At 56.0% G+C, this 81,219-nt stretch carries 67 protein-coding genes and 5 pseudogenes (1 of these 72 cut by a window edge); 44 read left to right on the top strand and 28 right to left on the bottom strand.

Annotation, left to right across the window (positions count from 1 at the left end; translation table 11 throughout):
* Positions 1–107: 107 nt before the first annotated feature.
* A complete protein-coding gene (locus NO876_RS13980; RefSeq protein WP_256422278.1) occupies positions 108–857 on the bottom strand; it encodes a hypothetical protein in 750 nt (249 codons plus the stop codon).
* Between the two features lie 9 nt (positions 858–866).
* Positions 867–1,664: a DUF7847 domain-containing protein gene (locus tag NO876_RS13975; RefSeq protein WP_256422277.1), complete on the bottom strand. Its 798-nt coding sequence runs from the start codon at positions 1,662–1,664 to the stop codon at positions 867–869.
* Between the two features lie 285 nt (positions 1,665–1,949).
* On the opposite strand from NO876_RS13975, the gene NO876_RS13970 reads away from it, so the two are divergent.
* The 6 genes and pseudogenes from NO876_RS13970 to NO876_RS13945 all read left to right on the top strand — a co-directional run bounded on the left by NO876_RS13970 (position 1,950) and on the right by NO876_RS13945 (position 5,436).
* A complete protein-coding gene (locus NO876_RS13970) occupies positions 1,950–2,372 on the top strand; it encodes a DUF8025 family protein (RefSeq protein WP_256422276.1) in 423 nt (140 codons plus the stop codon).
* Between the two features lie 104 nt (positions 2,373–2,476).
* Complete coding sequence (locus NO876_RS13965) at positions 2,477–2,968, top strand: DUF7995 family protein (RefSeq protein ID WP_256422275.1); 492 nt, start codon at positions 2,477–2,479, stop codon at positions 2,966–2,968.
* A gap of 3 nt (positions 2,969–2,971) precedes the next feature.
* Positions 2,972–3,337, top strand: coding sequence for a DUF7568 family protein (locus NO876_RS13960; RefSeq protein ID WP_256422274.1), 366 nt, complete (start codon positions 2,972–2,974; stop codon positions 3,335–3,337).
* Between the two features lie 72 nt (positions 3,338–3,409).
* Entirely contained in the window at positions 3,410–3,805 is a 396-nt protein-coding gene (locus NO876_RS13955) for a DUF7567 family protein (RefSeq protein ID WP_256422273.1), read from the top strand.
* 55 nt (positions 3,806–3,860) lie between these two features.
* Positions 3,861–4,441 (top strand): annotated as a pseudogene (locus NO876_RS13950) (hypothetical protein).
* A gap of 44 nt (positions 4,442–4,485) precedes the next feature.
* Positions 4,486–5,436 carry a MarR family transcriptional regulator gene (locus NO876_RS13945; RefSeq protein ID WP_256422272.1) on the top strand — a complete coding sequence of 317 codons (951 nt, stop codon included), beginning with the start codon at positions 4,486–4,488 and terminating at the stop codon, positions 5,434–5,436.
* 37 nt (positions 5,437–5,473) lie between these two features.
* Here NO876_RS13945 and NO876_RS13940 read toward each other — a convergent pair whose 3' ends face one another.
* On the bottom strand, positions 5,474–6,838 hold the full coding sequence (locus NO876_RS13940; RefSeq protein ID WP_256422271.1) for a restriction endonuclease: 1,365 nt from the start codon (positions 6,836–6,838) through the stop codon (positions 5,474–5,476).
* A 137-nt stretch (positions 6,839–6,975) separates the two neighbouring features.
* On the opposite strand from NO876_RS13940, the gene NO876_RS13935 reads away from it, so the two are divergent.
* From NO876_RS13935 to NO876_RS13865, 15 genes are all read left to right on the top strand, one after another.
* Entirely contained in the window at positions 6,976–7,422 is a 447-nt protein-coding gene (locus NO876_RS13935; RefSeq protein WP_256422270.1) for a hypothetical protein, read from the top strand.
* Positions 7,419–7,973 (top strand): DUF6166 domain-containing protein, encoded by a 555-nt coding sequence (locus NO876_RS13930; protein ID WP_256422269.1) that lies wholly within the window; start codon positions 7,419–7,421, stop codon positions 7,971–7,973. Before NO876_RS13935 ends, NO876_RS13930 begins: the two co-directional genes overlap by 4 nt.
* A gap of 78 nt (positions 7,974–8,051) precedes the next feature.
* Positions 8,052–8,738 carry a DUF6166 domain-containing protein gene (locus tag NO876_RS13925; protein ID WP_256422268.1) on the top strand — a complete coding sequence of 229 codons (687 nt, stop codon included), beginning with the start codon at positions 8,052–8,054 and terminating at the stop codon, positions 8,736–8,738.
* Positions 8,738–8,869 (top strand): hypothetical protein, encoded by a 132-nt coding sequence (locus NO876_RS13920; protein ID WP_256422267.1) that lies wholly within the window; start codon positions 8,738–8,740, stop codon positions 8,867–8,869. The genes NO876_RS13925 and NO876_RS13920 overlap by 1 nt, the downstream gene beginning before the upstream one ends.
* A 1,830-nt stretch (positions 8,870–10,699) precedes the next feature.
* Positions 10,700–11,860: a hypothetical protein gene (locus NO876_RS13915; RefSeq protein WP_305882969.1), complete on the top strand. Its 1,161-nt coding sequence runs from the start codon at positions 10,700–10,702 to the stop codon at positions 11,858–11,860.
* A 65-nt stretch (positions 11,861–11,925) separates the two neighbouring features.
* Entirely contained in the window at positions 11,926–12,147 is a 222-nt protein-coding gene (locus NO876_RS13910) for a DUF8129 domain-containing protein (protein ID WP_256422266.1), read from the top strand.
* A gap of 206 nt (positions 12,148–12,353) precedes the next feature.
* Positions 12,354–13,916: an Nmad3 family putative nucleotide modification protein gene (locus NO876_RS13905; RefSeq protein ID WP_256422265.1), complete on the top strand. Its 1,563-nt coding sequence runs from the start codon at positions 12,354–12,356 to the stop codon at positions 13,914–13,916.
* Positions 13,917–13,967: 51 nt separating this feature from the next.
* Entirely contained in the window at positions 13,968–14,735 is a 768-nt protein-coding gene (locus NO876_RS13900; RefSeq protein ID WP_256422264.1) for a pirin family protein, read from the top strand.
* A gap of 87 nt (positions 14,736–14,822) precedes the next feature.
* Positions 14,823–15,170, top strand: a complete 348-nt coding sequence (locus tag NO876_RS13895) for a DUF8013 domain-containing protein (protein WP_256422263.1) — start codon at positions 14,823–14,825, stop codon at positions 15,168–15,170.
* 87 nt (positions 15,171–15,257) lie between these two features.
* Positions 15,258–16,190, top strand: coding sequence for an ArdC-like ssDNA-binding domain-containing protein (locus NO876_RS13890; protein ID WP_256422262.1), 933 nt, complete (start codon positions 15,258–15,260; stop codon positions 16,188–16,190).
* A 126-nt stretch (positions 16,191–16,316) separates the two neighbouring features.
* Positions 16,317–17,147, top strand: a complete 831-nt coding sequence (locus NO876_RS13885) for a type IV toxin-antitoxin system AbiEi family antitoxin domain-containing protein (protein ID WP_256422261.1) — start codon at positions 16,317–16,319, stop codon at positions 17,145–17,147.
* 5 nt (positions 17,148–17,152) lie between these two features.
* Positions 17,153–17,956 (top strand): nucleotidyl transferase AbiEii/AbiGii toxin family protein, encoded by an 804-nt coding sequence (locus tag NO876_RS13880; RefSeq protein ID WP_256422260.1) that lies wholly within the window; start codon positions 17,153–17,155, stop codon positions 17,954–17,956.
* A gap of 150 nt (positions 17,957–18,106) precedes the next feature.
* The gene (locus NO876_RS13875; protein WP_256422282.1) at positions 18,107–18,925 is read left to right on the top strand and encodes a hypothetical protein; all 819 of its coding nucleotides are present in this window, start codon (positions 18,107–18,109) and stop codon (positions 18,923–18,925) included.
* Positions 18,926–19,010: 85 nt separating this feature from the next.
* Positions 19,011–19,424, top strand: a complete 414-nt coding sequence (locus tag NO876_RS13870; protein WP_256422259.1) for a helix-turn-helix domain-containing protein — start codon at positions 19,011–19,013, stop codon at positions 19,422–19,424.
* Between the two features lie 99 nt (positions 19,425–19,523).
* Positions 19,524–19,850 carry a DUF6788 family protein gene (locus NO876_RS13865; RefSeq protein ID WP_256422258.1) on the top strand — a complete coding sequence of 109 codons (327 nt, stop codon included), beginning with the start codon at positions 19,524–19,526 and terminating at the stop codon, positions 19,848–19,850.
* Positions 19,851–20,144: 294 nt separating this feature from the next.
* Here the strand turns inward: NO876_RS13865 and NO876_RS13860 are convergent, their stop codons facing one another.
* Complete coding sequence (locus NO876_RS13860; RefSeq protein ID WP_256422257.1) at positions 20,145–21,374, bottom strand: Cdc6/Cdc18 family protein; 1,230 nt, start codon at positions 21,372–21,374, stop codon at positions 20,145–20,147.
* Positions 21,375–22,207: 833 nt separating this feature from the next.
* Between NO876_RS13860 and NO876_RS13855 the strand changes: the two genes are divergently transcribed.
* Positions 22,208–22,666, top strand: coding sequence for an IS630 family transposase (locus tag NO876_RS13855; protein WP_256422256.1), 459 nt, complete (start codon positions 22,208–22,210; stop codon positions 22,664–22,666).
* A 41-nt stretch (positions 22,667–22,707) separates the two neighbouring features.
* Positions 22,708–23,238 (top strand): transposase, encoded by a 531-nt coding sequence (locus NO876_RS13850; protein WP_256422255.1) that lies wholly within the window; start codon positions 22,708–22,710, stop codon positions 23,236–23,238.
* Between the two features lie 149 nt (positions 23,239–23,387).
* Here NO876_RS13850 and NO876_RS13845 read toward each other — a convergent pair whose 3' ends face one another.
* The gene (locus NO876_RS13845) at positions 23,388–23,774 is read right to left on the bottom strand and encodes a hypothetical protein (RefSeq protein WP_256422254.1); all 387 of its coding nucleotides are present in this window, start codon (positions 23,772–23,774) and stop codon (positions 23,388–23,390) included.
* Between the two features lie 150 nt (positions 23,775–23,924).
* Between NO876_RS13845 and NO876_RS13840 the strand changes: the two genes are divergently transcribed.
* Entirely contained in the window at positions 23,925–24,092 is a 168-nt protein-coding gene (locus NO876_RS13840; protein ID WP_256422253.1) for a hypothetical protein, read from the top strand.
* Between the two features lie 218 nt (positions 24,093–24,310).
* Here NO876_RS13840 and glpR read toward each other — a convergent pair whose 3' ends face one another.
* Complete coding sequence (glpR, locus tag NO876_RS13835; protein WP_256422252.1) at positions 24,311–25,066, bottom strand: HTH-type transcriptional regulator GlpR; 756 nt, start codon at positions 25,064–25,066, stop codon at positions 24,311–24,313.
* 230 nt (positions 25,067–25,296) lie between these two features.
* Between glpR and NO876_RS13830 the strand changes: the two genes are divergently transcribed.
* Positions 25,297–25,683: a DDE-type integrase/transposase/recombinase gene (locus tag NO876_RS13830; protein WP_256422251.1), complete on the top strand. Its 387-nt coding sequence runs from the start codon at positions 25,297–25,299 to the stop codon at positions 25,681–25,683.
* 707 nt (positions 25,684–26,390) lie between these two features.
* Here the strand turns inward: NO876_RS13830 and NO876_RS13825 are convergent.
* The 7 genes and pseudogenes from NO876_RS13825 to NO876_RS13795 form a co-directional block, all read right to left on the bottom strand.
* Positions 26,391–27,194, bottom strand: a complete 804-nt coding sequence (locus NO876_RS13825) for a class I fructose-bisphosphate aldolase (protein ID WP_256422250.1) — start codon at positions 27,192–27,194, stop codon at positions 26,391–26,393.
* A gap of 72 nt (positions 27,195–27,266) precedes the next feature.
* A pseudogene (locus tag NO876_RS13820) lies at positions 27,267–27,855 on the bottom strand (IS6 family transposase).
* A gap of 433 nt (positions 27,856–28,288) precedes the next feature.
* The gene (locus NO876_RS13815; RefSeq protein ID WP_256422249.1) at positions 28,289–29,440 is read right to left on the bottom strand and encodes an ABC transporter ATP-binding protein; all 1,152 of its coding nucleotides are present in this window, start codon (positions 29,438–29,440) and stop codon (positions 28,289–28,291) included.
* A gap of 61 nt (positions 29,441–29,501) precedes the next feature.
* The gene (locus tag NO876_RS13810) at positions 29,502–30,362 is read right to left on the bottom strand and encodes a carbohydrate ABC transporter permease (RefSeq protein WP_256422248.1); all 861 of its coding nucleotides are present in this window, start codon (positions 30,360–30,362) and stop codon (positions 29,502–29,504) included.
* Positions 30,355–31,308: a carbohydrate ABC transporter permease gene (locus tag NO876_RS13805; protein ID WP_256422247.1), complete on the bottom strand. Its 954-nt coding sequence runs from the start codon at positions 31,306–31,308 to the stop codon at positions 30,355–30,357. The genes NO876_RS13810 and NO876_RS13805 overlap by 8 nt, the downstream gene beginning before the upstream one ends.
* A gap of 82 nt (positions 31,309–31,390) precedes the next feature.
* Positions 31,391–32,908, bottom strand: a complete 1,518-nt coding sequence (locus NO876_RS13800; RefSeq protein WP_256422246.1) for an extracellular solute-binding protein — start codon at positions 32,906–32,908, stop codon at positions 31,391–31,393.
* A 213-nt stretch (positions 32,909–33,121) separates the two neighbouring features.
* On the bottom strand, positions 33,122–33,904 hold the full coding sequence (locus NO876_RS13795) for an SDR family NAD(P)-dependent oxidoreductase (protein WP_256422245.1): 783 nt from the start codon (positions 33,902–33,904) through the stop codon (positions 33,122–33,124).
* A 290-nt stretch (positions 33,905–34,194) separates the two neighbouring features.
* Here NO876_RS13795 and NO876_RS13790 point away from each other — a divergent pair.
* A pseudogene (locus NO876_RS13790) lies at positions 34,195–34,885 on the top strand (IS6 family transposase).
* A 56-nt stretch (positions 34,886–34,941) separates the two neighbouring features.
* The gene (locus NO876_RS13785) at positions 34,942–36,135 is read left to right on the top strand and encodes a carbohydrate kinase family protein (RefSeq protein WP_256422244.1); all 1,194 of its coding nucleotides are present in this window, start codon (positions 34,942–34,944) and stop codon (positions 36,133–36,135) included.
* A 157-nt stretch (positions 36,136–36,292) separates the two neighbouring features.
* Here NO876_RS13785 and NO876_RS13780 read toward each other — a convergent pair whose 3' ends face one another.
* Positions 36,293–37,354 (bottom strand): 2-hydroxyacid dehydrogenase, encoded by a 1,062-nt coding sequence (locus NO876_RS13780; RefSeq protein ID WP_256422243.1) that lies wholly within the window; start codon positions 37,352–37,354, stop codon positions 36,293–36,295.
* A 959-nt stretch (positions 37,355–38,313) separates the two neighbouring features.
* Between NO876_RS13780 and NO876_RS13775 the strand changes: the two genes are divergently transcribed.
* From NO876_RS13775 to NO876_RS13765, 3 genes are all read left to right on the top strand, one after another.
* Positions 38,314–39,552, top strand: a complete 1,239-nt coding sequence (locus tag NO876_RS13775; RefSeq protein ID WP_256422242.1) for an iron-containing alcohol dehydrogenase — start codon at positions 38,314–38,316, stop codon at positions 39,550–39,552.
* 72 nt (positions 39,553–39,624) lie between these two features.
* Positions 39,625–41,106, top strand: coding sequence for a CoA-acylating methylmalonate-semialdehyde dehydrogenase (locus NO876_RS13770; protein WP_256422241.1), 1,482 nt, complete (start codon positions 39,625–39,627; stop codon positions 41,104–41,106).
* A 181-nt stretch (positions 41,107–41,287) separates the two neighbouring features.
* A complete protein-coding gene (locus NO876_RS13765) occupies positions 41,288–41,923 on the top strand; it encodes an IS6 family transposase (protein WP_256422240.1) in 636 nt (211 codons plus the stop codon).
* A gap of 1,137 nt (positions 41,924–43,060) precedes the next feature.
* Here NO876_RS13765 and NO876_RS13760 read toward each other — a convergent pair.
* From NO876_RS13760 to NO876_RS13725, 9 genes and pseudogenes are all read right to left on the bottom strand, one after another.
* Positions 43,061–45,226, bottom strand: coding sequence for a type B DNA-directed DNA polymerase (locus NO876_RS13760; protein WP_256422239.1), 2,166 nt, complete (start codon positions 45,224–45,226; stop codon positions 43,061–43,063).
* 2 nt (positions 45,227–45,228) lie between these two features.
* Entirely contained in the window at positions 45,229–45,534 is a 306-nt protein-coding gene (locus tag NO876_RS13755) for a DUF8156 family protein (protein ID WP_256422238.1), read from the bottom strand.
* Positions 45,535–45,536: 2 nt separating this feature from the next.
* Positions 45,537–46,376: a hypothetical protein gene (locus NO876_RS13750; protein ID WP_256422237.1), complete on the bottom strand. Its 840-nt coding sequence runs from the start codon at positions 46,374–46,376 to the stop codon at positions 45,537–45,539.
* Between the two features lie 316 nt (positions 46,377–46,692).
* Positions 46,693–47,379 carry a hypothetical protein gene (locus NO876_RS13745; protein WP_256422236.1) on the bottom strand — a complete coding sequence of 229 codons (687 nt, stop codon included), beginning with the start codon at positions 47,377–47,379 and terminating at the stop codon, positions 46,693–46,695.
* Positions 47,380–47,392: 13 nt separating this feature from the next.
* Positions 47,393–48,058 carry a helix-turn-helix domain-containing protein gene (locus tag NO876_RS13740; RefSeq protein ID WP_345780762.1) on the bottom strand — a complete coding sequence of 222 codons (666 nt, stop codon included), beginning with the start codon at positions 48,056–48,058 and terminating at the stop codon, positions 47,393–47,395.
* 136 nt (positions 48,059–48,194) lie between these two features.
* Entirely contained in the window at positions 48,195–49,223 is a 1,029-nt protein-coding gene (locus tag NO876_RS13735; protein ID WP_256422235.1) for a Cdc6/Cdc18 family protein, read from the bottom strand.
* 227 nt (positions 49,224–49,450) lie between these two features.
* Positions 49,451–49,738: pseudogene (locus NO876_RS18075) on the bottom strand (AAA family ATPase); the annotation flags it as partial.
* 48 nt (positions 49,739–49,786) lie between these two features.
* Positions 49,787–51,127: pseudogene (locus NO876_RS13730) on the bottom strand (RNA-guided endonuclease InsQ/TnpB family protein).
* A gap of 241 nt (positions 51,128–51,368) precedes the next feature.
* On the bottom strand, positions 51,369–51,776 hold the full coding sequence (locus NO876_RS13725; RefSeq protein ID WP_256422234.1) for a DUF8165 family protein: 408 nt from the start codon (positions 51,774–51,776) through the stop codon (positions 51,369–51,371).
* Positions 51,777–51,946: 170 nt separating this feature from the next.
* Here NO876_RS13725 and NO876_RS13720 point away from each other — a divergent pair, with 170 nt between their 5' ends.
* The 4 genes from NO876_RS13720 to NO876_RS13705 all read left to right on the top strand — a co-directional run bounded on the left by NO876_RS13720 (position 51,947) and on the right by NO876_RS13705 (position 56,418).
* A complete protein-coding gene (locus NO876_RS13720; RefSeq protein ID WP_256422233.1) occupies positions 51,947–52,684 on the top strand; it encodes a hypothetical protein in 738 nt (245 codons plus the stop codon).
* A gap of 416 nt (positions 52,685–53,100) precedes the next feature.
* Positions 53,101–54,414 carry a hypothetical protein gene (locus tag NO876_RS13715; RefSeq protein WP_256422232.1) on the top strand — a complete coding sequence of 438 codons (1,314 nt, stop codon included), beginning with the start codon at positions 53,101–53,103 and terminating at the stop codon, positions 54,412–54,414.
* Positions 54,415–54,802: 388 nt separating this feature from the next.
* Complete coding sequence (locus NO876_RS13710; protein ID WP_256422231.1) at positions 54,803–55,879, top strand: hypothetical protein; 1,077 nt, start codon at positions 54,803–54,805, stop codon at positions 55,877–55,879.
* Positions 55,880–55,992: 113 nt separating this feature from the next.
* The gene (locus tag NO876_RS13705) at positions 55,993–56,418 is read left to right on the top strand and encodes a hypothetical protein (RefSeq protein ID WP_256422230.1); all 426 of its coding nucleotides are present in this window, start codon (positions 55,993–55,995) and stop codon (positions 56,416–56,418) included.
* Between the two features lie 200 nt (positions 56,419–56,618).
* Here the strand turns inward: NO876_RS13705 and NO876_RS13700 are convergent, their stop codons facing one another.
* The 3 genes from NO876_RS13700 to NO876_RS13690 are packed head-to-tail and all read right to left on the bottom strand — an operon-like array spanning position 56,619 to position 58,938.
* A complete protein-coding gene (locus NO876_RS13700) occupies positions 56,619–57,515 on the bottom strand; it encodes a hypothetical protein (RefSeq protein WP_256422229.1) in 897 nt (298 codons plus the stop codon).
* Complete coding sequence (locus NO876_RS13695; RefSeq protein WP_256422228.1) at positions 57,512–58,789, bottom strand: hypothetical protein; 1,278 nt, start codon at positions 58,787–58,789, stop codon at positions 57,512–57,514. The genes NO876_RS13700 and NO876_RS13695 overlap by 4 nt, the downstream gene beginning before the upstream one ends.
* The gene (locus tag NO876_RS13690; RefSeq protein WP_256422227.1) at positions 58,786–58,938 is read right to left on the bottom strand and encodes a hypothetical protein; all 153 of its coding nucleotides are present in this window, start codon (positions 58,936–58,938) and stop codon (positions 58,786–58,788) included. Before NO876_RS13690 ends, NO876_RS13695 begins: the two co-directional genes overlap by 4 nt.
* A 192-nt stretch (positions 58,939–59,130) precedes the next feature.
* Between NO876_RS13690 and NO876_RS13685 the strand changes: the two genes are divergently transcribed.
* Positions 59,131–59,379, top strand: coding sequence for a hypothetical protein (locus NO876_RS13685; protein ID WP_256422226.1), 249 nt, complete (start codon positions 59,131–59,133; stop codon positions 59,377–59,379).
* 2,843 nt (positions 59,380–62,222) lie between these two features.
* Here NO876_RS13685 and NO876_RS13680 read toward each other — a convergent pair.
* The gene (locus tag NO876_RS13680) at positions 62,223–64,001 is read right to left on the bottom strand and encodes a DEAD/DEAH box helicase (protein ID WP_256422225.1); all 1,779 of its coding nucleotides are present in this window, start codon (positions 63,999–64,001) and stop codon (positions 62,223–62,225) included.
* Between the two features lie 186 nt (positions 64,002–64,187).
* Here NO876_RS13680 and NO876_RS13675 point away from each other — a divergent pair, with 186 nt between their 5' ends.
* From NO876_RS13675 to NO876_RS13660, 4 genes are all read left to right on the top strand, one after another.
* Positions 64,188–65,072 carry a hypothetical protein gene (locus NO876_RS13675; RefSeq protein WP_256422224.1) on the top strand — a complete coding sequence of 295 codons (885 nt, stop codon included), beginning with the start codon at positions 64,188–64,190 and terminating at the stop codon, positions 65,070–65,072.
* Positions 65,073–65,075: 3 nt separating this feature from the next.
* On the top strand, positions 65,076–67,964 hold the full coding sequence (locus NO876_RS13670; protein WP_256422223.1) for a DEAD/DEAH box helicase: 2,889 nt from the start codon (positions 65,076–65,078) through the stop codon (positions 67,962–67,964).
* Between the two features lie 529 nt (positions 67,965–68,493).
* On the top strand, positions 68,494–68,820 hold the full coding sequence (locus tag NO876_RS13665; protein WP_256422222.1) for a DUF7344 domain-containing protein: 327 nt from the start codon (positions 68,494–68,496) through the stop codon (positions 68,818–68,820).
* A gap of 316 nt (positions 68,821–69,136) precedes the next feature.
* Positions 69,137–69,478 carry a DUF7344 domain-containing protein gene (locus NO876_RS13660; protein WP_256422221.1) on the top strand — a complete coding sequence of 114 codons (342 nt, stop codon included), beginning with the start codon at positions 69,137–69,139 and terminating at the stop codon, positions 69,476–69,478.
* Positions 69,479–69,549: 71 nt separating this feature from the next.
* Here NO876_RS13660 and csa3 read toward each other — a convergent pair whose 3' ends face one another.
* On the bottom strand, positions 69,550–70,197 hold the full coding sequence (gene csa3 / locus NO876_RS13655) for a CRISPR-associated CARF protein Csa3 (protein ID WP_256422220.1): 648 nt from the start codon (positions 70,195–70,197) through the stop codon (positions 69,550–69,552).
* A gap of 347 nt (positions 70,198–70,544) precedes the next feature.
* Between csa3 and NO876_RS13650 the strand changes: the two genes are divergently transcribed.
* The 5 genes in view from NO876_RS13650 to NO876_RS13630 are tightly spaced (at most 6 nt apart) and all read left to right on the top strand, a layout consistent with a single transcriptional unit that may run on beyond the window.
* Positions 70,545–71,372, top strand: a complete 828-nt coding sequence (locus NO876_RS13650) for a hypothetical protein (protein WP_256422219.1) — start codon at positions 70,545–70,547, stop codon at positions 71,370–71,372.
* A 3-nt stretch (positions 71,373–71,375) separates the two neighbouring features.
* Entirely contained in the window at positions 71,376–72,239 is an 864-nt protein-coding gene (locus NO876_RS13645) for a hypothetical protein (RefSeq protein ID WP_256422218.1), read from the top strand.
* A gap of 5 nt (positions 72,240–72,244) precedes the next feature.
* Positions 72,245–75,595, top strand: a complete 3,351-nt coding sequence (locus NO876_RS13640) for an Ig-like domain-containing protein (RefSeq protein WP_256422217.1) — start codon at positions 72,245–72,247, stop codon at positions 75,593–75,595.
* A gap of 2 nt (positions 75,596–75,597) precedes the next feature.
* Positions 75,598–76,353, top strand: a complete 756-nt coding sequence (locus NO876_RS13635) for a hypothetical protein (protein WP_256422216.1) — start codon at positions 75,598–75,600, stop codon at positions 76,351–76,353.
* Between the two features lie 6 nt (positions 76,354–76,359).
* Positions 76,360–81,219 carry the 5' portion of a DEAD/DEAH box helicase gene (locus tag NO876_RS13630; RefSeq protein WP_256422215.1) on the top strand. Its footprint extends 663 nt past the window's final position, so 4,860 of the gene's 5,523 nt are visible here — the first part of the coding sequence; the start codon lies at positions 76,360–76,362; its stop codon lies beyond the right edge, outside the window.

The raw sequence follows: 81,219 nt of genomic DNA, 5'->3' as shown, positions 1-81,219 counted from the left end.
CTGAGCGACATCGACCGCCTCTGAAGGTCGATCGACAGGGTTCGTGGTGGAGGGCATCGATAGCATGTGGACGAACCGTCGGTGTAGATGTTCTGTTATCGAGTCGTTCAGAGTAAAACAAGCACGAGGCCGAGCGCGACGACGAACACACCGAGACAGACCCCGACAAGTGACGTCTTGGCCATCCGGACGAGCGTCTGGCTGGGCGGACGATCGGAGACGACGAGTGGGTCGATGCCGTCGCCAGTCTCGGTGACACGGCCAACGACAGTGACCTCATCGCCGGGCATCGCACGCTGTTCGCTGTAGCGGCGAGTCCCGAGCGAGAGACGCCTCGTGAGCGGTCGGACGAGCGATGGAGGGGATCGCCAGTACGTCGTCACTGGGACGGCGTCAGTGGTCCGCTCGAACCGTGCGATGCGTTCGGGGGGCTCGTCGCTCGGCGGGACGGTCGCGACGATTTCGCGTTCGAGTGTCACGGTGCGTGCCGGCTCGACGATATCGACATCGGCTTCGGCTGTGCGCACACGGAACGCATCCGAACCCGCCAACTCGTGGATCGTCACGAACCAGGGGAGCAAGAACGGACTCAAGCGGCGTTCTTCGACGGCGTATCGGAGGGCAAGACAGTCGTTCCCGCTGACGGGCGCGCTCAGGAGGTCGGCGTCGCCCTGCTGGGCCGTCCCGGAGACACGAACGAGCGCCCCAGGAGTCGTCTCACCGAGCATCGAGACGACCTCAGCCCGGTAGATGCTGGTAGCACGCCAGACGTACCGCGCACTGAACGCGAGGACGATCGTCCCGACGACGGCGAGGCCGACGCCGAACAGTTGACTTCCGGAGAGTCCGAAGACCATGCTGACTGATTACGTTGTGAGCTCTCGATAGAACGACACGGAGTACACTCCGAAGAAGCCACCGAACAGCGTCCCGACCACGAGGACGAGGAGGCCGACGACGGCCACGAGCGGGAGTGACAGCTCCGGGAGATGAAGCGCCGCTGCCGATTGCGGTGACAGCAACAGCGAGAGCACGCCGAACACACTACCGAACACCCCACCGAGGACTCCGACGAGGATCGAGTAGCCGAGCGTACTCACCAAGTGCTCACGAACGAACGACACGCTGCGTTTGAGCCCGTCGACCGCGCCCATATCTTCGAGCACGATCGCCTGGCCGTAGAATTGGACGAAAAAGAGCGCTAGGAGATACAGAAGGACGACGATGGCGACAACGATTCCGATGACGGCGAGAACAGCGATGCTGGCTGATTCGAGACCACCGCTTCCGATGACGAAGATGCCGCCGAATAGCGCGACGAAGAACGCGACCATCCCGAGCGCAAAGTTGACCGCCACCAGGGCGAGATACGCGACGAGGATGGAGACGTAGTTGGCTTGCCCGTCGTCGACGAACGTCTGCAGTGCTGTTCGTCCATCGAGAGCTTCGTCGGCCATCGCGATCAATCCACCTTGGAAGAATGGCATAACGACGAGGAATACGAGCGACACTCCGAACGAGACGACGCTGCTGAGCAGTGGGTTGACCGCCTGCAAGGCTAACTGTGGGATTTGGAACAGCGATATCACGAGTATCGGGACGAGCACAACCGGATTTCGGCGGAGAGCACTCGGCGTCCGGCGGAGGGCATTCAGGACAGCCATATCGGAATTTCCATCGGGCGACGTGAAAAGCTGTTCCCTATCAGACAGCTCGCCGAGTACATCGACGGCGACGAGGAATTCGACATCCAAACGGCCGGGTATACGAAGTGTCGATTCCCGGTCCTCGCAAAGCGGTACGTCGTTCGCGATAGCGAAGTCCTCCATGCCGATCTTAGCGGGCTCGAACCGATCGACGAGTAACTGTTGATCAGTCACCTGTCGGGTGAAGGGGAGCCGTTTATCGGGGGCTGATGGCTTGAGCCCCCACTGGGGCTTCGTGATTCCATGTCCGAGCAATCATCAAACGACCCATTCGAGGACTGTGAGCTAGGCCCCGACGCGATCCTCGGGACGCGAACCTTCGATGATGTCCTGTTCACCGAGGAGACGGAAACGCCTATGAACGTCCTGACCGGCGAGACACCGGCACATTCGCAAGCAATCGTCGAGGAAGCGAAGGAGTTCGCTGCGAGTATCGACACGGAGACGCCCCAAATCGCGCTCCCCGCATCCGTCGAGTCGCAGGTCGAAACACAGAGCAAGCCCTACACGGCGGCCGCGTTCTTCCACTTCAAGGCGACAGGCTCGCTCGAACGGCACCGCGCCTACCACGCCGCCTACGAGGCGGACGCGTTCGCGGTCGACTTCGAGGCTGACTACGCGTCGGGCGACCTGACCATCACTGTCGAACGAGCGGACGAATCCTGAGAATCCGCCGTCACGAGGTGAGTTTTTCGAGCGCCGGCGATGGGTGCCGGCGCAGCTGGAGCGACCAACGACACCCGGTGCGTCGGCGTTTCGAGGTGTTCGAGATGCATATGGTGATTTACGCACTGGTAGAGGCATCGACGCACGACGACGCACTGGCCACCGGAAAGTCGGTGTTCGACCGCCTGGTCGGCGCGGACCCACACGCCGGCGCCGTCTTCGATTACTACGTCACGTTCGACGAGGAGGACACGTCCGTTGCGGGGAAGGCGCGATGGGGTGAGCTCCCGACTGCAGCCCCCGTCGACTCTAATGACGGCGAAGACCTGCTCGAGCGTGGCTGGGAGGCGACGAAGGAGGAATTTGAGCGTAATCTCGATCGGGTGAAAGAGGCCATCGACGAGCTCTCCGACGAGGAGATCATGCGCGACGAGGACCTCGCCCGGCACGCCTTCCACCAGATCGGTGCGTACGATGGCCCGACAATCTTCCTGTACACCGAACACGGAACCGGCATTCGCCACCGTGGACAGTTGGACCGACTCCTCGAGGAGAGTGAAGAGCTCTGGATCGTGCCCGCTGACGTCCACTTCTGAAAAATGTCCAAGATCACCAACTGGCGACGCGAGAGCCGCTCGCCGACACTCGCGTATCGGAACACCGAGACCGGTGCGCGAGCCGTCCTGCATCGAGCGCCGGACTCCTACCGGTACAAATGGCGCGGAGTGATTCTCGTCGACGGCTACCCGGTCTGGTCGCAGGGATACGAGACGAAGGATGCGACGTCGTTCCGTGACGTGCTCCGGGAGCGGTCCGCCCCGGCCCTCCGCTGTCCGGAGTGTCCCAACGACGACGTTCTCGTCGGCGAGAAGACAGCTGATGGAGCGAAGGTACAGCGCTGGTACGACTGTCCGGACTGTGGGTACAAAGCCCCCTCGCGCATCGTCTACGGCCCTGAACGCTGAGAACGTACACACGCAGGGTGTTTTTCGGCCGGGGCGGAGAGAGTGACCCGGTCGAACCGGGTTGGTCCAACAATGAGTCTCGAAGTACTCGACCGACACAGCGAGGCACTGTTCGAGTTCCTCTGGTGCCCCGTCTGCGGGCAGGAAGTGTTCACCCACATTCCCTTCGAGGGAGTGTTCTGCAAGAACTGTAACACGCAGGTCGTCCTCCGAGAGTCCCGAGAAAACCGTGGCTACGAGGAGGCTGTGCTCGCGTGCTTCGACACCGACTCGACGTGGAACCTTCACGTCGACGAGAAGCTCCGTCGCGACCTGCCTGACGGCTCGGCACGGGCAAAAATCCTCGGTGCACCGGGAGCCTACAAAGTCGACTGGTGGAGTCCAGCACCTGGGGAGGATTGGGAGCCGGTCGAGCGTGGTGAATTCGACGACATGGAGGAACCAGACGAGGTGTCACATCTCGCTTAGCGGATTGCAATCCCGCTACGACTGTGTGGTGTTGTTTCTGCGCCGGCGAGTACCGATGTCGACACGGAGCCAACTCCGATTCGTCCAACGAGTCGAACAGACCGGTGAGACAGATGGCAGCGCCGACCGCGTCGCGCAGGTGTACCGGCATTCGGACGGCTATCCGGGGAGCGTCCTCCGGGATCTCGCACAGCTGAAAGAGCTTCTCGATGCGACCCGTGCAGAGCGGGGACCGGGCTACACGGCGGCGACGTTCATGTTCCTCGACAAGCTCTCGACAGTCGACCTCTATCTGGATGGCGACCCAGAGCGAACGATCGACGCGGCTCAACCAGCGGATCTCCTCGAGCCGTCCAATATGGAGCACCTGGACCAGCCGCTGTTCCTGCTGGGCCACGGCGTCGAGAATCCGGCCGACGGCATCCACGGCGACGAGGAGTACCTCTACGTCGTGGAACTCCCGACGGAGAACCCTTTCGACGAGCCGACCGAGTGGACAGTCAAAGTGAGCGGTCACTCCGCGTTCCCCCGCTGGGACGGCCCGACTGACGAGGCCTTCGAGCGAGCTGGCAGTTCCACAGATCGCTCGAGGACGCGCTCGCAGAACTGGTCCGGGACGAAGCAGTCGTCAAGTAAAATCCCAAGTCGTATTTATATATTTAGGGTTTAGAAAGACCCAGATGATTTCGAAGGCCGGACTCGCCGTGCTTGACGCGCTTAGTGCCGGCCGTGAAGCAACACCGGAGGAACTCGCGGCCGAAACCGGATATTCACGAGAACATCTGTACGACGTACTCGACGAATTGCTCGCAGCGGGATTGCTCACAGAAACCCGTGGGTCCAGCAATCAGCGTCGTGTCCGCCTCGCGGAACATCCCGTCGCCGAAGCGTATCGAACGCTCCAGTCGGAGTTCAGCCACGTGGACTGGACAGAAGTGCTCTCCCCAGCCACACTCCGCGTGTGTTGGTATCTCGATAGACCACGACACATCGCTGATATCGCAGACCGGCTCGGAATCACTCGACAAGGTGTCCACAGCGCGTTATCACCGCTCAAGCACCGAGCACTACTCTCCAGATCCGATTCGAAGTACACCCTTCATAATGAAGTCTCGCCGCTGTTGGCGTTCGCCCGGGCTACTGTAGAGCACGAACATCGAGCCCGAGTCCGGGAAATCGCCCCCAGCGCCACGATCGCGTGGTGCGATCCGAACCGATCCCTCGTCCGCGTACAGACCGCTGAGGATACGGACGCACTCCAAGCAGCTCCGGACTGGGAGATGACCGGACTGGGTCGGTTTGCAGCGTATGGTCTACAGTTTTTCCTCGCCGGCGAGCCTCCGTTCTGGTATGCGCCGGACGAAGACCTAACGCCTGCTGAAGTCGTATGCCATACGCTCCTTCTGGATAGCGGATCTCGGCAGGTCAGCTATTCGATGCTGCTGATCGAGGCGGAGGATATCGATCAGGAGACACTCGTCGAGACCGCACGGTGGTACGACCTGAAACCCACTGTGAAAGCGTTGTATCGGCCACTTCAGGGCGACTTCGACAGGACAGATGATCTGCCAGTCATCCTCCCAAAGAAGGACGAATATATGGCACTCAGAGAGCAATACGGAATCTCGTAACACCAACTCTCACAGCCTGGCGGAAAATTGCGACTGGTTAGATGATGCCGCCGATTATGAGTAGCCCGACGACGAGCAGCAGCGTCACAACCACGCTCCCGCCAGCCAGCAGTTTGTTCTCCATCGCCTTCTCGTGGATGGGCATCTCGGCGTACTCCTTGCGGAACGCGTCGAGGTTCTCCTCGTCGTAGAAGTACTTCCTCTTCAGCGCGAACCGTTCGGTCACCGCACAGCCGGTACAGACCGGCTCCCCTTCGAGCCGTTCGGTCTTGATGTGGGTGTTGCAGGCGATCGCCCCGCAGTTCGGACAGTAGGTGTACGTCTCGTCGACGCCGCTCGTTTCGCAGTGGACGCAGCGATGAATCCCGTCCTCCAGAGTGACCCGCGAGGGGCCAGCAGCATAGTATTCGTACGGATACGAGTACTCCAGTATCTCTGTCGTCTGCCGAACCTCAGGTAGATACACCGGCTCAATCGATTGCACTGAGATGTCCGAGAGATTCGGCTCACACGTCTTGTTGTACGTGACGTTATTGTCGCCGGTGTAGGTCACCGTCGTCGTGTGGTAATCCTGGAGGCGGTCAACAGCCCACTCCTTGTACTCCGTTTGGGTCTGGCCGAACCGTCGTTCGTCGACGTCATCGAATACCTCGGTAAACTGGCCGGTATCGAGGGGAACCGTCGCGTGGAAATTCTCGGTGACCAGCGTCGCGACTTCGTCGTCGGCCATCTTCGGATGGCCGCGCTCAGCGTGGACAACGAACTGTGTGCGGTCGTTGATCCGGTGGATGACACCGACTGAGGTCTCAAAGACAGCGTTCGTGTCGGCGGTGATCGCGACCACCGGTCGGAACGTCACTTGCGAGTGCGGCACCGGCAGATCCGCGGCCTCAATGTTCTCGATGTCGCGGAACGCCTCCTGGACAGGTGCGTCGACATCCGCCGCCGGATCGTACGGTCGGAGCGTCTCGTCACAGAGGATCTCGATGCGCCCGTTGTAGAGATCGAGACCGATTTCGTCGGCAATCTCCCGAAGGTCCTCGCCGTCGATCAGCTCGATGGGATAGGGATCGTCGTTCCGCTGGAGCCGGTCAGCGTACTCCTCGGCAGGGTTCGTAAATCGACCTGTGGTGGCGACCATCCCTCGCTTCGGGCCGTCGAACTCGAACGTCGCGATGGCCGAGTGCAGCTTCTGGACGACCGGCCGGCCGACCGTCCCGGTGTGCTTGCACTCGACGATGATCGCCCGTCGCGTCCCATCGACGACCTCCTCCATGATGACATCCCGCCCCTCGTCGGCCGTCCGCTCGGCCTGACGGACGTTCTCGTAGCCGAGGTTCCGGAAGACATCCTCCATCAAGTCCTCAAACTCGAATCCCGAGAGGTCGTCCAGTACAGCCATCCGAATGTAATTGGACAGTATCTTGCTATAACTAAATACGTTGTCGACGGTGGCGACGAAGTCCCGACGACGTGAGCGCTGGTGTTGTTGTTCGTCCCGAAAGGGGTGCGGGACGACACATTCGTCCCGGATTACCGATGAGTTCTGAGAGCAACAGCGAGATCGCTCCCGACAACTGGTGGTTGCAACGCCGAACAGATGACGACCATTTCGTGTTCGCCTACGAGTTCTCGAAATCCGTCCTTTGCCACGTCCAGCAACCCTCGGACTGGCTGGTCCGGATCGATCGAGCCGATGGGACGATCCTCTTCAGTCAGCACGACCTCCGGTCGCGAGCAGCGGCGTTCGACCTCGCCAAGAGCGTCATAGAGCTCTGTACGATGCTCCATCGGGAGGTCGTCACGGAGCGAAGTCAAGCGCGAAAACCGATGTACATCGGGCCCCGACCAACCGAGGCCGCGAGTGGGAGCAATCAGGGAGCCGGACGCAGTCCAGATACCGCCCGTCGGCCGTCGGATTCCTTCCCCCGCCAGCCCCCGGGACGACCACAAGGTATGGGCCACTGGGAGGGTGGGTTCCGATGACCGGCGGCCGAGCCTACCACGGTGAACGCTGCATGGGTGGACAGCTGGTGTACACGCCCGATGGCGATGTGCTGGACAAGCACCTCCACGTCCTGCGCCGCGCCCCTGGTGGGTTCGACTGGGGGCCGGAGGCCGATACGGCCCGCATCGATCAGCTCGCCATCGCGCTGCTGGCTGATTCAGCGACGAAGAACATCGCGCTCGATCACTACAAGGAGTTCGCGCAGTACCTGCGTGAAGAGCTCGAGGGAGACGAGTGGCGGCTCCCGACCAGCGACATTTCGGCCGATACCTGGTCGCGAGACATCGACGTCGCTGATGAGACGCCCTCACCGGAAGACATCGATATCACGGCGGTCAATTTCGACGAGATGACCTTCGCGGTCGAGCGGGCGCTCTGCGAGCAGCACGGCATCAGCATCCACCAGAGCGTCGACGACCGCCGCGAGGAACTGGAGGACGCTCGCCAGGCAGTCCAGTCAGAAACTACCGACTCGGAGGAGTTACAGACCGACACCGGCGGCTTCGAGTTCCCCGCAGCTAGCCAGTAGGGGCGGTGACGGCGTTTCCGGCTCTGTTTGTAGAACCCCCGAGAGGGGTGCGGGAGTTACCACTCCCGCGACGTACAAATGAACGGGAACGCACGACGCCCCACGTCGAACGTAGTCCAGACAGAAGCGCTCGCTCACCGTCTCGACGACCCCGTCGAATACGTCGGCTTTCGCGTTGACGGCCACGCCGTCATTCTGAATCTCCCCGAACACCAGCGTCTCACTCCTGATCGAAGTCTCGATCTGGTCACCCACAGTCCGACCGGCTTCGAGTGGGGATACGCTGGAAGCGGGCCCGCACAGCTCGCCTGTGGGCTCCTCCTCGACTACTACAACGACGCCCAGGTCGCGAGAGAACACTACATCGGGTTCCGGAATCGCGTGATCAGCCAGCTCGAGTGTGACGGCCCGGCGGCATGCTGGCACCTCACCGGCGAAGAAATCGACGCGGCGATGGCGACGATCACCGACGACGTCGTCCCCCTTCCCGACGGCGGGGGGCCGTCACCGACACTCCCCGAGAACTGGCTAACGGTCACTCGCCCTGACCGGCGAGTCTTCCAGCGGGCTGATCGCGACCACTACATCGTGCTCGGGGAGGGAACCGACGGCTGGCTGACCGTCCTCTGTAATCAGGGCGATCGCGCCTATCCGGCACCCCTGGCGAGCCGGACGGTTTCGGACGATGCCGATGTCGAGCAGGCTATCCGGTCCCTGGTCGACGAGAGCGACAACCTCATCGAGCCACCGGAGGGGGAGTGCTGATGGAGACGCTTCGGTTGTCGCGAGTCACCCACCAGCTGCTCGAACGCGGGGTCGAGGCGCTCGAGAAAATCGGTCGCGAACTGGAGCGGTACAACGACCGGCAAGATCAGACTGACAGTACTGACTCGTGATGCAAACTCATCATCAGGCTAAAGGAGGAATAAAGGGTTTCAGTACACGAACACTCCGATAGCTACTCTACCCGACTCATCGGGTTGGCTAACTGGTCGTAGTACCACCTCGCTTGCGGTTTGCAGGGCGAATCTAAACTTCCGACAGGATGGTGCGGGTGTGCAAAGAGCGTGCCCTTCCAAGCAGATTCGAGCCGTTCAGGTCTGGGCGTTTATAACAAACCCGCAACTATACTACGATTATGAGGCGTGCCTATCTTTTCGCGCTTCTCGTACTCTGCAGCATTCTGATTACTCCAATATCTTTCAGTGATACAGGTACTGCCCAAGAACAATCAAAATCTGACTCGTGTATAAATCCGCGATCCGATATCGCTCTACAAGACGGGGTTTCGGTGCCACGTGGCGACGCGAACGTCACTGGTCGCTTGTCATACGACCAGAACACCCAGAATCTCACCATTACATATCGAAACCTGTCTTCAGTCGATGAGTTCTGGGTAGGTCTCACGACGACCCACTACAATCGCGGTGTCAGAGTTGTAAACGCAACTGGGTTCGCTAATCTGTCATCCGACATAGGATATTCTTTCCAGTGGGATGGAGAAACACGACGACCGCAACTGACGTTGACAGTCATCAACCAGCCAGCGCCCCGAAAGGAGGACCATGAATACGCTGCGACACCGCGCTGGGGATTCTTCCCGGTTCCAAGCCATTCTCCGGCCACGAATCTCACCTTTGCTGGACAGGGATTCGTTGGCGACCAGTTCATCCTCGCTGGTCCGAACACTATCTATACGGCTACAGCAGGCTGTCAAGACGTTCGGCTCATCGTACCGCGAGCTGCTAATCTGTCCGAATCCCCCAGTAGCATTGTCGATTCACTTGCCTCAGCGTCCCGTCAATTCGATGTTGGACCGCGTTATTCCTATATTAACGCATATGCTGTGACGGATCCAATCCGACGTGGCGGGGCTGCACAAACCCACGAGTTCTGGGTTCATGATTCGGCGACCTTTGATTTTAGCTCTGAGTTTCGCGGCGGGGTGATCCCGGCAAATACGTGGCTGCATGAGTATGTGCATACACGACAGCTGTTTGTAGCCAATACGTCCGTTCTTCTTGGGGACCGCATGTGGTGGTTCACAGAAGCGAGTGCATCATACTATGCTGTTGAACTTACTACCCGGCAACAATACGCTGGCCCGTGCGAGTACACGTACTACTTCTGGAACGTCAGTCGAACACGGATGGGCCAGGTTGTACTCAGCAATCAGAGTCGATGGGGGCCAAACGATCAGGGCCAGTACCGGAAAGGTGCTGTCGTGTTGTCAGCACTAGATCAACGTATTCAGAACGAGACCAACGGGCAACGTTCCCTAGACGACGTGGTTTATCGCATTAACACGCACGAAGGGACCGTGACTTACACCGATTTCAAACAAATCGTTGAATCGGTAGCCGGTACCTCTCTCGACTCTTGGCTTGATGCACGGATCACTACCAGCACGTATCCGGAGCCAGGTCTTCAGAAGAATGCATGCCGATGGCACCTGACAATTGAGCAGCTCCTCTACACTAACAAGGGTCGGGCAGTCCTCGCTATGGCTGCTCTCACCGTCTTCGCTGCCGGTTACCGAATCTATCATTGGCGACAATCCTGAGAATTGCGGATCTTGCCTCGATGCCGCTCTGGGGCTGGTGAAATTCGGTTAGCTATCTCCCATTCTCAGCAGATCACGTTGTTTTTGCGCCCGGCGGAGGGGCGCAGGGCGCGAGACGATGCAGACGGCCGTCAATGAGCGTTCCTGCGTCGAGGTGACTGAGATGAAAGACCCAGAGTCGAGAACCATCTTCGCTGGCGTCGATGGACGGACCGACACCGAACTGCCCGAGTGGTACCGACAGCGTCGCGGGGGCGAAAACCCTGTGACCTTCGCCGAGGCGATCCGCGACCTCCCGCAGGCCGCCGAGACGACCGTGGCCTACCGGAATCCCTACACCGACGAGTGGGTCGAGACGAAGCGGTTCAATGCGCTCGTGGAGCCGAGTCGCGCTCGGGAGCAGGCCCGAGATGGGGACGCAGAGAAAGACCCGTTGTTCCACGTGCCCACCGACTCGTACGCGATCATCAACCCCGTCGACGTCTACGGGCCACTGGAGGAGGTCCTCCGCGAGGAGACCATCGACGGGACGCCCCTGGGTAACGTGATGTTCGGCGAGATTCGTCGCTACCGGGGCGGGGGCGAGGTCCACATGGACATCATGTTCGACGGCCTTGAGGTGCGCCTTCCCGGCCGGTCGGACCCGATCACGATGGGCGTCACGTCGGGCTACGACTTCTTCGGCGAACACGCTGTCTACGTGGAGGGATTCGCCCAGGATGGGTACTGTTCGAATACGATGCGGTCGCTCACCGACAAGGAGGTCATCAAGCACGTCGGCGACGTGCGGAACTTCCGCACCTGGTGGGAAGAGATTCTCGCACAGGTCGAACTCGTCGCCGACGACCTCTTCAAGTTCATCCGTGACGCCCAGGACATCGACCTCGACTTCTCGGAGCTGCCGTTCACCGTCACGGAGTTCTACAGGCTGCTCGGCTTCCCGGACTACCTGGCCGAGCGCGCTGCGAGCGATGCTGAGGCCAACGCGGCCTCACCCGTCGAAATCGATATGTGGACGCTGCATTCCGGCGCCACGTACGCGCTCACGCACTTCTTCCAGGGCAAGGAGGGCGCATCGCTGGACGGCTACGTTCGCACGGCCAACGACATTCTGTTCAACCCAGAGGGCACCATCGAGCGTGTCGAGCGTGCCTACGAGGAGCAACTGGAGGCGGAGGGCGACGACGGGTCGCAGGCGTCGCTCGCCGGCGAGCGAGCGCTGGCGAGCATCGAGTGCGTCAGCGACGACCTGCAGGAGAAGGTCGACCAGTTCGAGGAACGGGAGGACGCGCTCCGTGAGCGGTTCCAGGACGCGATGAGCTGACGTCGCGACGATGCTGTAGTCGGCAATTTGTTTCTCTCGCCCTCGTGGGGTGGAGGCCAACAGAGATGGGTCAGTCTACGGATAACGACGAAGACGACGAGTTCCCGCCTGAGAAACGCCTCGAGGCGCCGAATCATCGCCTGATTGAGGCCGGAATCGCGACGATCCCCGATATGGAGACGCTCCGGGAATGCGTCGCGTACGAGAACGCTCACCAGAACCGCACGCCGATTCTGAAGCGACTCGACCGCAAGGCAGCTGATCTTCGTGAGGCCGAAAATGAGTGATGTAATTAACCAACGGAAACGGATAGCTCCCAGTATTGTTGGTTAATATATGGTTTATCGGCCTCTCTGGAGGGGCGCAGGGTGGCCAGCGGCGACCTTCACGAGTTGAGAAGATACGCAAAAGAAGAGAGACAACTGCTTTCGACAGTATGGATTCCATCGGGTCGACAATAATTTGAAGTATTCGATACTTTTTGCACTGTCACATGGAGTCCGATAAGGTAGCAGCCGTGGCAATTAATGTCGGGTCCCAGACTGGGGAGCCTCTCGGTAGGGGCCCGATTTTCGCCGATGGGTCGTTTGAGTACCTGCCAATTACCGAAAAGTATGAGGACGCTGTTGACTGGCCAACATATTCTGATATTGGTTACGACAAGAGCATTATTGCTGGGTCTGAGGATGCAGTTACACATTTTGATCCCGAATTCCCGGAACTTCCGGGCGGTGAGCATTACACGTTCGCTGATCCCGGGAGTACGAAGACCAGCCAATTAGAGAAACTCTCACAGGGGGATTACCTCTTCTTCTATGGAACGTTAGATTTCGAGAATGGAAGGCGGCAGCGGTACTGGATTAACGACGGCTGGGGCGGGTACGTATTCGGACATTTTCGACTTCAGCGGGATCCGATTTCCATCGAGGAATATCGGAACCTACCGGAGAATGAGCAATCTCCGTTTTCCAACAACGCTCACCTGCGCCGCCCCGAACAGGATTCCAACCTCCTGATGCTGCTTGGAGATCCTGACGAATCAGAACTGTACGACACTGCCGTACCACTTTCTCTCCCAGAAGGGTCGTTAGGACCCGATGAAAAGCGCATTCCGTTCTTCGATTCGGACGGAATCGACATCCACATGGTATGGTATCGAGGTCCAGTTCAAATGACCAAAGATAGAAGAGACGAATTACTCGAAGCCCACCAGACAGGTGACGCTCGACACCTGTACGGAGCGTCACTTTCGAGCGAGCCGGGGTTCAAGGATTTCGATGCAGAGCTCCGACCTCCCTCGTCGTTTTCCGACTTCGGCGCATTCATCGACGATCATAACCTCTCTACCGAACAAGAAGTGCTAGCAGCATTCTCTTATGTCTCTGGAGGATGGTCACTTGAAGTCCCCAAAGCTCTCGTTACTGATTCGGGCTTAGGTGTCCGGAGCCTCTCCGAATTAACAACGAGCGATGAAGTCCTGGAGACCCTATCGGGTGTTTTTGACGACCTTCACAACTCCAGCGGCTGGCCCCATGGACATCGTAGCAATATCCCACGAAATGCAGGTAGACGGCGTGAAACAGGAGAAAGATACGGACCCCACGAGGCAGAAATTCTTGTAGAATCAATGGCAACCTTCGCAGCAGATGTTAACTCCTCGTTTACCGACTTCCTTGATGACTTGGATCAGGATGCTCCGTTCTTAGATGCTCTAAAACAAATCAAGGAGAGCGTGTATTCCTTCCAACGACTGGCGGCATTCGATTTCCTTGAAGTGGTCGTACAAGCGCTGGATTACGAATGGCTAGCGCCGACCCAGCTCCGATACGAATATGTGAACTCAAACGGCCCTCGGCGGGGCTTAGAACACGTGTTTGGGCTGGACAGTGTCGGTGGCGCAGAGTTGCGGGAGAGGACGCAGTACCTGACCCGGCTTACCGCATACGCGTGTGAAGAGCGGGGTATGGGGCTTCCAGAGGCTATCTTCTCCGTCGAGTCAGCGCTCTGTAATTGTCAAAAGGAAAATAGAGGGGCTGCCGATACGACTGGATGTTAAGCCGACTTGTCCCGCAGAACCCATTTTTCGGGTGAGCGACTACACAAGGTAATGGACGAGTCGCCTTCCGCACAGACCCACTCTCGTATCTACACGGCGCCGCGAACGGATATCTCGCAGAACCAGGGCAAGTTTCGGATCCACTTCAACTTTCCCGGCCGTGCCGTCCCCGATCACGACGACCACGGGTACGGGCCCTTGGCGACCGTCGTCGAGTCGTTCATGGACCCCGGAACCCTGATCCGAATGCACCAGCACACAAACGAGGAGATCATCTCGTGGGTTCCCGACGGCGTGATGCGCCACGACGACCGCCAGGGCAACCAGTTGGCCACCGATCCCGATCATCTGATGGTGATGAACGCCGGCAGCGGCTTCTGGCATTCCGAGGAGACGCTCGCCGACGACCCGCCGCTACGGATGCTCCAGATCTTCGTCCGGCCACACAGCCTCGACCTCGACCCGGGCATCCAGCACGAGCCGATCCCCGACCCGGTCGCCGGCGAGTGGCGCCACCTGTTCGGCCCCGAGGGCACCGACGTCCCGCTGTACGTTCGGAACGACGTCGACTTCTACGACTGCCGCCTCGCCGCCGGGGCCACGACCACGCTCCCGTCGCAATCGGGCCGCCACACCTACCTGTACGTGTTCGACGGGGCCGTCGAGGTCGGCGATGAGCCGGTCGGGTACACCGAGAGCGCACTCGTGACCGGCGACGACGACGACGTGGCCGTCACTGCAACCGAGGACGCCACCATCGTTGCGTTCAGCATCAACCCGGACGCACCGGTCACGCGCCAGGGCACCATCGGCCGCTGAGACATCGTCGGACCGACTGTGGATTGTTTTTTCGCCCCCTGAGAGGGTGAGGGCTTCAGCGAACGCCCTCGCTGTCAGGTGATTTCCGTGAGTCAACAACAGTCTCCGAGCGATGTCTCGATCGACGAGATTCCCGTCGATATCGCGAACACGCAGTCCGGCGACGTCCACGCAACCGACGTTCCCGAGGAGATCCAGTCGCTGACCCGTGCGCTGGCGAGTACAGAGCCGCCGACGAACCCGCTCGTCGTACTGAAAGCGGCGCGCTGGTGGTACATTCACGGCAAGGGCGGAGCTGATCCTGCGTTTCAGTGGGCAGTCGAGTGGGCCCGCCACCTCGCGACCGACACGCCCAGCGACGTGGATCGGTTCGACGAGTTCCTCGAGTATCTCGTCACGGTCGGCTTCGCGGACGATACAGCCGAGCTTCGATAGCGTTCCTCGAGGTTGTTCATCCGCCCTTGAGGGGGTGCGGCGCGTTCTGAACTAGCGAAATCGCGTTAGTCAGATTCAGTGACCACTATGTCCACGACCAGAGACTCGTCGGTCTCCTTCGACCAGACCGACACGCGATCAGACGAGATGAACAGTACCATCGAACAGTGGATCGACGACCTCGTCGCCGGCGTCGACGACGCGCAGGCCAGCGAAGAGTTCCAAGAATGGCTCGACGTACAGAGTCGCTTCCACGACTACTCGTATCGAAACACGCTCCTCATCAAGCGGCAGTACCCGAAGGCAACCCGGGTGGCGGGCTACCGGACGTGGCAGGAGGAGTTCGACCGGCACGTCCAGGAGGGGGAGTCGGCCATCTGGATCTGGGCGCCGATCATCACGAAGCAGTGTCCAGAGTGCGAGAACTCGCCGAGCTACCACGAGGACAGTGACTGTGAGTACGACGAGACGCCGCCCGAGAAGTGGTCGGAGGGCCTCGTCGGGTTCAAGCCTGCGCCGGTGTTCGACATCTCTCAGACCGAAGGCGAGCCGCTTCCCAACCTGGACACGGAAGCGACCGGGGACGCCGGCGACCTCGTCGAACAGTTGACTGACGCCGCTGACGACCTCGGCGTGACGGTGCGAATTGTTCCAGCCGAGGAGTGGACGCACGGCGAGGCGAAAGGTATCTGCGAGCAGCTGAGTCTCGTCGATATGCAACCGCGGGTCGAAGTACGTGATCGGGAGAACGAGGCTGACCTTGCGCGGACGTTGATCCACGAGTACGCCCACGCCCTGCTTCATTTCCACGTTGACGACGACACCGAACGGTCGAAACGCGAAGTCGAGGCCGAGGCGGTCGCCTACGTCGTCGGGCGGTACTGTGGGTTGGACACCAGCGGGTCGGCGTTCTACCTAGCCGCGTGGGAGTCGGACGATCCCGAGATCGTTCGCGACCGTCTCGACCGGATCAGTTCCACAGCAGAAGAGCTCATCGACGTAGTCGAAGACGGCGCTTGAACCCTTAACCAACACTCGGTTCTACACCCACCAATTTCGTTGGTTAAGTCTGCTCGTCTCCGTCATCCGCGGCAGTCGCAAGGCTAAAGCAGGCCCGTGTTTATACTCTATGTAGGAAACGCAGGTATGAGTACCATAGAACAATCGCAAAATATACGGCAGGGCCTCTCGACTCGAGAAAGTCGACTCCTTGCACGACTCGCTGGCGCGGGTCACCAGATCATCTCCGTCGACGACATCGAGACGACGCTGGAGGTCCCCCCAAACACCGCCCGCGAGATCGCCTCCCGGCTCACCGAGAAGGGCTGGCTCGACCGGCTTTTCCCGGGCACGTATCTCATCATCCCACTCACAGCCGGCGAGGACGCCGTATACACGACCCACGAGTACCTCATCGCCGCCCACGTCGCCGAGCCGATGTACATCGGCTACTACAGCGCCCTCAGCCACCACGGACTGACCGAACAGGTCCCCCGGACGGTGTATGTCGTTACGCCGACCCGAGCGCAAAGCCGGGAGATCCACGGCGTCCCGTACCGCGTCACGACAGTCACCGAGCGGAAATTCTTCGGCTTTGAGCCAACATCGATCGAGGGCACGGCCGTTCAGGTCAGCGACCTGGAGAAGACGCTGGTCGACTGTGCGGACCACCCCGAGTTCTGCGGTGGCCTTCGGGAACTCGCAACCGCGATGCGAACTGCCGACGAACGGGATTGCGACTGGGACACGGTCGGCGAGTACCTCGAGCGTCTCGATAACGGCGCTGCGACCAAGCGGATCGTCTACCTCGCCGACCAGCTCGGCATCGACCTCCCCGCCCGCGAGGAGCTCGTCGCGTCGTTCACGAGTGGCTATTCCCCACTAGACCCGACGCGACCCGACACCGGGTCGACCAACAGCACGTATCGCCTCCGGATCAACGTCGAGTCAGCCACGCTGGAGCCGACGGAGTCCTGATCGCGATGATCAGTCAAGATCGGCTCCGTATTCTCGCTCGGGAACTGGGCGTTCGGCAAGGATACGCCGAAAAGAACTACGTCAATTCGTGGCTCCTCTGGGGTATCTTCACGAGCGACTACGGCGACAACCTCCTGTTCAAAGGTGGGACCGCGCTATCCAAACTGTATTTCCCGCAATCGTGGCGATTCTCGGAGGACCTCGATTTTGGCGTCGAAGGAGAGTACCAGGGGTCCAAACAGGAACTCCGAACGGTCCTCGATACGATTGCCGACCGCTCTGGCATCGAATTCGAGATACGGGAGCATCACGAATCCCAGCAGGAACACTACCCGACCCACTACGTCGACATCAGCATTCAGTACCGCGCCGTCCTCAACCACCCCAACACGACCAGCATCGACGTGATGGTCGACGAGCACGTCGCTTTCGATCCTGTTCAGCACACTCACGCGTACGAAGACGTGCCCGAATTCGACCTCCAAGCGTACAGCGTCGAGGAGATCTTCGCCGAAAAGCTCCGGGCGATCTATCAGCGCGGGGCCGCCCGTGACTACTACGACCTCTATCAGTTGCTCGAAACCGATTCGGTCACGATCAACTTTGCCGACGTGGGGCCTGCCTTCGAGGCAAAGTGCAAACACGATGGGCTCACCGTTGATCTGAGCGACGGACTTCCGGACGAGCAACAAGAAACGATCCGCCACCAGTGGGAGACCACGCTGCCGGACCTGACCGGTGATCCGCCGGCGTTCGAGATGGTCTGGGAACAGTTGGATACGGCGATCTCCCAACAGGGATCGTCGTAGGCAACGGCCGATATCGGTGTCGATGGCCGATGGGTGCCGCATCCGGAACTCTGGTGTTTAACCAACAACCTGGGATCTATGGCTGGTGCGTTGGTTAAGTTTTTGAGCGCCCGCCGAGGGGCGGAGGCGCATTCCAGCCTTCACCGAATCATGACAGAGCGACATCTTAGAGCTGTTCTGGTAGAAGCTGAGCGGGTTGCAGAACAGTACGACCAGGTCGCCAAAGCCAAGGATTCCCCTGCACACGAGTATCTCCGGTATGCCGTACTCCGACTCCTCGAAGGCGATGCCAACTCGATCCCCGAGGAGGTCCCGCAGGTTGATGGCGTGACGGTCAGATACGGCCGAGATCAAGCGATGTACGACAGCTGGGGTTCCGACGTCGAGTGGTGGGACACAGTACCGCCACAGGACGACTGTACGCGCTTTCGAGTATTCTACCCTGAGGACCAGACAACGGTTCCCCGGGTCATCCTCATCGTGATGGCCGCGCTGGGGGCATGGCGGGTCTGGGAAGGTAGTGCCGCTGACTGTGGCTCCTACGACCATCGAGAGCGACGAGAAGTCCACTTTCTCTGGCCGGAGGGGAACCTTGCGGAAGCACTCTTGGAAAACCGGATTCAGGAGACTGGCGGCGCTGTCGCTCCAGACGGAGGACAGGCGGGAGACGTTCGCGACCGAATGCTCGTCTCGGATGGCTCCACTTCGGCTGAGGATCTCGAGCCACGAACGAAACGCGCTGTCGAGGAAGCGATGACCGTCTCCCTACTCGCCAAGGGTGGTCGCTACGAAGTCCTGGCTGCGTCCGGAAATCGGTACGAAGTCGATATCATCGGGCAATCCTGTACCTGTCCCGATTGGCAGCAGCGCACGCCAGACGGTGGCTGCAAACATATGCGTCGCGTCGATTACGAAATCAAACAGGGGCAGGTCCCACGTCCAGATGGTCACCTTCCACTACAGGCGTAAGCTCCTGTCTTGCTCCTCAGTCGCTTCTGCTCGGTAGTTTACTCTGGAGTAAACTACTTTGGTCTACTCGGTTGAACACACGGATATGGACGATGGCCTTGGTAACGGTGAGAACACGACACCACGGGAACTCATTCACTTCGTTACTCAGCAGACGCGGTTCGCGCTGATCAACAACATCCTCCAGCATCCCGAGCAGCTCCCCTCGATGTACGAACTCGAGGAACTCAATCCCAGCGTGAGCGATGCCACCGTCTACAAGCACATTCAGAAACTCATCGACGCCGGCATCGTCAAGGAGGTCGCCCTGGACGACAACCAGCGCCAGCAGGGCTACCCTTGGAAGTTCTACGGTCTTTCCGAAGAGGGTCGGGAGTTCCTAGCGGAACACAACCTGCTCGCCGCTGAAGAGACGCTCCAGCAGATCTACGACACTATCGCCGATAAGCCCGAGAAGATGGTCAAGTACGAGAACGCGCCCCGTCCCGACGATATCTAATGGGGCGTTCTATTCCCGAATAGTTTGCTAGATGATATCCCGTTAACCAACAAATCTATGCCGATACGCCCTTTGTTGGTTAATACGAGGCGACCGCTGATGTCCTACGAGCCACCGACGCCGCCGGCGGAACTCCCGACAGGTATCGTCAACACACTCAACGGCTACTCTCAGGACCAACTCCAGCACGTCGCACGCTACGCCGAGGAGTTGGCAGAACACAAAGCTCGCGAGTCCCTCCTCGAGGAGGAATCGGATGACGCCGGGATTGACGAGCGGCCGGACGATCTTCCGGACGATGTCCCGTCGAAGGCCACAATCACGATTAAGGAGATCAACAATAATCGCTACTACTACTACTGGCAGTGGCGGGATGGAGACCAAGTTAAATCCAAGTATAAATCACCAGTTAATCCCGACGAGTAGGACGGATGACTGACGCGATCTTGGGGTCAACACACCCCGTGTGCGATATGAAATTCTATTATTTTGACCCTTTTCCCGTGCCGGTGAAGACTACATTATGATTTCGCCCTCAGACAAACCGACCAGCGTAATGATATGCCGTCAGAACAGGAAGGACAGATCACCCCGGGTGTCGAGTGTAAATGGGTGTTAAACTGCGTTCCACAGCGTATAGATGCCATATGAAAATTCTCGGGATGAGCCATCCCGAGAAACAGAGTGAGACACCCCAACTGTCGAGTGTAAAATTATGAATTATCCGTTAGGCGAGAACCGCTGATCAGTTTCAATAGCACTTTGTACGACTTCAGGCTCCTCAAGGAGGTAGTAGAAATTGGTCATCCCCTTGCCACGGCCACGACCAACTCGATCTGTGACACCAAGAATATCGAGAAAGGCCTGTTCGTTCAACCGGTCAGACATCCGCCTTTGTGAGAGAGGGTCAATATCCAGCGATTCAGTGAGTTGCTCATATCGTTCATAGATTTCACGGGTGGGGAATTCTTCCTGTTTGCTCCCGTCCGCAAGCAATGAAAGAGCGTACACTGCAGCTTTCGATTGTGTTGGCTGGTCTTGAAGCAGCTTAGAGAATCGATCGACATCCGCTTTCTCACGCGCATTTCGGACATGTTCTTCCCGGACAACGTCACTATCATCGTCTTTCGCGAGCTCACCTGCATTTCGAAGAATGTCTAGTGCCTTTCGAGCGTCACCGTGTTCCTGTGCAGCAAACGCAGCCGCAAGAGGAATCACGTCACCGGTAAGAGCTCCTTCGCGAAATGCATCTTGACGATGACGCATAATTTCGCGAAGTTGGTTTGCGTCGTAGGGCGGAAAAATAAACTCACGCTCTTGGAGACTACTTAGGACTCGCTCATCCAGGGAATCTTTAAACGAGATTTTGTTGCTAATCGCGAGGATCCCTACCTTACATGAATCAATCTTTCCAGCTTCCCCAGCTCGGGAGAGTTGCATTAGCACGTTGTTCTCTTGGAGTTTGTCGACTTCATCAAGAATGATGATAACGACGTCGTGGAGGGTATCGAGAATCTGCCAAAGACGATCGTAGTACGCATTCGTCGATAACCCAGAAAGTGGTACGGAGACATCTGTTTCATCTGGTCGGTTAAATATTCGAGCGAGTTTGATAACGACCTGTGTTTCTGTCGTTGCTTGAGTACAATCGATATATGCGCGATCGAGTCTCGTACCCTGCTCGTGAGCAAAATTTTCGGCACTTTGAGTAACGTGTTTAGCCACGAGACTTTTTCCAGTCCCTGTCTTTCCGTAGATCAACGTATTTCTAGGCTTTCCACCCCTGATTGCAGGATGAATACTGTTGGCAAGATTAGATATCTCATCCTCACGTCCAATAATCCGCTCTTCGTCTGGAATATGTTCGATGTCGAGGAGTTCTTTGTCAGCAAAAACCGGATCCTCGCTTTCCCAAATTGAGTCGAGAGAACTTTGTTTCTCGTTACTCATCTGAATAATCGACCTCGGAGCGTCCGCCTCATATTACACACGACAGTCGGTATACCATATAAAACTATGTCTTCACCACACACCACCCGTCGAGTGTAAATGCTGTAATACACTGCTTACAGGGACTAGAAGGCAGGAATAGGAGAGTGTATTTCAGGAAGAAGGAATAATAGATCGCCCCTCCAGGTGTCGAGTGTAACACTGGTAACTTCCCGATGTTTCAGTTGGCGAGAAACGTACGTGCTTGAAGACACACACCCCGGGTGTCGAGTGTAAATTGTCCACGGTAGCTGTGTCAGCTCTACTCACCCATCGTTAAAGCGTACAGAAAGGCGGTTAACACGAGAATGTATACCGTGAACAGCTAAGAAAGAGGTTCTAAGACGGTTACTAATCATCTGATATTCTGCTGAAAGGTCCTGTCTTCTTCTCTGTCGTTTGCTTATAAAAGAGATACTATTAATATCTATAGCACTCTAAGGCTTCTTATAGCGCCTAATTCCTGATTTATTATTGCCTGCATAATAAAATATATAAACTGTTTATAGATAGTAGTAGTAAGACTGCTATAAAATAGGATATTAAGGCTTCTTGTCCGAGAAAGCGCCATCTAACAATACCGACTGTATCGAAGACTACCGAGTAGCAACCCACCGACCTGTCGATTTACACTCGACACCCGGGGTGTGTGTGGTACCGTTCACAGTCTACAAATCCGAATGATGGGAATTACATCGAAATTAACCAACAATTGTTGGTCTTTACGGATGAGAAAGGGAGATATCCTCGGAGAATGTTTCTCTAGCGTTGTGACACAACCAGTTGGAACGCAAATGGAGTTAGAAGCGCGGCGACGGCTTGCCGTCGCCTTGCTTCGGCTAGGTCACAGCGTCTCCGAGGTTGCACAAGTTGTTGACGTCTGGCCTAGCTCGGTTTATCCCTGGAGAGACGCCTACGAAGCCGGTGGCGACGCTGGCCTCACCTTAAACCCGGTCAAAGGCGGCCCGTCGACAAAGTTATCGGACGAACAGCTGACAGCGCTTGCGGCCCTCCTCGAAGAGGGGCCGCAAGCCTATGGGTTCGATACTGATCTCTGGACGCTCAAACGCATCGTGATGGTGATTGAACAAGAATTCGATGTCTCTGTCGGCCAAACAACAGTCTGGCGATATCTCCAGAAAATGGGCTGGAGTTGCCAGAAACCCGAGCAACGCGCTCTCAAGCGCGATGCGAACGCGATTCGTCGCTGGAAACAAGAGATGATCCCGACACTTGAAAAAAAGCGCGAGTGAACGACCTTGCACTCGTGTTTCTCGACGAGAGTACCGTCTGAATGCAGTCCACGGTTCGACGAACGTGGGCACCGCGTGGAAAAACACCAATCCACCGAAACTCGGGAAGTTGGCAAAGTATACGTGCGATTGCAGCCCTGACAGTCGCACCGAAAACCGGTGAGGCCGTCTTGGATTATTGGCTCTCTGAGAAAAGCGTCGATAGCGAACAAATGGCGTTCTTGCTACGCGATTTATTCAACCAACGAGGACAAGATTGTATTCTCATCTGGGACAATTACCCGGCGCACAAACCGACAGCAAGAATGATGACAACACCTGGATGGCCGATGGCTCCCAAGGTCGCCATCGACATCCAGTACCTCCCGACATACGCGCCAGATTTCAATCCAGTCGAACAGGTCTGGAAATCGGTGAAATACGACGACCTTGCGAACTACGTGCCCACGGATCTCGCCGCGCTCAAAGCGCGACTCGATCGATCACTCCGATCAGTGCAAGACCGACCAGAACTACTCAGATCCTTTGTCAGATGGGCTGGGTTCGACCTTGATGAGTCGCATTGGAGGTGAAAAGACCAACGTATGTTGGTTAATACGTAGCAGTGACCGCTAGCCTGCTACCGATATGCTGTGAAAGCCGGCCTCTTTGACAAACCCCTTCGCTTCACTCTTGAAGATATACGCGCCACAATTTGGTTACATACCGCATATCCCGGTCTTTAGGCGCTGTCAGAGGATTCAGACAAATTCGAGGGGGTCCATTCGGAAACCTCGCCGTCGTAGAAGGCATCATTGCTCGGGAGATCATTCTTGAGTTCGGGTATGGCGGACGTCTGGTCAATCGACGCTCGGAGGAGTTTCAACCGCCTCGCCTCGTTACGGCCGAGAAGCGCTTCGACGGTCTCATAATCAACACGGCCGTCGTAGTAGACGTCGCTCAGTCGTCGGCAGAATTCCCCGTCGGTTGTGAGTTCTTCGAGTTTGTCTTTCAAGGCGTTGAGCAGAAACCGAGTCCGCGAGGTATCGAGGATTTCAACGGCGCTGTCGACTCGTTTGACGCGGGTATTCGGAGCGTCGAATTCGACGCAGGTTCTCTCTCCGGTCATTACTCTACGTGATTGGGCTACGCGCTAACCGATGCTTCATCCCCCGAGAATTCGGTTAGCGCTGTCCCAACCGACGCCGCAGAAGATCGGTATCGACTCCGCGGCACGGGACGACCGGCCGCTCTTCCCGACACAGTCACCGATTACGAGATGACAGCTGTCGTCGACGAGCGCGGGTTCGTCTGGATGTTCGAGGCCGAATTTAGCATCCCCCGCGACAGTGATAGCGACGTCACCAGTGGTCGCGACCGCGTTCGCCTAACGTGGACCTACGACCGTATCAACACCACCGAAGTCCAGATCCAATCCCGGCTGTGAACATACGAGACCGCCGCCCCACATTCGTTGAGCTACCCTCAGCGCGACGACACGTCCAAAATCAAAAGCGTGCGTACATCCGTTGAGAGCGGTTACATCGACAGTGAGTGACCATCGAATCGCCACACGGCTATCCAGTACGCGAAAACTACGATGATGACTGCATCGAAGACGAGGAGACTGCCAGCAGTGAGTCGGAACGAGTCGATAATGACAGATTAGTCGAGATCATCAGTTACCTCAATACCAGCTTCGACTAGACTCTCCCTGAGGTCGTGGGCTATAGGTTTATCAGTGATCACCATATCAACGTCTGAAAGGTCCGCAAACTGAATAACAGACCGCGCGCCGATCTTCGAGTGATCAGCGACGACAACCACTCGACGACTATTTTTGACCATTAGTTCCTTTATCCTGGCAGCATCGTTGAATACCGTCGTTAGCCCATCAGAATGGATTCCTTCTACTCCGATGAAAGCCAAATCAAAATTCATCTGTTCGATAGCTTCTTCGGCGAGTCGCCCAACCAAGAAATTATGATCTTCGTTATATCGTCCACCGGTGAGGAAGACTTCTGTTTCTGCTTCCGCAAGTCGTGATGCTACAGGTGGATTATTGGTGACTACGGAAATATTGTAGTCTTTGGGAATTTCGCTTCCAATTGCCTGTGTCGTAGATCCGGCATCAAGAAGTACTACTTGTTCGTTATGTATTTCTTTTACAGCTCGTTTTGCAATAGTCTCCTTAGCCTCTCGGTTCTGAATCGTCCGTCGTTCGTAGTCTGAAAGACGTTCAACAACTGGAACAGCGCCCCCGTGAGTCCGGTTGATCGAATTTCTATCTGCAAGTTCATCTAAATCACGTCGCACCGTCGTTTCGGATATATCCAGTTCTTCAGCTAATTCTGAAACGGTACACCCATTTTCTTCTATAACGAGTTCGACAATATATTCTCGACGCTTTTCTGGTAGCATTACCTAATGTTTTAGCGAGATAAATATAAAATTGTCTTCTACCATACGCGAGGGTGTCAACCTTAGCGTGAAGGAAGCGGCCGAGCAAGGGTAAGTAGGTGACTCAGCAATGATTGGCCTCGTGGTTGAGAAAGCACGCGAGGAAAAAAATATTTTCGCGTGAAGGTACGCCGACGGAGCAGCGTGTTGAGGCAGCGTTCTTGTCTCACGCCGGCTTGTCGTATCGCCGCGTGGAGAAGGTGATCGGGCGGTCGTATGAGGCCGTGCGCCAGTGGTATCACAAACTGGCGCACCTGTTCGATCCCGTCCCCGATCACCACTCGACGGTCGCAATCGATGAAACGAAGCTGAAAGTCGAAAAGACCGAGGTCTACGTCTGGGCAGCGATCGATGTGGAGACGTTCGAAGTCGTCCACATCGAGGTCTCGCCCGGGAGATCTGACCTCGACGCGTTGCTGTTCATCAAGCAAGTACTGAAGCGATGTCGCGGCGATCCCGTTGTACTCGTCGATCGCGGTCCGTGGTACAACTGGCCGCTTGACGACCTTGATCTTTGTGAGTCACGCCGAGAAACGTGGGGGAACGGTCTCTCGTCGAAGCGTGGTTCGGCCTGCTAAAATACCGAACCAGCTCTTCTACAACCGGTTCCCCCCACTATAGCTCCTGGAATCGGTCGACCGCTGGGTCAAAGCCTTCGCAGCATTTCACAATGCGATCTTCTAACCTTGACACCCTTCCGATTGGATCGTGACAGGTTTATGAATAGTTCTTGATCGGGGTTCGTAAACTAGGTTAAGAAGTGGCTGAACTTGAGTGAAGGGTGGCACTTGTGTGACAGTCATATATGAAATGTTTTGGTAATATGGTTCTAGCCGCGAGCGTCCACCCCAACCATAGTATTGCTGTCTACTATCCCTTAGACCATCTGATAGCACTCATACCCGCATAATAGACTGGTATTTATGTGAATCAAATTCGCGGAGCGCCCCCATTTACGTTTCTATTCTTGGTCAAATGACCTCCATATTGAATATGTCAGAGATCAATTCTTCCAAAATTAAAGTATATTTATTGATAAATATTTGTCGGTTGTTTTCAACAGCACAAGTTCATTGACGGTAGTTATACCGACTGGGAGTATTGATCAATTATAATATATTTTTCTGACATAAAGTAGGTTGAGATGTACAATCCATACTAATAGGAGATGGCTATGGGCGTACTTCGGTGAAGGCCTCTAGTGGGAGAGGTAAAACGGCCCTTAGTTTTGCGAATATTCTGGTCGGGTTAGCGATCTGTATTCGGACTCAAAAGCTCTATCCTCTCACACGTCCCAGACGTCGTCTGCCGACTTGCCGTCGTGGACAATCCCCTCAAGTGCCCTAACAACGCTTGTAGGATCATCTGTTTTCCAGATCGATCGACCGATCATTATTCCCCGAGCGCCGGACGCAATTGCCCCCTCCACGCCTGTAAGCATCTCCAGGGTGCTACCGGTATTCGGTCCACCGAGGATCATAACTGGAATTGGGGCATTCTTGACGATGGGCTCGAAAGTTACAGGATCACCGGTATACGGTAACTTCAGGATATCTGCACCGTACTCCCAGGCCATTCGCGCAGCCCGTGAAACGTATTCCGGATGGGTCTCAAGTTCTGTCGGCACACGACTACCCCACATTACGGGTTCCACCACGAGCGGAATATCTGTTCCACGTAGCTCTTCGGCCATCTTAGCAATATATGAGAGATTGCGGACGAACATCTGTCTATCGTCGCGACCAAAGACGAGGACGATCTTCACGCCCTTCGGATCAAGATCCAATAGCAACTCTGTGTCGAACCCTGGGGTCCAGATATCTTGACCGTCGTCGAATCCGGGCCTTGTCGAACTGGAAACGATATCTGCCGTCACGACCGTGTCTACACCGGCATCTTTGATTAGGGCATTGTAGTGCCGTGCAAAGTGAGGGCCCACCAAAACGGCATCTGGTCCACCTTTCAGAATCGACTGCAACGTTGCTTCGGGATCACGAAAGCCCTCCGCTGCACCGAGACTGAGTCCGTGGTCGATTGCTGCGACGACAGAATTACCTGATTTCGTATCTAGCAGGTCGTATTCACTCATCGGAGTATACCTTTCTATCGAACGAACAGAGAACAAGTACTAAAAGATTAGGGTTCAGATTTAAGACATTGTTCAGATTAGCTGATTGAAGCAGACGGCGAACGCTTGCAGCCAGGTTTCTGCGGTGTTGGGATCAGCGTGTCTGAAGTGGTTCGCGAAGGCTTCAGTTCGGCGTTTCAGCTCTTTGAAGACGCGTTCGACGCGTTGCGATTCCCGTGGGTGACGTGTTGGAATCGGAGCGAGTGGCGTTGGCAGGCCGCCTGCAGCCGGGGTGCGCCATCGACCAGAAACATCTCGGTCAGCGCGGAAGTTCTGGTCGGGAACAGCCGCACGTGCAGCAGGCGATTCGTGTCGGGGTCGACCGCAGCAAACAGCCAGTAGCGCTGGTCATTCACGCGAATTACGGTCTCATCAACCACGACGTACTTCGGATTCTGCCCCTCTGTTGGCTGTAGATCGGCCTTCTGAATCCAGTTGTGAACGGTCGAGCGACACCGATCGACACCCAGGCCAGCGAGGACTGAGACGGTATCCGACAGCGATAATCCCGCCAAATGCAGTTGGATACCCAGACTCATCGCCGGCTCGGACGTCGCCTCTCGCTCCACAAACTCTACTCCGGAAAGTCGCTACATCCGATGAGGCGGTCTGGTTCTTGCATAGGCACCAACGAACTACGACCGCCTCACTTTTTGATCTTATCTGAACAGTGCCTGGCGTACAGCTGATGGCAGAAGCAGTGGCATAATTTCTGACTGGTCCGTGTCCATTTCAGAAGTCCACCGGATGGGCAGACAGAATTGAGTTGGCGGAAGTAGATCGGCAACTAACGCCCTAACCAGCGGTGAAGTTAGGTATCCAATTGTAGTTCCGGGCTTGTTGCTGTGGAACAAAGTCCCGGTTCCTGATGAGTTAGCTGCCGAGCGGTCGCATAAAGCAATCTGTAGATAAGCAAGGCGAATTGCTTAGGGCTTGACTCAGAGACGGTTGGCATCATAAGATCGCCATTTCGACCTGATAACCTTGATCCGAATGGATGTTAATCGAACTGGATTGAATAGCTCACAACACTGTTCACTCTGACACGGTAGATTTCAGGCCTCTGGTGCGTGAGAAGCCTCCACTCCAACGCCTTTTGATTTCAGGGTTTTGCCGTGTTCATCGAAGAGATAGAGATCATCCAAGTCGAATGTGATCTGCACATTTTCACCCGCACTGTACTCCTTCGATGACCCTGTACGGCCTGTCCATTCTTGTCCGGCGACGGAGAAGTAATGATAATTATCGCTCCCCATCGGCTCAAAAACATTCACTTCGATGCCCATCGTATTCTTGCGGTCGTCTTCTGGATTAACAAAGACGATATCTTCGGGTCGGACACCGGCAGTGACAGAGTCACCCTCGGCGAGTCCAATATGGTCCGCCATCTCCGGTGGAAGGCGGTATTCGAAGTCTGTTTCAGAGCGAGTATTTTTCAGCACGACGCTATCCGGACCGACTTCCACGTCCACAGCGACACAGTTCATCGATGGTTCCCCGATGAACTCTGCAACGAAACGGTTCGCGGGGTCTTCATATATCTCTTCAGGAGTCCCGACCTGCTGGATCTGGCCTTCGTGCATCACAACGACTCTATCAGCCATAGTCATAGCCTCTGCCTGATTGTGGGTGACATATATTGATGTCACCTCAAGCTCCTGCTGGAGCCGTTTTATTTCAGTCCGCATCTCATTCCGGAGTTTAGCGTCGAGGTTTGACAGAGGTTCGTCGAAGAGGAATGCCTCGGGATATCGAACAATAGCCCGTCCGAGCGCAACACGTTGTTGTTGGCCACCGGAGAGTTCCTTCGGTTCTTTATCGAGCAGCGGTTCAATCCCCAAGAGGTCGGCAACTTCATTCACCCGGTCATCAATTTCTGACTGATCCAGTGTCGTGGAGAGTTTCAGTCCAAATCCAATATTTTCCTGGACAGTCATATGGGGATAGAGGGCGTAATTTTGGAACACCATCGCGATATCTCGCGTTCTCGCAGATCCCCCAGTCACATTGTCCGATCCAATATAAATATCGCCATCAGATGGTGTCTCTAACCCAGCGACCATTCTCAGCGTCGTACTTTTGCCCGATCCTGAGGGTCCAACGATGACCACGAACTCCCCATCGTTGATATTCAGGGAGATGTTGTCGACCGCGACGATATCTTCGTCGAAGACTTTGCTTACGTTGTCAAGTGTTACTGAAGCCATAGTTTGTGTAATGTGTTGTTGTAAACTGGTATTTTAGCTACTGTCTTAATACCTGTGACCGTTATTCTTTGACTGCACCCATACTCAGACCACTGACCAGGTAGTCACGAACGATATACCCGAACACGGCGACAGGGATTATCACGAGTGTCCCTGAAGCGAAAATCGTTCCCCAGCCTAAGCCTCCGAGTGATTGCATAGAGGCTACTGCAACCGGAAGTGTCTGTGTATCCTGCCCGGTAAAGACGAGAGCGAAGAGGAAGTCATTCCAGGCAAAGATGAGAGAAATGATTGCTGTTGCGCCGAGTCCTGGAGCGGCCAACGGAAGTGAAACGTATCTGAACGCTTCCCACCGGGTCGCTCCGTCGACTATTGCAGCTTCTTCAATCGAGACAGGGATCTCGTCGAAGAACGACCGCATCAACCAGATAGCGAATGGCACGTTGAATGTGCTGTATACGATAACGAGCCCGACACGGGTGCCGAGAAGGTCTGCGTATCTGAATAGGAACCACAGTGGGACGATGACAACGGCCATCGGAGCCATACGCGTACTGATGATCCAGAATGCGAGATGCTTTTTGCCGCTGATATCGGTTCGGGAGAGTCCATACCCACCGATTGCGCCAAAGAATGTCGCAACCGCGGTGCTAGCGACAGCAACGATGACACTATTCGTGATATTGCTGACAACGGGTGTATCTCCAACCAACACATCGTGATAGTTTGTGAGATTCGGGTCGAAGATAATCGTGGGAGGCATCTCAAACATTCCCGTCTGATATTTTAGTGACGAGAGAATCATCCAGACGATTGGAACGAGAGTCCAGAAAGCGAACAGCATTAAGAATAGATACGGCAGCGCTCGACGAAGAGCGGTTCCCATTCCAATATCCATTTCGCCCGTAGACGTTTCACTCATCGCCGGCACCTCCCATGATAGCCTCTACGAAGAAGAGGCCCATCAATATCGTGACTACTAGCATAACCACTCCGAGAGCCGACCCCGTTCCAAGATTCCCGAACCGTAGCGTCTGTTCGTAGACGAAGTAACCGATGATCTTCGTGCTGCTACCGGGACCGCCTTCTGTGGTGATGAAGATTTTTGTGAAAAACCGCATCAAGTCCATCGAACGGAGAAGAAGCGCTATCACAAATGCGGACTGCAACATCGGGAGTTCAATATATCTGAACTCCGAAATGAAGGACGCCCCATCGACTCGCGCAGCCTCATAGAGGCCTTGTGGGATCGACTTCAGTCTCGCCAACAAGATTAGTGAGACCAAAGGCGTCCACTGCCAAGTATCCATCACGATAACTGCAATCATAGCCCCAACCGAGTCACTAAACATCGGTGATTGGGTATAGAATCCAAGTTGGTTGAGCAGATACGTATAGAGTCCAAACGAAGGGTCAAGAAGGAAAGCCCAAAGGAACCCGACGATGACTGGAGCGATCAGCATCGGCATCAGAACGATGCTGGTGAGTAGGTCGTCGATATACTTCACCCGATCAAGAGCTACCGCCACCATTGTCCCTAGCGATATCTGAAGGCCAAGTGAAACGAATAGGTAGATCCCCGTCACTCGCCACGATTCGATAATTGAACTATTAGTGAATATTGCTCTGTAGTTCTGTATCCCGGCAAATGTGGCTGTATCAGTCGGCGAGAGTACCCCTTCCATAACTGAGAGCCACAACAAAGTAACCAGCGGGATGATACTGAGCACCCCGAGCACGAGGATGCTCGGGAGTAGAAGAAGCATCTCAAACGAAATTGGGAGCCTTTCTATAAACGATTCCTCTGTCGACTTGAGGTGATCCCGTTTGGCGTCTTCGAGACGGGTGATGTTCTCTAAATTGACCATACGCTTTTGTATGAAATACTCTGATTAAAAAATATTATCATTAGTGTCAGTCGAGAAGCGAATGCGGATGTGCTACGACTGCTTAGCTGAGGGTGCCCGACCAATCTTCGTCCACTGCAGACAGCGCATCCGACATAGACTGCCCACCTGTCAGGGCCGAATTGACATTCGAATACACAGCGTTGTTAAGTTCCGGCCATCCAGCTAAGTGAGGGCGTTGAAGCGTGTTTTCGGGTTTCCACGCCTCGAGCACAGGTGGAACGATCGTGGGCGTTTGGCTCTCGGTACCCGGTTTCTCGCGTTCAGCCACGATTTCATCCATCTCATACACAGACGCTCGTGTCGGAGCGCCACCGCCGTTCATCACCGCCCGACGCTGAACGTCTGGCGATGTCGCCCACGTGATAAATTTCCACGCAGCGAGTTTCCGGGAATCGCTGATTGCACCGTTGATGCCGAGACCCGTACCTCCCCAGAGATTTCCGCTGCGCTCGGATCCGGAGGGAGCAAGTGACCATTCAATTTTGCCGGCCACTTCGCTGTTGTCCGGGTTCTGCAGAACGGGATTGAACACGGTCCACTGGGGACACATCGCAACCTCACCGTTTGCGAACGCAGAGTTCAGGTCATTCCAATCCCAAGAGGTGCTTCCTGGGTGTGCGACCTCAATAATTTCTTTGTATGAGGTGGCGAGATCAGTATTGGTGCTGTAGCTTGGAGTGACATTCTCGCTTGCCGGATGATTCCTGAGGTTTTCGAGCGTCCCGCTGTAACTGCCACCGTCCCACTCAAACGACGTGCCCCCGTTTGCCCAGAAGTATTGGTGGAAGTCACACTGCAATGCATCGTGTTGTGCCGCCTGATGACCGATCCCGGCTTCCACCTCGTCAACATTCTCATTCATCCACTCACCCATCTGTTTGTACTCTTCGTACGTGCGCTCCTTACCGGGCTCAAACGGGAATCCAAGGTCACTCTCAGCTTGGTCCTTGTACTGATCTATGATGTCTTTTCTGTAGACCAGCATCAGCGTGGGACAATCGAACGGAAGCGTATACAATTCCTGGTCGGACCCGAATCGACCAGCACCCACGACGTGGACATCTTGGAAGTCATCAAGTCCGTTCGGGATATCTTTTATCTCTGGATCGTTCGCCAGGGGCCCGAGTGGTTGAAGATTTGGGTAATATGTCGATGCAATTTGGTAGGGATCCGAGTGTGCAACGTCGTACTGTCCAGCTCCCGATCGAAGATCTTGGGTGAATTTTTCTTGATAGTTATTGAACGGGAGGAAGGTGGTTTCCACTGTGATTCCGGTTTCCTCTTCGAACTCTGGAATCAGATCTTTGATCGCCTGACTTGAGGCATAGTCCTGGGAGATCCAATTGATTTTGTCTGCAGGTTCGGAGGCGTCAAGAACCCCTGAGGAACTTCCACCAGAATCTCCAGCGGTTCCGCCACCGTCGCCGTTCCCACCTCCGCCTGAACAGCCGGCCAGTGAGGTTCCGATTAGTGTAACCCCTGCCGCGCCCGCTTTCTGTAAAAACCGCCGCCTGTTTTTAGAACTAACCCTCTCACTGGTCTGGTCGGATTTGACCATACGCATCTCAATGAACAATTAGTATATAAATTTTTCCACGAGTTTCGAGATAATCTAAGATGAATTCGGTTGGAAAGAGTTACACCGGGAGGTCTGCTCAGACGCGGGGAGAGTACGGACCGGAATTGGCTGGCGTACGGTCGGTTCGGGTATAGGTGAGGGGTCAGTACAGCATCCCTCAAAAGACAGCCAGTTTCAATTGTCTCCGAGGACTTACCGGGCGAGGTATCCGCCGTCGACGACGATGGTTTCGCCTGTCATATATCGTCCCGCATCGGAGGCCAGTAAGACAGCTGCACCTTTGAGACAATCCGGTCCCATAATCTCGTCCTGTAACATCTCGGACCGCCAAGTGCTTGCCAACTCGTCGTCGGTACGGAGAACCTCATCAACCATCTCGGTTCGGATATAACCGGGGGCGATTGCATTGACTCGAATGTCATACTCCGCCCACTCCGATGCGAGTTGCTTCGTGAACTGCTTCACCCCACCTTTGGATGTATGATACGCAATTTGCGGCTGGGGATTGCTAGCGATGTACGCCGCAATTGACGAAAGGTTCACAATCGTACCACCTCCGCCGCCGTCGATCATCTGTTCGCCTATATGACGGGAACAGAGGAATGTGCCAGTTAGGTTGATGTCGAGAACGTGGTTCCACTCGTCTAACGTTAGGTTCTCGGCAGCCGTGTTGTTGGTAACCCCCGCATTGTTCACGAGGATATCTATCTTGCCGAACTCGTCGACTACAGTTTTAGACAACTCACGGACTTGTTCTTCTTCACTGACGTCGACAGAGACCTGTTGGGTTGTAACGTCGTAACTATCCGCGATCTCCGAAGCTGCTTTTTCACCCACTTGTTCATCCCGGTTCGCAACAACAATATTCGCCCCGAGTTCGGCGTAGGCATTTGCAATAGAACGCCCAATCCCGCGATTTCCGCCCGTAATTACCGCCGTTTGGCCTTCAAGTCTGAATTCGTCAAGGATTGACATCGGTGCCAATCGAACGACAGAGAAAATAAAGCTTTTGCTGCACAGTCGGAGGGCTGCGTCGGCTAATAGAATTAGAGGAAAATGCCTGCACCCGGATTTCGACGATCTGGATATCGTCTCTAATTCCACAGACTCCCATATTCTGAAATCCGGGGTGCGACGCTATTCTTCGCAAAGGCTCGGAGAAACTACCGCCGCCTGCTCCTCGGTCATTATATGGACATTGCAAAACCGGCCGGTCGTGTTTAGTTAAGGATGAAGAGTGAGGCGGTGTGATTTTCTGCTGATCTATGGCAAAAATCAACCGCCTCAGCAGATGTACGGACTGGATTGATTTGGATTTTGTGGAACGACAGCGGACACCCGAGCGTGCGATAAAGCTCGGTATTCACCTGCAGTTAGCGGGGCTGTCGCTGTCGAATACCGTCTCTGTTCTCGAAGAGTTGGGCGTCGAGCGATCTCGCAAAGCCATCCACGATTGGGTGCAGAAGGCCGATTTACAGTCTACAGAGGGTCAAAGCCCGAATCACGTTGCGGTTGACGAAACGGTGATTCGGATCAACGATCAGCAATTCTGGCTGTATGCTGTGACCAGAACGCAGAGTGTTCTGGTTGACTCACGAGAGCAGAGCTCTCGTGAATGCCGCCGATCCCGAGACGAACGAGCTGCTGCACCTGCGGTTGTTTGCGACTACAACGACCGCATTAACCGAGATCTTTCTCCGAGAACTTCGCCAGAAACACAATGTCGAATCTGCCGTATTTCTGGTCGATGGCGCTCAACACCTCCAAACTGCGCTGGCCAGAGCTGGACTCCGATTTCAAACAGAACGAAATGGAAATCGGAACGCCATCGAGCGTATTTTCTGCGAGTTCAAACGCAGAACTTCCTCGTTCTCAAACTGCTTCAGTCACGTTGAGCCACAAACCGCCGAAAATTGGCTCCAAGCATTTGCTGCCTGGCTCAATGCTCCAAACTAAACACTACCCAACCGGCCAACCCACACATTTTTACCTTCTGGCCTGTCTGGTTCGCTATGGAGCGCAATTCCGGCAGTGCGAATGGAAGATATGGTCCGTACCGCCCTGATGGAGGCGGGCTTGATGCCGAAACCGCTACGCATTTGCAGCGCTGTCGTTCCTCGTTACCATCTGATATCGAACGTGGACACGTGGCGTTCGGATTTGATGGTTTCATAGACCGAGTTAAAGAGACGATCACGGAACGGATCGGAGGATCATACGAGACCCACTCGAACTTACTGGAATTGGGGAATCAGATTGTTGAGTCAGCCGAGAACGATAGTTCGCTTACGGTTGAGTGGACGACAACCGGAATGAGAACGGGTGGTCATACAGCACACGTGGGTCGTGCGTACGACCGTCTTGGTTTCGACGTAACCGCTGTTGGAACGTTCGGACAGCCGATGGTGGATGCATTTGAGGAAGAATTCGGTCACCAAACCTTCATATCGATTGCAGAACCGGGGTATACCGACGCCGTAGAGTTCGGAGAACACAAGCTTATGCTGAGTGACACCGGGACACTGCGAGAACTCGATTGGGAAATGATTATTGACAGGGTGGAAATCGAGTCCTTGGCCAATCATATCGATGGAGCCCGAATGTTGGGACTCGGCTATTGGGCTATTATTACATCAATGCCGGGAATCTGGGACGGACTCCGAGAAGACGTGTTTCCGCTTTTGGATGATCCTCCGAAATTTTTGCTAATTGATCCCTTTGACGTGCGTCAACTACCAAACGAAGAGATCTTGCAAGGGGCAGAACCCCTAACCCGGCTCGACGATGCGATTCCGGTGACGATGAGTGCAAATCGGGTAGAAACCTACGCTATTGCCACAGCATTCCGTGGTGCTAAAGCGGAGGACCTCTCTTTCCGTGAGGCCGCAGAGGTTGTGCGGGAAGAACTTGGTGTGACCGAATTCGCTGGTCACGCCATCGATCATAGTGTTTTCGTAAATGATGAGGAAGCGATCCGGATCGAATCACCAAGGACAACGGATCCAGAGATCACAACCAGCGCAGGGGATCACTTCGCTGCTGGGTTTGCGCTGGGGAAACTACAGGGACTTGACCCGGGATCATCACTAATTGTAGCCAGTACTGTCGCTGGGTGGTTTGTGAGGAATGGAGAACCACCGACGTTCGAAGACATTACGACGTTCATCCAAGAGTACGAATGGTACTTTAGATCTCCAGAGCGGTAGCAGACTTACTGTTTTGCGACGCGGAATATTCGAGAGAGTCTGCAAACCGAACCCGGTTGGGATGTCACTCGTCTAATCTCGTTTCTTGAGCGTCAACTCACGGAACCGGGAAATATCTGTGAGCCAGTATCTCGCAGTTAGTGGGACCAGGCGACGATTACGATTCGAGCGATTGTTCGAGCACCTGCTCGTTAGCGATGTGATTCGGATGGTCTCCGTTGAGCAGGATTTCGAGATCTGAGACGATCATCTGACTGTGGCGGTTAATCACATCGGTCGTTGCCGCCGCTATATGTGGTGTCGTGACCACACTATCTAGTTGAAACAGAGCGTGATCCTCAGGTATCGGTTCCATATCGTATACATCCAACGCAGCGCCGCCGAGATTGTCATTCTCGAGTGCTTGAATCAGTGCATCTTGGTCAGCAATAGATGCTCTGGCCGTGTTGACGAAGTATGCTGAATCTTTCATCAGAGAGAACTCTTCTTCCCCAAGCAGGCCACGTGTCTCTTCTGTAACGACCGCGTGAACGGTTATGACATCTGATCGGCGACACAATGTGTCCACGTTAACCCTTTCGACGTCTCGGTCGTACAATGTGTCGTCATCAACGTACGGATCATATGCGATGACATCCATCCCGAAGCCCTGTGCACGTTGGGCTACTTTTTGACCAATCGCACCGAACCCGATGATCCCAAGAGTTCTGCCATTCAGTTCCACACCCTTCAGTTCCGCATAAGGGGACCCTTTTGCGACTCCCCATACGACGTCTTCACGCTCTCCCCCAGTGGATGTGTCTTCAACTGGGTCCCCCGTGTAAACCCCTTCGTGCAGTAGATGATGGGAATGAGCGATATGTCGAACGGCCCCGAGCAGTAGCCCCAGAGTGAAATCAGCAACGCTTTCAGCGTTTCGACCAGGGGTATAGAGGACCGGAATATTTCTCTCCGTTGCAGCTTCGATATTGATGTTTGCGTCGGGGCCCCCTCGTGGGCACGCGATTATTTCGAGATCCGTTGAGTCCATCAGATCGGCAGAGACTCCCTCATAACCAACTACAAAGATGTCGACACCCTGGAGTAAGGTTTCCAGTTTTTCTGGTGGCAGTCGCCCATCACGTTCCTGTATGGGCCGGTAATCTACATCAATCCCCATCTGATTTTTCAAGGTATCCAGTCCCTCTTCGCTCAGGTTGGCAGTCACGAGTGCTTTCATTTTATTTGTGTATCTGCTTTCTCCGTGGATCGGTGATGAGAGATGATGGTGTACAAAACCCCCACCGATTACTTGGGCTTCTGACCACGGATTGTGATTCTATGAGATTGGTCGATTGGTATAATTCTTTCTGTGGATAGATCCTCCCCCGGGAGCTGTCTACCAGTTGATCCGCACCTTACGACGAAAGGGTTCAAAGTGAGTCTGTGAGTGATTCTCGAGGTCGCATATCAGGTTCGGGTCTCTTCAAATAACTGGGGCTAACCGAGGCCAGTTTTGTGGTCGCTGAATCCCACCATCAGTAAACGCTCGGCTTCCATCTACCTCGGTTAACTGAAAATCTATCTCGGGATTTTCACACGTTGGGGGGATGTTGGCTTTTGTGCGTTCGCGTGAACTTTTTTGCATTTCTTGATTTGATATTATCATATAAAGCGCTAGAAAAAAATTCACCGCCTGCAGACGACATCGTGAGATCGATACAATAGAGGTGATAATCACAGGCGTACGATTGTGACATCAGTTCCTGGATCACTCTGGAAGCTCCTTGTGAATCTTAAGCTATGTAATATTCTATCATTAGTCACAAGTGTACTCTTGTTATCTGAATTTTTCTGCTGGTATAAGATAAATACAACTTTAAAATAATCGTGAATATGTAACCCTCGCCCTTAGTTTGACTGGGATCACAAATTCGACTACTGGCTTACGCCAACGGTCTGAGAGCGAAGACAGATTCTAATTCGTGTAGACACTTGATTGAAGAAGTCGTATCAACTTGCAGCTGAAAAGAATAAATCAAGATGATTGAGTCTGCTGATCAACCTCGATCTGAGGTATTTTGTGTAATCTTCTCCAGACACGTATACCGCTCAATATCTAATATCGGAGACAGTATACCAGAAATTTTTGTAAATACCCGATCCTTTTAATATATAATTGATGATTTCATACCCGGAATGGAGTTAGAATATCCAACACCCTCGCGAGGACCGCGGGTAGTTGTTTCACCGTCCCGGATGGTCGTCGGACTTGATGCCGTCAAAGAGGTCAAAGATTATGCAACACTGTATGGAGATACAGCTCTTGTCGTCGCCACTCAGCAAATCTACGACATTCACGGCGAAACAGTCATCAACGAACTCGAGTCAGCCGGAGTCGATGTAATACCGTTCACGGACGTTCGCTCGGATCCGACTGTAGAAAACGTTGAGGATGCATACGACCTGTGGGAAGCCGAAGAGTGTGACGTCGTAGTCACGCTTGGCGGTGGTTCATCGATTGACGTCGGCAAGGCAGTCGGCGTGCTTGCGACGAACGAAGGTGAGATTCGCTCATTTAGTGTGGACAAGAGCAGTTATGAGGGTGTTCCGAATCCGACTCCACCACTCATCGCGGTTAATACAACGGCAGGGACGGGGAGTGAAGCGACACGAACAATCGTCCTAACCGACACTGAAACCACAACGAAGTTCATCATCGTGTCAGAAAATGTGGTCCCTGACGTAGCAATCGAAGACCCGTACCTCACACTATCATTGCCAAAGAGCCACACCGCCTTCACAGGTATCGACGCCCTGACGCACGCAATCGAGGCATTCGTTTCAGTGAAATCCTACAGCGTTTCAGATGATTTTGCGCGGGCTGCAATTCGACGGATTGCACGGTCATTCCCCAAGGTATGGGCTAACGGGGATGATATCGATGCGCGAACCGATATGATGATTGGCCAACTGCAGGCCGGTCAGGCTTTCACAAATTCTTCAGTGGCGCTCGTCCACGGGATGGCTCGGCCACTCGGTGCACAATTACATATCCCGCACGGTCTCGCTAACGCACTCTTACTCCCATACATTATGGAATTTTCTGCAGTCGGTGCGCCTGGTAAATATGCTGAGATCGCACGTCTCTTTGAGGCAGCCGACGACTCAGACCCAGACCGCGAGGCTGCGAAAGCCGCAGCAGACGTCGTTCGAGAACTTTGCACCGACGTTGGTCTCGCGACCTATCTCGATGACTTCGGAGACGTCCCCGAACGCGAGGAGTTTCTCAGTATAGTACCGAAGATGGCTCAAGACGCAATCGACTCCGGATCACCAGACAACAATCCTCGAAAGCCAACTAAAGACGAGATCGAAGCCCTGTTTATCGACGTATACGATGACGCTCTGTCCCCGGAGAGTCCCAGACGGACTTGATTCAGTTGGTAACTAAAGAGGGCCGGTGGACTTGATCGGATATTTTATAAATATACGAGTAATTTATCAGTTGTGCAGCGACCAGCGAACCTGACCGAATCCGGTGGAGTACAGAACTACATCGACGGTGAATGGAAAACACCTACTGGCGGTGAGGAGCAGCAAATCGTTAATCCGGCGTCCGGAGAAGAAATCGCACGCGTCTGGTTCAGTTCACGCGAAGATATTGACGAGGCAGTCCGGACTGCGGAAGAAGCTTTCAATACGTGGCGAAGGAGGCCCGTGGAAGACCGGATCCAACCATTCTTCCAGTATAAACAACTTCTCGAGGAGGAACTCGACGATCTTGCAAGGCTGCTCGTAGAGGACCACGGTAAAACACTGGACGAAGCACGTGGTGAACTTCGCCGCGGTATCGAGAATGTGGAGGTTGCGACCGGGATCCCGTCGATGATGCAGTCCGGGACACTCGAAAATGCCGCACCAGATATCGATGAGAGTGCGGTTCGACAACCGCTAGGGGTGTATACTGCGATAACACCATTCAATTTCCCTGGTATGATCCCCTTGTGGTTTCTCCCTTATGCGATCGCCACAGGGAACGCCTTCGTGCTTAAACCCAGTGAGCAGGATCCACTCGTTCCTCAGCGCCTCGTCGAACTGTTGGCTCGGACTGACTTGCCGGACGGAGTTGTTCAGCTAATCCACGGCGGACCAGATACTGTGAACGGTCTACTCGAACACGACGGTATCGTTGGCGCTTCTTTCGTCGGTTCGACGCCTATCGCAGAACACGTCTACGAAAAGGCAGCAGCGAACGGAAAACGAGTACAAGCACAGGGAGGAGCGAAGAACCACGTAATCGTCACAGAAACAGCAGATCTCGATTTCGCAGCTGAAAAGACTGTTTCCTCGTCCTTTGCTTGTGGAGGTGAGCGTTGTCTCGCAAACGACGTCGCACTGGTCGAGGAGTCGGTTTACGAGGAATTTGTTGACCTTGTCCTGGCTGAGGCTGAATCGCAAATAGTCGGGTGGGGACTGAATGAGGACACGGATATCGGGGCTCTAATCACACCGGAGCACACACAGCGCGTGCAAGAATTGATTCAGACAGGCGTTCAGGAAGGCGCCGAACTCCTCTTGGACGGACGCAATATTACCGTTTCAGATTACGAAAATGGTAATTTCGTTGGTCCAACGATATTCCGTGATGTCTCACCGGACCACACAATAGCTCAAGAGGAAATCTTTGGTCCAGTACTTGGACTCATCTCCGCAGAAGACCTCGACGAAGCAATTGACATACTCAATCAAAGTGAGTTTGGTAATGCGGCAAGCTTGTTTACCAGTCGTGGGGCCGACGCTCGAAAATATCGCCACGAAGCCGAAGCAGGCAATCTCGGAGTAAATGTCGGGACGTCAGCACCTATGGCTTTCTTCCACTTTGGAGGACGCAAACAGTCCTTCTTTGGAGATCTTCACGCACAGGGAGAGGATATGATACAATTCTACACTGAAAAAACGGTCTACATCGAGCGGTGGCCAGATACCTAACCACTACACCGTCTAACAGCCTGTGTGGCCCGTGTAAAGAATTCGAATGATCTAATTTCGGTCATAATACAAATCCGGTTTGGGGGCGATCCTATACCGTATTTGTTTATGAGTCCGTATTAATTAGTGGTCGTGTTTAGTTAAGGATGAAGAGTGAGGCGGTGTGATTTTGTGGTGCTCTATGCCAAAAATCAACCGCCTCAGCGGATGTACAGACTGGATTGATTTGGATTTTGTGGAGCGACAACGGACACCCGAGCGTGCAATGAAGCTCGGTATTCAACTCCAGTTAGCGGGCCTCTCGCTGTCGAATACCGTCTCTATTCTCGAAGAGTTGGGTGTCGAGCGTTCTCGCAAGGCAATCCACGATTGGGTGCAGAAGACCGATTTACAGCCCACAGATGGGCGAAGCCCGAATCACGTTGCGCTCGACGAAACTGTGATTCGAATCAATGACGAGCAATTCTGGCTGTACGCCGCCGCCGATCCCAACAGAAAAGATCTGCTGCATCTGCGGCTATTTTCCACAACAACGACTGCATTAACTGAGACTTTTCTGCGAGAACTCCGCCAGAAACACAATGTCGAATCTGCTGTGTTTCTGGTTGACGGCGCTCAACACCTCCAAACTGCGCTGGCCAGAGCTGGCCTCCGATTTCAAACTGAACGAAATGGAAATCGGAATGCCATCGAACGAATTTTTCGAGAACTCAAACGCAGAACTTCCTCGTTCTCAAACTGTTTCAGTCACGTCGAACCGCAAACTGCCGAAAATTGGCTCCAAGCATTTGCCGCCTGGTTCAATGCTCCAAAATAAACACTACCCTCGACCAGAGTGTAAATCGGGCTATGGTCGTCTTCTGATGTTTTGTCGCTGGCGTATCATCCTCACAAAGGGTCGAGTCGGTCCCGAGTGAAATCGGATTCGGAGTGAGAGTTAACGACGCAGACCGGCACCCCTAATCCAGAGTGAAAACGCCGGACTAGAGCGGGTTTGACACACCCCTGGTCAAGAGTGAATTACCCTCCATCCGGTGAACAGCGTACTTGGTTGAGACGACACCCCCCGTCCAGAGTGTATCTCCCGAACGAAGAAATCAATCATATCTCTGAGAGGACACAACGGCACTGGACGTCTGACGCACGGCACACACCCCTCGTCCAGAGTGAAACGCCGGTGTGACGAGCTGGAGTGGAGAGTGAACTTCGAGTGATGGCGACGAACGTTCGTCGGCACCCCAGTCAAGAGTGAAGATGCAGGTCAGATCTCCAACCGAAGTAAAGCAGGGTGCAATCGGAACTGTCGGTATTGTGTGTCCTGATCCCGGTTGACGAGGGAGATCGGAAGATACCAATCCCGATTTCGGCTTTGCTGGTTGGCGAATAGTCAGAACGACGATTGTTCGTTCAACGTTTCACAATACATAGACAACAGAATCGAACCCTCACACCCCTCGTCCAGAGTGAAACGCTACGAGAGGCCCTCGGTTGGCTCGGCGGAAACCACACGACGAGTCGGCTGGGAAGTACCGAAATCACAAGACGTGAGACGAGTATCCCTCTAACAGCAATCGTCATACAGTCGAAGATCCTCTAAACATACCAATATACATAGTATTACATAGAAGTTTTATTACCACCTACCTTTTACCATTCCCCCAAGTGCATTTAGCACAGGGAAGAGGACGAAGACGGCATTCGTCCGGGTGGTTTCGAACTGATGCTCGTGTTCGCTGTTCCATTTCTTCCGCTTTCTCCCGTCTCAGGCAGTCTTTCCGTGATTCTTTCTGATCTTCTCTCACGAGAACCCCTATTTCCCGTGGACCTCACCCCACACCTCTGATTGGTTTTCCCTCTGGACGAGGGGTGTGTGGGCGGGGTATTCTCTCCAGCTCCCTTCCGTGTCTCCACTCATCATTAACCAACAACTCTCGCTATACCTCGACAGTGTTGGTTAACCCCTCTTAATCTCGGTGAAGGCGGCTAGGTCCGTTTCCCGAGTTTCCGCGATCTCGCGTCGAATCTCTGTCCGATCCCAGCCAAGCGGTGCCAGCACACTCTCGACAGCTCTGACGAGTTGCGTCTCGTAGTACGACGCATCGTACGACTCAATCTCTTCGTGGGCCAACGCGACCCGCTCTCGCGAGCATTTCTCGTCGTCGACAACTACGTACTCGATATCCTGTCCCGGGTGGATGGCGAGGTCTTGGTCCCGAGCCCGCTTCAGCGCCGCCACGTTCTGTGTGTTCTGCGTGTACCCTCCCAGCGGCTTGGAGACACGATTCCGTTCGACGAGCTGCTCGACCGGCACCGTCCCAGCGTGGAGGCGCTTGATCGCGTCCTGAAGACAGTCGAGTACGGCGTCCGGAGATCGAGTCGCGTCGAGCCGTTCGAGACAGTCCCGCTGGACGTCCTCGATGAACGGCGGGGTCGAGCGCTGCCGGGCTTCGATGCCTCTGATCTTGAAGTCGTCGTCGCCGGCGACCTTCCCGAAGTACTTCGTCAGCGCGCCGGCGTCGGTCTCGCGCTGTGGGACGAACGCCACCCAGTCGTAGTGGGCTTCGTGTTCGAGCCGAATCTCAACGCAGTCGGTGATCTCCGTTGCGAGTGTCTGGAGGTCCTCGCGATTCTCGTCGTCGACGTCAGGGTCCGGGGTCACCCAGATGGAGTCGACGATGCCGTGGACGACCCGCCAGCCGCCAGCTTCCAGTCGCTGTTTCGCCGTCAGGAGAATCTCGCGAGCGAACGCGTTGATCGCTTCGTGGCACTCGATGCGGCCGAACTTCGCGTTGCTGAACCCCTGATAGCCGAAGCAGGCGACGAGGATCCACTTCAGCGCTCCCGACCGTCCCTCGAGTTCCGTCAGCCGGTCCTCGTCGGGGTCGTCCCGTTCCTTCTCGCGACGGATGGCCGCCTTGATCTCGTCGCGAGCGTCGATGATCGGCTGTAGCACGTCGACGAGGTAGCCCCGGTCGTCGCAGATCGAGTATCCGAGGCCGGGGACGTCGTCGCGGTCGCTGTGGCAGGTACACCGGATGACGTCCGGCGAGACGTTCCGGGTACAGATGATGTTCGGATACAACGAGGAGAAGTCGAGTTCGTGGACGTTCTCGTGGAGGCCGACCTCGGGTGCGAAGATGAAGCCGCCGCGGTCGGCATCGTGGAGCGTCCCCATCGACTTGTAGAACTCGTGGCGCCAGGAGTTCCACGGGACGAGGACGCCGCGGTCGTTGGCCTCACAGATTTGGATCGCCGTGAGGACGTTCCCGATTGACGCCCACGCGAGCTCCTGGACGGGCTTTTTCGAGCGCGACACGAGGTCGAGGACGCCCTCGAGGTTCGCCTCCCCGTAGAAGAACGTGTTCGATTCGTCGATGATCGCCCGGCCGGGCACGTTGTACCGTGCCGGCGAGTGGCCGACGCGACCATAGCTCGAGTACGTCGACCGGCTCGCGAGCTGCTGGTAGTCGACGTCCGGCCACCGACTCAGCGAGAAGTCGTCGACGCCGGCGTCCGTCGCCATCTCGTACAGGGTCGGGACGATCTCGCTCGTCGAGCAGACCAGGACGTCCGGATCGTGCGCGTCGAGCGCCCTCTGGACGGCGGTCAGGAGATCCGTCGGCGAGCCGGTAACAGTATCGCCGGCGACGGTCAGCTCGCCGTAGACGTCGTTGCTCGTTTCGGTCACTGGGACGCTGAGCCGGAGCGTCGACAGCTCGCTCGCCGGCGTCGGATCGGCGCCGGTCTCCAGACAGTACCGGAACTCTCGCGAGAAGTCGACGTTGAAACAGGCGAGATCCCCGACTGGATAGTCCGACAGCTGGCGTGCCTGCCGGGCGAGTGGGGTGACGCGGTCGATGTGGGCGACGTCGACGGCGAGAACGGCCTCCTCGTCTCGTCGAAAGCCGGGGCGTCGCGCAACCATCTCGGTCGCGACGACATCCGGGTGCTGGTCGTACACCGATTGGAGTGTCGTGAGGTCGATGTCGGACGCTGGGTCGCGAGGGGCGACGTAGAAGCGTGGGGTGTAGTCTTCGCGCTCGGTCGCGACGGCGCCGTCAGCGGTTGCCTCCCACTCCAGGACGCGGCCGTCGTCCAGAAAGTCGATACTGAACGGCATCGTCACGGGTTCGAGTCCGGTGGGGCACTCTCTTGATCATCGCGTGCTGCGACCGCGGCTTCGAGCTCCTCGAGGCGTTCCTCGTGGTCGTCGAGGCGGGCCTCCTGTTCGAGATCGATGCTGAGCAGCGCCGGCAGCAGCGGATTTTGGTGGTTCAACAGCCCGCTCGCGTCGGCGTGCTCGCGGGCGTACTCGAACAGCCGGTCGAAGCGCGGCTGGTCGCGACGCCGCAGTGCCCGGCGGAACTCCGCCCACCGCTCTTCGATGGCCCGGAGCGCATCCCGGTACGTCGGGTTTGTGCGCCCCATCGCTATCGGCCTCCTGTCCCGGTCGCGGTCCACGCATCGAGCAGGGGGTCCGTAGTGGCCGCCACCGTCTCACCGTCAGCTGTGACGCCTGTCCCGACACCATCCGGAGTCGGCGTCGACGGCGTCGGCGTTGTCGGTTCCACGCCGACCTGCGTGGCGCGTGCCGCGAGCAGCTGCCGCCAGTACGCGAACGTCGTCTGGTAGTACGCGCCGTCGTCGACGGGATAGACGAGCGTCTCGAAGTCTTTGCCGACGACCCGTGGCCCCATCCGAGTCTGCTCGCACTCCAGATGGTGGTCGGCGACCGTCGCGATTGACTCGGTGAATTCGTCGCGCTGTGCCCGGGTGATGAGCACCGGGATGTCGTACCCCTCGGCGTAGGTCGCCAACCGGGCGAGGGTTCGGGCCTGGAGGGTTTTCGTATGGGTCTCACTGAGAGTATCGTCGGCGCGGTACTGGGCGTCGATGGCCGGGGCGACGATGAGGGCGGGCGTGTGGGGCGACGTATCCTCGTCACGACTCGGTTCCCCTCGACCTGCTTCCCCGGCGTCGGTGGTGGACATCTGGATCGACTTGTTCACCGCTGGCGGGAGATCACAGACGGCGCCGTAGTGCTGGTAGGCGGTAAATCCGCGTGCGACGTGGATTCGGTTGAGCAACCGTTGACTAGGCGCGATTTGGGCGAGTGTCGTCGTTGTCGCGTGGCCATTTGCGTCGACCCAGAAGGCGGGCCCGTCGTGCAGGAGGAGATGGTCGAGCACGAGCGACTGCAGGATCGGGACGCCGCGACCTCCCTCAACGTCAAGCAGCGTGATGCCGTCCTCGAGTGAAGGGAGTAGCATCTCGTCTGTAGCCGGATCGGCCTGGTCAGCAAGGGACCGATTGCGGTCAGCGCCCCGTGTCGGCTGGTCCACCGCCAATCGGTTCGACGTTGCGTGTTCTTCCATACTCGACTAGAGGTCCACACTCCCGATAAGCCGCGGCGTGTAGCTTCCGCGTTTCAGGGAAGACACGAGACAGATACTGTCCCCATCCTCTGTCATCGACTTTCTGCGGCTGTTCCGACTGTTTCCGAGAACGTTTCCAGAGACCGGGTTCAGCCGGCGCTGATTACTTAACCAACAAACTGGTGCTCCGTGTCGTCTGTTGGTTAATATCTTACAGTTGATCTCGCTGCTCGGACAGGAACGAAACAAGGTTGTTAATCGCGTCTGCTGGCAGCTCTTCTTGTCGGAAGACACCTTTGAACGAGTCTTCGAACCCCTTCTGTTGGAGTTGATCCAGCACCATTTCGATCTGTCTCTTGAGCTTCTCGGGGTCGCCACGATGGAGGTGTCGCTCAATACGGTTGAAGTCCGCACGCAAGCTGATCACGACCAGGTCACGGGTATCGGCCTTCCGGCCGCTGTGGAGTTTCATCGCGAACAGCAGGGCCGGTTCCGGGATTCGCCCGTCGAGGCCTTCGGCGACATCGAGTGCTTCGATCGTACTGTGTTCGTGAAGATAGCGGTACGACCACTCTGCGTCCGTCTGTCGACATCCCATCGCATCCACGAGTGCCTCGAACTTGACTTCGTTCTCTCCGACCGGTTTCGCGTACTGGATCATTCGACCGTCGTACTCGTTCGAGACATCCTGCTCGAACTGTTTCTCGTATCCGAAGTCACGAAGGAGAGTGTCGTAGTCGTCGAGTGCAGTGTCCGGGATCACGGTGTCGATATCGGTCGTGAACCGGGTTTGAAACGCGGAAACTGCCCAGCCGCCAACGAGAACATACGGCAGTTCGGCGTCCTGTACCGCGCGGTGCGTGTCGATGAGTTCGGATTGACGCTCGGGAAGACTCATTCTATTGCCTCTGTTAGGTTGTGCTCATCGCGCTGTGGTGCGACGTATCGATGTCCCTGTCGTACTCGTCGGCGATGATCTCCAAGGCGGGCTCGTACGCCGGGCGATTCTCTATCATCTGAGCAATGGCGTCGTCCAACGGGATGACGGGGTTACCGTCGACCCACTCGGCGTCGATACCGTTGGTCCTCGGGAACAACACATAGTGGACGTTCCCGTTGACATCGCTGGCGTCCGGGCGCTCGTTGATCGTCGCATCGACGCCAAACCGCTGGAAGAACGCAATCCAACGTTCGACGTCACGGTCGTGCACTTCGATGAACACCGGATAGTCGTCGTGGTTCCGCGCGATTTGGTAGCCGCCGTGCGTCCAGACGTACGCCGCGTCAATTTCCGTGTACGCAAACTCCATCCCGGCGAAGTGTGGGATGACGTACGCATCCTCTTGGGAGATGGTGTCGCGGCTGTACAACGCAGCCATCATCTCGGCGTACTGCTGGCGCATCTTGTGGTCGACGACCTGAATTCCATTATCGGTTTTAGCGATAATGTCTGCGTCATCTAACCGCTCAATCCAGTCGTACACCCACGAGTACGAGACGTCGATCTTGCTCGCGATGCGATTAATAGAATCGCCACGCTGAACTGCCAAGACAATCTTTGCAGCTGTAGCATCCATTAATTCGGACATTATTGAATAGCCTTCTGTCCGACTTGACGATCTCGCCATTAGTTATCTCTATAGAGATACCGATACATAGAACTTCCGTCCAGGCCGGATCGATGCGGGATATGCCTACTCGACGGCGCTACGGTCACTGCATCGGCGACGCAGCGGCCGAATCGACGAGTGAGTACTCTCGATCCCGACTCGTGCCCTCCGCCTTGAGGAGATTGTACTGCTTCATCTTGGAGAGGTACGTCCGGACGGTCCGTTTCGTCCGGGGGTCATCGACCTCCTTAGTGTAGTGCTCGTGGATCTCACTTGGCCCGACCGGGCCGTGCTCGCGCACGATGTCGTAGACGACGCGCTGGTGCGGCGTGAGCGAGTCGAGGCTCTTCTGCTTAATCTGGGCCCGAGCATCTTCGGCGGCATCCAGAAGAATGTCGTCGGTGATCCGCTCGTGGTTCTCGCGGTCGGCCTTGCTGGCCGCTGTTCGGAGGATGCCGATTGCGAGGCGGGCGTCGCCGGCGGCCGCATCGGCGATGCGATAGAGTTGGTCGTCGGTGATGACGTCCTCGTCGAGTCCCCACTTCGCCCGCGCACTCAGTATGTCGTACAACTGCTCGTCGTGGTACTTGTCCATCCGGACGTGCTCGCTGGAGCGCAGGCGGCTCACGAGGCGGTCGTCGACGCGGCTGAACAGCTCCTCTTCCTTGTTCGCGATGCAGATGATCGCGAACTGCGGGAGGCTGTGGAGGTCGTAGATGACGCTGGGGTCCTCCAATTGGTCGACCTCGTCGAGGATGACGACCGTTCGCGGGCCGTCGTGCTGCTGTAGACGGTCGACGAGTTCGTCATGCGGCGTCGACTGCCGGTGGATGTCGATGGTGGCGCCGAGATCGTCGAGGATCTGGTAGAGCGTCCGAAATCGGGTGTAGTTACGCCAGCAATTCACGTAAGTACTCTCAACAGCCAGCACTTCCTCACGAAGGCGTTCAGTGACGAATTTTGAGATGCAGGTTTTGCCGGCCCCGCTGGGGCCAGTCACGACGGCCGTGTCGGCTGGTTTGCCGTTTGTGATCGGTTCGAGGACACTAGAGAGGTGGTTGACTTCGGCGTCGCGATGCTCAATTTCCCGTGGCACAAACCCGGCACGGAGGACGCGAGCATCGCGGATCATAGATGCGAGAGAGTTTCTGTGCAACCCACAAAAACGTATCCGGGTTGTTTCCGGAAAGTACCTCTCATAGAATCGTGGCTTCACGAAAATACTGCTCGTTAGGAACCAAATTCCCTGAATTTGTGGAGATGGGGAGAGGCAGCTTTCCGGAAGTTCCAGCACTACCGTGGCGTCCTTAACCAACATATGGGAGTGACATTATCCATTGTTGGTTAACGCCGAGACACATCTCTATCGATGTGTTCGGAGCAGATAGGAACTGATACTGCTGCGTTCCGACCATCAAACAGTTCCTCTTCCCGGTTCACAATGCAGATGATCGCGAACTGTGGGAGGCTGTGACCCTCATAGATGACGCTGGGATCCCCCAGTTGGTCGATATCGTTGAGAATGACGACTGTTCTCGGGTCGTCGTGCGGCGGTGATTGCCCGTGAATGTCGGTCGTCGCACTGAGCTCCTAAAGGATCTGATAGAACGTCCAGAATCGGGCGTAGTTGCGCCAGCAATTGATATGACATCCTCCCCGTTGTGGACGACGGGGTTTCATCCGTGGGAGTTTCAGCTATACCGATTCCCCGGACGCAATATTCCCATCCCGGTGGACGGTACTCGGGTCTGTGCGCTGTTCTTTGGGACTTTCGTGAGGGTGTGGTATCCCCGACCAGTTGTGGTCGTCCCACTCGAACCGCACGGGCCGTGCCATCGGCCTGACTGCTTGCTCTGTGTGCCGCTCTAAGAACGTCTCTGACGCTGTGAGATCGGCATGGCCCAAATCCACACGGACAGGTGAGCGTGTCACGATGTCGGGTCGTTCGGTCCGTTGAACCGCACTGCGGACACTCTTGGCTCGTCCACGCCTCCGACCGAACCTCTACAGAAATGCCGAACTCCTCGGCGGTGCAAGCCAGCCGTTCGGTGAACTTTCTGAATGACCAGAAGTTGTGGGTCTTGGCGTTGGTTTCGACCGACCAGTGTGTCTCCAGAACGTCGGTTAGCCCGCCGATATACACCGTCTCCACGCCGTCCTCGTAGAGTCGTTCCAGCAGGTCACGACACAACGCTTCTTGGGCATGGTCGCGGCGACGGGTTCGCTTTCGGTACAGCCGCCGAATCCGTTTGCTACTGTATTGTCCGTCTTCGAGTTTCGATTGTAGTCGGGCGATTTCTCGTGTCGTCTTGCGAAACCCCTGGAATAGTCCGCGACCTTCGTACAGATATTGCTCGCCGGTCGTGGTGGTGCAGGCGACGAGGTTGTTTGCACCAATATCCAAAGCGGCCTCCTCTGAGGCCAGTGGAGTCGCCCGTGCATCCTTGGAAACAGTCGCGGGCTGCGAAGCTCGGAAGGTGCAATCAGTCTCGTCGTACCGCAGATCCAACCGTCCTTGGCTCTCGTAATCGGGCCAGTTCGGATCGCCTGCTATTTCGAGTCGGAGCCGACCAGTTTGGTCATATCGGTCTTTCAAGTCGCTCCCGACCAGTATCTCAAGTCGGGAGCGCTCGCCCCAGTCGACGGTGTACGAGGTATTGCGAATGACGGTCTGGAGTTGCCGCCCATCGTTGTCGTTGCCGCGGAACCCCGGCGGTTCCGGGTGTTCCGTGATCGACGTGTTCGACCCGTCGTGATACTGCTCTTTCAGGCGGAAGAACCCGCGCCACGCTTCGCTGTTCTTCCGTATCACCTGTTGGGCGGTGGACGCCCCGAGGCGCCTTTGTATTTGCCTTCGAGTTGGCCTGTATCGGCGTCCCACACGTCGCCCTTGAATCCGTCTTCATCGTTGTACCGCATAAGGCGCTGGTAATTAACTTCGTTCCAGAGAGCGGCAGAAGCGTCCAACAGATCGCGTAGTAGTTGCTCTCCGGTATCGGAAAGCGGTCGCACGGCGAACGTGTTGGTGCGCTTCATCAGCCACTTTAGCATACCTTCGCTTCGGGTATGAACGTCAGCCATCCACAGTGAAAGTAAAATCGTTCATTCTCGCTGGAGACGCAAATCCCAGAACTCTCTCACTGAAACAGGTGGGTGGTCCCGAGGTCGAGGACCTCTTGACGAAAATCGAGGAGTACACCGGTAACGCGTCGATGATCGATATGCAGACGCTGATCTACATCGCCGACGACACGTAGCACAAAGCAAACCTCGCCGGCTATTCGTCGGTGTCATTGGCGTGGTCGTCGTACGATTCGAGTGACTGATTCGGACTCGTTGGTGGCCGCCCCAACACGAGCAGCGAGTACGACTCCACGTCACAGTCAGTGACCGCCTGCACTTTGGTGAGGATATCAGCTGGTACCGCCTCAAGCGATACCGCCGTCATCGTTAGCGACCCGAGGTGCATCGCCGTCGCCCATCCGTCTGGATGTGCGGCGACGACGTTTTCGGCAGGCGTTTGCCTGTATCGGTAGTACGCAGTCGCCCCTACGGCGGTCGCGCCGTCGGCCAGCGTGTCGCACGTCCGGATCCGGTTCGCACTACTGTACGGGATACTGTTGTGAATCCGGTACAACTGCGTCGGCGTCTCATTCTGTGGCGTTGACTCCGTGTGAGACCTCACGTCTCCCAATATATACTTCCAAGTAATAAATTTAACTCCTATAATTTTTCCAATTCATATTCAGTACGAACGTCAGGATCGTCACGGGTCCTGCAAAGCGAAGAGTACCGCCACTATCAACCCAACCGCGTCGCGTCACTCGACACGTCTGCGCGGAGGTTCCTGTTACGATGTCCACACTCGTCCTCGATATCGAGACGGCAAGCCCGTTCGAAGAACCGCCAGAGAACACGAACGACTCACGGTACTACGAGTGGGTCGCTGTCGGCCTCGCGTACGCCGAGGAGTTAGACGCGACGCCAGAAACCGACGTGTTGTTCCGACGTGGCGGCTGGGACGACGCGTACACGATCGACCTCTTCGAACGACTGTTCGAATGGTGTGGTCGGCGGCCGATCGACCGATTCCTCACGTACAACGGGACGTGGTTCGACGGCAAGCACTTGCTCACCTGGGCTCGTGACCTCGACGCTACAGCCGACACTGCGGTACGAGAACGAACCGAAGCGCTGTTCGAGAACCACATCGACGTGGCACTCGCCGCCGCCGACGAATACGCCGCCGAACTCTGGGACGACCAACACATCCTCCCGGACTGGAAAGCCTACGACCTCGCCGGGATCGACAACCAAAGTGTGTGGTACGACGATTACGACTTGCCCGACTCGTACCTCTCGGATGTCGATGGGCCTGCCGTACAAGGGAAACACATCGGGCGAGTCATCGGCGAACGGTACGTCGACAACGTCGAAGCCGGGATCGAGTCAACCAGCGTCCACCGGGAACTCACACGACTTTTCGAGGACTACTGTACGAGCGACGTCGCCGACCTGATTGCACTTTACCGGGCCCTGGGCGGGTCTGCTCTCGACGACACGTACCGCCGTCCAACGGACCGCATCAGTTGATACGTACCACGGCGAATTCTGTAAATAACCTCGTAGGAGGGTGTCATAGAACGATTCACAAAGAGTTTCTTACACTCTTGATCGTTGAACCTCCCGTTAGAGTGCGCTTGCGCAGGTATCGATAGCCGTTCTATCGGATTCCATTGATGTTCAACGCGACTTGCTGCATACACAACGCGTATCTTGCACGGGTCCCCCGAGAGACATCTCTAAGTTGGTGGGGTTCAGCACGCTTTTCTCTGAAATATAGGGTACGAACTCCTGGGTGTATATTAGTAATTCATCTTACTGATCTCTGCATATCCTTACTTATAAACGCCGATAAGAACGTTCCCACCGAAATATATGTGTATTGCTAGTTGTAAACATACATATAGACAACTCAGTAGGCCTTATTCCCACCCCAAATCGCACCTATGACCAATCTTCCCGACAACGTCCGACTAATCACAATCACGGATACCGCCCGCGTTAACGGGTCCCGTATCCTCACAGCCCCAGCAGAGTCCTACGATCCATTCGACAAGATCGGCTTCAAACGCGATAACGTCCCTAATAAATTCTTTGGGCGAAATGGCAAGAAGGCGGTCGGAAAGACTGTATTCGCCCGCATTCAGAGTACTGACGCCGACATACCCTACGCGAATCTCTACAAATACTCGGTCTTTGGCCCCATTCCTACTGACGGGAATGTAAATCGCCATTCGAAACTCCTTGACGCCGAATTCGAACAAGGTTCAACCACCGTCAAAATCAATGATACCCCGCTTACGGTGAACGAACCAGCGCTAGTCACTACAACTGGTACCGTCAAGATACGCTTCGATTTAGACCAGCCCGCCATCTCAGCCACCATTCACGACTACGATATCACTATTCCCAACGAAGGCGATACCATCACGGCCAGCATTCCCACCTCAGCCGACAAAACCACAGCCGTCGTTAACCAGACCGATGGCATCTACCGACTCCAGCTAGACGAACCTGCCATTTATGCTGGTTCGATTACCGCTAAAATTACGGACGCGTCATATCCACTCCAAGCGACCATCGTTGACTACGGTGAGGGCCTCCCTTCTGAAGGCGACACCATTACCACCACACTTAGGCAGTATAGCGACACCGTCTCTGCGATTCACCAGGGGGTCAAGTTCGACATAGAACTCGAAGATGATCCCATCACAACTGGTGACATCACCGTTGAGATTACCACCATCGATAATCCTATGCAAGGACGAGTTACCACCTACCATGACCTTCCTGGAGAGGGTGATGTCCTCACAATTAGGGTAGAACGAGAACCTCCACCAGCTACTATCACACCCGATGCAGAACGCTATGAAATTGAGTTCAAGGAACCGATTCTACTGGACGGGGAGATCGATATCCGGTTGACTTCTGACGAGCCACCGTTTCAGGGTACCGTTGAATCGTATCGTGGGAAGTTACCAGAAGTTGGCAGAGAAGTGCTAGCTAAAGTGGTGAAGTCTCCTACCGGACTGTACGCTGAGCCAGCCGTTTACTCGTATCGTGTGACGCTTGAGAACGAACATAACACTGATTACAAAGGTACGGCCAAAGTCCGAATCACGGATGTCTCACACAACGAAATCAAAGGCAGGATTCTAGAAGAAACCGACAACGAACGGATCCCCCAAACTGATACAGACAACCCGTTCACGGAGCAAGTCGAACGAAAGAACGACCTGCTCAGTCGTGACAAGTTCTGAATCTCACGGTAGCTGAGGATAGAATTTCGAACCAAATTTCCTAGCATATTAGGCTATTTTGAATCCAGTCACTGGTTTTCTGTGAACTTCGACCGACTATTCTGACGAGGTTTCTGAGAGATTCAGTCTCTGTATCTTGCACGCTGTTCTTGACAGCCACTGGATAGTTCGACCCACGCCGTGTTAATTCGTTCCTCTGGACTGAACGATTCAGTCCGTGACGATTGGAATGCATAGGAACCACTCTATGACATTCTCCCCTTAGGTCAAGAGTGAAGCGAAGTCAGCGAGGCACTGCCACAAAGTTCGTAACTATTGTGGTCGGCTTTCATCTCAGACCGCCACTTCTCGCACAGCACCTTTGTCGATGGCCACAGTAACTTCTCTTGTGGATAGAGACGCACGGCCTGCCGACTGGGCGGGGCTTGATTCGTGGTGGGCCACGCTTGCGCAGCCACACCGCCTCACATCGCAGTCCGACGGTGCCAGGGTCGTGGAACGCGACCGGGTTGGCAATTGGTGGAGCGAGGTAGATTCGTGGTGGCAATCCTCCGCTCGATACTCCGGACCGACAGCCGACACCTCCTGGTCTCAAGTCTTTCCCGAGGAACAGTCACCAGACCCGTGGGCGGACCTTGATGACTGGTGGGAGTTGTACGCACAGACCGGCACTGATGCGGCGGTTCGGCTTGCAGCAGTGCTTGCGCGGTCAAACACGGTCTGGTCAGCTTCCAACGCCCCGTTTGATACCGACCCCCTCGCAACCGACGTGAGCGACGGAGCTACTCCACGCGGCCCGTATCACCCGAGCAACGAGGTCGCGTGGTCTCGGTGGCTTGCCCAACTCCTGCGGCCAGCCGGAGCTCTCATCGCTACTCTCTTCGACATTCCAGTTGAGGGGCCGCCGGACGAGGTGATTCGGGAGGCACGCCTCTCGAACCCTGGTGGGAGACCACGCCGTGCGGACCTGTTAATTTGTTACGGCGACCGCGGCATCTCGATCGAAGTAAAACTCGACGACGAGAACTACGGCAAGACTGCCGAAACAGCCGCACTCGTCGAACACCACTACGACGACCGGGAGTGGACGCACGTATTGCTCCTCCCAGAACGGAAACGCAACCGTCTTGACGCGATTGTCAGTCCCGGAGTCGAACAGACTCCGGACGGCCAGCTCCGTATTCCGTGGACCGATCCAGGCCCAGTCGAAGTCCGCTACTGGCGAGATATCACGACTGCACTCCGCACGCTCCTGCGTGCCGGGGAGATCGTGGATGACCACTGGGCAGCGAACGCGTACCTGTTCTGCGCCGTGGCGGAGCAACAACTCCTGAATTTCGTGTCCCACCCCGACGCGAAACGGTTTGCCTCGCCGGCGAACGTCGTCGAGGCACTTCGCCCACACCAGCTCACCGATACAATCGACCGACAACTAACTTACCTGCAGCAACAAAACACCCGATGACAGACGATTTCCTCACCAACGGCCTCACGAACGATCGATACTTGAAAGCACTCCGGTTGACCGACCAGTTCCAAGCCGAGATCGAATCGATCCTTCGACAGTTCGATCAACGAATGGTGGATGCCCAGCCCGACCTCTTCGAACCGGGACTGAACCCCGATGTGAAAACAAGCGAGAGCCCCAGAAACGGGTTAGCGTTCCACCGGATCAATCATCAAATGACGGGGCCTGCCTCGCCCAGCGGGAATCAAAAACTGAACGTCCACCTGTACTGGATGCCGCCAACGGAATACGACCGAACGGACATCGACGGCGCGTTACGCGCGTTCGGATACAAAATCAAGAACGCTGCCACCGACAAGGATACGCGTGTCGTCGAACAGACCCGAGCCGGCGATTGGGCCGTGGAGATCTCCAACAATCCGTACGACTCGAATAAAGTCTTTTACAACCACGTCAGCTCACGAGCTGACATCGAAGACGCCGTCGACACGCTTGTCGATCACTTCGCCACGGTCGGCGACGTATACAGTAAGTGAGTGGGGGACGCTCGGCTTCGCCACATATGCGTGAAGTTGGCACCTTGAGTTCCGAGACTGGGACTCAAATGCATCGTCTCCAATCTTCGTCGAACGATACGATATCTGTAAGATCAGCACCGACCTCTCGGGTTCTGATCGCCGGCTGGGGCCGTAAAAACGCCCAAATCAAGCGCCGTGTCGTAATCCTTCGGAGCTGATTATTCCCATACGTGTTCGTATTCGCAAACGGCTTGGAAGTAGCTTGATTCGTCGACGATTGGTCGAGGGATGACCCCGTTGTCGAAGTCGCTTAGCTGTCCAAGGTGGATCGGGAAGTGGCCGGTGGACGGATCGTCGTCTCCGCTCGTGGCGACCAGTCGCCGGTTGACTAGTCGGAGGGTTGCTGTATCGTCTACCTGCTCGGCTGCTCGTTTCCACTTTTTGATTGCGTTCCGGACAGCGGATTGTTTCGCTGGTGCGATATCGTTTTTCGGGATGTTTACCCAAATATGCGCGTTTTCTGTGATGTAGAGGCGACCGGCTGTTCCGCGGTATTTTTGATATTCGTTGATGAGTTCTGGATGGTCGAACGCTGAGTCGAAGCGGTAGTCTTTCCATTTCCAGAATAGGGCCCCGTCTTGGCTGACGCTCCAGCGTTCCCCGTGGTGGAATGGGAATCCTTTCCAGACCTTGATGCGGTTCTTCTGAGGTGTGAGTGGGTCTGAGTCGATTTCATCGAAGTCGAGGGTGCCTGAGAGTTTCCCGACGTACACAGGGATCCACCCCTTATCGACTGGGGCTTCATTTACGTGTTTGTACTCGTCGGCTTTGATTTTCGTGAGGACTTCGTTGTCAGCAGTGACTCGGAAACTCCCGTACCCACCGTTTTTCCCGAGGAGAATGAGCGTGCGGCGTAACCCATCCGGTGGATCTGTGTAAATCGCAAGATCGCGTTGCTCCCATTTGAGTACGGCATCATTAAAGTCGTCGTCAGAGACGAGACTGTATTTTGAGCCGCGGTACGCGGACGGCCATGGTTTCCCTGGTTTCAACGTGACTGATCTCTGATCTTCCAACGGGACGCTCGTCGACTCTTCTTTCAGTGTTGCCGTCATTGAGACTCCTCCGAATATTCAACATTTACTGCGACCAACGCATCCGCAATCGAGCCGAACTCTTTCAGATAATACTCAACTGGATACGAGGTATGCGTTCGCACCTCTTTCAGAGACATTCTCCCGTCGACGTCTTGTGTTGCTTCTAAGAGGTCGAACAACAGTTCTTTCCGGTCGACATCATCATAGGTGGTTGATTTGTCATCTGACTCGTTGGCTTCTTTGGCTCCCGCGTTCGCAGTTTCATCCGTAGTCGAGTTGGATTGCTGGTTTCCGTCCGTGATCTCATCGACAAACCGGTCGAATGCCTCGAAATCGCCATCTTCACCAGGGTCTGCGTACAGCGTCCCGGTTTCACCGGCTGGGGGTTGAGTGCCGCCGAGCGGATCGTCTCGGGCAGTCGAACGGCCAAGTCCGGTGTCCTGTTTGCCTTGGTTCGCGTCTGTTCGTTCAACTGTAGAGGGCGAGGTGTCATCTCCGGAAGGCGGTGTGAGCGAGTCGATATCGAACGCTCGATTGATTTCAAGGGGATCGACGGTCTTCCTCGGGTCCGGAATTGGTGGGAGTTCGACGAGGTCGGTCAGCGGTCCATCGTGAGATTCACCGTCTTCGAGCAGTGTACCGACGGCGCCCATTGGGATTCTGGCTCGGCGGAACCATTCTTCGACGTGCCCGGCATCGAAACAGTGGATGTCGTGTTCAACGGCGGAATCGAGAGCCTCATCGGTGAACGCTTGATTAGTGACGATTGCCAGTTCGGACGGGCTTCTGACGTCATCCGGCACGACCGTACCGTCCAGTAAGGCGTCGATGTGGTTGGTATCAACAGCACCTGACGGGATTGGGACGATACGAAACGCGACGGTCATTTGCTGTCGATGCCAGACAAGGTCGGTTTCTACCCGTGTGGCACCGGGCGGGCGTACCGTGTTCCCGTCGAATTGTTCGAGTGCAAGCCCGATGAGTCGAGCAGCCTCGCGGTTCGAGACGTACTCCAGATCGTGAACGGCGAGTTGGTTCGCTACGGGTGCACGCGGTTCTGCGTCCGTTGCTTCGGGTTGTGAGAGATCAATTGTCGCTGCTGACGTGTCCTCAGAACTCGGTATGTTATCGACGATGCGTTCGACGCGGGACACCGGGATGTCAGCAAACTGGCGTTGTGCCAGATACTCCGCTATCCGACTCGGATCGATACTCTTCGCTTTGCCATTGGCGACTGTCGTACGGACGCTCTCCGGATTATACCACGAGAAAGATTGGTCGCTGTTGCTCATAGTCGCCCTCCGGAGAGCCGGGCAAGCAACCCGGTTCGATACTGTTCGATAATGTCACCGGTGTCGCGTTCGAGCACGATAGTCTCGTTCGACCGAACGAGCCGTTTACCGTGGACGACGACGTACGCCGGATTGGTGCTGATCTCCATCGAGCGGAAACTTAGTGACTCCGGGAGTTCATCCTCGACATCCGGCTGTAGTGAGTCGTTTTCAGCTAACTCGTGACAGGTGCGACACTCCCCATTTTCCACAGCGGCAGTGGCGACCTGCTGTCGACACGTGGTACACGTCGTTTGGTGCTCTGCACACACCGCCTCCTGTAGCACCGGGTCAATGTGAGTATGTTCGGAACACAGGTTCGCCTCGTCAATGACGCACTGCTCCAGATGATTCTGACAGCGTGGCTGGTCACGGTCGGTCTCGTGTTGGCAGACACTGCACGTGGCGATGTGCTCGTCGCAGTGCCGGTCCTCGTCATCGACGCATTCGGTGCTATCTGCGGCACAGATTGGGCTATTACAGGTGCCACAACGGAAGTGGTGATCGGCACAGAAACTCTCCTTACAGTGGATACAGTCTGCGCTGTGTGAGAGACACGCTGTTTCGCCGCAGGATTCGCAGGTTTCTCGGTCAGTGTGGCAGACGAGGTCACCGCAGTTGTGACACTCCTCTACATGATCCATGCAGAACGTGAACTCGCATTCCGCACAGGTGGCTGAATGAGTGACGCAATGCGGTTCATCGCAACTGAGACACTCCTCAGTGTGGGCCGCGCAATGTGGTTCGTCACACGTGGTACATATCGTCGCGTCATCGTCGCATAACAGATCGCCGCAGTGTGCACAGGTTTTCACGTGGTCGTCGCAGACGCCCTCACCGCACGTGTCACAGGGAACGATGTGGGACGCACAGTGTGGTTTCCCGTCGACAGTACACGTAATTTGATCCGTCTGGCAGAGTACCGCACCGCAAGTAGCACAGCCGGCTCGGTCGTCCTGACAGACGTGTTCGCCGCATCGATCACATACTTCCAGATGCTCGGGAGTAAACGGATTTTCGCAGTCAGCACATTCAGCTGCGTGGTCCAGACAACGGACTTCGTCGCTATCGTCAGCGGTGACGGAGTGCGCCGGGCAAAACGCATCTTCACAGACGGTGCAGGCCCGGTTGTGCTCGGCGCACACTGTCTCACTGGAATGGGTACACGTCTCTTCGTGGTGATGACAAACAACGCCATCACAGTACCCGCAGTCAGTAACGAGGTCAACACAGTACGTTTCCTCGCATTGGGCACACGTCTTGGCGTGCGTGTCGCAGAGTACAGCGTCGTGGTCTGTACACCGAGATTGGTCAGCCGGACAGAGGAGGTCCCCACACGTGGCGCACGTGTCGCTGTGCTCCGGACATAAGTCCTTTTCACACGTGTCACACGTCTCTGCGTGAACATCACAGGTGACACTGTCACAGACAGCGCACTCTATCCGGTCAGTTTCACAGATATCGTCACCGCAGGTAGCACAAGTGTCGAGATGGTCAGCACAGAACACTTCGGCACACAGATCACAGGGATCAGTGTGGCTCGGGCAGGTGACATCGTTACACTCCGTGCAGGTCGCGGAGTCCTCAGTACAGACGATGTCATCGCAGATCCGACACTCTCCGCGGTCAGTCTCACAGATTTCTTGACCGCACGTGTCACACGCTACTAGGTGTCGCGCCCCGAAAGAGTCTGCGCAAATCTCACACTCGTTGCTGTGCGTGGCGCACAGCGCGTCACTGCAACCAGCGCAGTCAATAGCGTGCTCCGTACAAATCGTATCTTCGCAGGTACCACAGGTCGTGGAGTCTGTTGCACACACACTCCGGTCACAGGTGGCGCACATAGAGAGATGAGCGGTCCCGAATTGGTTCGTGCAGATCTCACATCGTTCAACTGATTCAGCACAGTGATACCCACCGCACCCGTCACAAGCGATGGCGTCGTCGTGACAGCGGGTATCACCGCACGTCTCACAAGTCACTCGGTCGGCAGGGCAGATCTCTATCTTACACGCAGTACAAGACCGGAGATGATCGTCACAAAGCGTGTCTGCGCACTCATCACAGGTGCCAGAATGAGCGTCACAGTGCAGGTCGCCGTCAACACGGCACCGGTGGAGTTGCGAGTCAGCGTGGAACGTCCCGCAGCTACTACAGTCTTCACCGCAGGCCAAACAGGTTGAGTGGTCGGTTGCAGCACATATTTCAATGTGGTTGGTGCACACTGCTCTACCACACTCGTCGCAGACTGAGCCACACTGGTGACATTCGACGCGCCCGCACAACTCGCAGGCCGCCACTGGTGTGTCGCAATTTGGACAGCCTGTGTCGCCACACGCCTCACAGACGTTGATACAACCGGCACAGACGGTAGTCCCGCACCCACAAACTTGCGGCCTGGTTTGTCGATCGAACGGCGTGTCACAGGTCGCGCAGTCGAAGCGAATGATGTCCCCGGTTGCGGGTGCGTATCGAGCCACCGCAGTACCAGAACGTTCGCCGTCGTCAATCGAGAGTGTGAGGCTCCCAACGTCGTGTGAGAGTAAGGTTATCCCGACGAGCGAGACGTTTACGTTAACATCGTGCCGGTTGACCATATCCTCTATCTCGTTTCGCTCACGTTTATCGAACGATTTCTGTCGTTGGCGTAACGCGGAACCGTGCAGTTCGTCTGTGAGTTCTTCCCGTCGCTGGTCGTACAAATCACTGATTTCTTCCGCCCGAGTCGATGCGGCTTCGGTGGCTTCGTCAAGTAACTCAGCCGCATCGTCTTCGATTCGCCGTTCAATCTCCTCGACAGCTGTCGTGTATCGCTGTTCAATTGTGTCGCCCGCCGGATTGATATCGCTTGTCTCGTGAGACCGGCTGAGCGTGCTGGTATGGGCTAGTAACCGCTCGGTGAGGTCGGGTTGCGGACTCCCGTTTGTTAGGTCTAGTGTGACGGTTTCGAATCGCTCCCGGTGGAAGGACGAGACACTCTCCATCTCGACCAGAAAATGAAACGCGACAGCGTCAGCCGTCTGCTCTGGAGTAAATTCGTCAATCGTCACCGTCGTTTCGGAAACATCGAGAACGTCGGGAAAAGTGATCTGCATATCAGCCGCTGTAAGGTATAGTTGACCGACTGAGAGCTCCTGTTTTACTAATTCGAGTAATTGATTGAACGCGAGGGAGCCGGGTTGGACGAGAATTTCATCACGACCAGGTTGCTGGTCTTTCGGGTCAAACACCACGGCAACGTCAGGCGATTCCGCGAGATTACTGAGTGGATCTGGAAGTGTAACTTGCCAAGAATCCGCGTTGCGTCGGTCAACGTCGCCTCCGTATGCTTCGATTGTTATCGCAGTGAACCGGCGGATTTCTAAGCGGTTGAGTGTACTGATGTCATCAACGCTCATACACTCTCACCGAAATCGAAGCCGTCGAACACACCGCGGTTGAAATCATTCATTTTCTCCGCAGCTTTAGTGTTCTGTTCAAGATCGACTGCCATATCCTCGAAGTTGTTTTCGAGTTCGACTTTAGAGTCGGCGTGCCGTAACTGTTCGAATACCTCTCGTTCGAAGTCGGAACCGGACTTTTCCATCCGGGAGAGGATATCTCGGAGCCCACCGATGGACTGGTTGAACAGATCGATTTTCCCGAACAGTTTGTTCAGGACGTGTTCCTCGATCGTGCCCTCCAAGGCCATATTGAACACGTGGACCTCACGGTCTTGCCCGATACGATCGACTCGCCCGATGCGCTGTTCGACTTTCATCGGATTCCACGGCAAGTCATAGTTCACTAAGACGTTACAGAACTGCATATTCCGGCCTTCACTGATCGAGTCCGTGGCAACCATAATGCCCCCTTCGTCTTTGAACTGCGCCACTTTCCGTTCTTTCCCCTTGCTGGAGAGATCCCCGTTCACAATATGGACCGGCAGGTTTAACCCGCGAATACTGTCAGCGATCGCATCTTGAGTCGGACGGAACTGCGTGAACACGACGGCTCTGGTCGTTCCGATTTGATCCTGAATCGTTTCGATGATATGTCGAAGCCGCTTCTGCTTGGTCGTCCGAGCGATATCATCGACTATCGACTGAATGTCTCTCAGCGCGTTCCGTTCGCGTTTTGAGAGGGCCTTTTCTTTGTCAGCCACCCACCGTTCAATCGTCTTATCGACCGCGTACGGGCTTGAAACGACTTCTTTCTGCAAGGTGAACAGCACTAGGTGCCGAGCATCAGCGCTGGAATAATTCGACCGAACATAGTCCGTGACAGCGTCGTACAACTGGGTTTCCGCCGCTGAAGGCTCAAAAACGTTCGTGTGGACGTTCCGATTCGTGAAATCGATTTTTGTCTCTTCACGACGGTTCCGAATCATCACACGATTGAGTTTCTCTTGTAGTTCCTCGCTGCGTTTGATTTGGGCATCGTCACTATCGACGACGTACCGGTTGTCGAACTGTTGTCTGGTTCCGAGTATCCCGGGGCGGATGAGATCAATAATGTTGTAGAGATCTGAAATATCGTTTTGAATCGGTGTCGCGGTTGCAAAGAACGCCTCCCCATAGCTCAGTTCGTCCATAAGTTCGTACCGCATTGTGTCCGCGTTGCGCACATAGTGTGCTTCGTCGAGAACAGCAACATCCCATCGCCGTGAGAGGACATCGTCTCTGTTGGTTTTCGACTTGGCAGTGTCGACACTCGCTATGATCTTATCGTGCGCATCGAACCCACAGAAGTCCTCGTCGTAATTACAGACGAAGTCCAGTCCGAACTTTTCGTCCAGTTCTTTCTGCCATTGAGGTGCGAGCTGAGCCGGGGTCAGGATGAGGAAGCTGTCTCGGGTGTCTCGGAAATCCATCTCCTTCAGAACCATTCCAACCTCGATAGTTTTTCCGAGTCCAACTTCGTCAGCGAACAGCGCCCCACCGCTCATTTTGAACAGCGCACGGTGAGCAGCCTGAAGTTGGTGGTCCAGCAGTTTGATCCGATCTTTAATCTCCTCGACGGAGAGTAACTCTTGTTGCCCTTGGGCGATTTCAAACTCCCGCGCTTGAACGTTGAGGAGATGACTTGTCACATTGATAGTGTCGGTAGAAAGTGCCTCTGCTGCAGTCGAAGGGTCATCGATAGAATACGATAGCTCCGGAGAAGTTCCGGATTTCGACACCTTTTGTGGCATCTGCACGTACCATCTGGCACCTAAATGATAAACGTCACGCTGCGCTTTCAGAGTATGATAATCACACCACGTCGCACGAAGACCTGTGTTCAAGTATATTTTCGCCCCTCGATTTTGTCGTCAGACATATATCTCGGCCCTGTGAGTACATTATAAAACGGTCCTTCTGACCGTCACCAGTTACCGATGATATCGAGATACGAACCCGGCGATAGATGGACTGAGCATTACCGTGGCTATCGACTTCGGACGAACCCTGACGGCGATATCTGGTGGCAAGCCTACCAAGGAACCGATCGACTGTACTTAGAGCCTACTCCTGGGGATCTCATCGAGTCACTACTCGAACTCAAACGCCTCGGTGGCCGTATTCGGATAACAGAAGGCAACGATGTACTTACGCGGGCTGAAGAAGATGACGAATACAAGACCCACTGGATCGGGAGATTTGACCTCAACGGAGAGTTGGTCCCGCCAGAGGATCCAGATTTCAGTGTGCCAGTACAGCCCGATGGCTTGGAACCTGGTGACTTCTGGCCAAGCGTGTATGACGGTGCGAAATACTCGTTCGGACCCGGCGTTGAGCGGATCTGGTGGGACAACCCACAGACCCACAAGCGACATCCAGTCCAAGAATTTTTCTCACAGGAGTTAGTGACGATATTATCGCGGTATAAGCCGCAGGGAGGCTCCTTGCGGGTCACACCGTGGAACGATGTTCTAACACTTGTTGACTTAGATAAACTCCCGTCGCAAACTCGGGCGGAATTCGATTCACTTCCACGAGTGGTGAAGAACCTCATTGCCCTTCGACGTGACCGCGGAGGTGTCCAGAAACTCCCAATTTACGCCGGCCAAGTCGAAGCCACCCCGTTCTCCATTAGTGACCCACCGTCGCTGACCGATCCATTTGAGGATCAGAGTGACGGAGTCGATAGTTGGCTTGATTCGCTCGGTGAAACATCACAGACAGAGGTCGACAACCATACTGTGGATGGCCCAGACACCGAATCGCTCCCGGCAAATGATCTTGATGATGAGATCCCGGAGGATGATCCGATCGACTGGTGATTTATGGGGCGACGCTTTCCACCACCGTTGTTCGGCGTAGAAGAGACTGCAGCCAGAGCACGGTGCTTCGTCGACATTGCTATCGCTTCGACTGAACCACTGGATAAATCCGAATTCGTTCGTCGCGCTCGCTCACAGTTACTGAAACCGGATGGAGAGAAATACGCTGAGCAGTATCTTCGCCGCATCGTTTCGACGTACATCCAGCTAGGTGTCCTGCGTCAAACACAAGAGGGAGTCACAGTTCACGAGTTCGCCCACGACTGGCGGTCGGACGAGTTGGATTTTGAGACATTCCTCTGGTACGCTGTCAAGCAATCGTGGGCACTAGAAGGCTCCTTCCCGGAAGGCATTGAGGGATTGTACGATATCCATCACGTCGTGAAGCAGGCGGACGAGCCAGTCCGTAGAGGCACGATCCGGGCGCGTCTCGGCGAAAAGTACGGATACGAGTTCAACGACGAGGGAATTCGCGGGTATCCGCAGCTATTGGAGGGTATGGGCGCGTTGCGTAACCGTGAGGGTGGGTACGAAACGACGAATCCGGAGCGATTCAGTGAGCGCTTCCGTAATGCGGATATTCTGTGGCAATTCGAGCAATGGCTCAAGCGGGAAGGGCCGAACACATCGCCGCCATCGGATCGAGTGAAACGCGACCTCGCAAAGTACTATATGTACCGTGAGTCCGGTGGGCATAGCCAACACCGGCAACTCCTCGATACAGCCAGGCGAGAGTACCTCGACGAGTCCGTGTTGACGGATACATCGGAGCCGCAACTCAAACGGTCAGAGACGTACGTCGAGCAACGCCGACATCGCCGAGAACTCCGTGACACCATCTGTGCAGAGTTCGATTCGTTCACCCCGCGAGCTCTCGCTGGACTGTCAACGACAATGTTAGAACAAATCGCCGCTGCGGACACCGAGGCTGCGGCGATGCGAGCGAAGGCAAGTGCTGGCAGCGGGTTCTCACGAGCGACTCTCGAAGCGATGGCACCAGACCGGCAAGCGTACACGTTTCCCGAAGCGTTCGAACTGTACGACTGGCAGGAAGACGCCGCTACAAAATGGTTCACTGGTGAGAAGACAGACTCGGAGCGTGGTATCGCACAGGTGGTGACCGGTGCTGGGAAAACGGTGATGGCTCTGGAAGTTCTGCGTCAGTGGCTCGCCGACCACTCAAACGGTGTGGTGACAGTCGTCGTTCCGACGAAGGTGCTTCTGCATCAGTGGCTCGAAGAACTGGTCGAGACACTCGGTATCCCGACCGACGACATCGGATGGCTTGGCGATGGGCACAACGACGGGTTCGAGGACGGGTGTCGGGTCCTCGTCTCGATCGTTAATTCGGCGGTGAAAAATGATTCGCTGTCACAGACGCTTCGGAAGGCCGATGTGAATGAGCATCTGCTCATAGCCGACGAATGTCATCGTTACACCGGCGAGACATTCGGTAAGGTGTTCGACTGTCACAGAACAGCTAGCTTGGGTCTTTCTGCGACCCCGTTGTCTGACCCGGCTGCTGACGAGCGGAGTCCCGAAGACGAGATGTTGGTGGCTAATCTCGGCGAAATTTATTATGAACTGTCGTACGACGAAGGTCAACGTCGTGGCCTCATTCCGGACTTCCGGATTAATTACGTCGGGTTTGAACTCACCGATGCCGAACAGATGGCATACCAGCGGTTAACCGATGCGGTGGTTGACGCCGTGACGGATATCGAGAGACAGTACCAGAACCGGTTATACGAACTCAGCGGGAGTTTCTCACGGAAACTGCAAGTCATACGGAACGATGCTGACAGGGCGACGCCAGCGATCTCGGATTACTTCAAATACACACAGGAGCGGCGAGAATTGGTGGCTGACGCCGTCGCTCGGCAAGCCGTAACGCTGGAGTTGCTCGAAGAAAGCGTGGCCAACGAGCAGAAAGCGATTGTCTTCCAGGAACGAATCGAGCAGTTGGAGCGAATGGTCGCCCCGAAGGAGACACGGGGCCGTGACGCACGGACTGGCGAAATCACCGAGACAGACGTAGACCGAGCACAGCTCTACGAGCGATACCCGGCACTGAAACGTATTGACGAGAAACTGGAAGAACTGTTCTTCACGGCGAGTTACCGTCCCGTTATGTATCACTCTGGACACCGGAACAAGGCCTGGAACGATTTTGCTATCGAGTGGTTCAGCGATGACGGGTTTGCAAACGTAATGCTGAGTGTGAAGGCACTGATCGAAGGCGTTGACGTCCCATCAGCAGATATGGGTATCGTCCGTGTCTCCTCGGGAAGCGTCAGACAACGCATCCAAACGCTCGGACGTATCCTTCGGACCGGCGAAGATCCAAACAAGCAAGCGGAGTTGTTCGTTCTCTACGCACGAGATACAGTTGATGCGAGCATCTTTGAGCGATACGATTGGCGGGAAGAACTCTCACAGGCAGAGGTGCGCCATCTCACCTGGGAAACCGAAGAAGACGCGATTACCGGTCATCTCAGACCCGCGACTGACAACGAAATCCCCGATCCTCCGACGAGCCAAACTATTCCAGAACCCGAGGAGTTAGCACAAGGCGACCCGTATCCGGGACCGAGCGAGGGATTCGAATTCAGTGTCGATGCTGAAGGCCGTCCGTTCACCAGAACACAGGACGGACGGAAATTTATCGCGTCAGAAAGCTACCAGAATATCGCCTCATTCATCTATACTGAAAAAGGGGGTGGGAGCGTGACGGTTAACGAAGCAAACCATGCAGTGACCTATCTCGGTGAGTCGCTTGTCTTCGTCGGCATTGTCGAGGATCCCACAGATATCGAATACGAACAAAATTCCGCTGGTAGCTTAATCGAAGAATCAGATTTCTCTCTCGATGAGATAGGTGACTCATTCTAAGATATCCTGTAGGAACTATTAAAATTTGACCATCCCTCATAGCCTAAGTGGATCAGAGAAAACCAAGAAGTGCTTTTCCCGACTGGCGAGCCCCCGAGAGCGGGAGTATTGCATATCGACTCCGGATTAGCAAAACAGTTGCATTTGGCTGGGATAGTGGTAGTACGAGTGAATCAACGGTCCTAGTACGGTTCGACCGGTACCTGGCTATAAGATTGATCCCTAGATACAGCGGTGAACTTCGTCTGCAGGCCCAATTCGAGAATATATGGACTGATGAGGCGGGTTAGGACGGCCAGAATATATCCAAACAGATCGGACTGACCGTTATTTGTCGAAACAGTCCCGGTTTGGACCTTAGATTCGTGATCCACACCAGTCTGGATGGCCCTTGAGTAACTTGCTCTACGCCGATCGGTTAGCTCTGCGTGTTGTGTGAACGTGCAATTTAACGAATTATATGCGACGAAAATAGAACAATACTAACCATATACCAAAAATTTTGTATTTGGTCTGAATTCAGATAGGTATGAGTGAATTATCGGTGGGGAGGGCCTTCGAGCTGCTCGCCAATGAGCGCCGCCGAGTGATCATCTGCTGTCTCGATCGCACCGACAGCGCTCAGAAACAATCGGTCCTAGCAACGCAAGTTGCGGCCCTCGAAGCGGAGGTCTCTCCAGATCGTGTCGACGATGAACACGTCCGAGATGTGTCTGTGATGCTCAAACATCTGCATCTTCCCAAATTAGAAGCGAGTGGAGTAGTTTCTGTCGATCGCCAGAGTCGGACGGTCATCTCGACAGCCGAAGTATCGTTTCTCGCCACTCTACTGCAGTGCGCTGAACGCCAAACATAACCTATGTCATTCAGCGTCTCTCGGCTTTGCCAGTTGTGTCGGTCCTCAGTACCTCCCAAAGTCCCGCCAGCTAACCCGGTCTGAGTCTTCGGTTCTATCCTGATGAGTCGTCGGTAGCAGTTAAGCTACGCTCCTCAAAGAGAGAGCTGTCACTGTCGGCGGCAATCGCAAACCACCTCTTTTACCCTCTTCTCGTTCGGTTTTTTTTCGCCCGTTATGGGCGGAGGCGAACTCCTTCGCTTCCGTGGTTCTATGTATGACCGAACTTCCAACCGCCAGAACCGCTACCACCTCACTCTGCTTCGAGGTGAGAGTAATGCATACTGACGACCGGCTTGATCCGGTGGATTTCTTTGATCTACTCGGAAACCGACGTCGGTTGCTAATCATCGTATATCTCTCTTTGTTTGACCAAGAGGCGTCGGTCGAGGTTCGGCACCTTGCGCGGATCGTTCGTGGAATCGAACTTGGTGTCCCACCTCGCCAAGTCGGCTCTAAAGATTATGAATCAGCCTACAATGCTCTCATTCAAACGCACCTGCCAAAACTTGCAGCTTGCGATGTCATCGAATACGACGATGCACGGAAGACTGTCTCTGTGACACATCGAATCAAACAGTATGCGCTCGTCGCACAGATTGCTCGCTATTTCAGATGATGGCGTGATCAGCCCTTCCACGATGATCCTGCGGGTGATTCAGCGCCAACAAGTGTTCTACCTGGATATGATCAGGACGTCCGTGAAAGGAGTAGACGACCCGTTGTAGTCAACTCGACGACCTTCGTTTTTCCGTGTGTTTCTGATGTGACCAACCCCTGTCGCTCGAGAACTTTCACGTGCCGGGTGATGGTGCTTTTTGAGACATCAACAGCGTCAGTAACCGCGGTGAGCGAGACGGGTTCCTCGAGTGTGCTGATAGCTTCGAGTGTCGACCTGGTCTGCGCTGGTGCGTTTGCAGTAAGGTTGGGGAGGGAACGCTCCCGGACCTCGCCGTCGATATCGCTGAATTGGTAGCTTGCGTGGATTTGATGGGTTCGCGAGAGAGCAGCAACAGTGAGTGGTAAGAAAATATCACGGGCGCCACCGCCGAAGACGACAACGACCTCACCATTGGCGTCGTCGATGAGCGACCCACAGGCTTCGATCGCCGCTTCGAAGTCGTCGTGTGGTACTTCCGTTGTCCCGACATCGACGTTCGGTTCGATCTGTTCGACCATCCGACGAACGTCGTCGATAGCTTGTGCACCACGGCTATCGTCTGTTGTTGTGGTCGGGATCAAGAGGTCGATGTGAGTGTCGCGCTCGATACCTTGGCTGAGTATCGGGCGTGTCACGCGCGTGCTATCATAGCCAATAGGAGCGATATATGTTCGCATTATGCTATTCTCTCCCTGTCTCACCTATAGAACTGTTGCGTTACTCTGCAACGGTTTGGTCTTGATGTTTTTCTCGAACCGTTGAAATACCAGTATTCGGATGCCTCTATTCCTGCAATATATTTGCAGTATTTTGTCTGTGGAATATTCGGGACTGACTGCTGTCCTCTTCTCTGTACTGCAATAATCATAACTATAACGACAATTCTAATACGTGATGAGAGATATCTGGTTTCACGAATCACTATGCAGCAAGGAGGACTCCTTCCGTGACCAAACCGCAGTACAGTGATATAAACCACGATTCCAACCGTGGATTTATGACATTTCCCTTTCCACGGGGATATGTGTCTAATCCGACTTCCATCGAGGATATCCTACAGACGACAACACCAACTGTTGTCATACGGGATCCGCAACTCCAGAAGCGCGGCCAACACGCACGCGCCCAACTTCGGAGTATTCCGTTCTTCGGTGAACTCGGAATTGATACTGTTGTCCACGCAGATGTCTTCGATAACGACTTCAAACTAGTCGACTATACCTATCACTCCTCACAGGACATTGTGGATTCTGTGGATGATGTTGAGTTCCCCCTCGTCCACATCACCACCCAGCAAGGTATCGAGGCATACGGCGAAGAAGACCTCGTCCGCGCATTGCTCAAACGCTCTGCCAAAGAGCGGAAACGCTACATCCTTGTCACTGACACGACATCACCACGCCTCCCGACGTATATTCCGAAACCGGGGCGATCGATTGTCGACGACTACGACGTCGCAGTGAAAGACTACAACACACTCTCCGCACGGTACATTGAGAACTATGCCGACTCTGCACTCCCAGCGTCACAGACACGCAACCTCCACTATCACCGTGCGTCCGAACACCACAAACAGCACGACGCACCCGCGGACACACTGGAGAACATCTACGACTATACGCGCGCTCCCTCGGGTAGTCCTGTCTGGGACCCGATCTACTACTTCATCGAACACGATCTTGAGAATATTCTCGAAGACTACTCCGAGCGCATCCGTGACGCACTCCGCTCGTGGACAGAACGTGGTGAAACCCAGAAGATCGCGAACCAAATGCTCGATGCACTTCGTGTGTGTGAGTTCGAAAAAGCGCAACTCGACGAGTACCAGCAGACCGACCCAGACCTTCGCTAACCTATGGCCACCTATCGCTTCGCGGTAAACAAGCCGAATCGGACGCTGATCAACTACAACACGGTCCGTGCGGCGGAACTGAAATCGATCTACACGTCGCTTATCAGCGACCGTACGGTACAAAACATCGTCTCGGACTTCGCTCATAAAAACGAGGACAACGTCCGAGACTGCATTGACTTCCTTCACGGGGTCGACCTCGTCGAACGCGACGGAGACGATCGTGTTGTCTCGCAACTGAACCGCGAGATCTTCCCGGAGCTACCCTTCGAGCCCCGACTTCTCTATCACCTCCGGCAGCAGCCTCACCCCAAGAATCATCTCACCCGGATTCAGAACGTCGCCCTCGACACTGCCGATCGATCGTGCACTCTCGACGTGCTTCTCCCACAGGTCAAAGGGAGCCTCGATCAGTATGACTTCTCGTGGAACGAGACGAAACTCCGTATGTGGCGGGCACTTAGCACGCAACTCGGGTTGGTCTCCGAAACCGAAACGCGTGGCGTCATTCTGAGTCCGTGCCGCCGACTTCTTTATGACCTTTTTGACCTGCATACGCGACAGGAAGACACGACTGACCTATATAGCGCTCTCTCGTGGGTTGAGGACAACTTCTTCGATGTCTTCGAGACGACGACTGGTACTCCGCGAGTCCATCCTGCGATGTCGGACGTCCTTCAGAATATGGAGTCAGAGAATGTTCTCGAGTTCCGAGGGCTGTCCGATGCAAAAAGCGAAGTCACACTACCTCAATCCGTGCACACCCAGACCTCCCGCTCAGTCTCCGATTATGACCTTAACTCGATGCCCGACTCACCCGCATATCAGTATCCACTCACGCAGTTCAAGCAGGTGATCACACAATGAGCTCGATGCCCAAAATCTGGGATGATAGCGTCGTCCGCGACTATCTGACGCCGGAAGCCCATCAGAAATCTCGTGAACAGTTCCTGAAGACACACATCGACATCGACAAGATCCGAGCGGACTACCTCTTCCCGCACGAGGGAACCGATGAGTTCGTCACGCAGGAGGAGTTCCGCGACGCTATCCTCAAATCGAAGGTCGATGACGACAATCGGATATTCATCCTCCGCGGCGAGACGGGAAGCGGGAAAAGCCAACTCTGTCAGTGGCTCGAATACCAGATCGGCGCCGAACCCGATAAAGGGGACGAGACGCACATCGCACTCCACGTTTCCCGGAGTAAGACTGGAATCGGCGATATCCTAGACATTATCTCCGGACCGATTGATACCGACGTCACCGTGAGTAATGTCTCGAACCTCGACCCCGAGAAGGTCGCCGCCGCTATCATCACTACTCTTCGAGCGTTCGGTGCGGGGATGGAGCAATTCAGCGAGGACGAGATCGAGGCTCTCACCGCGAACCGCTCGAACGCGACCGATCTTCGGACGGTCCTCGAGAAAAATATCGCCGAGTATCAGGAGTCTGCGACGAGCGAGGGCGAAAAGCGAATGTCCGACCTCATCACAAAGAAGGATTACAGGGATCTCTCGATGGCGGCCTTCGGCTCGACAAAGGGCGTCGATACGCTCTTCCCCGCTCTGCAGAGCCAAGTCCACGAGATCCTCTCCCGGAATCTGGGTATCGAGGATTTCCAGGGCAAACTTGAGGAACTCTCCGAAGAGTACGAAGATCGAGACCTCCGGCCGGTTCTCATCTGTGAGGATCTTACGACGTTCACCGTCCTCAAAGAGCAACTCCTCGATCACATCTTCCAACTCGACAGCGGTCACTACGACGTCGTGCTCGGCTGGACGTCCGGCTGGGAGAAGGACGACCTCTCGCGCGCCCTCGGCACGAGCCAGGGCATCAGCACGTATATGGAAGATCGCGCAGAGGGGTACCTTAGCACGACGGACGAGGACGGACGGGCGTATTTCCTCGACGACGACCTCACCGTCAAACTCGCCCGAAAATATATGTCGACTATCATTGAGGAATCGGATACGGACGAGTCACTCCCCGATGGTGTCCTCGAATCGTTCGACAGTCTGTACCCGTTCAACGAGACGTTCATCGAGGAATCCTACAACCATCTCATTCAGGATGGGAACAAGCGTCGCACCCCCCGCCTCCTCTTGATGCGGGTCATTCGAGAGTGCCTTAGCTCGACCGTTCCGCCGTTCGACGCGATTGAGGATAACCCATACGTAGAACCGTTTCCCTCCCCAGTCGATCTCTCGTACTCGGAGAGTCTCCAGCGACTCGGCAAGTGGTACGGGAGCGCGACGACGGATCGTCGGCTCCGCGTTCACCGCCAGATCCCTGAGACGTTCGACGTTCCTCTGACCGATGTAGACGTCGACGACGACTGGGCGTATTTCCAAGCAGACGTCCCGGCTCCGACACTCAACCTCGGGGTCAGCGAGGGAACGTTCCACCCCAGCGAATACATCACGCTACGGGCGACGCTCGATAGCCGTGGCGAGGAAGGCGTCACGGTCCGTTTCAACAGCAACGAGGTCGCGAAGACCGACTCTGACGGCTTCGCTTCCGTTCGGCTTCCGGACGAGAAGGGAGACGTTACGTTCCAGGCTGAGAAAGATGGCGAGACGGACAAGACGACCGTTACCGTCGTCGAACCGACTGACGACACGTCCGTTTCCGTCACGGTCAACCCGAAGACGCCGACTGTGAGCGACGAAGTCACCGTCACGGCACGTGTGAACGGCGAACCGCGAAGTGGTGTACGGGTCTCCCTTGACGATGACGAAGTCGGCGAGACACGCAGTGACGGGAAGATCCACTTCAACGCGCCAGATGCTGATTCGGCCACCGTTCAGGCAGTCTACGGCGACGCACGCGATGAGACGACAATCGACATCGAGAGTTCCGACATCCACGTTCCCGTTGGGACCGACCTTGACTCGACGACGGTCAAGGAGTACCTCCTCCAGTATCGCAACTGGATCAAGGTTGGTGACACGTACGACAGCTCGACAGTCCTCCGAGAGGGGGCCGCTGGCGTTCTCAACGAGTGGCACGACCCAACGCTCCTCGGCAACCTTAATGCGCGTAATGACGGTGTCCACGGCATCTATTACACGCGTGGAGCTGACGTCCCGGTCACGCTCGTTGGCGCAGACGAACGTCAGGGGATGAGCTTCGATCTCGACTTCGGTGTCGAATACGACGACATCTACGAACCGCTATTCTGGTACGGCATCAGCGAGTCGGGCGAGTTCCCGCAGGAGGACAAGTACGATCTCAACTACGATCTCCTCCGCGTATGGACGGACGAGCAGGTCGCCGACTTCCGGGTGAAGATGCGTGCCGATCTGGAAGCGTGTATTGACCCGATGACGCTTGAGGAGTTCACCGTACTCGCGCAGTTCCTTATTCTCAACGCGAAGACCGGTCGCCGCGAGATCGAAGCCGAAATGATGTTCGAGAAACCGCCACAGAGCGGATTCGTTCCCGGTACCGAAGACGAACAGCCGTCTGCCCTACGGGAGGCGACGATGAGTCTCCTCAAGTCTCGGGACGCTCCGTACCACCTCTCGAAAGGCCTGTTTCTCCTCAAGTCGAACGTCGTCGACCGCGAACGTCTCTCGAAGGCGGTGCAGAGCGTCTCCGAGAACCTCGATCAGTACCTGCTGCAGGCTATGCAGTTCGACACGGCGAACCTCTCCAGCGCTTACCAGATCAGCACCACTCGGTCGACCGGCTACGGCGTCGACGTCCTCTTCGAGCGCGTGAAGGACTACGCGACGACGCTCGACGATGTCTCGGCCGAACAGAACGCCGCGCACGTCACTGAAACCATCGAAACGGTTACGACCTATTATGAATCGAACCACGACCGGGACGACCTCCACGACGCCCTCACACGACTCCACGATGTCCTCGATAAACTGGGCGCGAGCAAGTACGAGTCGTGGAGAGAAGCCCGCGAATCGGTAGCGGGCGACGCAGAGATCGACCTAGGACGGTTCCGCCAGCGAATGCGGACGTTCGAGGACATCTCCGATAAGCGGGGCTACGAACTCATCGCGACGCTCCACGACTATGAGGAGAGCCGAGCGGCGGAATCGGTATGGGAGATCTACGAAGCGATCGCAGAGATGATCGAGGAAGCCGAGGGCGTTACGCTCCCCGAGGATGTCGGCTTCCGTGACCGCGTCAGAGATCTCTCGGAGTTCGAGACGTACGAGCAGCGGCGGTATGCCATCGAGACCACACTTGGAGGAAACTAACTATGGCTATACAGACCACGGAACTTGAGTCAGAACTCGATAGCCTCGAACAGAAGGCGGAGGAGTACGACACGCGAACGCACACAGAAAAGCGGGTCGCCCAAGCCGAAGAAGACCTGAAGAAACTGAATCGGGCGCTTAACAAACTCGAGAATTCCCTCGACGGTTTCGAACGCCAGGCGGGAATCCTCACAGAGGTCTTCGGACGCTCTCTTCCGTCGAAGGCGACGAGTGCTCGTGACAAGGCGCGCTCGATCACACGTGTCTCGCAGGATGACGTTCTCAACATAATTGACGACAGTAGCCAGTCATTGTCGAGTCATATCGACGACGTCAGAGAAACGCGAGAGGACGTGAACGACGCACGACGCTTCATCGATGAGCACCTACAAGAGATCCAGCGCCGACAACTCGATGACGCTAACACCGCGGAGAGCATTCAGAAGATCGTCGGTGAGGACCCAGATGCGATGAAGACGATCAGCCGGTATCGATCGTTCCTCAACTCCATTCTCAACCCGAACGACTCGGTTTCCCATCTGAAGTCACAGTGGCAGGGACTCGAGAAGGCTTTCGAGAACCTCGATACGGACTGGAAGGGCTTCCAGAGACGCCACGGTCTCAGCGATCAGACGATCGAGGATCTGAAGACGCTCAGTGAGGTGGGCCAAGTCGACCTCGATGACCTCTCGGATACGAGCGTCAACGAAATGCTCGACGTTCCCGAACTCCGCTCGACGATCAAGGTGAGTCTATAGACGCCGATGGAGAATCCTGCCAGACGCGCGGAAGCGGCGATGGATGCCTATCGGAACCACTTCATCGGTGCCGGTGGACGAGCGGCGCGAAACGTCGCGCATCGCTTCGAAGCCACCGACAACGGCGAGGACTCCGTGATCGGCTTCCGTGGCCCGTATCTGCAGGCGCTTGATGTTGCGAACTGGAGCACGGAGTCGTGGCTCTCCTTCAGCAAGCGGGCAGGGATCCATCCGCTCGTCCGCCTCGCGTTCGAGGACATTGGGTTCCGCCGCCTCTACGACTTCCAAGAGCGGAGTGTCGAGACGATCCTCGACGGGCAGGACACCGTCATCACGGCCGCGACCGGCCGGGGGAAGACCGAAGCGTGGCTCATCCCGATCCTCGACTACATCCTCAACGCGAACCAGGGGAAAGTCGAGGAGAGTGGCCCTGACGACGTGAAAGCGGTCCTCACGTATCCGACGAAAGCGCTCGCCCAAGACCAGTTGAAGCGCCTGATCCAGTACCTCTATCGGATCAACGCAGAACTTCCGACGAACGACCGCATCACCGTCGGGATCTACGACGGGGACACGCCGAGCAATATGTCCTCGCGTGCGGAGGGCTACCTGAATGCGACGTTCAAGTACTTCGAGTGTCCGGGCTACAACGACGCGCTCGAGAAATGCCAGAACTGCGGGAAGAGTGTTCATGTCCGGAACGCCGGCCAGCGTTACGAACTCGAACCCGAGAAGAAGCAGTGCGTCGACGACGTTCCCCTGGACTTCCTCCGACTGACGAAGAACGAGATCCTTGAGGAGGGCGTCGACATCCTCCTCACGAACCCGGACACGATCAACCTCAAACTAGTCAACACGAACGCAAGCGACGAACACGACGCGTTCGTCTACGAGCCACAGTTCTTCGTCTTCGACGAGGTCCACACCTACGACGGCCTCTTCGGGAGCTATACGGCGACGCTCACGAAGCGTATCCGCGCACTGCGTGAGGCACGCGACGTCGATGCTCCGCAGATGATCGCGAGCAGTGCCACCGTCGAAAACGACGTCGAACTGTTCCGCCGCATCAGCGGAGCGGCGGACGTTGCGCACGTCGACGAGGACCCCCGCGAACTCGACCCACCGCCACTCGAGAACGTACCCGACGCCCTCTACGAGGAGCAGATAACAGTCGCGCAACTGCGTCGCGCGGTCCGAGGTGAGGGACCGTACCCGGCCGCGCTCGACTCGTTCGGGCCGTCCATCGACGACCCGAGCGCAGTCGACAACGAGAGCCTCGACGAACTGCTCGGTGACGCGCTCTTCGAGTACCTCACCACGACGTCGAGTGACTCGGTCGCCCACGCCGTACAGCATCTCCATCAGGAACTCGCCGAGGAACCGCGGACACGCGAGGCGTTCCTTGACGACCTCCGGACGGCATATTCGCTCACTGACACACAGGCGGAGACTGCCCTCGAGAACTTCCGTACGCTTGGCGAGTATTCGGGCTTACTGGAGAACCGAAGCCACCTCTTCTCGTGGCCGCTCGACGGATTCTACGCTTGCGCACAGTGCGCGGCCGTCTATCGTTCCCCACAGGACTCGTGTGCGGAGTGTGACTCGGGCGTCGTCACGCGTGCGACGTACTGCCGTCGATGCGCTGAGGAAGCCCTCGTGACGTGGTACTGTCCCGAGTGCGATCAACTCGAGTCCTATACGCCGTCCGAAGAGGGGAGTTTCGCGTCTCGAGACGAGCAGTACTGTGGGCGGTGTGAGGCCGCACGCGACGACGAGGTGCGTCTGCTCCGAGTGTCGTTCACGCCTGAACTGAGGTGTCAGTCCTGTGGCGCCGTCGAAGAGCGCAGCGTCATTGAGACCTGTACGTGTGGCGCGGCGATGACGCGCACCGCCGTCGACGAGTGGACGTGCACGAACCCACAGTGTGGCCGGACGGAATCCGCGGACGCAGGGTGTTCCGCCTGCGGTTCCGAGCAACGCGTCCTTCGACGGAGTAACGCGGCCGTCGAGTGTCCGTCCTGTGGGCAGACGCACGACGCCACAGACACTCCACGCCAATGCGCGTGTGGGCATTCGATCGCGAACACCCGACTCATTCCTTGGATATGCGCGCACGAGGGATGTACGTGCGACTACTACGCGCCGTCGCCGCCGGCGGAGTGCGAGTGTGGTGCGGAGACGTTCGTCAAGAGGGGTCTCTTCGAAGTCTTCGAGAACAACTACTGTGCTGAGTGCGATACCACCGTCCTCCCCGGGTCGTCCTGTCAGTGTGACGATCCGGCGCTCCAACAGCAGGCGGACGCCTTCCAGTCCTATCAGACGATCACTGCGGACGGACGAATCGTTCCGGTTCGCGACCATACGTCGGTCGTCCCGTGTCGTCATCAGCGACTCGGGTATCGGATCGGACAGCGCTACGACGAACTGGTCCGCAGTCCGAACAACATCGCTGTCACGACCTCTCAGTACTTGCTCCGCGAGGTCGCTGACGACGAGGACTACTCGTCGGCGAAGATGCTGTCGTTTGCCGACTCCCATCGCGATATGAAGGAACTCGGTCGCGATTTCAACGAGCCGGAAGTTGAGACACTCCTCGATCAAGCACTCGTCGAGGCGATCCGTACCGCCGACGACTCGTGGCCGACGCTCGACGACGTGCTCACGGAATCGCTCGCGTGCATCGACGCCCTCCACGACGAACTCAGTCCACTACGGGGCCTCCAGGACGTCTCGTTCGACTTGAAGGATCATCTCGTCGACCGCTCTCGCCGGTTTATGGACGCCGAAGAGGCGATCCGGGACAGACTCCGTCGACGAGCGATCCCGCACAGCTACACGCAGCGGTTCCGAGAGCGGGGCGGCTCCCTCGCCTCGGACGGTCTCGTCGACGTCCGCGTCGATCCGGGGGTGCTCGCGGACCTCTCCGATGCCGAGCGTGACCTCCTCCGGAGCGTCGTCGATACCGGGAACGATTGTCCCGTCGACTCACTCCCAGAGCGTGTCGAAGACCGCGCACGCGGCGATGTCATTGATGCGCTGATCAAGCGCGGCGTCTTTGACGAGGAAAGCGACGACTATCTTTCCCTGAACCCGATGGTGCTCGAACTGACGCTCGCCGGCGACGCCGACGGCATCCAGTACAATCCCGAATCGGGCCGGTTCTCGCCGTCGTGGCTCGATCAACTCGGAGTCCGATCGCGTGGCCTAGTCCCCTTCGAGACCACGCTCGCGGAGCGAGCCGACCCAACCCATCCGCAGTTCCATCAGCGGGCGTACCGCGCCGAATACTCGCGGGCGCGAATCCTCATCGCAAAAGTCTACCTCGGGATGACGGACAAACGCGAGCGCCGCGAACTCGAGTATCTCTTCCGCGAGGGGAACTACCCCCACTTCCTCTCCTCAGGCCCGACGATGGAACTCGGTGTCGACATTGGGGACCTCGACGCGCTCCTCCTCTACGGGGTGCCGCCGAATATGAACGCGTACCTCCAGCGCGTTGGCCGCGCTGGCCGAAGTTCGCACTCCTCGCTCGTCCACAGCGTCAGCCAGCGTAACCCGATCGACTACTACTACTACGAGGAACCGACGGACCTCATCAGCGCGGACCCGAAACCCGTCCCGCTCAACGAGCACAATGAGGAAGTCCTCCGGGTCTCCCTCTCGTGGGCTGTCTTCGACTACATCGCAGCGAATTTCGTCGTCCCCTGGGAGATCGGCGGCTGGGGGCCGAACGCCACTGTTTCGGGCGGGGACGACTTCAAGCGTCGCGATACCGATACTGACGATTCTGACTACGGGAAGCTCACGCATCTGATGACACTCCCCGCCTCGAAGCTCGGCCTCGATACTGACGTCTCGAAACTCGCCGCGCTCGGCACGCTAGTCAGCGACAACGAGCGGCAGGTCCGGGACTATTTGCGCTCTTTGCTCGCGTACCAGTACTGCACTGAGTGTAGCGCGAAATACGATCGCTCGGACACGGTCGACACCTGTCGTGTGGACGGATGCGATGGCCAAGTCCTTGACGCGCAGGCGGAGTTCGGTGACCTCGTCGACGAGGCGGTGGCGTCTTTCCAGGGACGCTACCTCGACCAGTATCGGACGTACCGCAATCGGCTCATCGAGGAACAGCAGGCGCTGAGCCAGGAGCGGACGAACCTCCGCCGGGAGAAACGGCGTGCCGGACGCGATGAGGTGGCGCGGCTTCGCCGTCGCGAGAGCGCGGTCGCGGAACGGATCCGCGCGCTTCAGGACCACCTTGACACGCTCGAGCGACAGTCCTACTCCGATTTCCTCCAGAACGCACGCACCAGCAAGTTCGCGTTCACTATGCGGAACGTCTCGAACAACGTCGGACTGACGCTGGTCACCGAACACGACGGCGTGTACACTCGTCGCGATGTCGGCGGAAATTATGGTGGACGGAACGTCCGTATGGCCATTCAGGAACTCCACCCCGCAGCGGCGTACCTCGAGGACGGCGAGACGTACGCCGTCAGCCACCTTCGAACGGACGACTTTGATTCCTCGACACTCCGCGAGCAAATCGTGGACGCCGATACCGACGCCGACCACCTCGCCGAGGAGAAGGTCTGTAGCGCGTGCCACACGTCGCACCCGCTCTCCACGTCTGAGTGTCCCTGTGAACACGACTCCCCACTTAAACGCCGTCGACTCGTCGCGATGGACAGCGTCGAAGCCCACCGCGACGACCTCCGTATGAGCAAGGATGGTGACCCAGCTCGCGAACTCTACCAGAAGCCCGCAGAGGAAGTCCAGAACACCTACGCGGAACGTGAGACGTCCGTTCTGGAATTTGAACCGATCGAGTCCTTCCGCGTTCACGATGGAGACGGCACGCCGATC

The organism is Halobellus rarus (assembly GCF_024494595.1).
Lineage (GTDB): Archaea > Halobacteriota > Halobacteria > Halobacteriales > Haloferacaceae > Haloquadratum > Haloquadratum rarum.
This window is presented reverse-complemented; position numbering and strand designations above follow the sequence as displayed.

Excerpts from the sequence above, each read along its gene's own strand:
- NO876_RS13980 (WP_256422278.1), bottom strand. The coding sequence starts at position 857 with ATGGTCTTCGGACTCTCCGGAAGTCAACTGTTCGGCGTCGGCCTCGCC.
- NO876_RS13975 (WP_256422277.1), bottom strand. The coding sequence starts at position 1,664 with ATGGCTGTCCTGAATGCCCTCCGCCGGACGCCGAGTGCTCTCCGCCGA.
- NO876_RS13970 (WP_256422276.1), top strand. The coding sequence starts at position 1,950 with ATGTCCGAGCAATCATCAAACGACCCATTCGAGGACTGTGAGCTAGGC.
- NO876_RS13965 (WP_256422275.1), top strand. The coding sequence starts at position 2,477 with ATGCATATGGTGATTTACGCACTGGTAGAGGCATCGACGCACGACGAC.
- NO876_RS13960 (WP_256422274.1), top strand. The coding sequence starts at position 2,972 with ATGTCCAAGATCACCAACTGGCGACGCGAGAGCCGCTCGCCGACACTC.
- NO876_RS13955 (WP_256422273.1), top strand. The coding sequence starts at position 3,410 with ATGAGTCTCGAAGTACTCGACCGACACAGCGAGGCACTGTTCGAGTTC.
- NO876_RS13945 (WP_256422272.1), top strand. The coding sequence starts at position 4,486 with ATGATTTCGAAGGCCGGACTCGCCGTGCTTGACGCGCTTAGTGCCGGC.
- NO876_RS13940 (WP_256422271.1), bottom strand. The coding sequence starts at position 6,838 with ATGGCTGTACTGGACGACCTCTCGGGATTCGAGTTTGAGGACTTGATG.
- NO876_RS13935 (WP_256422270.1), top strand. The coding sequence starts at position 6,976 with ATGAGTTCTGAGAGCAACAGCGAGATCGCTCCCGACAACTGGTGGTTG.
- NO876_RS13930 (WP_256422269.1), top strand. The coding sequence starts at position 7,419 with ATGACCGGCGGCCGAGCCTACCACGGTGAACGCTGCATGGGTGGACAG.
- NO876_RS13925 (WP_256422268.1), top strand. The coding sequence starts at position 8,052 with ATGAACGGGAACGCACGACGCCCCACGTCGAACGTAGTCCAGACAGAA.
- NO876_RS13920 (WP_256422267.1), top strand. The coding sequence starts at position 8,738 with ATGGAGACGCTTCGGTTGTCGCGAGTCACCCACCAGCTGCTCGAACGC.
- NO876_RS13915 (WP_305882969.1), top strand. The coding sequence starts at position 10,700 with ATGAAAGACCCAGAGTCGAGAACCATCTTCGCTGGCGTCGATGGACGG.
- NO876_RS13910 (WP_256422266.1), top strand. The coding sequence starts at position 11,926 with ATGGGTCAGTCTACGGATAACGACGAAGACGACGAGTTCCCGCCTGAG.
- NO876_RS13905 (WP_256422265.1), top strand. The coding sequence starts at position 12,354 with ATGGAGTCCGATAAGGTAGCAGCCGTGGCAATTAATGTCGGGTCCCAG.
- NO876_RS13900 (WP_256422264.1), top strand. The coding sequence starts at position 13,968 with ATGGACGAGTCGCCTTCCGCACAGACCCACTCTCGTATCTACACGGCG.
- NO876_RS13890 (WP_256422262.1), top strand. The coding sequence starts at position 15,258 with ATGTCCACGACCAGAGACTCGTCGGTCTCCTTCGACCAGACCGACACG.
- NO876_RS13885 (WP_256422261.1), top strand. The coding sequence starts at position 16,317 with ATGAGTACCATAGAACAATCGCAAAATATACGGCAGGGCCTCTCGACT.
- NO876_RS13880 (WP_256422260.1), top strand. The coding sequence starts at position 17,153 with ATGATCAGTCAAGATCGGCTCCGTATTCTCGCTCGGGAACTGGGCGTT.
- NO876_RS13875 (WP_256422282.1), top strand. The coding sequence starts at position 18,107 with ATGACAGAGCGACATCTTAGAGCTGTTCTGGTAGAAGCTGAGCGGGTT.
- NO876_RS13870 (WP_256422259.1), top strand. The coding sequence starts at position 19,011 with ATGGACGATGGCCTTGGTAACGGTGAGAACACGACACCACGGGAACTC.
- NO876_RS13865 (WP_256422258.1), top strand. The coding sequence starts at position 19,524 with ATGTCCTACGAGCCACCGACGCCGCCGGCGGAACTCCCGACAGGTATC.
- NO876_RS13860 (WP_256422257.1), bottom strand. The coding sequence starts at position 21,374 with ATGAGTAACGAGAAACAAAGTTCTCTCGACTCAATTTGGGAAAGCGAG.
- NO876_RS13855 (WP_256422256.1), top strand. The coding sequence starts at position 22,208 with ATGGAGTTAGAAGCGCGGCGACGGCTTGCCGTCGCCTTGCTTCGGCTA.
- NO876_RS13850 (WP_256422255.1), top strand. The coding sequence starts at position 22,708 with ATGCAGTCCACGGTTCGACGAACGTGGGCACCGCGTGGAAAAACACCA.
- NO876_RS13845 (WP_256422254.1), bottom strand. The coding sequence starts at position 23,774 with ATGACCGGAGAGAGAACCTGCGTCGAATTCGACGCTCCGAATACCCGC.
- NO876_RS13840 (WP_256422253.1), top strand. The coding sequence starts at position 23,925 with ATGACAGCTGTCGTCGACGAGCGCGGGTTCGTCTGGATGTTCGAGGCC.
- glpR (WP_256422252.1), bottom strand. The coding sequence starts at position 25,066 with ATGCTACCAGAAAAGCGTCGAGAATATATTGTCGAACTCGTTATAGAA.
- NO876_RS13825 (WP_256422250.1), bottom strand. The coding sequence starts at position 27,194 with ATGAGTGAATACGACCTGCTAGATACGAAATCAGGTAATTCTGTCGTC.
- NO876_RS13815 (WP_256422249.1), bottom strand. The coding sequence starts at position 29,440 with ATGGCTTCAGTAACACTTGACAACGTAAGCAAAGTCTTCGACGAAGAT.
- NO876_RS13810 (WP_256422248.1), bottom strand. The coding sequence starts at position 30,362 with ATGAGTGAAACGTCTACGGGCGAAATGGATATTGGAATGGGAACCGCT.
- NO876_RS13805 (WP_256422247.1), bottom strand. The coding sequence starts at position 31,308 with ATGGTCAATTTAGAGAACATCACCCGTCTCGAAGACGCCAAACGGGAT.
- NO876_RS13800 (WP_256422246.1), bottom strand. The coding sequence starts at position 32,908 with ATGGTCAAATCCGACCAGACCAGTGAGAGGGTTAGTTCTAAAAACAGG.
- NO876_RS13795 (WP_256422245.1), bottom strand. The coding sequence starts at position 33,904 with ATGTCAATCCTTGACGAATTCAGACTTGAAGGCCAAACGGCGGTAATT.
- NO876_RS13785 (WP_256422244.1), top strand. The coding sequence starts at position 34,942 with ATGGAGCGCAATTCCGGCAGTGCGAATGGAAGATATGGTCCGTACCGC.
- NO876_RS13780 (WP_256422243.1), bottom strand. The coding sequence starts at position 37,354 with ATGAAAGCACTCGTGACTGCCAACCTGAGCGAAGAGGGACTGGATACC.
- NO876_RS13775 (WP_256422242.1), top strand. The coding sequence starts at position 38,314 with ATGGAGTTAGAATATCCAACACCCTCGCGAGGACCGCGGGTAGTTGTT.
- NO876_RS13765 (WP_256422240.1), top strand. The coding sequence starts at position 41,288 with ATGCCAAAAATCAACCGCCTCAGCGGATGTACAGACTGGATTGATTTG.
- NO876_RS13760 (WP_256422239.1), bottom strand. The coding sequence starts at position 45,226 with ATGCCGTTCAGTATCGACTTTCTGGACGACGGCCGCGTCCTGGAGTGG.
- NO876_RS13755 (WP_256422238.1), bottom strand. The coding sequence starts at position 45,534 with ATGGGGCGCACAAACCCGACGTACCGGGATGCGCTCCGGGCCATCGAA.
- NO876_RS13750 (WP_256422237.1), bottom strand. The coding sequence starts at position 46,376 with ATGCTACTCCCTTCACTCGAGGACGGCATCACGCTGCTTGACGTTGAG.
- NO876_RS13745 (WP_256422236.1), bottom strand. The coding sequence starts at position 47,379 with ATGAGTCTTCCCGAGCGTCAATCCGAACTCATCGACACGCACCGCGCG.
- NO876_RS13740 (WP_345780762.1), bottom strand. The coding sequence starts at position 48,058 with ATGGATGCTACAGCTGCAAAGATTGTCTTGGCAGTTCAGCGTGGCGAT.
- NO876_RS13735 (WP_256422235.1), bottom strand. The coding sequence starts at position 49,223 with ATGATCCGCGATGCTCGCGTCCTCCGTGCCGGGTTTGTGCCACGGGAA.
- NO876_RS13720 (WP_256422233.1), top strand. The coding sequence starts at position 51,947 with ATGTCCACACTCGTCCTCGATATCGAGACGGCAAGCCCGTTCGAAGAA.
- NO876_RS13715 (WP_256422232.1), top strand. The coding sequence starts at position 53,101 with ATGACCAATCTTCCCGACAACGTCCGACTAATCACAATCACGGATACC.
- NO876_RS13705 (WP_256422230.1), top strand. The coding sequence starts at position 55,993 with ATGGTGGATGCCCAGCCCGACCTCTTCGAACCGGGACTGAACCCCGAT.
- NO876_RS13700 (WP_256422229.1), bottom strand. The coding sequence starts at position 57,515 with ATGACGGCAACACTGAAAGAAGAGTCGACGAGCGTCCCGTTGGAAGAT.
- NO876_RS13695 (WP_256422228.1), bottom strand. The coding sequence starts at position 58,789 with ATGAGCAACAGCGACCAATCTTTCTCGTGGTATAATCCGGAGAGCGTC.
- NO876_RS13690 (WP_256422227.1), bottom strand. The coding sequence starts at position 58,938 with ATGGAGATCAGCACCAATCCGGCGTACGTCGTCGTCCACGGTAAACGG.
- NO876_RS13685 (WP_256422226.1), top strand. The coding sequence starts at position 59,131 with ATGTTCGGAACACAGGTTCGCCTCGTCAATGACGCACTGCTCCAGATG.
- NO876_RS13680 (WP_256422225.1), bottom strand. The coding sequence starts at position 64,001 with ATGCCACAAAAGGTGTCGAAATCCGGAACTTCTCCGGAGCTATCGTAT.
- NO876_RS13675 (WP_256422224.1), top strand. The coding sequence starts at position 64,188 with ATGATATCGAGATACGAACCCGGCGATAGATGGACTGAGCATTACCGT.
- NO876_RS13670 (WP_256422223.1), top strand. The coding sequence starts at position 65,076 with ATGGGGCGACGCTTTCCACCACCGTTGTTCGGCGTAGAAGAGACTGCA.
- NO876_RS13665 (WP_256422222.1), top strand. The coding sequence starts at position 68,494 with ATGAGTGAATTATCGGTGGGGAGGGCCTTCGAGCTGCTCGCCAATGAG.
- NO876_RS13660 (WP_256422221.1), top strand. The coding sequence starts at position 69,137 with ATGCATACTGACGACCGGCTTGATCCGGTGGATTTCTTTGATCTACTC.
- csa3 (WP_256422220.1), bottom strand. The coding sequence starts at position 70,197 with ATGCGAACATATATCGCTCCTATTGGCTATGATAGCACGCGCGTGACA.
- NO876_RS13645 (WP_256422218.1), top strand. The coding sequence starts at position 71,376 with ATGGCCACCTATCGCTTCGCGGTAAACAAGCCGAATCGGACGCTGATC.
- NO876_RS13640 (WP_256422217.1), top strand. The coding sequence starts at position 72,245 with ATGCCCAAAATCTGGGATGATAGCGTCGTCCGCGACTATCTGACGCCG.
- NO876_RS13635 (WP_256422216.1), top strand. The coding sequence starts at position 75,598 with ATGGCTATACAGACCACGGAACTTGAGTCAGAACTCGATAGCCTCGAA.